Genomic DNA, 115,343 nt, shown 5'->3' with positions numbered 1-115,343 from the left:
AGGAAGATAGCTGCGTCTGATCTCATGATCAAGGCGGCGTCCCAGGCCCTGATAAAATTTCCTGAGATGAACGCGGCCCTGGAGGGAGATACCATCATTTATTATAAGAGTACAAATATTGGAATGGCGGTTGCCGGAGAGAATGGCCTCGTGGTGCCTGTTGTGAAAAACGCACAGGATAAGACACTGAGCAGGATTGCAGAAGAAACAAGGGATCTTGTGGAGCGGGGCCAGAGCGGCCGGCTGAAGCCGGAAGAATACAGCGGAGGAACCTTCTCCCTGTCCAATCTGGGGATGTTTGGAATCGGCAACTTCACCGCGATCATTAATCCTCCGGAGGCTGCAATCCTGTCGGTCAGCTCCGTAAGGAAAACGCCGGTAGTTGTCACGGATGCGGAAGGAGAGGATACGATCGCGATCCGCCCCATGATGAATATTCAGCTTTCGGTAGACCACAGGATTATCGACGGGCTGCTGGCCTCCCGGTTTGTGGAATATTACAAGGAACTGCTGGAAAATCCAATAAAAATACTGTTATAACGGATCATGATTACGGAGGGAACAAGAATGGCAAGCTATGATTATGAGGTTGCGGTTATCGGCGCAGGACCCGGCGGGTACGAGACGGCAATTAAGGCAGCTCAGCTCGGTAAAAAAACCTGTATCGTCGAGGAAAAAAGTTTTGGGGGCACCTGCCTGAACGTGGGATGTATACCGACGAAGGTGCTGATCCGCACAGCAAATCTTGTATCTGAGATCCGGGCTGCTTCTGAGTTTGCGGTTGACGGTGTTGATCCGGCGGCTGTGTCGGTGGATATGAAAAAGCTCCAGCAGCGGAAAAACGGGATCGTAAAAACTCTTACAGGAGGCGTCCAGGCGCTTCTGAGAGGAAACCATGTGGCGGTTGAAAAAGGAAGAGCGGCTTTTGTGGATGCGCATACACTTGATCTGGGAGATAGGACAATCACCGCGGAAAACATGATAGTCGCCACAGGCTCAAAAGTATTTATGCCGCCGTTTATAGCAATAGAAGGAGAAAGCCGTGTGATCACAAGCGATGAAGCTCTTGAGCTGGACAGCCTTCCGGAACGAATGGCAGTCATCGGCGGAGGCGTCATCGGAGTGGAATTTGCTTATTTATTCAGCAAATTAGGGGTGAAGGTGACGGTTCTGGAGCTTATGGACCAGATTCTTCCTATGGTAGACCCGGAAATCTCCGCGATGGCAAGAAAAAGCCTGGAAAAAGGAGGCGTTACCTTCCGGCTTGGAGCGAAGGTGAAATCGATCAGGGATAACCACGTGCACTTTGAGCTGGGTGGAAAGGAAGAGGAGACGGCCGCAGATCTGGTGCTGATGGCAGTGGGACGCGTGCCGAATACGGAAGGGCTCAACGCGGAGCGAATCGGCCTTGTGTTTGACCGGAAGGCCATACAGACAAATGAGCGTCTGCAGACAAATATCCCCAATATTTATGCGATCGGCGACGTCAATGGAAAGGTGATGCTGGCTCATACCGCGTCTCACGAAGGAATGACCGCCCTGACCAATCTCTGCGGCGGGTATGCGGAGGTGGATTATGATAAGATTCCGTCTTGCATTTATATCACGCCGGAGATTGCTTCCATCGGGCTGACGGAGGAAAAAGCAAAAGAGAGGGCCGGAAAAATTAAAGTGGGCAGATTTCCGCTGGCCGCAAATGGAAAATCTATGATTGAAGGAAGTACAGAGGGCATGGCGAAAGTGATTCTGGATGAAACGACGGGAGAGATATTGGGCGTTCATTTGTTTGGAAGCCATGTGACAGAGATGATCGGAGAAGTATCGGCAGCTATGGCCGCTGAGCTTACTGCTGAAGAAGTCATTGGTTCCATCCATCCGCATCCGACGGTGAACGAGGCGGTTGGAGAAGCCTTTATGGCGGCATGGCTGGGCAGGGCAATTAACAATGTATAACAATAGGAGGAAGAGATATGAAGATTGCATTAGTTATGGAATGGAGCACATGTACGAAAAATGAGACGGTATTTGAGACGCTGAAGAAGGTGGCGGAGGCCAATGGACATACCGTTGTCAATTACGGACAGTATAATATGGAAGATAACAGGCAGACGTATAACCAGAACGCCGTATTTATCTCTGCCCTGCTTCACTCAGGGGCGGCAGATTTTGTTGTGACCGGCTGTGGAACGGGCGAGGGCGCCATGATTGCGGCGAATTCTATGCCGGGCGTATATTGCGGGCTTGTGATCGATCCTGCCGATTCTTATCTTTTCACGCAGGTGAACGGTGGAAACTGTATGGCTCTTCCCTATGCAAAGGGCTGGGGCTGGGGCGCCGAGGTCAATCTGGAGTATGTGTTTGAAAAATTGTTTGTGAAAGAGCCGGGCGGCGGATACCCGGATAGCGCTGCGGCTTCCGAGCAGAGAAACGCCGCGCTGCTGAAAAAGCTTAAAGCGGTTGCGGCGAACGATCTTAAAACAATTCTCGCCAGCGCAGACCCAGATGTCCACGAGATGGTTGTAAACGCCTTCGCCGGCAAGCGATACGAATTATTCAAGGCAGAATGCAAATGCCCGGAAATTCTGAAGGCGGTAGAGCAGGCTTTGGAAGCTTAACTAATCCATTGCGGGGTGCCCTGTGGGTATACTCTGCAGTACAGTGAGGTGACAGTATGAAAGCATTAGTAAAACAGGGACACGGTCTGGGAATGGAGGGCGTAGTGTTAGCCGATCTCCCGAAACCGGTTCCCAAAGAGAACGAAGTGTTGATTAAAGTGATGGCATGTGGAATCTGCGGAACGGATCTTCACATCATAGCGGATGAGTACGCTCACACGCCGCCGATTGTGCTCGGCCATGAATTTACAGGCGTGATTGAAGCATGCGGCGGGGCGGTCAAGGGACTGGAAACGGGCGATCAGGTGATCGTGAACAATATTAACGGCTGTGGAAGCTGTCATTACTGCAGGCAGGGCGATTACCAGATGTGTCTTGAAAAAGCCTCGATTGGAATCAACCTGAACGGAGGGATGGCGGAATATGTGACGGCACCCGGCGATCATGTATTCAAGGTGCCGGACGCCATGAAAGGGTCGGATATACCGGCTCTCAGCGAGCCTGTTGCCTGTTGTGTGCGCGCGGTGATCGACCATACGGACATCAAACCGGGGGATACTGTGCTGGTGACCGGGCCTGGGGCCATCGGACAGATCTGCGCGCAGCTGGCAAAGCTCTGTGGAGCTTATGTGATAGTGAGCGGGACGAAGGTGGACGAGGCGAGGCTGGAACTGGCAAAGCGGCTGGGCGCGGATGCGACAGCCTCAGACGCCGCCAGGCTGGCTGAAATGGTCAGGCAGCGGACGGAATACGGCGTGGATGTTGTGCTGGAATGTTCCGGAGCGGCGCCGGCGCTGAATCAGGCGTTTGAGCTTGTCCGGAAGGAAGGGCAGGTTACACAGGTCGGGGTGTTCGGCAAACCAGTTATGGTGGATCTGGATAAAATGTGGAAAAAAGAAATACGGTATCGGAGCGGTTTTGCGACCGGCGCCTCTTCCTGGGAAAAGCTGCAGAAAATCTATGCGATGAACGCCTTAAACCTGGAAGCGTTAATCAGTACGAGAATGCCCCTTGAAAATTATAAGGAGGCGTTTGCGATGGTGGAGCGCAAGGAAGGCTATAAGGTTTTTCTGGTGCCGTGACGGAAGGAAAGGTGTTTTATGATCTTTATTTCTTCAAATTCAAAGGATCCGGCCTGGAATCTGGCCCTCGAAGAATATTGCCAGAGGGAATTACGTCAGTTTCCGGCGATCTTTATGCTCTGGCAAAATGAAAATTCCATTATCGTTGGAAGATACCAGAATATGGCCCGGGAAATCAACCTGGAGGAGGCGCGCAGGTACGGTGTGAAAGCCGTGCGGCGTTCGACGGGCGGCGGAACCGTTTATCATGATCTTGGGAACCTGAATTATTCCCTGATTACAGACTGCCCGGATGTCAGGCTGTTCCGGAAGGAGGAGGCCTCCTCCTTTATGGCCGGAGCGCTGCGGCGGATTGGAATCAAAGCGGAAATCAGCGGCCGGAACGATATCCTGCTGAATGGAAAGAAGATATCCGGAACCGCACAATCCTTTTACAAAGGCCGGCTGCTGCACCATGGAACACTGCTTTATGATTCAAACATGGACATCTTGCAGAGCGTACTCCATGTCGATCAGGTCAAGCTGCAGTCTCACGCAGTTTCTTCTGTGAAAAGCAGAGTGACGAATATAAAGACAGAGATGGGATGGGAGAAGGATATTCGTGAATTTGGGAAACAACTGCTGGAAGCAGTCGGAACATGCGGAACGTATATACTTACGGCAGATGACAGAAAAAGGGTTTCGCAGATTCAGGCTGAGAAGTATGAGTCATGGGAATGGAATGTGGGGGCCGAGCCGGCTTTTTCCATAAAGACGGAAAAGAGATACAGGGGAGGCCTGCTGTCTGTACTGTACAAGGTAACGGACCAGAAATTGTCAGGGTGCAGAATCAGCGGAGATTTTCTGGGATTATCAGATATCAGGGAGCTGGAAGAAAGGCTGGAGCAGTCAGAATTCAAGGCGTCTGCTGTAGGGAAGATTCTGGAAGCGGTCAACCTGCCGCAATATCTGGGAGATATAACAGCCGGTGAATTTCTGGATTGTTTGTTTTCGGAAACGGTTTATTAGGACGGCGCGGTAAAAGATGGAAGCCAATATTTTTCATACGGTGAATTCAGGGCTGTATGTTCTCTGCGGGGATACGGGGGTGCTGATCGACGGAATTCATAAGGGCTATCGCGTGGGGTTTTCCGACTGCCCGGAGGAAATCATAAATCAGTGTCTGAACCGCAGGGGCCTGTTTGAAAAGCTGAAAGGGTTACTATTTACTCATTGCCACCCAGACCACTATGACGAAAGTTATGTGAAGCAAATTATAGCCTGCAGCTCTGTTCCTGTGTACACACCCGAAAAACTCATCCTTGGCGGGAACACGGCCTCCGAAGCCGGCACAGAGGTTCTTAAAATAGGAAGTTTACAGTTTTATCTGATCCGGACGCAGCATGATGGAGAACAGTTTAAAAATGTTCCGCATGTTTCGATTCTGGTTCACTCAGACGGCGTCTATTATTTTATTGCAGGCGACGCTGATTTAAATGAAAGCTGTGCGGCAGTGGTGAAGAGTATATGCGGAGGAGGAATCAAACTGTCTTTTGTAAATCCATACCAGTTATTATCGGAGTCAGGGAGAAGTTTTCTTCGCAGTCTTAATCCTGAACGCATTTTGTTATATCATGACTCGTTTAAAGACGATGATCTTTTTGAGGCCAAACGTATAAAGAATTATGCGCTGGCCCATTATCCGGAGGATATGACGGCCGTTGAGGCGATTGCGCATATGAGCTGGATTTTAAATTGAGCAGGGCGCCCGGCTGGGGACAAAGCGGCCCGAGGATGCGGAAGAACGCAGGGCGGGGCGGCTTTGTAGACAGCAAGGGACGGACTGAGGAAGATGATATACCCACAGGGCACCCCGTAATGCATGCCCTAATGGGCGGGGGAACAGCTCATGCTGTTCCACAAAGTATACTCCAGAGTATACTGCAACTCATGCCCCTGACGGGGCCGGGGAACAGCTTCGCTGTTCTACAAAGTATAAGGAGGGCTGTTATGACGAAACAGGAAAAAATGCAGGAGCTCCGTGTGTTTGCGGAACAGATCCGTCTGGAGACCTTAAGAATCATAGGTTCCCTGGGATTTGGCCATGTAGGAGGCTCTATGTCCATGGTAGAGGCGATGGCCGTGCTCTACGGGGCGGAGATGAAGGTGGACCCGGCGAACCCACGCTGGGAAGGGAGGGACTGGTTTGTGCTGTCCAAGGGTCACGCGGGGCCGGTGATGTATGCTGCGCTGGGCCTGAAGGGCTATTATCCGGTCAGCGACGCTTACCGGCTGAATCAGGCGGGCACTCATTTTCCCTCGCATACAGACAGAAACCTGACGGCCGGAGTGGATCTGACTGCGGGATCTTTGGGACAGGGGATCGGCGAGGCGGTCGGAGCGGCGTTGGGCCTGAAAATCCAGGGCCGGGACAGCCGCGTCTATGTGGCGGTCGGCGATGGAGAATGCGACGAGGGCGCCGTCTGGGAGGCAGCTCAGTTTGCCGTCCATTACGGATTGTCGAACCTGGTCTGTTTGGTAGACGATAATAAACGGCAGTTAGACGGACCCGTAGAGGAGGTAATGAGCCAGGGCCAGGGCATTGGCGCCAAATTCAGCGCGTTTGGCTGGAAGACGCTGGAGGTAGAAGAAGGCAACGATGTAGAAGCGGTCTATGACGCGCTGGAGCAGGCCCGGGAATGCCACGGCGCGCCCACGTGTATCATCTTGCACACGGTAAAGGGCAAAGGTGCGTCTTTTGCAGAGCCGACGGGAGCCCATTCCTCCCAGCCTACGCGGGAGGAATGGAAGGAAGCGCTTACAGAAGCGGAGGCCAGATACGAAAAAATCCGGGCGCAGGGCAAAGGAGGCGGAGAATCATGAAACAGATGCTGATTGCAAACCATGAGACAGATAAAAGGGGCAACCGAGACGGTTACGTGGACGCCATGCTGGAGCTGATGGAACAGGATGACAGGATCGTACATATTGACTGTGACCTGATGGGGTGTATCAATGCGAAGAAGCTCCAGGCGATATACCCGGACAGGACGCTGAATGCAGGCATTGCGGAACAGAACGCGGTGGCCGTTGCGGGCGGCATGGCGGCGGCGGGCATGAAGGTGTTCGTCCATTCCTTCGGCTGCTTTGCGTCGCGCCGCGCGTTTGACCAGGCCTTCTTGGCGGCCGGCTATTCTGGGGTTCCGGTGCACATCATCGGTTCCGATCCGGGCGTGACGGCGGCCTTTAACGGGGCCACGCACATGCCTTTTGAGGATGCGGCTCTATATATGACGATTCCCAATGCGGTGGTCGTCGATTCCTGTGATTATGTCCAGACCCGCTTTATGACGAAGGCGCTGGCCGGAATCCCGAATGTTTCCTATCTGCGCTTGATCCGGAAGGAGTTCCAGACGATCTATGCCGACGGGGCTCAATTTGAGATCGGAAAGGGTGTGACGCTGAGAGAGGGAAAGGACGTTACAATTATTGCCTCTGGAATCCTGCTGGACGAATCGTTAAAAGCAGAAGAAGAATTGAAGAAAAAAGGGATTTCCGCGAGGGTGATCGACATGCATACCTGGAAGCCGCTGGATGAAGAGCTGATCGTGAGGGCGGCAGAGGAGACAGGCTGTATTGTTACGGCAGAAAACCATCAGGCGGGCTGCGGACTGGGCTCGGCAGTCGCCAATGTGGTGGTGAAGAAACGACCGGTACCGATGGAAATGGTAGGGATTCAGAACCGCTTTGGCCAGGTGGGCAGCCGGGATTTCCTGATGAAGGAGTATCATCTGCTCAGCGAAGATATTGTGGCGGCGGCAGAGAAGGCGATAGCCAGAAAGGCAGGGAGATCATGAAAGAATTATTAGTAGTACCGCAAATTGACAGCTATGAGACCTTCGCCGCGTTTGCGGCGGCGGCGAAGATTGGCGAGGGGGACTTAATCCTGACGAATGAATATATTTATGACCCCCTGATGAAAGCAGAAAATCTGTCCTGCCGCTACATCTTCCAGGAAAAATACGGCGCCGGTGAGCCGACTGACAGGATGGTGGACTCCATCCTGGCGGAAATGAACAGAGAAAAATGTCTGAGGGTATTTGCAATAGGAGGAGGAACAATCCTTGATATCGGCAAGATTTTGACGCTGAAAGATGCGGAAAATGTGGATGCGCTCTATGAACGGTCAGAGCTTGAGAAGGGCAGGGAGCTCTATCTGATTCCCACGACCTGTGGGACGGGCAGTGAGATGACGAATATTTCCATCGTCAACCGCACGCGGAAGGGGACGAAGATGGGCCTTACCTCTCCCGCCATGTTTGCGGATCATGCGGTTTTGATTCCGGAATTTCTGCGGACACTTCCCTACTATGTGTTTGCCACCAGCTCCATCGATGCGCTGATCCATGGGATAGAAGCTTACCTGAGCCCTAACAGCACCTCCTATACGGACATGTACGGGGCGGCAGCAATAGAGATCATTTTGTCGGGCTACTGCCGGATTGCCAGGGAGGGACAGGACGCCCGGTTTGCGGAGAGCGAAGCCTACCTGCGGGCGAGCAATTACGCAGGGATCGCCTTTGGCAACGCAGGCTGTGCGGCCGTGCATGCCATGAGCTATGCGCTGGGCGCCAAATATCACGTGCCCCACGGAGAGAGCAACTATCAGTTCCTGACCAGTGTACTTCGTAAATATCAGGAAAAAAAGCCAAAGGGTAAACTGGAGAGGCTGAACGCCCTGCTGCTGCGCGCACTGAAACAGGATAGCAGGACAGATGTGGAGGCTGAAGACGTGGCGGATGGGATCGCGGCGCTGGAGCGCCTGCTGGCTGCCATTCTGAAGCCCAAGGCGATGAAAGAGTACGGGGCGGTGCAGGAGGACATACCGGAGTTTGCCGCGAGCACAGTTGCCAACCAGCAGCGGCTTTTAAAAAACAACTATGTGGAATTAAGCCTGGAAGAGATACAGGAGCTGTACCAGGAACGGCTGAATGGCTGAAGGAAAAGAGAAAAAGAAAGAAGGTAGAGATTAGAATGATGACAGGGGAACAGTACGTCGAAAGTATGCGGGAGAGAAAGCTTCAGGTGTATTTATTCGGGGAAAAGGTTGACAATCCGGTGGACCACCCGGTCCTGCGGCCCTCCCTGAATTCGGTGAAGGCGACCTATGACCTGGCGCAGGATCCGCAGTATGAGAGTCTGATGACGGCCACCTCTTCTCTGACTGGCAAGAAGATCAACCGGTTTTTACATATCCATCAGAATACAACGGATCTGATAAACAAGGTGAAAATGCAGCGGCTTCTCGGGCAGCAGACTGCGGCCTGCTTCCAGCGGTGTGTCGGCATGGATGCTTTTAACGCCGTGTTTAGCACGACTTATGAGATCGACGGGAAATACGGTACCTCCTACCACAAAAATTTTGTGGAGTATGCGAAATACTGCCAGGAACATGATTTTACAGTAGACGGCGCCATGACGGACCCCAAGGGGGACCGGGGGCTGGCGCCCCATGACCAGGAGGATCCGGACATGTATCTGCATGTGGTGGAAACCCGTCCGGACGGAATTGTGGTGCGGGGGGCCAAGGCCCATCAGACCGGCGCGGTCAATTCTCAGGAAATGATCGTGATGCCCACGATCTCCATGGGGCCGGAGGACAAAGCCTATGCGGTATCCTTTGCGGTGCCTACGGATGCGGAGGGTATCCTGATGATCATTGGCCGTCAGTCCTGTGATACCAGGAAGCTGGAAGAGTCGGAACTGGACGTGGGCAACAGCGAATACGGCGGCGTGGAAGCGCTGGTGGTCTTCAACGACGTATTTGTGCCCAATGAGAGGATCTTCCTGAACGGGGAAGTGGAGTTTGCAGGCATGCTGGTCGAGCGTTTTGCCGGTTACCACAGACAAAGCTACGGCGGCTGCAAGGTGGGTGTGGGCGATGTGCTGATCGGCGCGGCGGCGCTGGCGGCGGATTACAATGGCTGTGCGAAGGCTTCCCATATCAAAGATAAGCTGATTGAGATGACTCACCTGAACGAGACGCTTTACTGCTGCGGGATCGCCTGCTCGGCGGAAGGATCGCCCACTGCTTCCGGCAACTATATCATCGATCTTTTGCTGGCCAATGTGTGCAAACAGAACGTCACCCGGTTTCCCTATGAAATTGCCCGCCTGGCGGAGGACATCGCCGGCGGCATTATGGTGACGGCGCCCTCTGAAGCGGATTTCCGGGACCCTGTCGTAGGGCCTTATGTGGAGAAATATCTGAGAGGGGTTCAGGGAGTCTCTACGGAGAACCGCATCCGGGTGCTGCGGCTGATCGAGAACCTGTGTCTGGGCACGGCGGCAGTCGGCTACCGCACAGAATCCCTCCATGGAGCCGGCAGCCCACAGGCTCAGCGGATTATGATTGCCCGTCAGGGCAACCTGCCCAGGAAAAAAGAGTTGGCGAAAAAGATCGCGAAAATCAGCGAGTGACCGGGAGGGGGATACATATGGACTGGCAGAAGATCTATCAGGAAAGAACCATGAAGGCGGATGAGGCCATCCGCCTCATCCATTCCGGGGACCGGGTGGTGATCGGGCATGCGGTGGGCGTGCCTCTGGCCATCACGGATGTCCTGGTGGAACATAAAGAGGACTACCACGATGTGGAAATTGTCCAGATGGTTTCCATGGGTAATGCGAAATTTTGCGAGCCGGGGACAGAAGGCCACTTCCGGCTGAACAGTCTGTTTGTGGGCGCTCAGTCCCGCCCGGCTGTGAAAGAGGGACGGGGGGATTTCACTCCCTGCTGCTTCAGCGACGTGCCGGGCCTGTTTAAGACTTCCCTTCCGGTGGATGTGGCGGTGATCCAGGTTTCGCCGCCGGATAAAAAAGGCTATGTGAGCTGCGGCGTGTCTGTGGACTATACACTTCCGGCTGCGCGGTGCGCAAAGCGCGTCATCGCGCAGGTAAACCGCTGTATGCCGAGAACGCTGGGAGATACGGCACTGCACGTGTCGGAGGTGGACGCCTTTGTGGAGATCGACCATCCGGTGCTGGAACTGGGCCTTCCGCACATTGGAGAGACGGAGAAGGCCATCGGCGAAAACTGTGCAAAGCTCATAGAAGACGGAGATACGCTTCAGCTGGGCATCGGGGCGATCCCGGACGCGGTGCTTTTGTTTCTGAAGAATAAAAAAGACCTGGGGATCCATTCGGAGATGTTTTCCGATGGAGTGGTAGAGCTGATTGAAGCAGGAGTGGTGACGAATGCCCGCAAGACGCTGCATCCGGGGAAATCCGTGGTTTCCTTCCTGATGGGGACAAAGCGGCTGTATCATTATGTGGATGACAACCCGGCAGTAGCCATGTATCCGGTAGATTACGTGAATGATCCCTATGTCATCGGCCGGAACGACCATCTGGTCTCCGTCAACTCCTGTGTGCAGGCAGATCTGATGGGTCAGGTGGCATCCGAAAGCATAGGACTGACTCAGATCAGCGGAATCGGCGGACAGGTGGATTTTGTGCGTGGGGCGCATCTGAGCAAAGGCGGCCGCTCGATCATTGCCATCGCCTCCACGGCAGGCGGGGGGAAGGTATCAAAAATTGTGCCTTTTCTGGACATTGGGGCGGCAGTGACCACCTCCCGGACGGACGTGGATTATATCATCACAGAATATGGCATTGCAAAGCTGCGGGGGAAAACCCTGCGGGAACGCGCCCGCAGCCTGATTGAGATTGCCCATCCGGATTTCCGCCAGGAACTCACGGAAGAATTTGAAAGACGTTTTCATGGCAACTCGTTTGCCTGTTAACTTAGTGCCACGGTTCTGAAAAGGCCGTGGCATCCTCCTTTTTTCGGATGATCCGGTTTTCTGAATTAACGGAAAAAGGAGTGAGGAAATAAAATGAAATTAGAAGGGGGAAAACCTTGTGGAAAATGTCCAGAGAGAGGTCGAAGAAATACTGGAACAGTATGTCCGGCCAGGGCTGAGGCAGCATGGGGGAGACATCCGGCTGCTGGAAGTGAAAAACGGCGCCGCCTATATAAAATTTACCGGGCATTGCAGCGGCTGCCCGTCGGCAAAATATACGATGGAAGGCCTGGTAAAGGAAGAACTCATGAAGCATACAGATCTCATACAGGAGGTGAAGCTGCAGGAAGAAGTCAGCCCTGAACTTTATGATATGGCGAAAGCCATTCTCAGAGGAAAAAATAAATGATCCTTAACGTAGTACAATTAAATGAGGAGGAACTGAATAAATGATCGGTTTGGGATGTGATCACGGCGGTTATGAATTAATGCAGGAAGTGAAAAAGCATTTGGACAAGAAAGAGATTCCCTACCGGGATTTCGGATGTTACAGCATGGGTTCAGTAGATTATCCGGATTATGCGCGTCAGGTAGGACGTGCGGTGCAGGAGGGAAGCTGTGAAAAAGGCATTCTGATCTGCGGGACGGGAATCGGCATTTCTATCACCGCCAATAAAATGCCCGGAATCCGCGCAGCACTGTGCAGTGACTGTTTTTCCGCAAAAGCGGCACGGCTGCATAACGATGCGAATGTATTGGCCATGGGTGGACGCGTGGTAGGAGCCGGCCTGGCGCTGAAGATAGTGGACACCTTCCTCGATACCCCTTTTTCAGAGGAGGAACGTCATAAGAGAAGAATTTATAGAATTGAGCATCCGGAAATATGATACAAGACAAAAGCAGGCAATTGCCTCAAAAATCAAAAAATAAGGAGAACGGCATGAAGAAGAATGTGATTGTCGGTCAGTCTGGCGGCCCTACGGCAGTGATTAACTGCAGCCTGTACGGCGTGGTGACCGGCGGATATGCAGATCCACAGGTGGGCAGCGTTTACGGGATGATTAACGGGATCGAAGGCTTCCTGAAAGGTAAATTCATAGATTTTCAGAAGATGCAAAATGACGGAAGCCTGGAAAGGCTCACCACGACGCCAGGCGCTTTTTTGGGTTCCTGCCGCTATAAACTGCCGGAAGACCTGGGCGATGCAGTTTATCCTGAGATCCTGAAGAAATTAGAAGCTTTAAATATCGGCTGCTTCTGTTATATCGGCGGAAATGATTCCATGGATACAGTGAGCAAGCTTTCCCGTTACGCCGCGGCTGCAGGCAGCGGAATCCGGTTCATAGGAGTTCCCAAGACTATCGACAACGACCTGGTCCTGACGGACCATACCCCCGGATATGGGAGCGCAGCCCGCTATGTGGCTGAGGTGGTGCGGGAGATTGTGTATGACGCGGCTGTTTACGACAGCAAATCCGTGACGATTGTGGAGATCATGGGGCGGGACGCGGGATGGCTGACTGCCGCCGGGGCGCTGGCCCGGGAAGAAGACCGCAGGAACCCGGGGCTTATTTATCTGCCGGAGGTTCATTTTGATACGGAGCTGTTCCTGGAACAGGTAAAGAAAGGCATGGAAGAACAGAACAACCTGGTCGTCTGTGTATCCGAGGGCATACAGGATGCTGACGGTAAGCTGATCTGCGAGTATGATTCTGAGACGGGCGTTGATTCCTTCGGCCATAAGATGCTGGCCGGCTGCGGAAAATATCTGGAAAAGCTGGTGAAGAACCGATTGCATGTAAAGGTGCGGTCAGTGGAGCTGAATGTCTGCCAGCGCTGTTCTGCGGCCATGATGTCCGGGACGGACTGCCGGGAAGCCGTTCAGGCGGGCAGATTCGCCGTAGAATCGGCAGTGGCCGGAGAGACGGGGAAAATGGCGGCTTATCGGAGAAAGAAAGGCGCATATGGCATAGAATTTGTCCTGGAGGATGTAAATCTGATCTGTAACCGGGTCAAAAAGGTCCCGCTGGAATGGATTACAGCCGGCGGAAGCGACCTGTCGGCAGATTTTATGAACTATGCCCGCCCGCTGGTACAGGGCTCCGTGACGGTCCCGTCCGGGCCGGATGGCCTGCCCGCGTTTGTGAAAAGGTAACTGATTATCTGTATTAAAAAGGAGGAGAAAAATGGCATTAGTAACGACTACAGAAATGTTCAGGAAAGCTTATGAGGGTGGATATGCGGTCGGCGCGTTCAACGTGAACAATATGGAGAGCGTACAGGGAATCACCGAGGCGGCCGGCGAGCTGAAGTCTCCGCTGATCCTGCAGGTATCCGCAGGGGCCAGGAAATATGCCGGACATATCTATCTGTTGAAGCTGGTGGAGGCCGCTCTGGTTGAGAATGACATACCCATAGCCCTGCATTTGGATCACGGCGCAGATTTTGCAATCTGTAAATCCTGTATAGACGGCGGTTTTACTTCCGTTATGATCGATGGTTCCCGATTCTCATTGGAAGAGAATATAGAAGTTACCCGCAGGGTGGTGGAATACGCCCATTCCAAAGGGACCGTTGTGGAAGGGGAGCTGGGGCGTCTGGCCGGCGTGGAGGATGATGTGAAGGTAAATTCAGAGGACTCTTCCTATACCCATCCGGACGAGGTAGAAGAATTCGTCGCCCGTACCGGCGTTGATTCTCTGGCCATCGCAATCGGCACCAGCCATGGGGCCTTTAAGTTCCGGCCGGGACAGAAGCCGCAGCTGCGTTTTGATATCCTGGAGGAAGTATCCAGGAGGCTGCCAGGCTTTCCGATCGTGCTTCACGGCGCATCCTCCGTGTCTCAGGAATACGTAAAAATCATTCAGGAAAATGGCGGACAGCTGAAGGATGCCATTGGAATTCCGGAAGACATGCTGCGGAAGGCGGCGCGGTCCGCGGTCTGCAAGATAAACATTGATTCTGACCTGAGGCTGGCGATGACAGCCGGAGTAAGGGCTGCTCTTTTTGCAGCGCCTTCTGCCTTTGATCCCCGTGAATATCTGAAAGCGGGGCGGGCAGATGTGAAGACGCTGGTTAAGCATAAAATAACAGAAGTTCTGGGCAGCGCAGGAATGGCCTGACTGATCTGGCTACTTATGTAATTTCTCCATAATTATTCGGGTATTGTCTTGACATTCCTGACCGCAGCATAATATAATTACCCAATAACTGAAATAATTATTGTTACATTTGGGAAGAGAAGGCTGTCCCCAAATGTTTGAAGGAGGAATTATTATGGAACTGGAGCAATTGAGAGCTGATATGGTAGCAGCCATGAAGGCGAAAGACAAACCGAGGAAAGAGGCTGTTTCATCTCTGATTTCTGCGGTTAAAAAGGCAGCGATAGACGAAGGGTGCCGGGATGAGGTTCATCCGGACCTGGTAGACCGGGTGATATTGAAGGAATTGAAGACCGTAAAAGAGCAGATCGACACCTGTCCGGATACCAGAGCGGATTTGAAAGCGGAATACCAGTTCCGTTATGACGTGATCGCTTCTTATGCGCCCAGGCAAATGAGCGAAGAAGAGGTCGAAAGCTATATCCGCGAAAAATTTGCCGATGTGGTGGCTACAAAAAACAAAGGCATGATCATGAAAACTGTCATGGCTGACATGAAAGGAAAGACGGACGGAAAGGTCATCAGTCAGGTGGTAGCCGGGCTCTGTAAATAAGATGAATGTACTGACAGCGGAAAATATAACTAAAGCATACAGTGAGAGAGTGCTCCTGGACCGGGCTTCCTTCAGCCTCCAGCAGGGGGAAAAAGTTGGTGTGATCGGCGTCAACGGGATGGGGAAGTCAACGCTGCTGCGGATTATTGCGGGGGCCGAGGAACCGGATGAGGGCAGCGTGGTCACGGGTAATTCCGTGAAGATCGGTTACCTGCCGCAGACGCCGTCCTTTGCTGAGGGAGAGACTGTGCTTTCTGCCGCGCTCAGGGATGTGATTGAAACCCCAGAGGATTTTGAAAAGGAAAGCGAGGCCAAGTCACTGCTTGGCAGGCTGGATTTTGCGGACTTTGATCAGCCGGTGGAAGAGCTGTCTGGCGGACAGAGGAAACGGGTGGCACTGGTCCACGTGCTGCTGCAGCCAGTGGATATTCTTGTGCTGGACGAGCCGACCAACCACCTGGACAGCTCCATGTCCGGATGGCTGGAGGAATACCTGATCCGGTTCCGGGGAACACTTGTGATGGTAACCCACGACCGCTATTTTCTCGACAGGGTATCCACTCGGATCGTAGAGGTAGATAGAGGATGCGTGTACAGCTATCCCGGAAGCTACAGTAAATATATCCAGCTTAAGGAAGAGCGTCTGGATATGGAGCAGGCCAGCGAGCGGAAGCGCCGGAGCATATTGCGCACGGAGCTTCAGTGGCTGGCCAGGGGGGCCAGGGCACGTTCCACTAAGCAAAAGGCCCATATCCAGAGAATTGAGGATATGCAGAATGTGACGGCGTCCCAGCAGCAGGGAAAGGTAGAGATGTCTTCTCTGGCCTCAAGGATGGGCAGGAAGACCATGGAGGCCAGAGAAGTCTGTAAAGCCTATGGCGGAAGAACGATCATTGACCATTATAACTATCTGTTCCTGAAAGGTGACAGGATCGGGATCATCGGACCCAACGGCTGCGGCAAAAGTACGCTGCTGAAGATACTAACCGGCTGTCTGGAACCGGATTCCGGGACGGTGGAAACCGGGCCGACGATCAGGACCGGATATTTCTCTCAGGAAAATGAATACATGGATGAGTCGCTGAAAGCCATTGAGTATATCCGCGAGGTGGCGGAATATATCACCACAGAGGATGGGAAAATAACAGCGTCAGCGCTGATGGAACGCTTTCTTTTTGACGGTACCCAGCAGTGGACTAGGATTGAAAAGCTTTCAGGCGGAGAAAAACGCCGCCTGTATCTGCTCCATATCCTGATGGGCGCGCCCAACATCCTGATACTGGACGAACCCACCAACGACCTGGATATCCAGACCCTGACCATACTGGAGGATTATCTGGACACCTTTCAGGGAATTGTGATCGTCGTTTCTCATGACCGTTATTTTCTGGACCGGACAGTGCACCGGATCTTCGCGTTTGAAGAAGATGGAAAAATCAGACAATATGAAGGCGGTTATTCCGATTATCTGGAAGCCAGCAGACTCCGGCAGGCAAAGGAGCAGGAGATAGCAGGCGCGGGGGATAAGCGGGCAGGAAATAAGGGCGGAGAGATAACCGGAAAGACCGGGAAGCGGGAGCGGACAAAACGGCCCCGCGAGGTGAAGTTGAAATTTTCCTATAAAGAACAGCGTGAATTTGATGGAATAGATGAAGAAATCGAGCGTCTGGAGCAGAAAATTGCCGTGCTGGATCAGAAGATGGCGGAGGCGGCCACCCAATATGCGAAGCTGAATGAATTGATGCAGGAGAAGGATGAGGCGGAGAAACAGCTGGAACTTAAAATGGACCGGTGGATGTATCTGAATGATCTGGCTGAACGGATCGCCGCCCAGGAAAAATCATAAGGATGAACACTTGGAACAGGCATAGAAGAGGAATCATGTTTATCATCATGGCGGCATTCTTTTTTGCGCTGATGAGTTTTTTTATCCGGCTTTCCGGTGATTTGCCTACGATGCAGAAGAGCTTTTTCAGAAATGCGGTAGCTTCTGTAGCCGCCGCGGCGATGCTGGGCAGGAGTAAAGAAAAGTTCAGGGTCCGGAAGGGCAGCCTTCCCTGGCTGCTGATCCGCTCCGCGGCAGGGACTGTGGGGCTTATCGCCAATTATTATGCCATCGATCATATGAATATCTCGGATGCGAACATGCTCAACAAACTGTCGCCTTTTTTTGCCATTATTGCTTCGATATTTGTGCTGAAGGAAAAAGTCAGCAAAACTGAATGGGTTGCGGTATTCATAGCTTTTGGTTCCTGTGCCTGATTACAGCGGGGGTAGCGGCTATGGGAGGGCAGCTTTCAATCACAGCAGCGTATACTGCTGCGCCGGCGAAGGAAATATCGGTATTTGATTATTCACAGATTCTGTTCGCGGCTCTGCTGGGGATATTCTTCCTGGGGCAGTATCCGGATCTGCTGAGCCTGCTGGGCTATGCAGTGATCATCTGGGCTGCGGTCTGGAAATGGAAATACGGGCGCAGGCATCCAGAAGGTTAAAATGAGAAAAGCTAAATAATGTATGACAAAATGGAGAAGCGTCAGTTCCGGCAAATGCCGGCTCTGGCGCTTCCCTATTTCAGACTTATTTTACAGCCCTTTTTACGACTTTGTATGGACGCCGGGAGCAGCCATCTGTGGAGGATAAATACCCTTATGTACTTTAAAGTACGTGTTCAGACGGAAAGGGTGAGCGGCACGCATGGGATTAGAGAGGAGATAAAGAGATTTGACCGGGCGTGCTATGGATTTGTTAGAATGTTTGGATGGTTATAGATTGTTTTAAATAATCGAGAGGATATGGTTAAAAATCAACAAAAAAAGGAAGAAATTATACATGGATAACTGAAAATATAGCTGGTAATATACAGATAGATCCACGATGATAACGGAAAATTCAATGAAAAACGGAGGGAAAACATGAGGAGGGATTTATTCAGCCTGAAGCATAAGGTTGCAGTTGTGACCGGAGGCTATCAGGGAATCGGCAAGGTGGTCGCTGGGTATCTGGCCGATGCGGGGGCGGATATTGTAATTTTCGATCTGAAGGATGCTTCAGAGACCGCAGAAGGAATCAGGAGGGAATATGGAGTGTCGGCGGCCGCCTATATCTGCGACGTGACAGATCCGGAGGATGTGAAGAATAAGCTGGAAGCCGCGGCGGAAAAGATGGGAACCCTGGATCTCCTATTTAACAACGCCGGAATTTGTCTCCATAAGGAGGCGCTGGACTGTACGCCGGAGGACTGGCGGAAGGTAGTCAATGTAAATCTGAACGGAATTTTCTTCATGGCCCAGGCGTTCGGGAGGTTCCTGACTTCGCACAAGAAAACGGGGAATATCGTTAATACGGCTTCTATGTCGGGAACAATTGTAAATATTCCCCAGGGGCAGGCATCTTATAATTCCTCAAAGGCAGGCGTTGCCCATCTGACGAAATCTCTGGCGGTGGAATGGGCTTCCAGGGGAATACGGGTGAACTCTATTAGTCCCGGATATATCCGGACTGAGATGACCGGAACAGTCAGACAGGACTGGCAGGATTACTGGGTCAGCACAATCCCGTTCGGGAGAATGGGGACGCCGGATGAACTGGCTGGTGCGGTGATTTACCTGCTGTCAGATGCGTCCACTTACACTTCAGGGCTGGATATGGTGATAGATGGCTGCTTTACAGTGGTTTAAGGGAATATGGTATCACGTTCCGCCGGGACATGGGCTGTGGAATAATCCGGAGTCTATCACCCGGATTTTAGATTAAATGTGTTGGAAAAAAGTGTTGGCAGTTGAATTTAAAAGTTGGGAGGGAAAACAATGAAAAGAAGACTTGCAGTAACAGTGTTGTGTGGAATGCTGGCGGTTTCCGCCCTGGCCGGATGCGGCGAGGCTGAAACGGCGGGAGGGTCGTCTTCAGGAGGAGAGAGTAAAAAGCAGGAAAAGGTAACTCTGTCGCTGATGGCGACTCCGGAGTGGGTGACAGATGCTGAAATGGAGCTGGCCCAGCAGTTTGAAGAGGAGACGGGCATTAAGATTGATTTCCAGATTGTGCCGGGCGACCAGTATTATAACGTGCTGATGACGAAGCTGAACGGAGGGGAGGGCCCTGATATATTCGGCGGCCAGTCAGGCTCCTACGACCTGGTGTCTCAATACAATATAGAAGAAAACGCAATAGATCTCACAGATGCCCCCTGGGTGGAGTATTATAACGAATTTGAACGGGAACAAACTTCTGTGAACGGAAAGATATACGGCGTTACATATTTTGATACGACGACAGATTTTTATATGGTCTACAACAAAAAGCTTTTTGAAGAAAATGGCCTGGAGATCCCAGAAAGCTTTGCTGAATTTGAGCAGGTATGCCAGAAGCTGCTGGACGCGGGAGTGATTCCGGTCTATGAGCCGGTTGCCGACGGCTGGCACCACGTGATGTGGTTCTGCGAAATCGGCGGAAAATATGAAGACTTGAGGCCTGGCCTCATTGACCAGTTAAACAATAATGAGATCACCTTTGCCGAAGTGCCTGAGTTCCAGGAGGTATTTGACCAGATGAATGATATGGCCCAGAAGGGCTACTTTGGAGACAACTATCTGTCGGACGAATATGCCAACCTTCCGATGAACCTGGGAAGCGGTGAATTTGCCATGACCATGGCGAAGCCGGGAACGATCGCTGAGATAGCCGCGGCGTCTGACGGTAAGTATACGGAAGAGGATTTCGGCATGTTTCTGATTCCCACACTGGATAATGACGTTCTGAACGTACACCCCTGCGGGCCTACCAGGTTTATCTATTCAGGAGGCGGGCATATTGGGGAAGCGAAGCAGTATCTGGAATATATCACCACGAAAGAATGCGTGCAGTATGTCATTGATCATGACGCGAAGATAGAAAATCTGCCCTTTGATCTGGGACAGCAGCCAGATTACAGCCAGTATACGGAAGACTTTCTGGATTCATTTGAAAAGCAGGGCGCGGTATTCCAGGATGTGATTAAATATCTGAATCCCCAGTGGAATGAGATCGGACAGGATGTGGTATCCATGTTCATTGGTGAGATGACTTCTGAAGATGTGGTAAAGGCGATTGATGCGAGACGGGCTACACAGGCGGAGGCGGCCGGAGATGAAGCCTGGAAATAAATAACACACAGGGAGAGGGTGCCGAAGGAATATCAGAGAATCTGATGCTCCTGCGGCATCTTTTTATGGCCACTGAAATGTCAGAAGAGGGCGCTGTCTTTCCGCGCCCGCCGTCAGTCCTGTTCCCTGCCGCCCTCGCGGTTCTGTTTGCGGTAGGAGGTGGGATTTTGACCTGTATATTTGCGGAAGATTTTGCTGAAATGGAACTGATCGGGATATCCTACGGACATACCCACCTGGCTGATGGTTAGAGTGGTATCCAGAAGCAGACGTTTAGCTTCATGAATCCGTATGTCTGTGAGATATTTCAGCGGCGTTTCACCCTTGAAGCGGTTAAAAAGCTTTGTCAGATAGGCGGAAGTAAAACCTATTTCAGAGGCGAGCTGTCCCAGATCAATTTCGTCCATATAGTGTTCGCGCATATACAGGACTGCGTAGTCTATAATTTCTTCCGCCCCGCGCTTTGCCAGTCCGGCGTCTTCATAGAGTTCATAATACTTCTGTAGCTGAACCCGTACACGTCCCAGCGCATCGGAGAGGGTTTCCGGTGTGACCGGCTTGAGCAGGTAGTCGAAGACGCCCTGTTTCAGGGCTTCCCGGGCATAGCTGAAGTCGGCGTAGCCGGTGAGGACAATTGTAAAGATGCTGGGATATTGTTCATGTATCAGCTTTGAAAGTGCCAGGCCGTCCATGACGGGCATGCGGATATCGGTTATGACCAGATGAACGTTTTTATTTTTCAGAACCTGCAGGGCCTTCCGGCCGTCGGCGGCCTGAAAAGCCACGCGGAAGCCGGCGTCCAGCGCGTTGATGTTGCGTATGAGAGACTGAAGCAGGAGAGCCTCGTCCTCCACCAGCAGGATATTGTAATGCTGCAGTTTAGTCATTTCTGCTTCCTCCTATTGTGATAGTCGCTCCGCCTTCCGGGAGCGTGCCGAAGTCAAAGTAAAAAGAATTCCCATAAATAAGATAGAATCTTATGAAAATATTCAGGATCCCCATGCCGTCCAGCTTTAAGCTGGGCAGGATACCGTTTCTGCGGATTTCTTCCATCTGGCGGCGGAGTGTAGAACTGACGGCGTCGTCAAATCCGGGTCCGTTATCCCTCACCTCTACATACCAGGAAGTCTCAGTGAGGGAGCCGCGGATGAGAATGTTCCAGGGAGGGGTGGCGCTGGCCGTGAACTTGATAGCATTTTCCACCAACAGCTGGATACAGAGCTTGGGGATCGGCAGTTCCAGCATGTCGTCCTCCACGTCGAATGTGTAGTTCAGGGCGCCGCCAAACCTGAGCTTCATGCAGCTCAGATAAAGGTCGCAGTGTTCCAGCTCTTCCTCCAGTGTGGAAAGCTGTTCCCGGTTGGAGGATATGTACCGCAGGATGGAAGTGATGTTCAGGCACATCTGTGTGACTGGTCCGGTCATGCCCTCCTCTGCCATGGCGGCGATGGTGGACAGGGAATTATAGAGGAAATGCGGATTCATCTGCGACTGCAGAGCCAGCATCTGGGCTTGTACTTCCTGTTCTTTGAGCAGCATCATGGAATCAGTTGCGGATTTCTGAAAACGCATGGCTTCATTGAGCGAGTTTCGCAGCTTATCGATTTCTATTATGCCCGTATCTGCCATGCGGATCTCCTGAAACTGGTTTTCAGAATCTATATGCGACAAAAAATGATAGATGGTCTTCAAGGGGTTGCTCAGCTTTCTGGAGAGAAGCGAGGAACAGAACAGGCAGAGCAGAAACAGCAGAAAAAATACAAAAACCGTCCAGATCAGGGAGCGGTACACCGGAGCCAGGAATTCGGACTGGACGACGGCGGTTACCACCGTGAAATCACTGTAGGTCATTTCTGAATAACAGGCATACTCTTGTTGGCGGGAGTTGGGATTATAGAAGTTTGTAAGGCCGGAATCCTTCCTGTCATAGTAAGAGTACAGCCCGCTGCTGTCTTCAGACAGCGGAAAAAGCAGATTCCCTCCGGCATCGTACACCGCTACGGTGAGGTGATAATTGCTGGAAGGGTGAAAGGCCTGATCGAACAGGACGTCATAGTATTTTTTTGCCTCTACAAAGCCCACAGGGTTCCGATAGTCGTCGTAATACATGCGGTAAAGAGAGAGATAATAACGGTCTCGGGAGGTGCCTGTGCGCACAGACAGCTGCTCATCCGTGGCAGCCGGGGGAATATACCGGTATCCGTGAGCCGCTACCGCCTGGCCGTACCAGGGCTGGCCGGAAGCTTCCACGTCCAGGTTGCCGGTGTAATTCCCATAGCCGTATCCTCCGCCTTTTATGCTGTACAGGTTGATCTGGCGGATGGATGAATCAATTCCCTTGGCCGCCGCCAGTGCGTCCGACAGTAATTCCCGGTATTGGGAACGTTCATAGGACTGTTCTGACGGTGTGGAGAGGTAAGAAGCGAAGGCATCTTTTATGGTAGAGGAATAGATTGTGTTCAGGCATATGGTGTCCATCTGCCTGAGCTGCAGGTCGATGTCTTCGCCTATGGCCGTGCAGGTCCGCTGGATATCCCGTATGGCATTGGAGCGGAGGTAAGTATACTGGACGATGGAAAAAATAATGGTTGCCAGGATCAGAAGAATTGTTGTAATCAGCAGAAAATAAGAAGAAAGTATTTTCTGCATGCTGACCGGTCTGCGTTTCATGAGGCCCCCCTATCATCGTAGTATTTTGGAAATTAGTATAACATATTATCTGAAAAAAAGGAGAAATAGTTAAAAAAATACATAAACTTGCCAAAAGAGAACATGGAAGCAGTCAAATCCTTTGTGTAAAATGAATAAAAAGTAAAGGAGGGGATTGTGTGAAAAAGGCAAAATTGTATCCGTGGTATTTTGCTATCGGAGCGCTGGTGATTTATACGGCACTCTGTGTGGTTCCGGGGATTATCGGTATCGGCTATTCTTTTACAGACTGGTCGTCCTATTCGAAAGAGGTTCATTTTGTAGGAATGAAAAATTTCCAGAAGATCTTCAGCGCCGATACGGATTATCTGAGATTTATCACGAACACGCTGCTGTTCACAGTGGTCACAACGGTGGCGAAGACAGGCTTGGGGCTTCTGTTCGCTGTCATACTGAGCAGGAACATCAAGCTGAAGAATTTTCACAGGGGTGTGATGTACCTGCCCTCTGTGCTGTCGGTACTGGTGGTCGGCATGGTGTTTAGCTGTATCTTGAATCCAAAGGTTGGATTTCTGAATGAATTTTTAAGGGGAATCGGGCTGGGAGGGCTGACGCAGCAGTGGCTGACCAATCCGCGCATTGCATTTTTTTCTGTGATGATGGTAGATATCTGGAGAGGGACAGGCTACATTATGACGATGCTGATCGTGGGCATCCTGGCAATACCCAGGGGCTATTATGAGGCGGCGTCCATCGACGGGGCAAGCGGCTGGCAGAAATTCCGCTTTATTACGCTGCCTATGCTGAAGCAGACTCTGGCCGTGGCAATCGTGCTGAATGTCCTATATGGCCTGAAGGTGTTCGATATGGTATATGCCATGACAAACGGAGGGCCCGGGCACACCACAGAGGTTATGTACACCGCTGTATTCAAGCTGTTCTCCCAGGGATTGTACGCGGAGGGCACCACGATGAGTTCCATCATGTTTGTTTTCATGGTAATTGTCGGATTCTTCCTGATCCGCGTGCTGACGAAAGATGAGGTGCAGGAATGATGAACAGTAAAAGAAAAAAGACGGCAAAAAATGTGGTAAAAAACGGGATGGCCTGGATCGTATCCCTGGTGATGCTTGTGCCGGTCCTCCTGATTCTTGTGAATGCCTTTAAGCCGGCGGAAGAAGCCATACGGATGAATCTTACACTGCCGAAAGAATGGACTCTGACGAATTTTATAACCGTTATTCAAAAGGGAAAGCTGGGGCAGAGCTTTCTGAACAGCTTCCTGTACGCCGGCAGCGCCACAGTAATCACCGTGTGTTTGGGAGCCATGGCCGCCTATGTTTTTTCCAGAAGGCGGACCAGGAGAAACAGCGCTGTGTATATGTATATGGTGCTGGGAATAGTGATTCCCATCAATTATGTGGCTTTGATGAAGGTGATGCAGGCGATCCGCCTGAATAACTCGGCCCTGGGAATTATCCTGTTGTATGTGGCGATGCAGCTGCCGTTTACCATTTTTCTGATCTATGGCTTTGTGTCGAAGGTTCCAACGGAGCTGGACGAAGCGGCGGTCATCGATGGATGCGGGCCTTTCCGCCTGTTTTTCAGCATTATACTGCCGATGCTGAAGCCCAGCATTATAACGGCAGGCGTTCTTTGCTTTCTGAATACCTGGAATGAATTTATCATGCCGCTATATTTTTTGAATTCTTCAGAAAAATGGCCTGTCACGCTGGCCATATACAATTTCTTCGGCCAGTATGAGACGAACTGGAATCTGATCTGTGCGGATGTGCTGCTGACCTGTCTGCCGGTAATCGTCATGTATCTGGTCTGTCAGAAATACATCGTGGGCGGTCAGACGGCCGGGGCGGTGAAAGGATAAATGCTTATGAATAAAGGAGGAAATGTCACATGGAGGTAAAGAGCTATACAGCCGGCCAGGACTGCCGGAAGGTGGACATTGAAACAAACAGGGGCAGGCTTGCGGTATTCGGCATCGCGGAAAATATCATGCGCTGTGTTTATACCCGCCGGGAAGAGATTCTGCCCGTGTCCCCACTGGGTATTGAATGTGCTGGCGGGCAGGAGCTGTCTGTCCGGGAAAAGAAAGGGAGCTTTTACGTGTCATCCGGACGTCTGCAGGTGAGAATCTGCAGAGAAACGGGCAGCTTCACCTGGGAAGATCCTGAGACAGGTAAGATTTTCTTCCGGGAGGGGGAAAAGGAGCTGACGGAAAAACCTCTGCTGGTCTATACCACAGGAGGAGAAGAGGCAGTGATAGAGCGTTACCAGTCCGTCGACGGGGAACGGAGCATTGTAGCGAACCTGAAACCAGAAACCGACCACATGGTTTACAGCGGCAGGCTGAATTTTCAGTGGGCCTCAGGGGAACAGATCCACGGACTGGGGCAGGGAGAGGAAGGTATCTACGATTACAGAGGGAAGGTACAGTATCTCTATCAGCACAATATGAGAATACCGGTCCCGTTTCTGGTCTCGGATCAAAAATATGGGGTGCTCACGGACTGCGGCAGCCTGATGACCTTTAACGATGACGAGCGTGGCTCATACCTGTATCTGGATGCTGTGGAGCAGATGGATTACTATGTGATTGCCGGAAAGGATACGGATGAAATCATCAGGGGATTCCGGAAGCTGACAGGAAAGGCAGTCATGCTGCCCAAATGGTCTTTTGGCTATGTGCAGTCAAAAGAGGCATATCACAGCCAGAAGGAGCTGGTGGCTGCGGCTGCCGAATACCGGAGAAGAAAGGTGGGGCTGGACTGCATCGTGCAGGACTGGAAGACCTGGAAAGAGGATGAATGGGGCAACAAGCGGGTGGACCGGAGCCGGTATCCGGACCTGGGAGAAATGCGCCGGGAGCTTCACGGGATGCATGTTCACTCTATGGTATCCGTCTGGCCGAATATGAATGAGGGTACGGATGACTATGAGGAAATGAAAGAGCATGGTTTCTTGCTGAACGATTACTCTACCTATGACGCGTTTAGTGCGGAGGCGAGGGAGTTATACTGGAAGCAGGCGGAACGGGAGCTGTTTTCCGGCGGCTTTGACGCCTGGTGGTGTGATTCGTCGGAGCCGTTTACAGGGTCCGACTGGTCGGGAGAATACCAGAGGGAGCCCTGGGAGCGGTATGAGTTGGTGGGGAATGAGCACCGGAAATACTGCAGAGCAGACCGTGCCAACCTGTATCCAGTTTATCATGCGCGGGGAATGTATGAAAATCAGAGAAAAGCGGCTCCGGACCAGAGAGTTCTGAACCTCACGAGATCCGGCTATCCGTCCAGCCAGAAATACGGGACGATGCTGTGGTCGGGCGATACCAGCGCCACCTGGCAGGTGTTCCGCAGGCAGGTTACGGAGGGGCTGAATATGTGCATCAGCGGAATGCCGTACTGGACGCTGGATATTGGGGGATTTTTCACGGTCCATGAAAAGTGGTGGAAGAGAGGCTGCGGCCGTGAGGCGGATTCTTCTCCCAACTGGTTTTGGCGGGGAGACTACGAAGAAGGTACGGCGGACGCGGGATACCGGGAGCTGTATGTGCGGTGGTTCGAGTATGGGGCATTTCTGCCCATGTTCCGCTCTCACGGAACAGATACGCCGCGGGAAATCTGGAATTTTGGGGAGACGGGTGATCCATTTTACGACGCACTCGTTATGACAATAGAAACCAGATACCGCCTGATGCCCTATATCTATTCTCTGGCAGGCAATGTGTGGCTGGAGGATGGCACGATGCTGAGAAGTCTGCTCTTTGATTTTCCGGAGGACAGGAAAGCGGCGGCTATGGACAGTGAATTTATGTTCGGCAGCAGCCTGCTGGTCTGCCCGGTTACAGAGCCGATGTATTACGGACGGAACAGTGAGGAGCTGAAACGGCCAAAGCGCTGGAGCTGTTATCTGCCGGAAGGGGCAGGGTGGTATGATTTTTACACCGGGGAGCAGTATGAAGGGGGCAGGACTGTTGATGTTCCGGTAGATCTGAGCCATATACCGGTCTTTGTGAAAGCGGGTTCCGTGCTGCCCATGGAACAGCGCCTGGAGTATGCCCAGGAGGAGGTTTCCACACCTCTGGAGCTCAGGGTTTACCCTGGGGCGGATGGAAGCTTCGTTTATTATGAGGACGGGGGCGACGGCTATGAATATGAAGGGGGAAAGTACAACCGAATTGTGATGGAGTGGCAGGATACTGCCGGCAAACTCACGATCGGAGGAGCAGAGCACAAGTTCCCACAGGGAATCCTGGGAAGGAAATGCGTGGTGACGGCAGGCCGCGAGAGAAAAGAATTTCTGTATGAGGGCCGGCCGGTCACCTTAGAGTTCAAGGCAGGAGGGATCGGAGATGAAATACAAGGATAACTGGGAGGAAACCAGAAGAAAATTCACCGGATACTGGGAGCATCAAAATACAGGAAGACCACTGATGTGTGTCATCGCCCGTAAGCCGGAGATCGAGGCGCTGTCTGAACGGCATCCGGAATCCGTGAATGACTATTCGGAGGTCATGTGCCAGGGCAGGTATTATAACCTGCCGGAGGAGCTGAAGTGGAAGGACATGGAGGACAAGTACCAGAATGCAGAACGAATGGTAGCCCGTTACCGCCATTTCTGCGAAAATCACTTGTTTCTGGCAGAAAGCTTTCCTAATCTGAATGTGGATTTCGGCCCAGGCTCTCTGGCAGCTTATCTGGGTTCGGATATCGGTTTCCGGAATGATACAGTCTGGTTTCAATCATGCATCGGAGACTGGGAAGGTGTGCCGGAGTTCCGTTTTAATCCGGAAAATTCCTGGTTCCAGAAGCATATCCGTCTGGTAAAACGGTGCAGAGAGCTGGCGGGTGATGATTTCTATGTGGATATGCCGGATCTGATGGAGAACGTGGACGTGCTGGCTTCTCTTCGGGGGGCGATGAATCTGCTGTATGACATGGCGGAGGAACCGGAACTGGTGAAAGAACGTGTGGATCAGGTTACAGCTGTTTACTATGAGTATTATAACCGGTTTTATGAGCTGATCCAAGATGGTTTTGGAGGGAATGCCTATACGGTCTTCCAAATCTGGGGGCCGGGAAAGACGGTGAAGCTGCAGTGTGACCTTTCGGCAATGATGTCGCCGGCAGGGTTCCGGGAGCTGGTGCTGGAATCTCTGAAGGAACAGGCTGGGAAAGCAGATCATGTGCTGTACCATCTGGACGGTCCGGATGCGGTTAAACATCTGGATGCCCTTCTGGAGGTGGAGGGGATTGATGCGGTTCAGTGGGTCAGCGGCGACACAGGTCCGGACGGGACGCTGGAGAAATGGGACGAGATCTATGATAAAGTGATAGCCGCGGGAAAATCCCTCTGGATCAAGGTGTATTCCGGGGAACCGGAGGACTGGATCAGGAACTGTGAGCGTCTGGTTTGGAAATATGGGTCAGACCGGCTGTTTTTCCATTTCCCGGAAATGTCTTACGAGGAAGCAGTGCGGCTGACCGGCTATGCGGAGGAGCACTGGAGCGATATCCGGGGCACGTTCCGGAGCAAATAGAAAAGCTAAAACCGTGACCCGGGAAGTTACTGCACAGCAAATGAATTGCTGTTCCCCGCCCGGTCAGGGGCATGAGTTACGGGATACTTTGGAGTATACCCACAGAGCACGCATTACATGGTGCCCTGTGGGTGCTTTTTCATATTAGAGAATATGCTCCCGTTTTGAGATTGCCTTCCCGTGGGAGCATTGGGTGGCCAGCCGGAGGACAGGCGCGATTGCAGGGTGCCGGAATAAAGATGTATAAAATTGGATACAGTAGAAACAGGAACTGTACAGATGCCCGGGACGCTCTGGACTCTGATTTCTGTGCGTTGCGGAGCGTGGTTTCCGGATATGGAGTAAACGGTAACAAGTTTATGTTTTTTTCAGAATACATTGATTCAGGGGCGTGGACATCCTGTAGAATCAGTGTTATAATTAACACGTATGTGTATAAGTTGTAATTTTTTTAAGGAGGATAAAACTAAGATGGCAAGAAAGATGAAAACCATGGATGGTAATCATGCTGCGGCTCATGCGTCCTATGCGTTTACCGATGTGGCAGCGATTTACCCGATTACCCCATCCTCACCGATGGCAGAAGCCACAGATGAGTGGGCGACCCAGGGCAGAAAGAACATTTTCGGACAAGAAGTACAGATTACCGAAATGCAGTCTGAGGCAGGTGCGGCAGGTGCGGTTCACGGCTCTCTGTCAGCAGGCGCGCTGACCACCACCTATACGGCATCCCAGGGACTTCTGCTGATGATTCCAAACCTGTATAAGATTGCAGGCGAACAGCTGCCGGGAGTATTTAACGTATCCGCCCGTGCGCTGGCCAGCCATGCTCTGTCTATTTTCGGCGACCACTCCGACGTATATGCCTGCCGTCAGACCGGCGCGGCTATGCTGTGTGAATCTTCCGTACAGGAAGTTATGGATCTGACCCCGGTTGCGCATTGTGCGGCTTTGAAGGGAAAAGTTCCGTTTATCAACTTCTTTGACGGTTTCCGTACCTCCCACGAGATCCAGAAGATCGAGACCTGGGACACTGAGGACCTGAAGGATATGGCTCCGATGGATGCCATCGATGAGTTCAGGAAACATGCGCTGAATCCCAACCACCCCTGCCAGAGAGGTTCCGCTCAGAACCCGGATATCTTCTTCCAGGCAAGAGAGGCATGTAACCCCTATTATGAAGCTCTTCCGGCAATCGTACAGGAGTACATGGACAAAGTAAATGAGAAGATCGGAACAGACTACAAGCTGTTCAACTACTACGGAGCTGCTGATGCCGAGCACGTAATCATCGCTATGGGTTCCGTATGTGATACAATTGAAGAGACTATCGATTACATGATGGCTGCGGGTAAGAAAGTAGGCGTGGTAAAGGTTCGTCTGTACAGGCCGTTTGTTGCCCAGGCCCTGATCGATGCGATTCCGGATTCTGTGAAGCAGATTTCTGTCCTTGACAGAACCAAAGAGCCGGGTGCTATGGGTGAACCGCTGTATCTGGACGTTGTTGCGGCCCTCAGAGGCAGCAAATTCGATCAGACTCCGGTGTTCACAGGCCGTTACGGACTGGGTTCCAAGGATACCACCCCTGCACAGATCGTTGCCGTATATGAGAATACTGAGAAGAAGGTATTTACCATCGGCATCGTGGATGATGTGACCAACCTGTCTCTCGAAGAAGGGGCGCCTCTCGTTACGACTCCGGAAGGCACCATCAACTGCAAGTTCTGGGGACTGGGAGCAGACGGTACCGTAGGCGCTAACAAGAACTCCATCAAGATCATCGGCGATAACACGGATATGTATGCACAGGCATACTTTGATTATGATTCCAAGAAATCCGGCGGTGTGACCATGTCTCACCTGCGTTTCGGAAAGAAACCGATCAAATCCACATATCTGATCCATAAAGCTAATTTTGTAGCATGCCACAATCCTTCTTATGTGAATAAATATAACATGGTTCAGGAACTGGTAGACGGCGGTACTTTCCTGCTGAACTGCCCATGGGATATGGAAGGCCTTGAGAAGCATCTTCCGGGACAGGTAAAAGCATTTATCGCCAACCACGGCATCAAGCTCTACACCATTGACGGTGTGAAGATCGGTATTGAGACTGGCATGGGACCAACCCGTATTAATACGATCCTGCAGTCTGCATTCTTCAAGCTGGCCAACATCATTCCGGAGGAGAAAGCCATTGAGCTGATGAAGGCCGCTGCGAAGGCCACCTACGGCCGTAAAGGTGATGACGTTGTTCAGAAGAACTGGGCAGCCATCGACGAAGGAGCTAAGCAGGCCATCGAGATTAAGGTTCCGGAAAGCTGGAAAACTGCGGCTGACGAGGGACTTGTTATGACTCATGCTACCAGCGGCCGCAAGGACGTTGTAGATTTCGTTAATAATATCCAGAGCAAGGTGAGCGCACAGGAAGGCAACAATCTTCCGGTATCCGCCTTCAAGGATTATGTGGACGGCTCCACTCCGTCCGGGTCCGCGGCTTACGAGAAACGTGGCATCGCAGTTAATGTTCCGGTATGGAATCCGGATAACTGTATCCAGTGTAACAGATGTTCCTACGTATGCCCGCATGCAGTAGTCCGTCCGATCGCACTGACAGATGAAGAGGCATCTAAGGCTCCGGAAGGAATGAAGACCCTGAAGATGACGGGCATGGAGGGCTATCAGTTCTCAATCGCCATCTCTTCCCTCGACTGTACAGGCTGCGGTTCCTGCGCAAATGTATGTCCTGGCAAGAAGGGCGCCAAAGCTCTGGCCATGGAAGCAATGGAGAGCACTCTGGGACAGCAGAAGTATTTCGATTACGGAGTAGCGCTGCCGGAGAAGAAGGACGTTATTACCAAATTCAAAGAGACGACCGTAAAGGGAAGCCAGTTCAAACAGCCGCTGCTTGAGTTCTCAGGCGCATGTGCAGGCTGTGGAGAGACTCCTTATGCGAAGCTGATCACCCAGCTGTTCGGTGACAGAATGTACATTGCCAATGCTACCGGATGTTCCTCTATCTGGGGCAACTCCTCACCGTCCACACCTTATACCGTGAACGCAGAGGGAAGAGGACCGGCATGGTCAAACTCTCTGTTTGAGGATAATGCAGAATTCGGATACGGCATGCTGCTGGCTCAGAGAGCCATGAGAAGCGGCCTGAAAGAGAAGGTTGAACAGGTATGCGCAAGCGACAAGGCTTCCGCAGAGGTAAAAGAAGCATGTCAGGCATGGCTGGATTCCTACGATAACGGCGCTGCTAACGGTACGGCTACCGACAAGCTGGTTTCTGTATTGGAAGGAATTGACTGCGAGACCTGCAAGGATATCGTTAAGAACAAGGACTTCCTGTCGAAGAAATCCCAGTGGGTATTCGGCGGTGACGGGTGGGCCTACGATATCGGATTCGGCGGCGTTGACCATGCGCTGGCAAGCGGCAGGGACATCAACATCATGGTATTTGACACAGAAGTTTACTCCAATACCGGCGGCCAGTCCTCCAAGGCTACACCGACGGGTGCAATCGCCCAGTTCGCTGCAGGCGGCAAGGAAGTGAAAAAGAAAGATCTTGCTTCCATTGCTATGAGCTATGGTTATGTATATGTTGCTCAGATCGCTATGGGTGCTGATTTCAACCAGACCGTAAAGGCTATCGCGGAAGCGGAGGCTTATCCGGGCCCGTCTCTGATCATCGCCTATGCTCCGTGTATCAACCACGGAATCAAGAAGGGCATGAGCAAAGCACAGACCGAAGAAGAGCTGGCAGTAAAATCCGGCTACTGGCATCTGTTCCGCTACAACCCGGCCCTGAAGGCAGAGGGCAAAGCAGCCTTCGCTCTGGATTCCAAGGCTCCGACCGAGTCCTATCAGGAATTCCTGGACGGCGAGGTACGTTACAACTCTCTGAAACGTGCGAATCCGGAAAAGGCGGCAAGACTGTTTGCCAAGTCTGAAGGTGAGGCTAAGGAAAGATTTGAATATCTGAACAAGCTGATCACACTGTACGGACAGGACTGATAGATAAAATTCAATAGCAATAAAACCAGGCGCCTGGCCATCGGTATCTTCCGATTGGCCGGGCGTTTTGACGATATCTTACAAGAAAAAAATCACGTTCCGCTGTATGCTGATTCTGCAGCGCCGGGGAATACGGAGAGCATATACTTCCTGGCAACTATAGAAAAGGGAGAACGAACATGGATACAGCGAAAGAAAAATGTGTAATTATAGTAGACGAGGACGCTCCGGCAGGGATTGCAGCCAATACCGCGGCGATACTCGGAATTACTCTGGGCGTCCGAATGCCGGATATTGTCGGAGAAGACAATGTGGATCAGGAGGGAAATACGCATCTGGGCATCACCCGCTTTCCCATTCCCGTCCTCAGAACAGATGCAGAAACACTGGCCAATATACGGGAAAAGCTATATCTGCCGGATTATACAGACCTGACAGTTGTAGACTTCTCAGAGCAGGCGCAGAAGTCCAGAGATTATGCAGATTATACGGAGCAACTATCCGCCAGTAATGGGAAGGACTTAAATTACCTGGGAGTGGCCGTCTGTGGGAACAAAAAGATAGTGAATAAACTGACGGGGAAACTGCCGTTACTGAGATAAATTTTGGTTTTGCTTCCAATTGGTCGGGAAAGGGAGGCGTTTTGGATATCCGGACGAAAGGCTGGGAGGAGGCGGGGCGGAACAGGGACGGCGCCATGGAAGGCTTCGGCCTGAAGTTCTGCTAAACGGCCATCAGCACCTACAGGGAGGTACCAGGGCAAGTCCGGTAGAAAGACTGATGTCTTTCTATCCTCCGTGCCCTTCAGGTATTGTGCGTGAGGCACAATACCTGCCCTCCCTTCCGGCGCTGCTGCCCGCTAAGCAGAACTAATCAGGCCTGCAGAAATCCATGGCGCCGTCCCTGTTCCGCCCCGCCTCCTCCCAGCCTTTCTGGTGATCTAAAACTCTTCACCCAAGTTCTCCGAAAGTGTCATCAGGATGGTTTCAGACAGTAATTGCTGGCTTATCGCGGCCGACTGGCGCCAGTATTTCTTTATTAAATATCGAAATCTACCGCCTGAGACTATCGGGGTTCCACTTTTGGCGAGAGCCATTGTACCGTCTGGAACAGCCAGAAAAGCCGCCGGAGATCCCCCGCTGCTTTTCGTCCGGGTATCCACCCCCACCTCGCCACAAAACCATAATTTTGTGGTGGGATTCTGGCTTGATTTTTAAGTGATTTTGTGTTAATGTTTTTCATAAGAAGATCTAAAGGCTGTCTGCCTTTATATTCTGTGCGGCAAATCGCTGCAGATTACCATTTTATATTTTAATGATGAATAACTGGATTGTGGAATATGTTCAGAAAAGTCTGTTTGCGGAGTCCTAGTACTGTTAAAATTTATTGTTATATGATATAATAGAAATGCAATAATGAAACTCTTTTCCGTATATATGACTGATTCAGGGGAAAGGAGTTTTTGTGGAGAAAGGGAAAGACAGTTTCATTATGCTGCCGGTTGTGGATTTCTGTTTTAAAGAGCTGCTTCAGAATAGCAAGGTGCGGCTGGGCTTAACTGCCGCTCTTTTAGGAAGGAGGACGGAGGAGATTCAGAATACCCTTTTGCTTCCGACGATTCTGCAGAAGGGGAGAAAAGAAGGGAAAGAAGGGATTTTAGATGTGCGTGTGGTTTTAAGAGAGGGCACGCAGATGGATATGGAGATGCAGATGGATTATTTTGAGTTCTGGGAAGAGAGAATACTGTTTTATCTCTGCAGGATGTTTGCAGAGCAGTTGGAGAGGGGAGATTCCTATGAGAAATTAAAGAAATGTGTTCATGTCAGTATTTTAGATTTCATCAATTTTCCGCAAGATCATGAGTGCTGCAGGAAAATATATTTTCGGGATGATAAGACGGGTCAAAGCTATAGCGATAAATTGGAAATACAGATTCTGGAATTGAGGAAATTGCCGTAGATGATTCCGGAAGGGGATGATGTCATGATGTGGATGAGGTTTTTCAGCGGCAGGCGAAGGGAGGATTTTGAGCGTATGGCAAAGATGAATGAATACCTGGACGAAGCATACGGGATGTTACTGGTTTTGAGCGCTGATGAGAAAAAGCGTCTGGAGTATGAGGCGCGGGAACGTGCATTGCGGGATTTTAATACTCAGATGTATAGTGCGGAAAAGAGAGGCGAAATGCGAGGTGAGCTTAAAAAAGCAGAGAGAGTGCTGAAAGAGCTTTTGGCACGGGGATTTTCTGTAGAAGAAGGAGCGGCTATAACTGAGATTGATATAGAGAAAGCGAAAGATATTTTTAAAGACTGGATGTGAGGAAAGAACTGTTGCAGCCGCTTCCGGCGGGGAGCTGGAACAGCTTGCGATGTTTCGGCGGGTATGTTATAATGAGCGGGATATGAAATGTGCGGAAGGCCGGAGGCGTTAGGAGGAAGGCTTTCTGCCAAGGATAAAACGAGAAGAGGTTTACGTTAAATGACAGTGGACAACAGTTTTTTGATAAAGAAATTTGAAAAATATGAATCCATCTATGTTCTGTTTTCTCAAATGACAAAACTGCCTTTTGTGGAATGTGATGAGGAGACCTATGATGATCAGGTTTATGTATTCACGGAGGAGGGCAGAACTCAGGAATTTGCCAAGAAGTATACGAATGAAAAGATTTTGCTGGCGGCGGCGAAGATTCCCAATGCACAGATCAAGGGCTTTCTTTCAAGTCTGTATGCAATCGGGGTGAATGCTCTGGTGGTGCAGGATGAAGGGGCGCCGGTGCGGGTGGAGTTGGAGCAGCTGATGCCCAGGCCGGATCTGGATGCGCTGATGAATGACAAGATACCGAGGGTGAATCCTCAGCTTCAGCTGACGGCACTCTATTTTCTCCAGGAGCTGCGCCGGCCCATTGAGAGGGATCTGGAGGCGAAGAAAAGGCTGCGCTCCCTGGAAGAGGAGATGGCGGCAAACCTCATGCGCTCCCGGTTTATCGTCACGATGGATCTCACAGAGAATGGCGGCGATTTGAAGCCAGGAGCCAAGAATCAAAAGGTGAAGATACCGTATGTGAAGAATAAAAACGGAGATATTTACCAGCCGTGTTACACCGATTTCGGTGAATTCCAGAAGTTTAACGCTAAGAATAAGGACGCAAAGATGCGGCTTTCAGCCGTCTCTTATGACGACCTGCCGAAATATCTGGTTGGACAGGCTAAGGGGTTTGTCTTTAATCCGGCAGGCTTCAATCTGATTCTGACGAAGGAGCAGATGGAGCTGATGAAGAAAAACTATTCATGACGAGAAGAACGGGCCGTTGTAACTGAGCAGCGGCCCGTCAGTTTACCTCGTGAAGCAGAAAAGTTAAGAAAGGGATGGGATTATGCTGGATGCATATGAATTAATCAAAGAAGAATATATAGACGATATTCAGGCCAGAGGTACGCTTCTCCGTCACAGGAAGACTGGAGCAAGGGTTGTCCTGCTGGCTAATGAGGATGAGAATAAAGTGTTCAATATAGCGTTCCGGACCCCGCCGGAGAATTCCACCGGCGTGGCTCATATCATCGAACACACGGTACTTTGCGGATCACGAAAGTTTCCGCTGAAAGATCCTTTTGTGGAACTGGCCAAGGGATCTCTGAATACCTTTCTGAATGCCATGACTTATCCGGATAAGACGATGTTTCCGGTGGCCAGCTGTAATGACACAGATTTCCAGAATCTGATGGACGTTTATCTGGATGCGGTATTCTATCCCAACATTTATACCAACGAGTTGATTTTCCGGCAGGAGGGCTGGCATTATCATCTGGAGGATGTAAATGATCCGATTACTTATAACGGCGTAGTTTATAATGAAATGAAGGGGGCTTTTTCATCGGCAGAGGAGGTTCTTGACCGGTCTGTTTTCAGCGCCCTGTTTCCGGATACCGCTTATGGGGTGGAATCGGGAGGCGATCCTGAATGCATTCCAGAACTCACTTATGGGGAATTCCTGGATTTTCACAGGAAGTATTATCATCCTTCCAACAGCTATATATACCTCTATGGCAATATGGATATGGAGGAAAAGCTGGCGTGGATGGACAGCGAATATCTGAGCAAATTTGAGGCTGCGGAGGTGGATTCTGCAATTCAGTTCCAAAAACCTTTTAAGAATCAGAGGCACCTGTTTCTGGAATATCCAGTGCTGGACGATGAGCCTGTGGAGGAGAATGCCTATCTGGCCAGCAGCATGGTAGTGGGGAGCAGCCTGGATACGGTGCTGAATGTGGCATTTTCAGTTTTGGAGTATGTCCTTCTGGACGCGCCGGGGGCGCCTGTCAAACAGGCTCTGCTGGACGCCCACGTGGGGAAGGATATCTGCGGTTCTTATGAAGACGGCATCTGCCAGCCGTTTTTTACCATCATTGCTAAGAATGCCAGAGCCTGTGACAAGGAGCTGTTTTTGGAGATCATTCAGAGCACTCTGAGGGAAATTGTGGCAGAAGGGCTGGACCGGAAAGCGCTGGCTTCGGGGATCAATTATTTTGAATTCCGTTTCAGGGAAGCAGACTATGCCTCTTACCCCAAGGGACTGATCTACGGCCTGGAGCTGTTCGGAAGCTGGCTGTATGACGACGAGAGGCCTTTTGAGTATATAAAACAGCTGGCAATTTTTGATGAGCTGAAAAGCCGGATAGAGGAAGGGTATTTTGAAGAGCTGATTCAGAAATATCTTCTGTCTAATTCCCACGGTGCGGTGGTCGTACTGGAGCCCCGGAGAGGCCTGGCGGCGGAGCGGGAAGAGGCTGAGGCGGAGAAGCTGAAGAGATACAGGGACTCCCTGAGTGATTCAGAGCTGGAACAGCTGGTGGGGCAGACGAAAGCGCTGAAAGCATTCCAGGAGGCTGAGGATGGGGAAGAAGCTGTATGCAGCATTCCTCTTCTGAAGAGGACCGATATCAGCAGGGAAACGCCGGTGGTGCTGAATACGAAGGTCGGTGACAGCAAGGGAACAAAGATCCTGCACCACGATTATTTTACGAATGGTATCGCATATCTGACGCTTTTATTTGATACACGGGAAGTCCCCGATGAGCTGATTCCCTATATGGGGATATTGAAGTCCGTGTTGGGCTATGTCAGTACTGAGCATTTTACCTACAGCCAGTTGTTCCATGAAATTAACAGCTGTACGGGTGGGATCAGCTGTGGACTGCAAGTGTTTCCGGAGGAAAAAGGAGAGGACAGCTGTGTCCGGATGTTCGGCGTGCGGGCGAAATATCTGTATCCCCAGCAGTCCTTTGTGTTCGAGATGATTTCTGAGATCCTGCTGACTTCCCAGCTGGAGGATGAGAAGCGTCTGCATGAAATCCTGTCCAGCCAGAAGGCGCGGCTTCAGAGCTACCTGCCTGCGGCGGGCCATATGACGGCTGCACAGCGGGCACTGTCATATGTATCGGCGGTCAGCGGGTGGCAGGAGAGAATTTCAGGTATCAGCTATTACCGACTGATAGAAGAGCTGGAAAGCCATTTTGATGAGAAGAAGGCGGAACTGATTTCCAGGCTTCAGAGCCTGATGAAACTGATTTTCCGCCCGGAGAATCTGACCGTCAGCCTGACTGCAGGCGGACAGGGCTGTTCAGGCCTGACAGAGGAAGTGAGCAAGCTGAAACAGGTTCTTTATACAGAACCGGTGCAAAAGGGCAGCTTCCGGTGGGTGCCAGAGCGGAAGAATGAAGGCTTTAAGACTTCCGGGCAGGTTCAGTATGTAGCTGTGGCGGGAAATTTTAGAAAAGCTGGCTTTGCTTATACAGGGGCCCTGCGGATTCTGCGGACGGTTCTGAATTATGACTATCTGTGGATGAACCTGCGGGTAAAAGGAGGGGCTTATGGCTGTATGGGCGCCTTTAAGCGCATGGGTGAGAGCTATCTGGTTTCTTACCGGGACCCACATTTGAGGGATACTCTGGAGGTATATCGGGGATTGCCGGAATATCTGCGGAATTTCCAGGCCGATGAACGGGAAATGACAAAATATATCATAGGGACAGTCAGCGAGCTGGATGTGCCGCTGAATGCGTCAGCCAAAGGAGCGTTGGCTTTGACGGCCTATTTTGCAGGATTGACGGTGGAAGAATTCCAGAAGGAGAGGGAAGAAATTCTGGACGCGGATGCAGCTTCCATCCGTGGACTGGCGGAGCTTGCGGAGGCTGTGCTGGCAGAGAACAATCTCTGCGTGGTTGGGAGCGAGGCTGCCATTGAAAAAGACAGAGACGTATTCCGCACGGCGGAAGCATTGATCCGGGCCTGAGAGGAGTCTCTATGGAGGAGAATATGACGAAAGAAAATAATAAATCCGGGTTTGTTGCGCTGGTCGGGCGTCCGAATGTGGGGAAATCCACGCTGATGAACCATCTGATCGGCCAGAAGATAGCCATCACATCGAGAAAGCCCCAGACCACCCGGAACAGGATACAGACAGTCTATACCTGTGAACGGGGGCAGATTATCTTTCTGGACACGCCGGGGATTCATAAAGCGAAAAACAAGCTGGGAGAGTATATGGTCTATGCCGCCGAGAGTACGCTGAAGGATGTGGACGCGGTTTTATGGCTGGTGGAGCCGGGCACCTATATAGGTGCGGGAGAGCAGCATATCGCGGCAATGCTGGAGCGGACAAAGCTTCCCGTCCTGCTGGTGATCAATAAGGTGGACAGGATCAAAAAGGCAGATCTGCCGGCCTGTATGGAGATGTACCGCAAGCTGGGACATTTTGATGAGATCATTCCGGTATCGGCGAAACTGGGGCTGAACCTGGACAGCATCATCGACAGTCTGTTCAGATATCTGCCGTATGGACCCAGATTCTACGACGAAGATACGGTGACAGATCAGCCCATGAGGCAGATCGTGGCGGAGATGATCCGGGAAAAGGCTCTGAGATCCCTGGGAGAGGAAATCCCTCACGGAATTGCGGTTATGATTGAGAAGATGAGGGAACGGCCGGATGGAAAGCTCACAGATATAGAGGCCACGATCGTCTGTGAGAGGGATTCCCACAAAGGAATCATCATAGGCAGACAGGGAGCCATGTTGAAGAAGATTGGCAGTGAAGCCCGGGAAGAGATTGAGAAATTGCTGGAGAGTAAGGTGAACCTGAAGCTGTGGGTGAAGGTTCGCAAAGATTGGAGAGACAGCGACCTGCTGGTAAAGAATTACGGCTATGATAAGAAAGAGCTGTCCTGAAGAGGTGTCTCATGAGTGAAGCGATAAACGCGTCAGGAATTGTCCTGTCTGCCATGCCAATTGGGGAAAATGATAAGCGGGTGGTGATCCTGACACGGGAATTCGGAAAAATTACAGCATTTGCCAGGGGGGCCAGGCGTCAGGGGAGCGCTCTGCTGGCGGCGGCCAACCCCTTTGTCTTTGGTACGTTTTCCCTGATACAGGGGCGGACTTCTTATAATCTGACCCAGGCATCCGTTAAAAACTATTTTATGGAGCTTACCAGGGAACAGCCGGGGATCTATTATGGCTTTTATTTTCTGGAATTCGCGGATTATTACGGGAGAGAGGGAATTGAAGGGACAGAAATGCTGAATCTTTTGTACCTGTCCTTAAAAGCTCTTCTGAATCCCAGCCTGGAGGACCGCCTGGTCAGACGGATTTATGAACTGCGCATGATGACAGTTAATGGAGAATATGCGCCCGATGCCGGAGCCATGAGTCCGTCGGCGCTCTATACCTGCCAGTATATCATGGGAGCGCCCATGGAGAAGCTGTATACCTTTACGGTAAAACCTGAAGTCCTGGAAGAGCTTGAGAAGCTGATGAACCGTCATATGAAAAAGGTCCTGGACCGAAAAATCAGGAGCCTGGAAATATTGGAAAGTTTTTTGTGATCTGACGTACGGCAGGAAGATCGGAGGGATTCTGCATTGCCTGAAAACCGTTGAAAACGGGCCGGAGAATGTTCTGACAGAGCATTCTCCGGCTCATTTTTTATTTCTGGGCGCTCATTTACGCTGTAAATGTTTCTCCAGACAAATGGATATTTGGAGTATTGCTTTGTAAATGGGATGTACAATTTATTTGTATTTTATATATAAACATTTTGATTTTACATTCACTTTCCATGGCAATTTATCTAAAATGAGGACAGAAAAAGGATCAGGAGGGGGATTACCCATGATTAAGACCTTTAAGATGAAAGTGAAAGAAGGCCAGGAAGAGGAATATGAGCGTCGTCATAACCTGCTGTGGCCAGAGATGGCTGATATGATCCATGAATATGGAGGCAGGAATTACACCATATCACTTGACACGGAGACCCGGACATTGTACGGGTACATAGAGGTGGAAGATGAAGCCCGGTGGGCTGAAAGCTCTGATACGCCGGTCAACCGGAAATGGTGGGATTTCATGGCTGACGTCATGGAAACGAACCCGGATAACAGTCCGGTGAGCAATGATCTCAAGGTTGTCTTTCATTTAGATTAGAACTCAGAGAATCAGGGCTGAGAGAAGACAGAAGCTTTTGGCGAAATCTGGCTAATGAGCTGTCAAAATGTAAAAGGATGGGAGTTTTACCAGCAAAAAGTATATATTTTGTATAAATTGTTTTGGATTTTATATTTACAGAAATCAGAAAAATAAGGTAAACTACCGAATGGATGCGCGGGGCAATCCATAAAAAAGCCCAGCGGATGGAAGGACAAATGTCAGGAAAGACATACCCTACGGGTGGGCAGACAGTTGTCCGGTAATGTATGAAAATTTTAGAAGGAGGAACCATCGTGGGTGACGTAGTATTGGAATTAAAAGGCATTGTTAAGTCATTTCCTGGCGTGCTGGCTCTTGATGGCATTGATTTCGAACTGAAAAGCGGCGAAGTCCATGCGATCTGCGGCGAGAACGGTGCCGGAAAATCTACGCTGATGAAAGTAGTCTGCGGCGTGCACAAACCAGACAAAGGCATCATGAAGGTGAATGGAAAAGAGGAGCACTTCAGCAATCCGCTGGAGGCTTATGGCAAAGGAGTCGCCATCATTTTTCAGGAAACCAGTCTGTTTGAGGAAATGTCGGTGCTTGACAACCTGTTTCTGGGGCATGAGATGACCAAGAACGTGGGTCCTGTCAAAATTATTGACTATGCCGCTATGACAAAACGCGCAAACGAAATTTTTGAGAGACTGAATGTGAGCATGAACCTCTCTGCGCCGATTAAGAAGCTGGGCATGGCTCAGAAGCAGATGGTAGAGATTGCAAAGGCGCTGACCTTTGATGCGAATATCATTATTTTTGATGAGCCGACCGCTTCTCTGACAGAGCGAGAGGTAAAGGCACTGTTTAAGATTATTAATGGACTGAAAGAGGATGGCTTTGGTATTGTGTATATTAGCCATCGTATGGAAGAGATTTTTGAGATCTGTGACCGTGTGACAGTCGTGAGGGATGGGAAATATATATCTACCAACCAGGTGTCGGAGATTGACAAGGATTCACTGGTGGCCGACATGGTTGGGCGCAAGATGGGAAGTTACTATCCGAAAGCTGATACGAAAATCGGCGATGTATTTTTTGAGGCGAAAGGGATCTACGATGAGGGATTTCTGGATGATATCAGCTTCCAGCTCCGCAAGGGAGAGATCCTCGGTTTTGCGGGTCTGGCAGGCGCAGGTCGGACTGAGTTGATGGAATGCATCTGTGGCTTTTCGAAAAAAGCTGCCGGAAAGGTATACATGGATGGCAAGGAGCTGCACATCCGGAATTATCAGGATGCCATGAAAGAAGGCATCGTATATGTTTCGGAGGACCGTGGGAAATACGGGCTGATCGTGGATATGAGTATTGAGCAGAATATCACTCTTCCCCAGCTTCAGAACTTTACGAAATCTCTGAGCCTGATAGATAAGAAAAAAGAAGATGAAATTGGTGAGAAATATATTAATGACATCGAAATTAAAGCTCCGGGACCGGATTTCCTGGTGGCAAACCTTTCCGGCGGCAACCAGCAGAAGGTATCCGTGTCGAAGGCGCTGGCTCTGAATCCGAAGATTCTGATTCTGGATGAGCCTACCAGGGGCGTTGATGTCAACGCGAAAGCAGAGATACATAAAATCATCAGTGATCTGACCCAGCAGGGCTTGACCATTATTATGATTTCTTCCGAACTTCCTGAGCTGATCGGAATGTGCGACAGAATTTACGTCATGAAAGACGGATATATCGGCGGCTGCTTTGACAGAGGCGATGTAACCCAGGAGAAGATCCTGACTGTAGCGCTGGAATCCAAAAAGCAAATGAAAGTATCCTAGGAGGTGGGAGAAGATGAATCAGGAAAATAAGAAAAAAGCGTCATTTCTGACCAGCGAATTCTACCTTGCGATGTTTCTGGTGATAGTGCTGCTGCTTCTTGCGGTGTTTGCCAGAGGATTTTACAATCTGAATAACATCATGAGTCTGCTGAACACCTTCAGCTATACGCTGATTGCCGCTGTCGGAATGAACATGATTATTTTAACATCAAACATTGACGTATCCACAGGTTCACTGATTTCAGTAATCTGTATTGTCATAGCAGCAATCGGAAAAACCGGCGCTCCGTTTGGCGTACTGCTTCCGGTAGCCATGATCGTAGGCGCTGTACTCAGCACGATCAATGGCCTGCTGGTGGCAAAGCTGAAGATCCCTGCTATCGTTGCGACGCTGGCAACCACACAGATTTTTCAGGGGGGTCTGCAGCTGGCAGTTGAAGGTTCGATCTATGACCTTCCGGCATCTTATACATGGCTGGCATTTGACGCAAAGATTTTCGGAATTATTCCGGCCAGTGTGCTGATCTGCCTGATTGTAGCTGTATTCGGTCTGATCTTCATGAAATATTCCAAGTTTTCAAAGAAGATCTATGCGATCGGAAACAACATGACCAGCGCCCGTCTGACTGGAATTAACGTAAATAAGACAGTAATTCTCACATATGCGATTGCAGGGCTTTTCTTCGGAGTCTCTGCTACAATCATCGGAACTGCCGGACAGCGTGTGACCACTACTATGGGAAGCGGTCTGGAGATGACATTTATCGCGGCAGTTGTGCTCGGCGGAACCAGTTCTGCGGGAGGATCAGGAAAGCTGATCGGGACCGTGGTCGGAGCTTTTATCCTTTCCATGATTTCACCGGCTATCAATTACATGGGAATCAGCGCCGACTGGGCAGATGCCATCAAGGGTGCGATCATTATCATTTCTGTATTAATGTCTGCTGCTAAGAATATTAAGAAAAAACGGATCATTTCCGTAGCGAGTGTAGGAGGTGAGGCATAATGGAACAGAAGAAGAAATTTAAATTCAGTTTTAACCTGGCCTTACTCGTGATCTGGATTGTGATCTTCCTGTTAATCGGAATTAAGGCACCCTCTTTCTTTAATGCCAATTATATCATCAACGTTATGCTGAAGAACATTGTAGAAATCGGCATGGTCGCTCTTCCGATGACAATGATTATTGTAACAGGCGGGATTGATCTTTCAGTAGGCAACATCATGGTTTTGTCCTGTATGCTGGGCGGTATGGCGGCTGCAGGTACCGGAAGCAGTGTCGCCGGCATCATTGTGACAGTTGCAGTCGGGGGAGTCTGCGGGCTGATTAACGGCCTGATGGTCGCCAAGGCAAAGATATCAGAGATGATAACCACACTGGCAACCATGTACCTGTTCCTGGGCCTGGCCAGAGGTATTTCCGGAGGGGACAGCGTATATTCGTATGATTTCAGCGGATGGTGCGGCAATACAATGGTAGGCCCGCTTCCGATTCAGATAATCTTCTTTGCGGTGCTGGCAGTAATCTTTGTGATAGTTTTACAGAAGAGTACATTTGGCCGTAAGCTGTTTGCCATCGGGCTGAATAAAAACGCCGCGAAATACGCCGGAATTAACACAGAGAAAATTCAGATTATTATCTTTACGGTTACCGGTATCGTCTGCGCACTGGCCGCGTTTATCTTTCTGGGACGGTTTACAAGCGTAAAATATGACGCGGGTACGAATTTCAACCTGAAAGTTATCACGATCGTAGTCCTGGGCGGCACCAGCATCATGGGCGGCGTCGGCGATATGAAGGGAACCCTCCTGGGTACGTTGATTATCGCTACGCTGAACAGCGGCCTGACTGTAATGAATATCCCGATCGATGTACAGACCATCGTTCAGGGTGCGGTGCTGTTGATTTCTCTGATCGCGTTCTCCATTGTGTCGTCCAGAGAGAAGCAGAAGAAAGTGATAAAGATCACTTCTTCCGAGCATACAGCCGTTTGACAACTGATTGTAATTTAATTTACAATAAATTCTTCTAAAAAAATGGGAGGTAAAGTATGAAGAAAAAAACATTATCCAAAGTAGTAGCAGGTGCGCTTGTAGGTGTTATGGCTATGTCCATGCTGGCCGGCTGCGGCGATTCCAAAAGCACTTCCACAGCAGCCAGCAACTCTGGCAGCAAGAGTGAATCTTCTGCATCCAGCAGCGCGGTGTCATCCAGCAGCAAAGCGACTAGCAGCAGTTCTGAGAAAAAAGAGACAGGCGGCGATGTGACGATCGCGATGCTTCCTAAATTTAAAGGTGAGAACTATTTCGATGCCTGCAAGGGCGGGGCACAGGAAGCGGCAGACGAGCTGGGGATCACCCTTCTGTATGACGGACCTTCACAGGATCAGGCTACGAATCAGAAACAGGTAGATATCCTGGAGGGTTGGATCGCACAGGGAGTTGACGCTATCGTAGTATCGCCTAATGATCCCACCGCTATTGCTCCGACACTGAAGAAAGCTCAGGATCAGGGAATCAAAGTTGTATCTTTCGACGCTGACGCACAGGAAGATGCCCGTGACCTGTTCATCAACCAGATTAGCGCTGACGCAGCCGCTAAGGGCCTTCTGGATGCAGCTGCTCAGGATCTGAAAGAAAAAGGCTATGGAAATGGCAAAACAGCTAATATCGCTCTGGTATCCAGCACCGGAACAGACGCGAACCAGGTTGCATGGGAGGCAGCTATCGATGAGCTGCTGAAGACAGACGAGTATAACTTCATGGTTATCAAGAATAAAGAAACAGATGTGTACTATCCTGGGACTGATGAGACTAAGGTTAACAGCGAGGCTGCTACTCTGATGGGAAGAATGGGAGAAGGCGACGACAAGATCCAGGCTGCAATCGCTCTGTCTTCAATGGCGACTCCCGCCCTGGGCGCTCAGTATGCTTCTGCTTCCAGCAAACCGGATGCAAGTAAGATTTCCCTGACCGGACTTGCTACCCCGAATGCCCTGAAGACTTACATCAAGGATGAAACCAATCCGCTGAACACAGGCGTTCTGTGGAACTGCGCAGATCTGGGCTACCTGGCAATCCAGGGTGCTTACCAGCTGATCACCGGTGACATCACCTCTGATTCTACTTCCATCAACGCAGGAAGACTCGGCGAGAAAGTGATCGAAGACAAACAGTGTATCCTGGGGGATGCTTTGATCTTCGATGCAAGCAACGTAGACGAATTCGATTATTAATTCGGATTGTCAGAATATATCGAAAGGACCCGCTAATGCGGGTTCTTTCTGTATGTGGATAAATTTCGGTATGGGCAACTATACCTTTTTTTGGTATAATAAAAAAAATAAATACATGAGAGGAAAGATCTATGCGTTATATAGAAGAAAAAATATCCCCCCGGTATCCGGAAGGGGCGAAAAAAGACACTTATCAACCGGTACTCTATGGATACCTGCAGGACAGGAGTCCCCAGCTGATACATTCTGCGAAGCGCATGGCAGTAATCGTCTGCCCGGGCGGGGCGTACCGGTTTAAATCTGACCGGGAGGGAGAACCTATCGCTATGCGGTTTCTGGCAGCAGGTATGCAGGCCTTTGTCCTGCAGTATTCTGTAGCTCCCAATCAGTATCCGGCGGCTCTTCTGGAGCTGGCTGAGGCAGTGGCTCTGGTCAGGACGCATGCGGAAGAATGGGACATCGATCCGGAGAAAATTATGATCTGCGGCTTTTCAGCGGGCGGACATCTCTGTGCGTCGCTGGGCACTCTTTGGAAGGAGCCGTTTATCGGAGAAAAACTTGGCCGGCCGGAGTATTTGTGGAAGCCTGATGGGATGATTCTGTGTTATCCGGTGATTTCCATGGCTGAATTCGGCCATGAAGAGTGTCGCAAGCTATTAATGGGAGATCAGCTTTCAGATGAATGGTCAAAATTCCTGTCCCTTCAGAACAGAGTGACGGAGGACACGGTGCCCGCGTTCATATGGAGCACCCAGGAGGACGAAGAGGTGCCGGTAGAGAATTCGCTGTTGTTTGCGTCGGCGCTGCGGAGATGTCATGTGACCTTTGAGCTTCATATTTATGAAGAGGGAGTACATGGCCTGGCACTCTGTGATGCCACTACAGAAGAGAGGAAAGCGCAGATAGTGCCTGATAACGCCGGCTGGATCCGCCATGCGGTGCGTTGGCTGCGCCGCAGATGAATACCAGGACGGGGGGAGAAGGAGTGAAGCCAGGGAAGAATAAAATGAAAATCAGCAGCCGGCTGTCGCTCGCCTACGCCCTTTTAGTGACGGTATTCGTGATTGTAGCGGTGTTCATTTTTTATCGTTATTATTACGCGCAGATTTATGACGAAGGCAAGGAAAATCTTGTACAAATTTCAGATACTGTTATGGCTCAGGTGGACAGCCATCTGAATACCCTGGACCAGGTAACCATTGACGTGATGACCGGAAGCAGCTTTTCGATTGCCTGGAATCACTGGCTGACTGATGAAAGGACATACGCGGATACGGCAACGCTGAGGAGGAGGCTGGTGGACGCCTATAAGAACCGTTCCAATATCAGGCGTGTGGCGATCTATAATCTGGATGGGGAATACATCTGTACCGGAACGGCTGAGCCGGAACAGGAAGCAGTCCGCGAAAGAGCTCAGAATCTGATTAATAATTACAACATGAATCAGGCGACCAGCCGTGTGTACCTGGGTCAGACGGAAGATTTCTGGGATGATTCCCGCGGAGTAACAGTGGTGACGGAGATCAAGCCGATTAAAAATGCGGATACAGTCATCACAGGCTTCATTGAAGTGCAGCAGAATGTGTTTTACATGGATGAGGTCTGCGCGGCGACGATCAACGGAAGCGAAGTGGGTGTGGCTGTGCTCATGGATGATACAGACGAATATTTTTACAGCAGTATGGGTAGGGACGAGGAATATATGGAGAGGCTGGCCCAGATTTCCAATCAGTATTCCAGGATACGGCAGACGAAGGATGAAATGATTGCGATTGCCCCTTCTAATTACTTTTCCTGCAGAACAATAGTTGTGGTACAGAAATCTGTTCTGAATGCTGCTGTCAATCAGGTGCTGAAAGGCATTATTCTCGTAGCTTTCATCATGATTGTATTAAATGCGGTGTTTTGCCGGATTATCACCAGGGTGATCATGAAGCCGCTGAATTCCCTGGTCCGGCACATGGAAAAAATAGACATTCATAACTTTGGAGAAAAGGTGCTGATACGTGCGAAATCGCCGGAGACGGATATTCTGGTAAACTCCTTTGAACGCATGGCTAAACGGCTTCAGGAAGCGCTGGAACGCCAGAAAAAAATGGAGCTGGTGCAGAATAAGGCATTATTTGACGCACTTCAGTCGGTTATGGGCCCTCATTTTCTGTATAATTCCCTCGGTGGGATTGCCAATATGTGTGAGCAGGGTGAGAATGAAGAAGCGGCAGACGCCTGCTACAGCCTGACGGAAATCCTGCGGTATGCGGCAGATTATGAGGTAACGGAGGTGACCATCGGGGATGAGATGGATAATCTGAAATCCTACTTGTCGATTATGAAAAGCAGGTACCGTCAGCGTCTGGAATATGAGATCCATATGGATGATGAATGTAAATATCTTCTGATTCCGAAGCTTACCTATCAGCCTCTGGCTGAAAATGCGATAAAATTTAGCCTGATAGAGCGTGAAACGGTGGTAATCAAGATTTCCACCACCTGCTCTAATGGTAAGGTAACCGTGGAAGTGGCTGACAATGGTTGTGGGATTTCTGAAGAGGCGGCAGAGAAAATAAGGAAGCGGCTGAAAGAATTTTCCGAAGAGGAAGTAGCATTGTATACATCCGCCAAGGTACAGTTTGGCGGGATGGGGCTTGGCGGGACATTGATCCGTCTGTCACTTTTCTATGGGGACAGCTTCTGGTATGAGCTGAATCCTGAGAATAAGGAAGGCGGAACCAGTATCCTTTTTGGATTTGACAGGTAAATATACTGTAATGCGTGCCCCGGCGGGGCGGGGGAACAGCTAACGCTGTTCTACAAAGTATACCCGCAGGGCATCCCGTAACACATGCTCCTGGCGGAGCGGGGAACAGCTGCGCTGTTCCACAATGTATGAAAGGGTGAGAGATGGATGTATCAGGTACTTTTAGTAGATGATGAGCCGGCTGCTATCTCCATGGAGCGGAGGATTATTCAGAGAAAAACTGAAAAATTCCAGATTGTGGGCGAAGTTTATGGGGTCGATGAAGCCATCGCCATGTATGAAAAGCTTAAGCCAGAGGTCATTCTGACCGATATGAAGATGCCGAAGAAAAGCGGCGTGGAATTGATTAAATATGTGATGCAGCAGGGCGAAAGTAATGTGATTTGTGTGGCCGTCAGCGGATATTCTGATTTTGACTATGTCCATGACGCGTTTTCTTATGGTGCCTTTGATTACCTGCTGAAGCCTCTGGACCCTAAGAAAGTTGAAGAGGTATTCCGGCAGATTGAGAAGGTCCTGGATGAGGATAAAGGGAAAGAGGACGTTTCGCCCCTGCCTCCTGCAGGGAAGATCAGCGATCAGAAGATGGTAGAGGAGATTGAAAAGTTTATACGCAAAAATTTAAGCGGAAACAACAGCATTCTTACCATCTGCAATACCTTTGGCATCAACCAGCCCTATCTGAGCCGGATATTCAAGAATTGCTGCAACTGTACGTATAACGAATTCCTGACCAATATACGGATTGAAGAGGCTAAGAAGATGTTGGAGACGGATGACTACCTGATCGGACAGATTGCGGAGTTTACCGGATTTAACGGGCAGTTCTATTTCAGCCGGGTGTTTAAGAACTCAACCGGCTATACTCCGAAGGAGTACCGAAGCAAAATGCAGGAAGAGAGAACTGGAGCGAACGAATAGGAATCATGAATCCGTGCAAATGAGGACACTTTTTTTTACAAACAGGGTTCTTAATTTCCCGTGCGGGTTCTGATATAATAAAAACAAGCTAACATATGGAAACATATGAGAAGGAGGATTCCATGAGTAAGTATTATGCAGCAGTAGATATGGGAGCGTCCAGCGGACGCCTGATGGTGGGCTGGACTGAGAATGGAAAGATGCAGCTGGAAGAGATTCATCGTTTCGAGAACGGTATGGTTAAGAAGGATGATGAGCTGTGCTGGGAATTTGACCGTATCTTCCGGGAGATTGTCACCGGGCTTAAGAAATGCAAAGAGCTGGGCAAGATTCCTGTCAGCCTGGGTGTGGACACCTGGGGCGTTGATTTTGTGCTGCTGGACAAAGATGGCGGGGTTTTGGGGAACACGGTAGGTTATCGTGACCACCGGACTGACGGCATGGATGAAGAAGTATATAAGATTATCTCACAGAATGACCTCTATGCGCGGACCGGCATTCAGAAAGCAATTTATAACACAATTTATCAGCTGATGGCGGTGAAGAAGAAATATCCGCAGTATATGGAGCAGGCAGATTCCCTGCTGTTTGTGCCGGATTACTTCCATTATCTGCTGTGCGGCAAAAAGGTGAATGAATATACGGAAGCGACCACGTCTCAGCTGATCAACGCCCAGACCAATGACTGGGATTATGAGCTGATGGACATGCTTGGCTACAAGAAAGCCATGTTCAATGAACTGGTCATGCCGGGCACCAGCCTGGGGAATTTAAGGCCGGAGCTGGCAGAGGAGATCGGCTATGATCTGGAGATCGTAGTTCCCTGCACCCACGACACCGGATCGGCTGTCCTGGCCGTGCCGGCGAATGATGACGATTTTGTATACATAAGCTCAGGCACCTGGTCCCTGATGGGCGTGGAGATGGCCAGGCCGGACTGCTCCCAGCAGAGCTGTGACCTGAATTTCACCAATGAAGGCGGTTATAATCACAGATTCCGCCACCTGAAGAACATCATGGGTCTCTGGATGATCCAGTCAGTCAGACATGAGTACGGAGATAAATACGGATTTGCCGAGATCTGCGAGATGGCAGAGGAAGCAAAGGATTTCCCGTCCCGTGTGGATGCCAATGATAACTGCTTCCTGTCTCCGGACAATATGACTCAGGCGGTAAAGGATTACTGCAAAAACAGCGGCCAGCAGGTGCCGGAAACCCTGGGTGAGATAGCTACCGTCATATATACCAGTCTGGCAGAATGCTATGCCAGAACCGTAAAAGAGCTGGAAGAGACAACCGGACGCACCTATTCCCGCATTCATGTGGTGGGGGGTGGTTCCAATGCCGGCTATCTGAATGAGCTGACGGCCAAAGCCACCGGAAAAGAAGTCCATGCCGGCCCAGGCGAGGCGACAGCCATCGGCAATATCACAGCTCAGATGCTGAAAGCAAAGGAGTTTGCATCCGTGGAGGCTGCGCGTGATGTAATCCATGAATCCTTTGGAATAAAAATTTATCAGGCCTGAAACAAGGAGGAAAAAATGACAGTAAAAGAGAAATACGAAGTTGCTAAAGAGATGTATGCGAAAATCGGTGTGGACACCGACAAGGCAGTGGATATCCTGAAAAAAATCCCGGTATCCATGCACTGCTGGCAGGGAGATGACGTGACTGGCTTTGATCATGACGGCCCTCTGACCGGAGGTATCCAGGCCACAGGCAACTACCCGGGAAAAGCCAGGACGCCGGAAGAACTGATGGCTGATATCGACGAAGCTTTTTCGCTGATTCCGGGAACCAAGAAGCTGAATCTGCATGCAAATTACGCAATTTTTGAGCCGGGCGAATTTGTTGACCGCGATAAACTGGAGCCGAAGCATTTCCAGAAATGGGTTGATTTTGCGAAGAAAAGAGGAATCGGCCTGGACTTCAATCCCACGTATTTCTCTCATGATATGGTTAAGGACGGGCTGACACTGTCCAGCCCGGACCCGGAGGTGCGTAAGTTCTGGATTGAGCATGGCAAGGCGTGCATCCGCATTTCCCAGTATTTTGCTGAGCAGACCGGATATCCCTGTGCGATGAACATCTGGATTCCGGACGGCTATAAGGATGTGCCGGCAGACCGTCTGGGGCCGAGAGCGAGATTTAAGGATTCCCTGGATCAGATTCTCTCCATCGATTATGACCGGTCCAAGGTCCTGGTTTGCCTGGAATCCAAAGTGTTCGGCATCGGCCTGGAATCCTACACCGTTGGTTCCAGTGAATTCACAGTGAATTATGCCGCCCGGAACGGTATCATCAGTCTGATGGACAACGGACATTATCATCCGACGGAGGTAGTATCGGATAAGATTTCTTCGATGCTCCTGTTCAATGATAAGATCGCTCTCCATGTGACCCGCCCGGTGCGCTGGGATTCCGATCATGTGGTGCTGTTTGACGACGAAACCAAGGAGATAGCCAAGGAGATTGTCAGAAATGACGCGATAGACCGTGTCCTTCTGGCGCTTGACTATTTTGACGCCAGCATTAACCGTGTATCCGCGTGGACAGTGGGTATGCGCAACATGCAGAAAGCCCTGATGTACGCGCTGTTAAGCCCGAACGCTAGGCTGAAAGAGCTGCAGGATAACAGCCAGTTCACAGAGCTGATGATGCAGCAGGAAGAGATGAAGACGTATCCATTCGGTCTTGTATGGGATTACTACTGCGAGAGCTGCGGAGTCCCGGTACAGGAAGACTGGTTTGAGGAGATTCAGTCCTATGAGAAGGACGTTCTTGCCAGGAGAGCATAAAAATGTAACAGAGATCCGCCCGCCGCAGGCTGTCTGTACTGTGAGCCGGGCGGGTTTTTTATTGTTAAACCTTTTGGGAAATGTTATAATCTAGTATGTATATCCTGGGTTTTTGGGATTAAAAATGGACAACAGAAAAATATATATGGCATAGAGTAATACTCATGGTGAACGTATCGAAGAGTGGAGTAAAGCAGGGATACAGAATGGGGGAATTGGATGAACCGTGATCTGCTGGAACGGCTGCGGGCCATAACGGAGGAGGAACAGAAGATTCTGGACGGAGGTGCGGAGGTGGAGAAGGGGCTATACACTTCCGGAGAAGAATTTACGGTTGACAGCACTAAAATGCTGGAGGCCGGGAATCTGATCACAGTCCGGACCCATACCCGGTTTGTGCATTTTCCGCTGCACCGCCACAATTATGTAGAAGTGATATATGTCTGTGAGGGCGCGGTAACTAACAGAATCGGCGGGCGGGATATTACGGTGAAAAAGGGGGAGCTTCTGTTCCTGAATCAATATACGAGGCATGAAATACTGGCGGCCGGAGAGAGCGATATCGTCATAAACTTTATTATCCTGCCGGAATTTTTTGATGTGGCCTCCAATATGATCGGAAAAGACAATGTCCTGGCGGAGTTTCTGGTGAACACGCTGAGGAAGGATGAGCAGAGGGGTGAATATCTGTATTTTAAGGTGTCGGAGATACTCCAGATCCAGAATCTTCTGGAGAACATGATCTATTCCCTGGTCATGAAGCAGAAGGATCAGAATTTGATTAATCAGACGACCATGGGCCTTTTGTTCCTGTATCTGCTGGATTCAGTCCAGTACGCTGAGACAAGGGGGCCGAACCAGTACGAGAATATGGTTATGATGACCACTCTGGACTATATTGGACAGAATTACCGCACAGCCACCCTGACGGAGCTGGCGGGCCGGCTTCATCTGCCCATACATTCCCTGAGCAAGCTGATCAAAAAATCCAGCGGGTATAATTTTAAGGAACTGCTGCAGCGGAAACGGCTGGGAAAGGCCGTCAGTCTGATGTGTGAGACGGATCTGCCGATTCATGACATCATAGCTGCTGTGGGATACGAAAATAACAGCTATTTCCACAGGATGTTCAAAGAAAGGTATCACATGACACCCAGAGCGTTCAGATTGAAATTTGGAGAAGAAAAAAATGTGAGGTTATGAAAAGTTTTTTGTTGACTTTTTTCTTTATTTCTTGGTAAAATACATTACGAATCGAGTGGCCCGGGGCGTAAATCCAGATATGGATTTACGCCTTTTTGTGTGAAAATAATTCATGATGCACCAGCTCTCGGGACAGGTTGGAAAAGATTCCAAAGAGATTAGATGGAGGTTTGACATGAAAGAAAAAGAATCAATGAACAGTATGGGAACCATGCCCGTCAATCGGCTGATGCTGTCTATGGGAATTCCGATGATTTTATCCATGATGATTCAGGCACTCTATAATATTGTAGACAGCGCCTTTGTATCCAACATGGCGGGAATCGGTGAAGCCGCGTTGAATGCGCTGACGCTGGCATTTCCGGTACAGATGCTGATGGTGGCTATTGGGATTGGCACAGGAGTGGGGACGAACGCGCTTCTGGCTAAAAGCCTGGGACAGGGAGATCAGAAAAAGGCCAGCAGGGTGGCGGGAAATGCGATATTTCTGGCTGGCGTCATATATCTTGCGTTTTTGATTTTTGGGCTGGCTGGAGTCAGGGCTTACGTGACGTCGCAGACATCAAATGCGCGGATACTGGAGATGGCGTCAGATTATTTAAGCATTTGCTGCGTGACTTCATTCGGCATCGCGTTTTTTTCTATCTTTGAAAAGGTGCTCCAGGCCACGGGAAGGTCGCTGCTGTCTACGATCGCGCAGGTGGCGGGAGCAGTGACTAATATTATTCTGGACCCGATTATGATATACGGGCTGCTGGGATGCCCGGAGATGGGGGTGAAGGGTGCCGCATATGCCACAGTGATTGGGCAGATTGTGTCGATGGTACTGGCGCTGGCATTCCATTTGAAGTATAATAGAGAAATAACGAACGGGCTTTATTATCTGAAACCATCCTGGGAAGTGATCGGGAAGATCTACACGATCGGACTACCTGCCATCATCGCCCAGGCGTTGATGTCTGTCATGACTTATGGGCTGAATGTGATCCTGGTGAGGATTGATGAGACGGTTGTTACCGCCTATGGGCTCTATTACAAGATCCAGCAATTTATACTGTTTGCGGCTTTTGGGCTGAGGGACGCCATAACGCCGGTTATTTCTTTTAACCACGGGATGAAAAGCAAAGCCAGGGTGAGGGCAGGTATTAAGTATGGAATGATTTATACCTGTGTAATTATGGCTGCCGGACTTCTGGTGATGGAGATCTTTGCCGGGCCTTTTTCGACCGTATTCGGGCTGTCCGGGGAGACGCAGGAGCTGTGCGTGGGCGCGATGCGGGTGATTTCCCTGAGCTTCTTGTTCGCAGGGATTAATATCGCATCCCAGGGGATATTCCAGGCGCTGGACAGCGGGCTGGAGTCACTGGTCATTTCTGTCTGCCGGCAGTTCCTGTTCGTGCTGCCGGTGGCTTGGGGATTTTCGCAGATGGCGATTCAGTCAATGGACAATATCTGGATGGTGTGGTGCACCTTCCTGATCGCGGAAGGTGTTTCAACGGTTATTGCCTGCATTTTTATGAAGCAGGTTTACAAGAAAAAAATCAGCGTATTGGAGGGTTAGAGAATGGAGAAGAAAATTATCACGATCAGCCGCGAATTTGGCAGCGGAGGCAGGTATATCGGCAGGCAGATCGCAGCAAAACTGGGGATCGCCTTTTATGACAAGGACATTATCCTGAAGACGGCTGAAGAAACAGGACTGTCAGAAGAATTTATTGAAAAAAAGGGAGAGTATTCACCGGCAAAAAGTATATTTTCCTATGCTTTTGTGGGACGGGACAGCACAGGCATTTCCCTGGATGATTATCTGTATACGGCTCAGAGGAAGGTGATACTTGAGATCGCTGAAAAAGGGCCCTGCGTCATTGTAGGGAGATGTGCGGATTATATTCTGAGAGAGCGTACGGATTGTGTGCATGTATTCATCCACGGAGACCAGAGAGTAAAACTGGAACGGATCTGTGCGCTGTATCAGAAGACAGAAGCCGGGGCATTAAAGCTGATGAAAGACACGGATAAAAAGCGCAGTATCAATTACCGGTATAATACAGACCAGGAGTGGGGGAACGCTCAAAATTATACAATGACGCTGAACAGCAGCGTTTTGGGATATGAAAAATGTGCCCGTCTGATCATGGAGGCGGCAGATTGAAGAGCCAGAACCAGCAGCGGTCTGGGCAGGCTCTCCAGAGGCTTTGAGGATAGCCTGCGCCGGTTAAAGCCTTTGCCGCCGCTTTAAGAAAAGGTAACAGACAATCCCGGTTATGTCGGCCAGGATCCAGCCGATGGGAATCGCCCACCAGATCCCTGCCAGGCCGATTGAGGGGCGGGGAGCCAGCAGATAGGCCAGGGTGACTCTGGTGCCCAGGGAGATGAATGTCAGAAGGACAGAGATCCCGGGTTTCCCAAGACCCCGGTACAGGCCGTAGAGGAGGAAGAGGCAGCCGATGCCGCAGTAGCAGATTCCCTCAATCCGCAGATATTGTACGCCGATAGAGATAATTTCTGTCTCCTCAGGCCGGATAAAAATCGTCATCAGTTGTCCTGCATAGCGGCAGACGATCAGCGAAATGGCGATACAAAACAAGACGGCTGTGAGAACTGCCGTGCGGATGCCCCGGCGGATGCGGTCCTTCTGTGCGGCGCCGTAATTCTGGGCGATGAAGGTGGAAAAGGCATTGCCAAAATCCTGCACGGGCATGTAGGCGAAGGAATCGATTTTGACTGCTGCGGCGAACGCGGCCATAACCGCGACGCCGAAGCTGTTTACCAGGCCCTGCACCATGAGAATTCCGAAGTTCATGATGGACTGCTGAAGGCAGGTGAGGAGAGAATATTGCAGAATCTGTGAGACAGCAGCTTTAGAAAACTGGAGATGCTGTTTTTTTAGTTTTAAAAAAGGTATTTTGCGATAGCAGTACGCGATCATCCCCACAGCTGAGACGGCCTGAGCCAGTATGGTCGCCCAGGCGGCTCCGGAGACGCCCATATCAAAGGACAGGATGAACAGCAGGTCCAGCAGGATATTTAAAGCGGTGGAAACTGCCAGGAATATCAGTGGAATGACGGAATTACCGATAGAGCGGGCCAGAGACGCGAAAAAATTGTACAGGAAGGTGAACAGAATCCCGCAGAAGATAATCTGAAGATAGCTGCGCGTATCGGCCAGTATAGCTTCCGGAATCTGCAGCAGCGCCAGCAGAGGATCGGTGAGGGCTAGCACCAGGAGCTCAATAAAGACAGCCAGTAGGCCGGTGATCACAAAGGATATGAAAATGCAGTTTTTCAGGCTGTCCGCTTTCCGCGCGCCGAACAGCATGGAAAACACAATGCCGCTCCCCATGCAGAGGCCAAGCAGAATGGAAGTGAGGAAGGTCATGAGCGAGAAAGAAGAGCCCACCGCCGCCAGGGCGTCGGAGCCAAGAAAACGGCCGACAATCAATGTGTCAGCCACATTATAAAATTGCTGCAGCAAATTGCCCAGAATCATGGGACAGGCAAACAGCAGCATAGATTTTGTGACACTGCCCTGAGTGAGGTCCTGTTGCATGTTGATGTAACTCCTTATCGTCTGATTTGCGCGGGCAGGCGCAGTATTAGTATAAGGGGCGGCGGGTCATTTGTCAAACCGGAAGGTGAAGAAAAGGTAATGTCAACGCTGCAATTGACAACTTGGTTCAGAGGTAGTATATTTATATTACAAAACCTTTATGGATGTGGATTTTTTTAGAGCTTTCTACTTTTCGCCACACAATGGCCGGACGGCGTCCGGTCCTTGTGTGGTTTTTTGTGTGAAAAGGCTCAGGTGGTTTGGCCGAAGGATGAAAAGCTCTCCGGGCTTAGGGCGTGGTGAAGGGTAGAAAATATCAGGAAAGAACAGGAGTGAGAAAGAAACAATGAATCAGACTTATATGAAAGAGAAGCCGGTACTGGGGCTGATGCTGTCTCTGTCTTTGCCTATGGTGATTTCTATGCTGGTGAATTCACTGTATAATATTGTTGACAGCTATTTTGTGGCTAAAATCAGTGAAGACGCCATGACAGCGCTGTCGCTGGTTTTTCCGGTTCAGAATCTGGTGAACGCCGTCACGATTGGGTTTGGAATCGGAATCAGTGCGGTGATCGCCTTTCACATGGGGGCGCAGGACAGCAGGATGGCGGATCGTGCCGCTTCCTGGGGGCTGGCGTTTAATACATTGCATGGAGTCATACTGACGGTGGGCTGCATCGCGGTTATGCCGGCTTTTCTGGACATGTTCACAGCTGATGCGGAGGTAGCGGGTCTGGGGCTGCGGTATTCTAATGTGGTGTTTAGTTTTTCCACGGTTATCGCTCTGGAGATTTCATTCGAGAAGATTTTTCAGTCCGTCGGGAAGATGGCAGTATCCATGTTTAGCATGTTGTGCGGCTGCATTGCCAATATCATTCTGGATCCGGTTCTGATCTTTGGGCTGGGCCCGGCGCCCCGCCTGGGGATTGAAGGGGCGGCACTGGCTACCGGTATCGGCCAGTGCCTGACGCTCGCAATTTATCTTGTGATCTATTTCGTGAAGCCGCTTCCCGTGCATGTGGGCTGGAAACATCTGTCAGGGGCCAGGGAACTGGCTGGGAAGCTCTACTCAGTAGGAATTCCGGCGGCACTGAACATGGCGCTGCCGTCACTGCTGATTTCTGCCTTGAACGGTATTCTGGCTGGCTTTTCCCAGGTCTATGTGATGGTGCTGGGGGTATACTATAAGCTGCAGACGTTCTTATATCTTACGGCCAATGGTATCGTCCAGGGAATGCGGCCGCTCATCGGCTATAATTATGGGGCGGGGGAGCATAAGCGGGTGAAGAAAATCTACAGGATTGCCCTGGCGATGACAGCGGTCATAATGGTTCTGGGGACGGTTCTCAGCCTGCTCATCCCGGACAGGCTGATGGGCCTGTTTTCAGAAAATGCGGACACTGTCCGCGCAGGCGCAGAGGCACTGCGGATCATCAGCATAGGATTCATTGTATCGTCGGTATCGGTTACTACCTCAGGCGCGCTGGAAGGTCTGGGCAAGGGGCTTCCGTCCCTGGTAATTTCACTGCTGCGGTATGTATTGATAATTATTCCGGCGGCGTTCCTTCTGAGCCGCCTGGCCGGAGCCTCAGGCGTGTGGCATGCGTTTTGGGTCACTGAGATGCTGACAGCGGCCGCGGCATTTTTGATTTACCGGAGGCAGACGGAGAAGAAAATGGCCGGAAACTGATTGTCCACTGCGCCTGGCCTATCAAGACCGAGGTTACTAAAAAGTTCGTTTGCCTGCTTTTTAATATTTAGCTTCGCTAAATTAAATAAAATAGGTGATTTACAGTAAGAAAATCGTGTGCCATAATAATACTACAAAACCAAATTTTGAATGTCTATTTTGTAAAGAAAAATTAATATGAAAAATTGTCTGCTAAGAGCAGGCATTCAGGAAATGAGTTGATGTGTATGACATTACGGTATGCACTGGGAAATCTAGAACTTATTCCGAAAGAAATTCAGGAATAAAATGACAAAATGAAAAAGACATTATTCGTTGTGTGAAATATCCCGATAAGCAGTATGGATGAAAGAGATAAAACAAAGTATAAAGGAATAGGCATAAAAGCGGTTCGGGGATTCGGGAGGTATCATGGAAATTGATATTACTGACAAAATTAAGCAAATTATAAAGTTAAAAGACCAAACGCTTGCCTTGCAAGAAAATAATATGGTTTGGGAACCGTTTATGAAAGATATGTCCTACAGGCTGAGCTGGAATTCAAATTCTCTGGAAGGCAACACCTTGTCGTTAGATGAAACAATTAATGTAATAGAGTACGATAGTGTATGTTCGGGACATACATACAGTGAATATCGGGAGGCAATCTCGTTATATCAGGCGGTTGTGAAATTGGATTATCAAGGTAAAACTCCAATTACCCAATCCTGGATACGAACAATGAATGCAATGATTACGAATATGAACGGAGAATATAGAACAGGACAGGTATATATTGGAAGTGTAGCTGAAGCAATATATTATCCCCCTCAACCTGAAAAAATCTCTGAGTTAATGGAAAGCTATGAACGTGATATCAATCAGGATGAAAAAGATATAAAAAAAATTGTCTCTCATATAGCTAAAAAACATGTGCAGTTTGAGAGGATACATCCATTTGCTGATGGGAATGGAAGAACAGGAAGAATGATCATGGATCAGCAGCTATTGAATCATGGCTTGCTTCCGGCAGTGATTCTAAATAATTCAAAATATAGACAGGCATTCAGGCAATATGATAAGAATGGCAGCATGGTATTGATGGAATCTGTGATAGCAAATGGTATATTGGAGTCGTATAACATCCTACAGGTGATTGAAAAAAAATATAAAATATTTAAGGAAAAGCCATCGCAAACTGTCAAAAAACGAAATTGAAGTTTGCGGAGATATCAATAAAAGTGAATTTAAGATATAATAAAAATATGTTCTTAAGCAAGTGCAAGAGGGTGTCGCAAAATTATCAAAATAGATGATTGAGCGATCCCCTCTTTCTGTATGAGAAAAAAAGGACATAATCATTCTTTGCAGATTTCTTCCTGTTTCCGGTATACCTTAGGTTTTTATTTCTTCAGATATTTGCCGTTACTTCATATTAATTTTCATTCTGGCGGCTTTTCTGCCGGGCCGTGCGGCTGGGGCTGAAGGCGTACAGGATTTATACAGGAAATCAAATCAAACGAAAAAGAGCTTTTTTCATGCTGCTGACAGGATAGCTGAAAAGGCTCTTTTCGTTTGTACTGCCAGGTAAACGAAGGGTGCATCTGCAGCATACTCCAGAGTATGATTGCCTGGACAAGATCTGTAAAAACTCCCCCAAACATGAACTTCCGCCCGTTGTTTGATATCTGGCTTAAATTTATAATAAATAATAACAAAAACAACAGAAGATTGAAATGAAAGGGCAGGGAGGATGAATGTGGGAAAAGCAAAATAGAAGGAAAATATTTTTTCGTGAAAATAGAAATGAAATCTCAATTGCAGTTTTAATTGTGGTGTTGTTGATTGTGTCTCCGTTTCTGTCTGAGTACTTTATGACAGGAGATAATATTTTAAATCTGCTGCGGCAAACTGCCTATACGGCCATAGCAGCGGTGGGCATGTATTTTGTAATTCTGATCGGCGGAATCGATCTTTCAATCGGCTCTACGATTCAGATAGTAGGTATGGTATCGGTTATTTTGCTGAACCGGCATTGTCCGGTGGCTGTAACGGTAATCGCTGTCCTGGTTCTCAGTATGGGCTGCGGGCTGATTAATGGCCTGCTGGTCACATTTGGCAGATTGCAGGCGTTTATTGTAACGCTGGTCATGAAAGAGATACTGGCGGGCATTGTGCTTGTTACCACTGGAGGAGCCAGTATTCCGGGGACAGAGGTACCACAAGAATTTATGTCGATAGGAGCCGGCTACATATGGATTCTTCCGATTCCGGTAGTGATTATGATTCTGGTGTTTGGAGCGGCGTTTTTTGTGATGAAGAGGACAGTTTATGGAAGAAAGCTTTCGGTCAGCGGTTCCAACCGTACGGCAGCATATAATTCCGGCGTTAATGTCCGGCTGGTTCAGATATCTGCCTATATGGTGTGCGCGTTGTGCGCGGGAATATCCGGCCTTCTGACAGTGGCGAGAACCGGAGCTTTTCAGCCATCGACCACTTCCCAGGGTGCTACCGGCATGGAAATGAATGCGATTGCCGCAGTAGTGTTGGGCGGAGCCGCATTAACAGGGGGCACGGGAACTGTTACCGGAGCAATGCTGGGCGCCCTGCTCTATGGAGTCTTGGCAAATCTGTTCCCGCTGATTGGAGTCAGTTCCTATCTGCAACAGCTGATTCAGGGGTTTATAATTTTGGCGGCAGTGGTGGCTTCTGTCAAAGACAGCCGTTCAGTGATTCGCAGGCTGAAATTTAAAAAAGAAAGGCAGTAGGGAGGCGGAAATGGAAACAATTCTTGAATTGAGGAACATACGAAAAATTTTTGGTGGCAATATCGTCCTGGATAATATGAATTTGGCATTTCAGCGGGGAGAGGTTCATGCTTTAGTTGGAGAAAATGGCGCAGGAAAATCAACCATCATTAAAATTATTTCGGGCGTCTATCAGCCGGACGGCGGACAGATCGTGCTGGAAGGGCAGCCGGTAAAATTTCCGGGCCCCAGGGATGCACAGAAGGCGGGAATCAGCACTATGTTTCAGGAAGTGCAGGAGATTCCTGAGATGACGGTGGCAGAAAACATTTTTCTGGGACAGGAACCGGCAGGCAGATATATAAAACTGATAGACAAAAAGAAATTAAATCGGGCGGCGCAAAAGCTGATGGAAGATCTCGGACTGACAATAGATATATCGAAGAAAATGAAAGAACTGACAGTTTCCGGACGAAAAATGGTGGAGCTTGTGCGGGCGGTGAGCTGTAAAGCCTCCGTAGTAATCATGGATGAGCCTACGGCGAATCTCAACGCAGAGGAAATTAAGGTGCTGTTTCGCATGATTGACAGGCTGAAGCAGAACAAAACTACAATCTTATATATTTCACATCGGATGAACGAGGTTTTTACTCTGGCAGATCGGGTTACGGTTCTGCGGGACGGCCGAAAAATAGATACTCTGGAGCGCAGTGGATATGATGAGAAGAGTCTGATTTCGCTTATGATCGGCCGGGAGCTGACAGAAATGTATCCGCAGAGAAACGCGAAAATCGGAAAGCCGGTTCTGAGTGTCTGTCAATTGTCATTAAAAGACTATTTCAGAAATGTTTCGTTTGAAATAAAAGAGGGCGAAGTAGTAGGCCTGGCCGGGCTGGAATCGTCAGGTGCCACTCTGTTGACCAAGGCTCTCTTCGGATTATGTGGGACTCCGGAAGGGAAGGTTATCTGCGGAGGAGAAGAGTTAAGAATGAAAAATTCCTGGGAAAGTATCCGGCAGCATGTGGCGTATGTTCCGGAAGACCGGAAAACGCAGGGGTTGTTTCTGAATCAGAATCTGATTTACAATTACACGATTAGCTCTCTCAGGCCTCATTTCCTTAAGCGCGGCCTGCTGGATACGAGGCGGGAAAGAAAGGAATCTCAGAAAATTTCTGAAGCACTCAGGCTAAAGGCCAGAGATTTATATGTGAAACCGGAAGAGCTTTCGGGAGGAAATCAACAGAAGGTGCTGCTGGGCAGATGGATGATGGAACCGTACCGGCTGCTAATCCTGGAGGAACCTACAAGAGGAGTGGACGTTGGAGCAAAGGCAGAGATCTATCATCAGATTAACCGCATGGCGGAACAGGGCACAGCAGTCCTGATGTATTCCACTGAAATGATGGAACTGCTGGGGATGTGTGACCGGATCCTGGTATTTTCCGCAGGATGTCTGACCGCGGAGCTGAGCCGGGAAGAAGCGACACAGGAAAAAATCATGCAGTACGCGCTGGTAAGGTAGGGGGAAAATATGAAGAAGAGAGTAGAGTTATCACAGGCAGTTCCGGTGATCATGCTGATTTTGCTGATGATCGGAGGTGCGGCCGCTTCGGACAGCTTTTTCACGGTTACGAATTTTTCCAATATTCTGCAGTATGCAGTGGAATCTGCGTTTATCGCCATAGGAATGACATTTGTACTGTTGATAGGCGGCATTGACCTTTCTGTCGGATCTGTCATGGCGTTTGCCTCTGTAGTGGCGGCAAAAATGGCGTTGGAGCATATGCCGCTTGCGGCGATTCTGCCGGTTGTTCTGTGCATTGGAATCCTCTGCGGAGCAGCCAACGGGCTGATTATTACAAAGCTGCGGGTGGAGCCCTTTATGGCGACGCTGGCCATGATGATGATTATGAGAGCGTCTACCTTTATTTTCACAGGAGGCGGCCCTCTGACCGGCTCGGTAGCGCGCTCTTTTAAACAGATCATCAAGGGAACGGTTTTCCATGTACCGGTCGGCGTGTGGTATGTGTTGATCGCGTTTGTGATCGCGTATATTGTGGCCTCTAAAACCCGGTTCGGGAGACACGTCTATGCGGTAGGAGGCGGAGAAGAGACAGCGAAACTTTTTGGGGTCCGGACAGACAGAATCAAGCTTTCCGTGTATGCTGTCAGCGGTGCTCTGGCGGCTTTGTCGGGTCTGCTGGTGTCGGCGAGGATCGGTATCGGAGAACCGCGGACAGGCTATGATTATGAGATGACAGCTATTACCGTATGCGTGGTGGGCGGCGTTAGCATGAACGGGGGAAGGGGAAGTATATTGGGAACCTTTATCGGGCTGATGGTAGTCAGTATGATTAAAAATCTGTTGAATCTGTTGAATTTTGATGTGAATGGACAGCCGATTATAACCGGCGTGATTATTTTGATTACGGCACTGATTGTTAGCCATGAGATCAGTGGCAGAAAAAAACAGCCGGTAAAGGAACGATAAGAGATTTTACAGGCAGGGACGGCCGAAGGCCTTCACACCTGTGAAATAAATAAAATAATAAAGGAGAAGAGTATGAAAAAAAAGACAATGGCATTGTGTCTGGCGGGAGCCATGTGTGTGAGTCTGACTGCATGCAGCGGCGGGGCGCCGACATCGGGAGGAGATGCGGAAGTCTCCGGAAGTGCGTCTCAAAGCGCGGCAGCAGCAGATACGAACGGAGATGGGAAAGTAAAAATCGGATTTTCACAGTGTGTGATGAATCACCCTTTCCGGATTGCGATGGTAGATTCCTTTAAGGAAGTCTGTGCGGCTTACGATGATATCGAGATGGTGGTGGTTGAAGGAAACGGTGACGTGCAGAACGAGATAGCCAATATTGAGTCTCTGATACAGCAGGGATGTGACGCGATCATTGTTTCCAGCCTTTCAGGAACGGCTATCTATCCTGCGTACAAAGAGGTTTACGATGCGGATATTCCTCTGGTAATTGCGGCGAGCGGATGCGCCACTGAGGAAGAGGAGGCGTACAATTATTACGACACATTTGTCTCTACGGATGAAGAAGAAATGGGGAAAGCGGCGGCAGAGTTTGCAGATCAGCTGCTAAACGGAGAGGGAAATGTGGTAATGGTTCGGGGCGTCGTGGAATCGACAAATTCTATGAACCGCTATGTAGGATGGAATGAGGAGGCCAAAAACTATCCGGGGCTTCATGTCATTGCGGAGCAGGCGGCTGACTGGCTGCGGTTGACAGCTAATGAGGTGATGGCAAATATTCTTCAGGCAAATGATGACATTGACCTGGTATATTCGGAAAATGACGAGATGGCGCTGGGCGCTCTGGAGGCTATCCGGGATGCGGGAAGAGAAGACGATATTATGATTATCAGTATGGATGGTCAGCAGGACGCGTGTGAAGAAGTACTGGCGGGAGGTGCGTTCAAACTGACGATCACCAATAATTCCGATATGACGGAGGCTGTGAAGGCGGCGTACAAGCTGGCTCACGGGGAGAGCGTTGAGAAAAGGATTGTTCTCCCTTATGAAATGGTAACTGAAGAAAATGCGGAGCAATATATAGCAGATAATTTCTAAAACAGCCTGCAAATAAAAAGTCAAGGCTAAATTGAAAGAACATTGAAAATTTTATACAGGTTCAAAATTAGGTATTAAAATAAGACCACCACACCAGTGCTGGCCTGAAAATAGTAGTGGATATTTAGGATTCTGGAAGAGATGAAAGATATTCTTTCACTCGACCATAGTAGATTCTTAGAAACTTATTGGCACCCGCTGTCATGTAGACATAGTAAGGTTTACCTTGAGCACGTTTTTTGTCCAAGAACTGATATACAGGGTCAGCCTGTGGTCTTGTTTTAATTAAAACGTCCATTACTTGAAATAAGGTTTTCCTGAGGTCAGAAGAACCACGCTTTGAAGTTGGAACACTTTTTTGTTCATAAGTGCCGGACTCATTCACGCCGGGATCTACACCGGCAAATGCAGTAATAGCGCCTTTATGAGTAAACCGGGAAACATCGCCAATCTCAGCCATGAGCTGAGGACCAAGTGAAGGTCCAACCCCTTTCATAGCCATAACGATAGGATATTCGGGGAGTTTCGATGCGGTTTCATTCATTAAGGTACGCAGCGACTCAACGGTTGCAGAGGCACTGTTAAGCTGGTCAACAGCCTGCCTGATGATAAGCTTTGTAATGTCATCCTTTGGAAGTACAGGAACAAGTTCCTTTGCTTTTCCATAGATTTCTTCAGCCTTTGACTGGCTGAAGTTGTACTTCTTACGTTTGCACCAGTTTTGATAATGGCAGATAAAGGCATTTTGAGACATTTTACGGACACAGTCCACATGCCAGTATGTAGATGCAAAATCGACCCATTTCTGGCTGCCGTCACTGCGTGCAGGACTGTCAAAGTAAGCATTCACACCAGGATAGGTTTGGTCAAGGATTCCAATGAGGTTATTCTTCATAGCCGTCTTATGTTTCATGTAAAAGCAAAACTGACGGTTCATAGTTTTAAGCTGATTTCGTAATTCATCCATAACACTATACTGTTTGAGATTTTGCCACTTGTCAAGTGCATATCGGGCAATCTTAACGGAGTCAGCTTTGTCAGATTTGACTTTGCGAAGGGAATCATTATCAAAATCCTTGATAAGCTTTGGGTTAATGGCACTGACGAAAAGATTTGCCTCGGAAAGCTGATGGGCAAGGACTTCGTAATAATGTCCTGTATGCTCTATTACGATTCGAGATTCGCCTTCAACAGAGTGGATGAGTTCTACAAGTGAATTGATATCACTGGCTGTGTGTTTGATTTCAAAAGGTGCAGAGACAATTTCGCCGAATGGGCGCATGATTGCCACCATGCTTTTTCCTTTAGAAACATCGATACCTACTGCGTTCATAAAATTTGTCACTCCTTAAGAATTATTGCAATGGTTAAAACCAGTTTTACTCATTGCCTATTCAATCTACTGTGGTGTGACACGAATGCGCCTATGACGATTCAACCTGCATAAAACGAACGCTGCGAATGAGGAGCTGGTTATCAGTCTAATTTACGGACGCGAAGTCCAAGAAAGGAAGCCGACATACCGATTGCTCCATCATTATACAGCTTAAGCAACAAGATGGATAATTCCTTACTGGCTGTAAGGGATATTACCCATAAATATATTGTAGTAGAAAGGAGAAAAAAGATGGGATACGAAGAAATTTTACAGGACATACCGGTCAGTGAATACCAGGAAAGGCTGGCGAAAACAAAAGCGGGAATGGAGAAGATCGGGCTGGACGGGCTGTTGGTGTATTCTGATGCGGCCAGAATGAGCAATGTGCGTTGGCTGGCAGATTACAGGGCTTTTGACGGGGTGTTTCCCTATCCGGCGATGGTATTTGTTCCTCTGAATGGGGATCCGATTTTATTTGCAGAGGGCAGTCTGGTGGGATATGCGTCTGATAAGACCTGGTTTGACGATACTCGCGGCATTCGTCAGGAGTTGGGAAATGTTGTCAAGGATTTTACTTCCAGGCATCCGGGGGCCAAGATTGGTCTGAGTGGTGCAAAATACTGTGCGCTGGAATTTTATGAGCAGATTATGAGCAACATCGGAAATGGCACGCTGGAAAAGACGATGCTTATAGAAAATCTGAAATCAGTAAAGAGCGAGCGGGAAATCCGCAATATGAAAGTAGCCGGGGAGCTTGCAGACCGGGGATTATGGAAAATAAAAGAGATGCTGGAATCTGAAAAAAACCTGACTGAACGCGAAGTGGCCCGGCAGGCGATGGCAGAAATGTTCCGGCTGGGCGCAGATACCAAATCCTTTGACATAATGGTGCAGTCGGGAGTGAACGCGGAGCGGTGGTTCCTGGCCTATCCCACCGACAAGATCATACAGAAGGGCGAGACGGTTCTGATCGACATCGGAATCAGATACAACGATTATTCTTCTGACATGGCCAGGGGCGTGGGATACGGCGCGCTGAGTGACGAGCAGGAGCGGCTGCTGGATACCTGTCTGGAGGCGTGGAGACAGGGAGTGGCGGCGCTCAGACCCGGAATGACCGGTAAGGAAGCGGATGTCGCAGCAAATGAAGTGATGCGTCAGGCAGGTTACATACATTTTGCAGGAGAGGGAAGAGGATGTGCTCACTCAACCGGGATGGATCCTGAGGAGGAGATTCCGACAATCGGGCCGGACAGCGACGATGTGCTGCAGGTAAATCAGACATTCTGCTTTGAAATTACGCTCTGTGAGCCTGGGGTAGGCGGTACAAGGATTGAAGATACGATTGTCCTTCGGCAGGACGGTGCGGAGAGTCTGACGAACTTCCCCAAGAGAAACCGTTGGTAAGTTGTAGAAAATGAAAGGGAATGGCGGGAGCTGTTCAGGGATGCTGTTTTGAAGAAGACAGCATCCCTTCGGCGCGTGTAAGGGAGAGTGCCCGAAGATGAGGAAAGAAATACTGCGTGTGAATCAGTTGAACAAAATGTATAACCAGGACAGAATACTCAAGGATATTTCTTTTTTCGTACGGGAGGGAGAAATTGTGAGTATGATTGGTAATAACGGCGTAGGGAAAACGGTTCTGGGGAAAATTCTGGCCGGGGAGATGGAAGAGGATACGGGAAGTGTATGGTTCCATGGTCTGCGCCTGCGCCCGGGAGGGGAAAGAAAGCAGAGGATCTGCTATATTCCGGAGGAAGGTAAAATACTGGAAAATCTGACAGTGGCTGAAAATTTGTTTCTGGGGCAGGAGGACAGTTTTTGCTGCTATTTTAGAAAAAGCGAAATGATCCGTCTGACACGGCAGTATCTGGAACGGTATGATTTTCAGATGCAGGCAGAGGAAAAAGGGAAAGGGCTTTCCGAAGCGAAAAGAAGGATGCTTCTGCTGCTCCGTCAGATGATACGGCCGCCGGGCCTACTGATTGTCGATGGAACGATGGATCTGATTTCACCGTCGGATCTGGAGAACGCCGGCCGTTTGATGCGCGATTTGGCGGGGCTGGGGACTGCGGTTCTGTATCTGACCTGCGATGCGCGGACGGCGAGGCAGCTGTCCTCTAGAGCTCTGTTCCTGCATCAGGGGGTGCTGTTGTATGAAATGGAGCAGAGTGAATTTTCCGAACAGACATTTCAGACGGTGACTTCTGGCTACGTGAGAGCCATACGGTGGGATCAGATGAAGCAGGACAAGAGTTCCGGCGCAGAAGTGCTCAGAGTGGAGAATCTCTGTATAGAACACCTGCGGGGGGTATCTTTTTCTCTGCGCAGGGGAGAGATTCTGGGAATTCTGGGCGGGAGAGGAAGTTATCCGTCGGAGATACTGAAGGTGTTGGGAGGGTATCAGAAGACGAAGGACGGGGAAATCTATATCAAAGGGGAAAAAGTGAATGTAAACCGTCCGGGGGCGGCAGTCAGGAACGGAATCTGTTTTTGCGGAGATGTCCATGAGGAAATGCTATTAGACAGCAGCACGACGCTGAAGATGAATCTGAGCCTGCGGGCGCTGTCCCGGATCAGCAGGAAAGGGCTGATCCGGCCCGGATATGAGGAGATTCTGGCCGAAGAATACAGGAGAAAATTCGGAATCAGCTGCGGGGGCGGGGAGAGACTGGAACATTTAAACTACTCTTCTATCTCCCGGCTGGCGATCGCTTCCTGTATGGCGGGTCATCCGGCCGTGCTGCTTCTAAATAAGATTCTGCGCGGGCTAGATGAAGAAGGAATGGAAACTGTTATGGGAGCCTTAAATGAGGCGAGAAAAACAGCCGGTCTGATTTTAAATATCTCCCGGCTGGAGTTTGAAATTCAAATCTGCAGCCGGATTCTGATCATCGGCAGAAATCGGATCGTGGGTGAGATTGGCGGGGAGGAAGCGGTCAGCAAGGAAATGCTGCGTAAGCTGGAGATAAATCTTATGTGATTTGAGGTGTGGCATGGATAAAGTGATGATTATAGACGATGAAATATGGGTGACAGAGGTGATCCGGAATATCATTGACTGGAAGAAATTTGGTTTTGAAATCGTATCGGTCTGTCATGACGGAGAGGAGGCTATGTCAGTGATCCGTGAGATTCAGCCGGAGCTTTTGCTGACTGATATCCGAATGCCCGGAAAAACAGGGCTGGAAATCATACAGGAAGTTGCTGAGGACTTCCGGGAAATTCTGTGTGTAGTAATCAGTGGATACAATGATTTTGAATATGCGAGGACGGCGCTGTCATGCGGGGCCATCGGCTATCTGTTGAAGCCCATTGATCAGAAAGAGCTGGAGCGCGTGGTAGAAAAGGCCAGGGGTATACTGGAACAGTCCGCTGCACAGAGAGGGGCTGAACTGCGCATGCAGGAAAAATATGAACAAACGATGGATACGCTGAGAGAACAGTTCTTTTCAGGCCTGCTGGAAGGGCAGATGAATCAGCATATAAGCTGCAGAGACGTTAATCAACGATTGAAGATGAAATTTAAAGACGGATACTACAGGCTGATCTGGATGTTGCCCTCACCTAAAGCAGACCTCCGGAGGCTGTTTGCAGACGTGAATAAAACGATCTGGAAACATCAGCTTCCAGTATTGTGCAGTGAAATACTTCCTTTTATCTGGCGGAGAAAGATTCTGCTATTGCTGAATTACGAAAGAGAGCGCCGTTCTGAGATCGGTACACGAGTGGCAAAAATGGCACAGGGGTTTCCGGCCGGAGTGTCCGGGCTTATTTTTCTGGAGGGAGAGGAGTTTTCTGATCTGGGAAAAATGACGGAAGAAAGCAGACGGATGAAACCGCTGGAATTTATCCGCCTGAGGGAAAGGGCAGGCAATTTTTACAGCAGCGCATATCTGAAAGCGTACGGAGAGGCGCCGGGGAATCTGCTTCCTCCGAATCTGGATATCAGCATCCGTCAGGCAGTCAGATCCAGGAATGCGGCAGAGGCGGAAAAAACGGTGGCGGACGCTTACGGCCATATGAGTATGCGCTCCGGTGATCATCCAGCTTCATACGGGGAAGGTATCCTGAAAATGGTGGATATTCTGAAAAAAAGCGCGCAGGGCTGCCCGGATGGCATCAGAATGATAGTCGCTGAAATGACAGAAGATATAGAAGCGGCGGAGAGCCAGGAAGAAATCAAAGAAATCTTCTGCAGGACGGCTCGCAGACTGACAGAGGAAAACAGCGATATGGATGAAAAACGGGAAAAAACGGCAGTCGAATGGATCAGGGATTATATAGACAGACATTATTCGGGCAGCATTTCGCTGACAGATATGTCAGAGATGGTACATCTGAACGCCAACTATTTCAGCGATATCTTCCACAGAGAGACAGGAAAGTCTTTTAAAGAATATTTAACAAGCGTACGGATGGAAGCGGCTAAGACGCTGCTGCGACAGACAGGTTACAAACAGGGGGAAGTGGCGGCCATGGCGGGGTACCGCGATGTAAAACATTTTACAAGAGTATTTAAAAAATATGTAGGGATTTCTCCGTCGGAATACAGAAAACTAATGAGGGAATGATGAGACGATCGGATAAGCAGAGATTCTGCGGGAAAGAAACATCTAGAATGCTGACGAGACATATTGCTTCGGTGGTGGCGATTCAGTGCGGTTTGCAGCTGATCAATCTCTGGGCCTGTGAGAAGCTCCCGGAAAGCCGGCTGTTGAAAATTCTTTCCGGGTTGATGTTGCTGATGATGGCTGCAGAGGTTTTTTACTTTGTGTTTCGGATTCTGCGCTCGATTCGTGCAGTAGAGAATAAGATCAGTCAGCTGAGCAGGGAAGAGGATACGGATACTGCCGCCCGGCTTTCCGAACAGAACGGCACTTCGGAACTCATGGAGGCGATTGAGATCCTGCTGGAAAAAGAATCTTCGGCCAATGTGATGAAAAAGCAGGCGGAAATTAATGCGCTGCAGAGCCAGATAAACCCCCACTTTCTCTATAATACATTGGAAACCATCCGCGGACAGGCGATTTGCTGCGGAGCTGTGGAGATTGCCGAGATGGCCAAAGCGCTGGCTGATATATTCCGTTTTAATATTAATAAGAGAGGCTCCATGATTTTTCTGTACGAGGAGATGGATAATATCGATGCGTATATGAAAATACAAAAGACCCGGTTTCGCGAACGGTTTACACTGGATAAAGAGATAGCACCAGAACTGATGCAGATGAGAATTCCAAAACTTCTGATACAGCCGCTTGTCGAAAACGCATTGAAGCACGGACTGGAACTGAAGAGGGGAAAAGGGCATATCTGGGTGAGAGCAGAGCAGATGGAGGATATGCTGCTTGTCACGGTGGCCGATGATGGAATCGGGATGAGTCTGACCAGTTTGGAACAGCTGAACGAGCGGATCCGCCTGGGAACCAGAGGTCTTAGTTCTGCGGGTAAAATTACCAACATCGGACTTTCTAACATTAATGACCGGGTGAAAATGATCTATGGGCCGAAATATGGAGTAACAGTAAGAAGCGTCCAGAACGTGGGAACCAGAGTGACAGTTTCACTTGGTTTGCAGAAACCGGATGAAGAAGAGTTCTGAACGGCAGTGTGCGGCCGCTGGTTTGAATATATGGAGCGGTCATACCGGAAGATCAGAAAAAATATTAAAAAATTAGCACTCACCTCTTGACAGTGCTAACAATACGTGTTATATTACAAATAGAACAAAGGGAAAGGACCTGAGTTCAGGTAAACCGTATGTTAAGGCATTGATTGGTTAGAATAATGAAAAAGAATGGAGGAATGACTTATGTTAATGCCCAGTATTTTTAGAGATAACCTGTTTGATGATTTTATGATGAACCCCTGGAGAAGTGATTTCTTCAACACTCCGTCAGACAGAAAGTATATGATGAGCACGGATGTGAAGGAGAACGACGACACCTATGAATTGGACATCGAGCTTCCCGGCTATAAGAAAGAGGATGTCCACGCGGAGCTGAACAATGGATATCTGACTATATCTGCTTCTAAGAATGAGAACAGGGACGAGAAGGATGAGAAAGGCAACTATATCCGCCGGGAGCGCTATAGCGGCAGCTGCAGCAGAAGCTTCTATGTGGGCGAGAATGTAAAGCAGGAAGACATCCACGCGAAGTTTGAGGACGGAGTCCTGAAGCTGGTGGTTCCGAAGGAAGACAAGAAGAAAGTGGAAGAAAAGAAATATATCGCGATTGAAGGATAATTGAACACAGAATAGCCGGAGGGATGAAATTCTCATTCCCTCCGGCTTTGTTTTGTATTATAATGTAAAATAGTTGCTATGTGGTTCAGGATTAATCGGGAAGGAGTATACAGAAACATGACAGAAGATGGCATAATGGAGCTGGCAAAGAACGAAGGTTTTACCAATGTGGCGGTGATTCCGGCGGATAAACTGGTTTTTGACCGGGAGCTTCGGAAATATTGTGAAGAGAATGTATGTGGAAATTATGGGAAAAATTATTCATGTCCACCTTTTTGCGGCACTCCGGAGGAGATGCGGGACAGAGCCGGGAAATACGGCCGGGCGTGGATCTTTCAGACAATTGCGGATGTGGGAAGCTGGGATAACCGTCGCAAGCTTGTGGAGGTAAAAGCGGATCATAACCGCAGGAGCCGCAATCTGATTCAGATGCTGAGGGAAGAGGGAGTAGACGGCCTGCCCATGCTGGCCGGACCCTGCGAAGCCTGTGGCACCTGCAAGGGGTTTTCGGGAGAAGCCTGCAAATACCCGGAGGAGGCACCATCCTGTATTTCCGCTTACTGCATGAAGGCAGAGCTGATGGCAGAAGAGGCCGGAATCCCCTACTGGTGCGGCGAAGGGGTGGTCGCCTATTTCAGCCTGTATCTGGTATGAATGAAATTACGAATAAGGAAAGGGACTCTTTATGGAATCAAAATTGATGAGACACAAATATTTCCTGTATGCCACGGAATTCTTTGCGGGCATGTCTGTGATGGCGGTAGAATTGGGGGCCAGCCGTCTGATGGCGCCGTATTTCAGTTCTTCCCAGATCGTATGGACTGTCATAATCGGCGTAATTATGATCGCCATGGCTCTGGGCAACGTATGGGGCGGGCGCTCAGCGGATAAACGGCAGGATCCGGGCAGGCTGTACAGGAGACTGATGATCGCGGCAGTATGGATTGCGCTGATTCCATTTCTGGGCCGGTACCTGATTGTGGGGATTTCCCTGCTGCTGGCAACGTTTATATCTTCTAATTTCCTGATATGGGCGGCTCTGTTTACCTGTCTGGCGATTTTTGCTTTTCCCTGCGTGCTCCTGGGAACTGTGACGCCGTCTCTGGTGAAATACACAGTGGCCAGCCTGGACAATAACGGCAAGACGGTGGGTGAGCTGGGGGCGCTGAATACGATCGGAAGCATCATCGGAACATTTCTGCCGACCTTTGTCACGATACCTGCGGTGGGAACAGCGGCCACTTTTCTGATATTTTCAGGCGTGCTGGCATTCATCAGCATCCTTTATTTTGTATCCGTTAAGAAGAAAAAGATTTTCTGCACCGTAACGGCAGCTCTTCTGGTGGTGCTGGCAGTTCTGACCCCGAAAGTGACGTTTGCTTTCTGGGAGACCGGGGTAACGCTGGAAGATGAGTCGATCTATAATTATCTCCAGGTCAAGGATGATGAGGATAAGACGATCCTCTCTACGAATGTCCTGTTCGGCGTGCAGTCCATTAAGATGAAGAACCAGGAGCTGACGGGTCTGTATTATGATTACGCGCTGGCGGCGCCTGTCATGGCAGGCATGAACACAAAGGATGATAATTCTGTGATGATCCTGGGGCTGGGTTCCGGTACCTATGCCACGTATTGTGACGAATATTTTCCGGGGACGAAGATCCAGGGGGCGGAGATTGATGAGAAAATCGCCCGTATTGCCACGGAATATTTCGATATGCCGTCCAGCGTGGATGTGGCTGTGGAGGACGGGAGAGCTTACCTGACGGCATCGGAGGAGCTGTATGACGTGATCCTGGTGGACGCCTATCAGGATATCACGATCCCATTCCAGATGTCTTCCTTGGAATTCTTTACTCAGGTGAAAGAGCATCTGAAGGATAACGGTGTTATGGTTGTTAACATGAATATGAAATCCCAGGCAGAGGACTCCATCAATGATTATCTGTGTGATACGATTGCGGCCGTATTCCCCAATGTCTACCGGGTTCCGGTAGAGGGCAGTACGAACATGGAGGTGTTTGCCACCGCATCAGACAGCCTTCCGGAGGACTTTGAAGAGAACAGCAGCAGGCTGGAGAAAGGGGCTTTCCGGGCGATGATGGAACAGGTTTCCGGCGGACTGGAGGAATATCAGGGCCAGGGCCGGATACTGACCGATGACAAGGCTCCGGTAGAGCTGTTGGGCATGAAAGTGCTGGACGAAATCATCGGGGACGAACTTGATTATTATAGGAAATTGTATCTGGGATAATGCACAACTGCCTGCCGTCAGTGAGATGGCAGGCAGTTGTTTTTTGTATAAATCAATGACAAAATCAGAGCGGAGAATTGTGAAGTTTGTGAATTGACTTTTTACATAGTTTCCTCTAAAATAGTTTGATAACGGAATGTTTAATACCGAACAATTCGATAGCGAACAAAATGCATCCGGCAAAAACACTGTTTTCCTAGTATATGTGTGGATTTGCCGGATGTTATTAACGAATGGAAGGGCATATGGAACGTGGAAGAGGTCGGATGGAGAAGAAGAAAAGAGAAAATGGGCAAGGAAATCCGTTCCCTGGATAATATGCTGATGAGAAACCTGTTCTGCCAGGTGAAGAAATTCGGCCTGGATGAGATGACAGTTATGCACGGCTGGATCATCGGGTTTCTGTACAATAACAGGGACAGGGATATCTTTCAAAAGGACGTGGAGACTGAATTCTCCATCGGCAGGTCGACGGTGACCAATATCCTGAAGCTGATGGAGAAGAAAGGATATATCCGCAGGGAAGCGGTGCCCCAGGACGGCAGGCTGAAACGTTTGGTGCTGCTGGACAAAGGAATGGCTCTGAATCAGACGATGAGAGAGCTGGCTGCCCGGCTGGACGCAGATACGATGAAGGGTATCACCGACGAAGAGCTGGATGTTTTTTATGGGGTAATCCGGAAATTAAAAGAAAATTTAGAAGAGCAAGGGAGAGATGACAATGATAAAGACACTGGCAGCGCACATAAAACAGTATAAAACAGCATCCATTCTGACGCCGCTGTTCATGATCGTCGAGGTTATTCTGGAAATGATGATTCCTCTTCTGATGGCTTCGATCATTGACGACGGGGTTGAGAAGGGCGACATGCACCATATCTATATGGTGGGTATCTGCATGGTCCTGCTGGCCGCGCTGGGGCTTCTGACAGGAGTGCTGGGCGGTAAATTCGGCGCAAGGGCGTCGGCAGGGTTTGCTAAAAATTTAAGAGAAGCGATGTTTAATAATATTCAGACCTTTTCCTTTTCTAACATCGATAAGTTCAGTACGCCGAGCCTGGTGACGCGGCTTACAACAGACGTGACGAACATTCAGAACGCGTTCCAGATGCTGCTGCGGATGTTCACCCGCGCCCCTTCCAGCCTGATCTGTGCGATGGTCATGGCATTTTCCATCAATGCGCGTCTGGCCAGTATCTATCTGGTGGCAGTCATAGCTCTGGGAATCTGCCTGTTCTTTATCATGTTCCGGGCAACCAGATATTTTAAACAGGCATTTCCTAAATATGATGATCTGAACGAAAGTATCCAGGAAAACGTTTCGGGAATCCGGGTGGTGAAAGCCTATGTCCGTGAAGATTATGAGACGGAAAAGCTGAAAAAATCCAGCGGGAATATTTATAAGATTTTTATTAAGGCTGAGAAAATACTTACATTCAACGCGCCTCTGATGCAGATTACGGTTTATTCTTGTATTCTGCTGATCAGCTGGATCGGGGCCAGGATGATCGTAGTGGATGATCTGACCACAGGACAGCTGATGAGCCTTCTGACTTACTGCATGAACATACTGATGAGTTTGATGATGCTCTCTATGGTCTTTGTAATGGTAACCATGAGCCAGGCCAGCGCGGAGAGAATCTGTGAGGTGCTCAATGAGAAGAGCGACCTCCACAATCCGGAAGACCCCTGTTATGAAGTGAAGGACGGAAGCATTGAATTCCGTCATGTGAATTTCAGCTATCACAAGACCAGCGAGAAGCCGGTGCTCCAGGATATTAATCTGTCGATCCGTGCCGGGGAAACCATCGGTATTATCGGAGGGACCGGAAGTGCCAAGACCAGCCTGATCAACATGCTGAGCAGGCTGTATGACGTGGATTCCGGCCAGGTCCTTGTGGGCGGAAGAGACGTCCGGGAATATGACATGGATACTCTGCGGAACCAGGTGGCTGTGGTGCTGCAGAAGAACGTGCTGTTTTCGGGTACGATTCTGGAGAATCTGCGCTGGGGCGATAAGGACGCATCCTTCGAGGAATGCCGCAGAGCCTGCCGGCTGGCCTGCGCCGATGAATTCATTGAGCGGATGCCGCAGGGGTACGATACGTATATTGAGCAGGGAGGAAGCAATGTATCGGGAGGCCAGAAGCAGCGTCTCTGCATCGCCAGGGCCTTGCTTAAAAAACCCAGGATACTGATACTGGATGATTCCACCAGTGCGGTGGATACGGCTACTGACAGCAAGATCCGGACGGCGCTGCGGGAAGAGATTCCTAACACGACGAAGCTGATCATCGCGCAGCGGATATCAAGCGTACAGCATGCGGACCGGATCATTGTCATGGAAGACGGAAGAGTTAATGACTTTGATACTCATGAGGAGCTGCTGAAAAATAATGAGATTTACAGGGAAGTATATGAATCACAGATGAGAGGCAGCGGAGATTTTGATGAAAAGGGAGGTGAGCAGTAATGCCAGGACCGATGGGAAGGCGCGGACCGGGCAGCCGGGGCGTGAAATCAACCGTGAAGAATCCCGGGAAAATTCTGGGAAGGCTTTTGAAATATGTAACAGGCACTTACCTGCTCCAGTGTATCTTGGTTTTAATATTTATTATTGTCAGCGTGCTGGCTAACGTACAGGGCACGTTATTCATGAAGACGCTGATCGACGATTATATCCAGCCGATGCTGACTCAGGCTTCGCCGGATTTCATGCCTCTAGCAATGGCGATCGGAAGGGTGGCAGTGTTCTATTTGATCGGGGTTTGTTCCACCTTTGCATACACCAGGATCATGGTTTATGTGACGCAGGGCACCTTGAGAAATCTCCGGAACAGTATGTTTGCCCATATGGAGAAGCTTCCGGTGCGGTATTTTGACACTCATGCCCACGGCGATATCATGTCGATATACACGAATGATATTGATACGTTGCGGCAGATGCTCAGTCAGAGTATCCCGCAGCTGATATCCAGCGCGTTTACGATTGTCAGTGTATTTATCAGCATGCTGACGCTGGATATCCCGCTGACATTCGTCACTCTGGCGATGGTAGGCGTTATGCTGCTGGCCACCAGGAAGCTGGCGGGGCTGAGCGGCAGGTATTTCATCGCCCAGCAGAAGGATCTGGGGCGCCTGAACGGATATATTGAAGAGATCATGGCGGGAGAGAAAGTCGTGAAAGTATTCTGCCATGAAGAAGAGAGTAAGAAGGATTTTCAGAAGCTGAATGACCAGCTGTTCGAGAGTGCCGATAACGCCAATAAGTTTGCCAATATCCTGATGCCGGTGACTGCACAGCTGGGAAATATCAGCTATGTGATCTGTGCGATTGTGGGCGGCGTCCTGGCGATTAATAAGATCAGCGGGCTGACGCTGGGCGGCCTGGCCAGCTTCCTGGCTTTTAACAAGAGCTTCAACATGCCGATCAACCAGGTGAGCCAGCAGCTCAATGCGGTTATCATGGCTATGGCCGGAGCGGAACGTATCTTTGGCCTTCTCGATGAACAGGTGGAAACTGACGATGGTTATGTAACACTGGTGAATGTGACAAAAGAAGGAGACGCGCTCCGGGAAAGCGGCCAGAGGACCGGAATGTGGGCCTGGAAGCATGTGCATCAGGCAGACCAGTCTGTAGACTATGTGGAGCTGCAGGGTGATGTGGTGCTCGATGGCGTAGATTTTGGCTATGTGCCTGAAAAGATCGTGCTGCATGATGTGAAGCTGTATGCGGAGCCAGGCCAGAAGATTGCTTTCGTTGGATCTACTGGTGCAGGCAAGACGACGATCACTAATCTGATTAACCGGTTCTATGATATTCAGGACGGGAAGATCAGATATGACGGAATTAACATTAATAAGATTAAAAAGGATGACCTGAGGAGATCCCTGGGAATGGTGCTTCAGGATACCTGTCTGTTTACAGGAACGGTCCGTGAGAACATCCGGTTCGGCAAGCTGGATGCGACGGATGAAGAGATAGAGGCAGCAGCCAGGCTGGCCAATGCTGACAGCTTTATCCGCAGGCTTCCTGATGGCTATGAGACTGTTCTGGCCGGCAATGGCAGCAGCCTGAGCCAGGGACAGCGGCAGCTTCTCTCCATCGCCCGTGCGGCAGTGGCAGATCCTCCGGTCCTGATCCTGGACGAAGCGACCAGTTCAATTGATACGAGGACAGAGCGGATTGTGCAGGATGGCATGGATAAGCTGATGAAGGGAAGGACCACGTTCGTCATCGCTCACAGGCTGTCCACTGTCCGGAACGCAGACTGCATTATGGTGCTTGAACAGGGAAGGATTATTGAGAGAGGGACGCATGACCAGCTGATGGCAGAGAAAGGACGTTATTACCAGCTATATACAGGCAATGCGGTTGGGGCATGATGAGAGGATGCAGCGGGAGGATCGGAAAGATACCTCCCGCTGCTATTTTGCTTTATCACATCTTGCCTGACAAACTTCCTTGATTTCTTACAAAAAACGGTGTAACATAGTGATATTGAAAATACCTTATTGAACAGCGCAAGCTGTCACATTATCCTGTGGAGCCGCAGTGGAGGTATAGAGGAGGGAGCAATATGCGTCGGAAGAGAAAAGGTGGATTTACGCTGGTTGAATTGATCGTGATCATTACGATTATTTTGATTCTGGCGGCAGTATTGGTTCCTGCCCTCATGCGGTATATTGACAGGTCAAAGGAAGCCGTGTGCCGCTCGAATGAAGCTACGCTGAAGACTGAGCTTGCGGCCGAGCTGACAGAGAGTATGGCGGAGGGAAAGAGTATGACGGAGGCGGAGCTTCAGGCACTCGCAGATGCTTCCGGCGCCCACTGTCCTTCCGGGGGAACGTATTCGGTTCAGTTGACGGCAGGCGACGATGGTTTTGACACAGTAGAAGTGACCTGCAGCATCCATGACGATGGAACGAACGGAGGCGGAGGAATGCCTGATACGAACGTAATCAGTAAAGGCCTTCTAAAAGATTTTACGGATTATATCCGGGGTTACACCGGCGGAAGAAATGATAATAACAGTATCAGAACTGCTTTTTATAACAATAACGGCGGGAAGTGGCCGACGCTGACTGTGAATGGTGAAAGTTATTCTGTACAGCCGTTTTACCGTAAGGATGAAAGTGCCGCTGATCTGACAGGCCAGGTCTGGCTTTATGCGACAAAAGATTATGACGACTGCACCAATGGCAGCTGGAATGTTCAGATGGTGTATAATCCCATGGACAGTAAATGGTATCAGGCAACCAACTATAATGGAGAACCCGGCAGCAAGGCATCGATTACTTTTAACAGTGTTGAAGCGTTAAATGAAGCGGTGACGAATGGAAAGCATTCCAATGGAAAGGCAAAATGGGTGGAAGTAACAGAATATACAGAGAGTGAATAGATTAGAGAAAAGGTGCAGTTTTCTGAAAGAGCTATAATCAGAGCAGGGGGGGACAGGATATGAAAGCTCGCCAGACTGATTTTTCCGGGGGAAGCGTGTACCGGAATATTTTACAGGTTGTGCTGCCCATGATGGCAGCGCAGCTTCTGAATCTGCTCTATAATATTGTGGACAGAATGTATATCGGAAGGATGGAAGGGAACGGGACCCAGGCGCTGAGCGGGCTGGGCCTTTGTTTTCCGGTACTGATGTTCGTGACGGCATTTTCTAATTTGGTCGGCAGCGGTGGGGCCCCGCTTTGCTCCATGGAGAGGGGCAGGGGGAACCGGGAGGAGGCGGAGAGAATCATGTGCAATTCCTTTCGTCTGCTTTTGATAATCGGTGTTGCGCTGACGGCTGCCGGTCTGGTGTTTCACAAGCCGGTTCTGTATTTGTTCGGGGCCAGTGATGCTATCTACCCTTATGCGCGGGATTATATCATGATCTATCTGACGGGAAGTGTGTTCGTGATGATTGCTCTGGGGATGAATCCGTTTATCAACAGCCAGGGTTTCGCGCGCATCGGTATGCTGACCGTATTCCTGGGAGCTGGCGTCAATCTGGCTTTAGACCCGCTCTTTATATTTGTCTTTCACTGGGGAGTCAGGGGCGCCGCTGCCGCCACGGTGATTTCACAGGTTTTATCGGCACTGTGGGTGATCCGTTTTCTTACTGCCGGGCCGGCCGAGCTGAAGCTGCACAGGTCTGCCATGAAGCTGGATGCCGGCCGGGTCAGGAGAATCCTGAGTTTGGGCACAGCGGGATTTGTTATGTCCTGTACGAATTCTGTCGTGCAGGCGGTCTGTAATTCTATGCTTCAGACCTTCGGAGGAGATCTCTATATTGGAGTGATGACAGTTCTGAATTCTATCCGGGAGATCGCCCAGACTCCCGCGCAGGCCATCGGTGAGGGGGCGTCGCCCGTCATGAGCTATAATTACGGAGACAAGCAATTCGGGCGCGTGAGAAAGGCAATTTGGTTTATGACCGTGGTGGGCATCGGGTATCTGTTCGTTCTTTGGCTGCTGTTGTTTTTGTACCCGCGGCTGTTCATCTCTATCTTTAACCAGGACGCAGCACTTGAAGAAGCCGCTGTGCCTTCTATGAACCTGTATTTTTTTGGCTTTTTCATGATGGGGCTGCAATTTGCGGGGCAGAGTGTATTTAAAGCGCTGGGAAAAGCAAAGCAGGCGGTCTTTTTTTCACTGTTCCGGAAGGTTTTCATTGTGGTACCGCTTACCTTGGCGCTGCCTTATGTAGGAGGGCTGGGAGTGAAGGGGGTTTTTATGGCGGAACCGGTGTCCAATTTTATCGGGGGCATCGCCTGTTTTGCGACGATGTGCGCTACGGTTTTGCCGGAATTGAAGAAGAAAGAATTTGAGACTTGATTTTTTGCGACAATTAGATTATAATAAGTAGCATGCAGATATAGTTCATCGGTAGAACGCTAGCTTCCCAAGCTGGAGAGACGGGTTCGATTCCCGCTATCTGCTTTTCTTATGCCCGGAAGTAGAGGGAAACTGTACTTCCGGGCTTTTTGCTTCTATTCTCTATGGTTATGTCTACAGGGAAATACCTGTCATGATGCTCCTGCCAGTTGGTCCAGAGAACGGAACTGGTATCCCATTTCTTCCCATTTGGTAAGCAGTTCATCCAGTATCTGGGCGTTGGTGCTGGAGGTGCTGTGAAGCAGGACAATGGCGCCGGGATGGATTCTGTTCAGCAGTTTATCAAAGGCTTCTTCCTTACTGGGCTGATTGTCCTGATACCAGTCCACATAGGCGAGGCTCCAGAAGAAGGTGTTGTAGCCCATATCCTTCGCCATTTCCAGGTTGGAGGTGCTGTATTTTCCCTGAGGCGGCCGGTAATATTTTTTCATCGGCTGTCCCGTGATATCCTCATAGAGAGCCTCTACCTTGGACAGCTCCTGGGTAAAGGCTTCACGGGTGGAGATTTTCGCCATATCAGGATGGGAAAATGTGTGGTTGCCTACGATGTGGCCTTCTGCCACCATCCGTTTAATCAGGTCCGGTTCATCGGAGACGAAATTTCCCACTACAAAGAAGGTGGCCGGAACGTTATGCTTTTTGAGAGCATCCAGAATAGGCGCTGTATTTCCGTTCTCATAGCCGCAGTCGAAGGTCAGATAGATGATTTTTTCCTCTGTATTTTCTGCAAAATATGCATTGTATTGTTTGAGTTCATCTATGGTAGCATTGCCCACTGGGGTTTTGCCCTTTTCCGGGAAGCTCAGGCCCCAGCTATCGTTAGCGGAGTCCAGCTGGGCGGAGGTTTCCTTTGCAGTGCCCTTCGCCAGGAAATGACCGGAAAAGAAAGCCGCTACGAACAAAAGGGCGATGGGAATTATCTTGCGTATGTGTGATTTAATATCCATATGCAACTGCCTGAGTTGAATTTGGTCTAATATATGCTTAAAAAGATATAATATTCCGTTCTGCGGGAAAATGTGCGTCAGAGGATCTTGAACGGCGGTTAATAAATTTGAGAAATAGTTAACAGCGTTTCAATTGAAGAATGAAACTGGGTTTGCTATGCTGGATTTACAGTAAATGAATGAAAACGGAGGATTCAGATATGAACATAGGCACTGTAATCAGGAAATACAGGAAGGAAAAACAACTGACACAGGAAGAAGTGGCCGGTTATCTGGGCGTGACGGCTCCTGCGGTTAATAAATGGGAAAACGGAAATTCCCTGCCGGATATTTCACTTCTGGCTCCCATCGCCCGGCTGCTGGGGATCAGCACGGATATGCTGCTTTCTTTCAGGGAAGAACTGACGGAGGAGGAAATGAATGAAATCATCCGGACAGTCAGCAACAGGATCAAGAGTGGAGAAGACTATGGAACCGTGTTCTCCTGGGCGGAAAAAAAGATGCAGGAGTATCCAAATTGTGACCGTCTGGCGTTTCAGATTGCACAGATGCTGGACGGATACCGCTATATATACGGGAACACGGAAGCAGAAGAATACAGGGGAAAAATCTATGGCCTGTATGTCCGCTCCCTTCAGAGCGCCGACGGTGACGTCGCCCAGTCAGCGGCTGTAGCGCTGTTTCACATGGCAGTGGCGGAAGAAGACTATGAGAAGGCCCAGGAGTATCTGGACCGAATTCCGAAAAGAGGCTTTAATCAGAATCAGATGCAGGCCATTCTGTATCACAGGCAAAAAAAGGTTGAGGAGGCTTATCGGCTGTATGAGAGGATTCTGTTTACAGGCTTTAATGATCTGAACGGGGCTTTAAACGGGCTGCTGAGCCTTTCCATAGAAGAAGGGAAGATTGACAGGGCAAAGTCGATTGTGGACAAACAAAAGAGAATGGCGGAGATCCTGGAGATGGGGAAATATATGGAGGCCTCTCCGGGTCTGGATCTGGCCATCCATCTGAGAGACAAGGAAGAGATCCTGAAAATTCTGGAAAGCGTCATATACAGCATAGATGACATGGATGCGTTTAAGAATTCAGAGCTGTATTCCCATATGTCCTTTTCAAACGCCGGGACCAAAGAGATTGCGCTCATGCTGAAAAATGCTCTTGAAAATGATAAAAAGGTGGAATTTGTAAAAGCAGACAGAAAATATCAGGAACTGTTGGAAAAATTGTGCCGCTTTATCGAAAATTAAGCGTTTCGGCTAAAGACACCGAGTACCGACGGCTGATACAATTATGAGATGCTGCCCTTCTGATAGTTGTTGCGATTGCCCGGCTAATATGTTAAAATATGTATAATATGGATAAAAAATAACTAAAAAATAGCCAAAAATAGTGCAAAGTGCGGGGGTGTGTCATATAAGAAAGAATGATGAGGAAAATAAAAAGAAAGACCCTTATTTAGCCCATGTAATCCCGGAAACTCATCAGATACAGCCACTTCTTAATCATCATACGAATGTTAGACATTTAATATTGAATAATTGTCCGTTGGAGATTCTAACCAGTGTTGCGTGGCTGGCCGCAACATTCCATGACTGCGGGAAATATGGCCCTGAATTCCAGGCATATATGGAAGAAGTATTAGAAAAGGCCGGGGAGGAAGTGAAACGCAATGTCGATCATTCCACAGCAGGCGGCCGACTGATTACGAGCCTGGCCCCCGGAATGCTTGCATCCAAAATAATCAGCACAGCGATCTACTCACATCACGGTTTAGCAGACTGTATAAATATGGAAAGTGGCAGGTCTCTGGAAGAAGAACGGAATGAAAAGAAAATAGATTACGACACCATAACAGAACGTTTTTTTCAGTATACAGATATAGATGTCATTCAAGAACATATAGACAGGGCAAAAGCAGATTCGTTAAAAATAATGGACAGTATTGCTGAAATGATCAATAGAGATAAGCCGTCAGTTTATGGAAGCGGTAATTTCTATCTGGGGATGTATGAACGTCTTTTGATTTCCCTGTTAATTGACAGTGACTGGAGCGATACAGCAAGCTTTTTTGAGCAGAAAGGATTGCCCCGGCGTTTGTCAAAGGAAGAAACACAACATATATGGGAGCAGAGTATAGCCTATTTCGAAGATTATTTGAGCACCCTCACAGCTAGGGATGAAAAGAAAAAGAGTCCATTGAATGTTATCCGTCAGGAAATATCAGACATCTGTCTGAAGGCAGCAGAACAGCCAGACAAACTGTACTGTTTAACCGTACCCACCGGAGCAGGAAAAACCTTCAGCGGCCTTCGGTTTGCTCTTCATCATGCCAAAAAATATGAAAAACAGCATATTATGTATGTTGCTCCATTCAACTCCATACTGGAACAAAACGCTGAGGAAATTCGCAATGCCGTAGGAAATAATGAATTTGTCCTGGAACATCATTGTAATATTGTAAAAGAAAGTGCGGATGAGGAGGAGAAGTATCGAAGGCTCACCGAGACATGGGATTGTCCCATCATAGTCACGACTGCAGTTCAGGTTTTGAATACGTTGTTTTCCGGCCGGAAGCGCGATATCCGGCGGATGCACAGTTTATGCAACAGCATTATTATATTTGACGAGGTACAGGCGTTTCCCATCAATTGCACGGAGCTTTTTAATCTGGCAGTGAATTTTTTATCAGCGTTCTGCAATACAACGGTTGTTCTGTGCTCAGCAACACAGCCTACACTTGCGAAGCTGCCGAAAAACTGTATGTTTGATGCGAATCATATGGTGAGAAACGTTGATAGATATAGCGAAGAGTTTAAAAGAACTAAAATCCAAGATATGACAGACCTGGTCAGCGGTGGAATGAGCGTTAATGATTTGAAAAATTTTATAGATGAAATATTCCCGGATGAGGAAAGCATTTTAGTGATTGTGAACACGAAAGCTTGCGCTAAGGCATTGTATGAGCTTTTAGAAGGATGTTATAATGACACGTGCATTTTATATCATTTGAGCACTAATATGTGCCCGAAAAATCGGCAGGAACAGTTAGATGAAATCAAGCAAAGCCTTGACAGGACGAAACGTGTTATCTGCGTGAGCACCCAGCTTGTGGAAGCTGGGGTTGACTTTTCCTTTCGCTGTGTAATCCGCTCCATGGCCGGGCTGGACAACATCATTCAGGCGGCGGGAAGATGTAACAGGAACAAAAAAAATCCAGATGCCGGCCCGGTTTATATTGTGAGAATGTCTCCGGAGGCAGAACATCTTTCCGGCCTGCCGGATATCAAAGCTGCACAGGAAGCGATGGAAACGGTTCTTCATCAATATCGTACATGCCCGGAATCATTGGACGGGAAGCTGGATTCTCAGAAGGCGGTTGCATTCTATTATAGACAGTTCTATTTAAAAATGGTCAACATAAAAACCAATTATCCTGCCAGTTATCGCAACACGCCTTGTAATCTGGTGGATTTGCTGTCAGATAACAAATTGGGAAAGTCACAGTATACAAATGTGCATGGCCATCGCGCAAAAAATGTTTTGAATCAGGCATTCAAAACTGCTGGCGAACTATTTCGGGTAATTCCGGACGATGAGGGCGTTAAGGTGGTGGTGGAGTATGATGAGGAAACTAAGAAACTGTTAAATGAATTGGACAACCCTTATTTAGGATTAAAGGAGCAGAAGGAAATATTGAGGAAGCTTCAGGTTTACACCGTCGGCATCTCGGAATATAGGAAAGAGAAGCTGGGAAGGGCAGTTACATCTGTCTGTCAGGGAAATGTTCTTGTTTTATCTGAAAACTATTACAGTAAAAAAACAGGGGTGTCGGATATTCCTAAAATGAATGATTTATTTTCTTAATGTACATATAAAGGGGTGATGAAAGTGGAAAGGTACAGAAATACAATTGAATTTGAGGTTTATGGCGATTATGCGTTGTTTTCAGACCCTGTTATGCGGGTGGGCGGTGAAAAAACCAGCTACCATATTCCTACCTATGAGGCAGTTAAAGGAATCGTACACAGTATCTACTGGAAGCCTACCCTCATTTGGGTTGTGGATGCTGTCCGTGTTATGAACCAGATACAGACGGAGACGAAAGGAATACGTCCTTTGACCTACAATAAATCCGGCAACGATCTGTCCTATTATACATACCTGAAGGATGTGTGTTACCAAGTCAGGGCACATTTTGAATGGAATGAGAACCGTCCGGAGTTAGCCGGGGACAGGAATGAGCATAAGCATCACAACATTGCCAAGCGCATGGCAGACCGGGGCGGGCGGCGTGATATATTTCTGGGCACCAGGGAATGCCAGGGATTTGTACGGTCATGCAGCTTTGGCGAGGGCGGAAGCGCTTATGACGGTATGGAGGGGGAAGTGGCTTATGGATTTATGTACCATGGAACAACCTATGCGGATGAAGCCATATTACCTGAGGATCAGGGGAAATTGACTGTCCGGTTTTGGCGTCCTGTGATGAAACCGGGCGGAATCATTGAATTCGTAAGACCGGAAGCCTGTGCTGATAAACGTTATATTAGGGATATGAGCATAAAAGAATTCGGGACAGATAATTTTTGCGGCCTTGAGGAATTTACGGAAGAGGAGGCGATCTATTGAGCTGGGCGGATGAACTCTGTGAATTATATGAAAAAAACAAACATCATGCAGGCGTTATGGAATATAAACCTGTCAATACAAAAAAAGGTGTGGAAATGATACCATACGTATTGCTTCCGCCTTTTCATACCACTGTTACAGCTCAGATCACAGTCACCATAGACGAACATGGAAATTTCCTTCAAGCGGAGCCGGTGGACAACGGTGATAAGCTGACGATCATTCCCGTGACGGAGAAATCAGGCAGCCGGACCGCCAGCAAAGAGCCGCATCCCTTTTGTGACAATTTAAAGTATGTGGCAGGAGATTATGTGAAATATTCCGATGAGGACAGCACAGGAGATGCCGCATATTATGAGTTGTATATTCAGGCATTGGAAAAGTGGCATACCTCCTTGTATACTCATAAAAAAGTAGATGCTTTATATCTATATCTGGAAAAGGGATGCCTGATCCGGGATCTCGCGGCCGCTCATGTTTTAAAATTAGATGAGAACGGTAAATTGTCAAAGAATGAGAAGATACAAAATATTCCACAGAGTAAAGCTTTTGTACGCTTTCGTATTATGGAAACCTTTTCGGATGTGACGTCTGTTGCCGCAGGTCAATACAGAAGTGAGTGCTGGGTGGACCAGACTCTTCAAAATAGTTTTATAGAATACTATAGATCTCTGGCAGACAGTAAAGGGATCTGCTATCTTTCGGGCCATGAGGAGCAGATTTCCTATCTCCATTCTAAAAAGATCAGGAATGAAGGGGATGGGGCAAAGCTTATTTCCTGCAATGATTCTGAAAACTTTACGTATCGGGGACATTTTTCAACAAAAGAGCAGGCCTTTGCGATAGGTAATGAGACCTCGCAGAAGGTACACAATGCGTTGAAATGGATTATCAGAAAGCAGGGGTACAGCCATGATACGCTGACCATTGTGACCTGGGAGACGAACCTTTTGCCTATGCCCCAATGGGACAAGGATACCGATGAAATCTGCAGTGATTATGACGGGTTTGAGGAAGAAGATGACGAGGCAGTAACGAATGCTCGCGCAGCACAAAAATTTTATCAGGCGCTGGATGGTTACGGAAGAAAGCTGGAAGGGATGTCGAGGATGATCCTGATGGCATTCGACGCTGCCACAACGGGCCGCCTTGCCCTGGTGGAGTACAAAGCCCTGGAATCAACAAGATATTTAGAGAACATAAAATTCTGGCACACAGAATGTCAATGGGTGCATCACAAAAGATATAAAAAGGCCGGGCCTGATTTTTGGGGGATGGTGGGTATACGGGATATTGCAGATATCCTCTATGGCACAGAAAGTAATGGGATGCTCACAATTCTGGATAGAAGCAGTAAACGGATGTATGCGAATATCAGTAAACAGCTTCTGCCCTGTATTTGGGACCGCAGTAATGTGCCTCCCTATTTAATGAACCTGGCAGTATCTAAGGCGTCTTCGCCAGTTTCCTATAAAGAGAGCTATAATTGGGAGAGAGTTTTGACATTGGCATGCTCTTTAATAAAAAAACACAGACATGAGAAAAATCACGAGGAGGTATGGACTGTGGCACTAGATAAGGATTGTAGAGACAGAAACTATCTGTATGGAAGGCTGCTGGCAGTAGCGGACAGGGTTGAGTACCGGACCTTTGACCCTGAAAAAGACGATTCGCGTACGACAAATGCAAGGCGCTATATGACTGCATTTTCACAGCGGCCTTATGAAACTTGGAAGGTGATTGAGGAGAACCTCCCGCCCTATTATAATAAACTGAAAAGATCGGAGAGACTTCATTATCAGCGGTTAATGGATGAAATATGTCAATTATTTGATGTGAAGAGCTTTAGTGACAACAGCCGGCTGGATCCTTTATATTTATTGGGATTTCATAGTCAGTCACATGAATTAAAGGAGTATAAAAATACGAAATCAGAGGAGGACTAATAATGAGTGATTTGAAAGGAAAAATTGATTTTACGCTGTTTCTGAGCGTGGAAAACGCTAACCCCAATGGCGATCCCTTAAACGGTAACCGTCCCAGAGTCAATCTGGATGGGTATGGGGAAATTTCGGATGTATGCATAAAAAGAAAAATCCGAAACCGTTTTCAGGATTTGGGTGAGAAGGTGTTTGTACAGTCTGACGACCGTTCGGACGACGGTCTTACAAGCTTAAAGGACCGTGCAGATAGCTCTGAAGAATTAAAGGCAGAAATTGGTCAAGGAAAAAGGGCAAACAGAGATAAATGTATAAGTATTGCCTGCAGAGAGTGGATTGATGTGCGCAGCTTCGGGCAGGTATTTGCTTTTAAGGGAGAAGAGGTGTCCTTTGGGGTGAGGGGACCGGTGTCGGTTCATCAGGCGGTAAGCTTGTCTCCTGTTGATGTTATCAGTATGCAGATAACCAAAAGTGTAAACAGCGAAGCAAATAAGGAAAGCAAGGCTTCCGATACGATGGGAACAAAGCACAGGATAGGCTTTGGAGTATATATGGTAAAGGGAAGTGTAAATGTACAATTGGCGGAGAAGACAGGTTTTTCCCAGGAGGACGCTGATGTTTTAAAGGAAGCGTTAATGACGCTTTTTGAAAATGATGCGTCATCTGCCAGACCGGAGGGAAGTATAGAGGTCTGCAGATTATATTGGTGGCAGCATGAAGAAAAAGTGCCGCAGGTATCTTCCGGAAAAATCCAGAGAGGATTTAAATTCATTGAGAAGGAACCGCATCCAAAAAAATTTGAGGACTATGATATCCAGTGGAGCGTGGAAGGCTGTATGGAGCCGGAGGTATTAGAGTTTGTATGAGGAAGAAGATTTTCTGCAGCTTTCGGGCATCCAGCATTTTGCATTCTGTCGCCGCCAATGGGCATTGGCGTATATAGAGCTTCAGTGGCAGGAAAATGTGAGAACCATAGAAGGCAGGCTTCTTCACGAACATGCCCATGACGCGGATTTAAAAGAAAAGCGTGGTGATTTAATCATTGTAAGGGCAATGCCCATTCATTCCAGAGAATTAGGAATCAGCGGTGAGTGTGATGTTGTGGAATTCCATAAATGCCAGGACGGGATCAACCTGGCCGGGCGTGAAGGGAAATATTACGTCATTCCTGTGGAATATAAGTGTGGACAGCCCAAAATAAATGATGTGGATATGCTGCAGGTTACTGCTCAGGCCATGTGTCTGGAGGAAATGCTATGCTGTGAAATCTCTTTTGGTTATCTTTATTACGGAGAAACGCGGCATCGCCAAAAGGTCGAATTCACAGATGAATTGCGCCAAAGGGTTAAGGATATGTTCGAAGAAATGCATCAGTATTACGAGCGCAGACACACTCCGAAGGTCAAACGGACGAAAAGCTGCAATGCCTGTTCTTTAAAGGATATCTGTCTACCGGTATTGAACAAAAACAGGTCGGTCTCCGATTACATAAATGAACAGATTTTAGAGGAGGAGTATCTGTGAAAAGATTACTGAATACGCTGTATATCACTTCGAACAATCGATACCTTTCTCTGGACGGTGAAAATGTTGTTATTCTTGAAGATCAGAAAGAGATAGGCAGAATCCCACTGCACAATTTAGAGGGAATCGTTACTTTTGGGTATACCGGCGCAAGTCCGGCATTGATGGGCGCCTGTGCCCAGAGAAACATCGATTTATCCTTCCTGTCAGCTAACGGCCGATTTTTAGCGAGAGTATCAGGTGAAGTGAGGGGGAATGTCACTCTTAGGAAACAACAATACCGTATGAGTGAGGATAAAGGTGAGAGCATCATTATTGCAAGAAATTTTATGACTGGCAAGGTATTTAATGCAAGGTGGGTATTAGAGCGTGCCGCCAGGGATTATCCGATGCGTCTTGATTCTGAAAAATTAAAGGCAAAATCCGCAATTTTGGTGAAAAGTCTTTTAGATATCAGAAAATGTGACAATGCATCCACTCTTCTGGGATTGGAAGGAGAAGCGGCGTCTGTGTATTTTTCCGTATGGGATGATCTCATATTGCAGCAAAAAAAGGATTTCTTCTTTAGGGGAAGAAATAAAAGACCACCATTAGATAAGGTTAATGCTATGTTGTCCTTTGCCTATACACTTTTGGCAGGTATGTGCGGATCCGCTCTGGAAGGAGTTGGACTAGACCCATATGTTGGATTTTATCATACGGACCGGCCGGGCAGAATGTCCCTTGCACTTGATTTAATGGAAGAATTACGCAGCGTGATGGCGGACCGTTTTGTTTTGACAATGATTAATAAACGAATGATCAAGGCGGATGATTTTATCAGCAGGGAGAGTGGAGCCGTCGTGTTGACAGAATCTGGCCGGAAAACTTTTCTGTCAGCCTGGCAGGCTAAGAAGCAAGAAATAATCAAACACCCGTTTTTAGATGAAAAAATCGAGTGGGGAATCGTACCCCATGTCCAAGCGATGCTGCTGGCGAGGTATCTGCGGGGAGATTTAGATGAATATCCGCCGTTTTTCTGGAAGTAGGTGACTATGCTCATTTTGATTACTTATGATGTAAACACGCAGACGGAGGCTGGCCGCCGTCGTCTGCGCAAGGTTGCAAAGCAATGCGTAAATTATGGGCAGAGAGTACAGAATTCTGTATTTGAATGCCAGATGGATGCGGCTAAGTGCAGAGAGGTAAAGGCTATTTTAGAGAATATCATAGACAAAGATGTAGATAGCCTGCGGTTCTATTATATTGGCGATAAATATAAAAATAAAGTAGAACATATCGGTGCAAAACCTGGATTTGATGTCAAAGATCCGCTGATTTTTTAGTGCGAATACCAAGTGCCCAGAAAAACACTGGAAGATTCGCACCAGAAATTTATAAGAAATATGGATTTAATAGAGTGTTGAAGTTTATGATAATTTATTGAGTGTATTTTGGATTGATATATATGCACAAATAAATTTCTGCAATTGATTGAAAATTAGCTATATTTGCCGTCGTCCTCTGTGTTGAGGACGTGGATTAAAGCTTTTAATTAATTATAACATACATCTTGTAATTATGGTCGTCCTCTGTGTTGAGGACGTGGATTAAAGCTTTCCGCCGTTGTGATTGCATCGGCTGAAGCATTGTCGTCCTCTGTGTTGAGGACGTGGATTAAAGCATTGAGCACGCTGTAGAACTTCCGCCTAGAGCGTCGTCGTCCTCTGTGTTGAGGACGTGGATTAAAGCAACACAGTTCCAGTATAATTACTTGTTGCGTTAGAGTCGTCCTCTGTGTTGAGGACGTGGATTAAAGCATAATCCCCTCAAAGTGGGTATTTGCCTTGTCTGTGTCGTCCTCTGTGTTGAGGACGTGGATTAAAGCCGGAGAGCTTATTACAAAACCCGCACGATTACTGGTCGTCCTCTGTGTTGAGGACGTGGATTAAAGCCGCCATCTACCGAAAAAACAGATGTGGGTGGAGATGTCGTCCTCTGTGTTGAGGACGTGGATTAAAGCGGCATTGCTTAAAGCCTGTGCTTCTGTTGCTGTGTCGTCCTCTGTGTTGAGGACGTGGATTAAAGCCAGTGATTACCATTCCTAACAGGCCGCCAGAAGCAGTCGTCCTCTGTGTTGAGGACGTGGATTAAAGCAGGATCGCCTTATCCTTTGCCAGGCCAATTGCTTCAGTCGTCCTCTGTGTTGAGGACGTGGATTAAAGCCTTCCCTCGCCTGATTAATGAGGGTGTCCAGTATGGTCGTCCTCTGTGTTGAGGACGTGGATTAAAGCTTCTCTAACATAATTCAGCGCCTCCACCTTTTCGTCGTCCTCTGTGTTGAGGACGTGGATTAAAGCATCCTTGTCTTTTTTGTCCCAGCAAATCCATTTCGTCGTCCTCTGTGTTGAGGACGTGGATTAAAGCGATACAGATAATGAGAGTAAATACGCGTCTGGTGTCGTCCTCTGTGTTGAGGACGTGGATTAAAGCCCCTCTTGACAATTATATAATAACATATATGTACAGTCGTCCTCTGTGTTGAGGACGTGGATTAAAGCAAGACCTATTAATTTTTTAACCGCATCCTTTTGAGTCGTCCTCTGTGTTGAGGACGTGGATTAAAGCACATGTGATGATCCCAGCCCTGCCGGAAAACGGGAGTCGTCCTCTGTGTTGAGGACGTGGATTAAAGCATCCGCATTAATAAATCAATGGTAGATGCCGGAAAGTCGTCCTCTGTGTTGAGGACGTGGATTAAAGCCTTCCTCTGTTCCGCCGATATGTGGCGACCATCGTGTCGTCCTCTGTGTTGAGGACGTGGATTAAAGCACCACATCAACCAGGCATCTGAATCCGGATTGATAGTCGTCCTCTGTGTTGAGGACGTGGATTAAAGCTCTTCCTCCCTGGCCCTGGCAATTCTCCGCACTGTCGTCCTCTGTGTTGAGGACGTGGATTAAAGCAAAAAGCGTCTTATTGAAGCTCTTGCTCAATTAGGTCGTCCTCTGTGTTGAGGACGTGGATTAAAGCGTTATATTCTATATTTAGTGAAGAACATTCGTTCGTCGTCCTCTGTGTTGAGGACGTGGATTAAAGCGACCCCAGAAGGACATGCCTTCCTTGCAAACATCGTCGTCCTCTGTGTTGAGGACGTGGATTAAAGCGAAACAGTTGAAATGTTCAGTGATCCGATGGATAACGTCGTCCTCTGTGTTGAGGACGTGGATTAAAGCATCAAAATTCTTGTAAAGTATTGTGAGGGTAATGTCGTCCTCTGTGTTGAGGACGTGGATTAAAGCAAGCATGATGCTCCCTCCTATTTTGTAGTTTCAAGTCGTCCTCTGTGTTGAGGACGTGGATTAAAGCTTTGATCTCATTTTCGGTTTCGGAAATTTCTTCTTCGTCGTCCTCTGTGTTGAGGACGTGGATTAAAGCATCATTATAAAATGCACCCCAGCGATTCGATGTCGTCGTCCTCTGTGTTGAGGACGTGGATTAAAGCATTTCCGTTGGCACGGATTGTTCGTATGGCAGCCCGTCGTCCTCTGTGTTGAGGACGTGGATTAAAGCGATTAATTATCGAGATAACAAACCCTATGAAATAGTCGTCCTCTGTGTTGAGGACGTGGATTAAAGCAGTTTCATCTGCATTCATGTTTCTCTCAGAAGCCGTCGTCCTCTGTGTTGAGGACGTGGATTAAAGCGTATGCAGAGCAAATTAATTTGTCGGAGTCTTTAGTCGTCCTCTGTGTTGAGGACGTGGATTAAAGCAAATATAAAAATGGTGCGATACCCGGAAATTCTTGTCGTCCTCTGTGTTGAGGACGTGGATTAAAGCATTTTTCCACTCATGAAACGGCATCTTATGCTGGTCGTCCTCTGTGTTGAGGACGTGGATTAAAGCGTAATTGATCTCATTGAGGGCACGGTTCATCATGGTCGTCCTCTGTGTTGAGGACGTGGATTAAAGCAAAGCGGGAGACCAGGTGAGAATTGTGGAATTAAGTCGTCCTCTGTGTTGAGGACGTGGATTAAAGCACCTCCTTCAGGCACATGCCCTTAATTAGAAACCGTCGTCCTCTGTGTTGAGGACGTGGATTAAAGCATTTCCGCTGTCGTCAGGGAACTGCTGCTGGAAGGTCGTCCTCTGTGTTGAGGACGTGGATTAAAGCGCTTTAGGTGGCTTCGGAATCTCAACTCCAGAAGTCGTCCTCTGTGTTGAGGACGTGGATTAAAGCAGAATAATTTTATTGACCGATTAATGTTATCATGGGTCGTCCTCTGTGTTGAGGACGTGGATTAAAGCACGAACGGGTGAAGCGGGGCGATGTGAACCAATGTCGTCCTCTGTGTTGAGGACGTGGATTAAAGCAATAAAGGAACTTTTATTCAAAAGACAAGAGAACGTCGTCCTCTGTGTTGAGGACGTGGATTAAAGCATCCCTGTAAAAGAAGAGAAGAAACAACCGGGGTGTCGTCCTCTGTGTTGAGGACGTGGATTAAAGCGCTAATTGGAGGTAGAGGCATGACAGACAGAGAAAAGTCGTCCTCTGTGTTGAGGACGTGGATTAAAGCATGATCCTGTTTGGCATCCCATCACCGCCTTATAGGTCGTCCTCTGTGTTGAGGACGTGGATTAAAGCACCAATTTTTTTCACAGAAAACGGTAGTAATTTTAGTCGTCCTCTGTGTTGAGGACGTGGATTAAAGCGCTTTTGCGTCGGCAGAGGTGGAAGGTGCGGTATCGTCGTCCTCTGTGTTGAGGACGTGGATTAAAGGACCTGGCGGACAAAAAGGACGCTACAGGCGGCGACACGTCGTCCTCTGTGTTGAGGACGTGGATTAAAGCATTGTCACCCACACCTAGTTGGTCGTCGGTTATTCGTCGGCAGAACGGAAAGTATGCAGTACCTCGGTATAGCATGGTCGTTCTCCATGTTAATGCCATGAAGCACAGGAGTATCTGGAGCGGATTCCTAAAAGGGGTTTTTACCAGAATCAGATGCAGGCCATTTTGTATCACAGGCAAAAAAAGGTACAGGAGGCCTATCAGCTGTATGAGAGGATATTGTTTACAGGCTTTAATGATCTGAATGGGGCCCTGAACGGCCTGCTGAGCCTTTCCATGGAAGAAGGAAAGATTGACAAGGCAAGATCCATAGTGGACAAACAGAAAAAAATGGCGGAGATCCTGGAGATGGGGAAATATATGGAGGTCTTTCCGGGGCTGGATCTGGCTATACATCTGAGAGATAAGGAAGAGATTCTGAGAATTCTGGAAGGCGTCGTATGCAGCATAAAAGACATGGATGCGTTTAAGAATTCAGAATTGTATTCCCATATGACTTTTTCAAGCGCCGGGATCAGAGAGATTGCGCTCATGCTGAAAAATGCCATTGAAAATGACAAAGAGATGGAATTTGTAAAGACAGATAGAAGATATCAGGAGCTGCTGGAAAAACTGTGCCGGTTTATTGAAAATTAGGCGCTTCGGGTGTATTCTGTTCAGGCAGGTATAAGTCCGGCGGACAGCGTGTTACAGGCGCTGCCAGCCGGAGTCCGGCAGTCCTGGCAAAATTGTCTGAAAGTTTTTGTGAGAAAAAATTTAAAAAAAATAAAAAAAAGAGTTGACTTCTGGGATTAAAGCTGGTAATATATCCGTTGTGAGCGACAGAAAGTCGCTGGAAGAAATCAGATGCAGGAATGGCGGAATTGGCAGACGCGCAGGCTTCAGGTGCCTGTGGTAGCAATATCGTGCGGGTTCAAGTCCCGCTTCCTGCACTATTTTTTTGCTCTGAAATCTGAAATAAATTTAGGCAATCTTAAAAATATTTAGGAATTGAATCTGTTGAAAACGCCCGATGATTGTGGTAAACTTTTAAAAACCAAAGAGGATAGTTTCTCTTTTTTTTTGCGCATAGGCGGCATGCCATGCGGTATACCAGCGTATATTCAGGTACGCAGGCCCGAAGCATGAGCGGAAGGCCGGTGACAAGGCTGTGAAACTGCAGGTGACGGCAGAGAAAGAAAGGATACAGAATGAATATGAAGGCTTTTCTGATTTTAGAAGACGGACATGTTTTCACAGGAGCCAGCATCGGTTCCAGGAAAGAGATTATCAGTGAAATTGTCTTTAACACATCAATGACTGGATATTTGGAAGTGCTTACTGACCCCTCTTACGCCGGACAGGCTGTCTGCATGACTTACCCCCTGATAGGAAATTATGGAATCTGTTACGAAGACCAGGAGTCTCTGCGCCCGTGGCCTGACGGTTATATTGTCAGAGAGCTTTCCAGGATGCCAAGCAATTTCCGCAGCCAGGATACAATCCAGAATTTCCTGAAGCGGTTTGATATTCCCGGGATTGCGGGAATCGATACCCGGGCGCTGACTAAGATACTGAGAGAAAAGGGTACGATGAACGGGATGATCACCACGGATGAGAACTTTGATCTGGATGCGGTGATTCCCAGGCTGAAAGCATATAAGACAGGAAACGTGGTGGAGCGGGTGACCTGCTCTGAACCTTCAGTTCTCAGGGGAAATGGATACAGGGTGGCGCTGATGGATTTCGGTGTAAAGAGCAATATCCCGCGGTCCCTGAACGAAAGAGGCTGTCAGGTAACCATCTATCCTGCCCAGACGACGGCTGAGGAGATTCTCGCTGCAAAACCGGACGGTATTATGCTTTCCAATGGACCGGGAGATCCGAAAGAATGTACCACGGTTATAAAAGAAATCAGAAAACTGTATGAAGCTGACGTGCCGGTATTTGCCATCTGCCTGGGGCATCAGTTAATGGCCCTCGCCACGGGGGCGGATACGAAGAAGATGAAATACGGGCACCGGGGAGGCAACCACCCGGTAAAGGACCTTGCTACCGGCCGTGTCTACATCACCTCCCAGAACCATGGTTACATGGTAGATACTGATACGCTGGACCCGTCTGTGGCGGTCCCTGCCTTCGTCAATGTCAATGACGGGACGAATGAAGGGCTGCGGTACCTGGGCAAGAATATTTTCACTGTGCAATATCATCCGGAGGCGTCTCCGGGGCCGCAGGATTCCGCATATCTGTTTGACCGTTTTATAGAGATGATGGGAGGGAACAAATAATGCCTAAGAATCCGGATATTAAAAAAGTTTTAGTCATCGGTTCTGGACCGATCGTCATCGGACAGGCTGCAGAATTTGACTATGCAGGGACACAGGCCTGCCGTTCTCTGAAGGAGGAAGGCCTTGAGGTTGTCCTGCTGAATTCCAACCCGGCCACCATCATGACCGATAAAGATATTGCAGACCGGGTATATATCGAGCCTCTGACAGTCGAAGTGGTAGAGCAGCTGATCCTCAAGGAAAAGCCCGACAGCGTTCTGCCCACCCTGGGCGGGCAGGCAGGCCTGAATCTGGCCATGGAGCTGGAGGAGAGAGGATTTCTGAAAGAGCACAATGTGCGGCTGATCGGCACGACCTCCCAGACCATCCGGAAAGCGGAGGACCGCCAGGAATTCAAGGATACGATGGAGAAGATCGGAGAGCCGGTGGCGGCGTCGAGGGTAGTCACCAACGTGGAAGACGGAATCGCATTTACCAATACGATCGGCTATCCGGTCGTGCTCCGTCCGGCCTATACGCTGGGCGGCAGCGGCGGAGGCATCGCCAATAATGAAGAAGAGCTGACAGAGATCCTGTCCAACGGCCTGCGGCTGTCACGGGTAGGTGAGGTCCTGGTAGAGCGGTGCATTGCCGGCTGGAAAGAGATTGAATATGAAGTGATGCGCGACGGCGCCGGCAACTGTATCACCGTCTGTAATATGGAAAATATTGACCCGGTGGGCGTGCACACCGGCGATTCAATTGTAGTGGCGCCCTCTCAGACACTGGGGGACAAGGAATACCAGATGCTGCGTACTTCTGCTTTGAATATCATCAGCGAGCTGGGAATCACCGGCGGCTGCAACGTGCAGTACGCCCTCCATCCGAAGAGCTTTGAATACTGTGTCATCGAGGTAAATCCCCGCGTAAGCCGGTCCTCTGCGCTGGCTTCCAAAGCGACAGGCTATCCCATCGCCAAGGTGGCGGCCAAGATCGCCCTGGGCTACACTCTGGATGAGATTCCCAACGCCATCACGAAGAAGACTTATGCCAGCTTTGAGCCCATGCTGGACTACTGCGTGGTGAAAATACCGCGGTTGCCCTTCGACAAGTTCATCAGCGCGAAGCGGACGCTGACCACGCAGATGAAAGCCACCGGAGAGGTGATGAGCATCTGCAATAATTTTGAAGGCGCCCTCATGAAAGCGATCCGTTCCCTGGAACAGCATGTGGATTCGCTGTTGTCCTATGATTTCACAGGCCTTTCTGAAGAACAGCTGACGGAGGAAATGGCGGTTGTAGACGATATGAGGATCTGGAGGATTGCCGAGGCTGTCCGCCGCGGGATCTCCTATGAGAAGATTCATGATATCACACAGATAGATGACTGGTTCATTGATAAAATTGCGATACTGGTAGAGATGGAACAAGCGCTGAAGAGCGAAGCCCTGACGGAAGACCTGCTGCGGGAAGCCAAGCGGATGGAATTCCCCGATTATCTGATTGGGAAGCTGGCCGGAAAGACGGAGGAGGACATCAAGGCGCTGAGAAAAGGATATGGGATCACGGCTGCCTACAAGATGGTTGATACCTGCGCGGCAGAGTTCGCGGCGACGACGCCCTATTACTATTCGGTATACGGCGGAGAGAATGAGGCCGCCGTGACCACCGGAAGGAAAAAAGTCCTGGTACTTGGTTCCGGACCCATACGGATCGGGCAGGGCATTGAATTTGATTTCTGCTCAGTACACTGTACCTGGGCATTTTCCAGGGAAGGCTATGAGACCATCATCATCAACAACAATCCGGAAACCGTGAGCACAGACTTTGATATCGCGGATAAGCTGTATTTTGAACCGCTGACGCCGGAGGATGTGGAAAATGTAGTGAACATCGAACATCCAGACGGCGCTGTCGTCCAATTCGGCGGTCAGACCGCCATCAAGCTGACAGAAGCCCTGATCCGGATGGGCGTGAAGATTCTGGGAACCTCCGCTGAAAATGTAGACGCGGCAGAGGACCGTGAGCTGTTTGATCAGATTCTTCAGAAGTGCGGGATTCCGCGGGCTGCCGGCCATACGGTATTTACCGCAGAGGAAGCAAAACAGGCGGCCCATGAGCTGGGCTATCCGGTACTCGTCCGTCCCTCTTACGTGCTCGGCGGCCAAGGCATGCAGATTGCCATCAATGATGAGGATATTGAGAAATATATCGGGGTCATCAACCGCTATACCCAGGATCATCCGATCCTTGTGGACAAGTATCTGGAAGGCAAGGAAATTGAGGTGGACGCCGTCTGTGACGGCGAGGACATCCTGATTCCGGGAATCATGGAGCACATTGAGCGTGCGGGTATTCATTCCGGCGACAGTATTTCCGTCTATCCGGCCCAGAGTATCAGTGAAAAAGCCAAGGCCTTGATCGTGGAATACACCAGACGTCTGGCCAGTTCTCTGCATGTGCTGGGAATGATCAATATCCAGTTCATCGTGTATAAAGAAGACGTCTACGTGATCGAAGTGAATCCCCGTTCCTCACGGACGGTGCCGTATATCAGCAAGGTGACAGGGATACCGATTGTGCCGCTGGCCACAAAGGTGATCCTGGGCCATAAGATCAAAGATCTGGGCTATGAGCCCGGACTTCAGAGGGAAGCGGACTATATCGCCATCAAAATGCCGGTATTCTCCTTTGAGAAGATCCGCGGAGCCGATATCAGCCTGGGCCCGGAGATGAAATCCACGGGAGAATGCCTGGGAATTGCCCGCACCTTCAATGAAGCTCTGTACAAGGCGTTCCTGGGAGCCGGAATTAACCTTCCGAAGCACAAGAACATGATCATAACCGTCAGGGACAGCGAACAGCAGAACATCATACCGATCGCACAGCGCTTTGAAAAGCTGGGCTACCGGATCTATGCCACCAGAAGCACTGCAAAGGTGCTGCAGGAGAACGGTATAAAAGCCATCCGGACCAATAAGATCGAACAGGCCAGTCCGAACCTGATGGACCTGATCCTTGGCCATAAAATAGACCTGGTCATCGATATTCCGGAGCAGGGCATCGAACATGCCAAAGACGGTTTTGTGATCCGGAGAAACGCAATAGAGACAGGAGTCAACGTGCTGACCGCCATGGATACCGCGGCGGCGCTGGTAACGTCATTAGAAAATACAAATATCAAGAGACTGGAGCTCATAGACATCGCGACCGTCGACAGGAGATGATGGTTTTGAGGCGAAGTGAAGGTGGGTACCCGGATGAAAAACAGCGGGAGCCGGAATGCCTTCTCTCTGGGCCGGACAGGCTTCTGCAGAGCTGTCCGGCCCAGCGGGAGACGTTCCGGCTCCCGTTGTTTTTCTGACTATTTCAGTTGGCACAATGGCCCTTGCCTGCCGTCTGCTTCCATCGGGGTTCTATCACTGGCGAATTGACAGGTATTGGATGAAAGATTTGATCCACCACCAACTCGCCGCAAAACATAATTTGTGGTTTTCCTTTTGTGGGGTTTGGTATATAATAATACGAGTGATTAAGTGAGATCGGAGAGATACATACATGGGTTTGATTGAATGGTTTAAGGTGGTGGTCCTTGGTATTGTGGAGGGGATCACGGAGTGGCTGCCTATCAGCAGTACCGGCCATCTGATACTGGTGGGGGATCTGCTGAAGCTGAATGTCAGTGATGCGTTTATGGAGATGTTTAACGTGGTGATACAGCTGGGGGCAATCATGGCGGTTGTCGTGCTGTATTTCAGCCAGCTGTGGCCATTCCACACGATGAAGACGGCCCCGGCCCGGAGCTGCTTCGCACATCCGGTTGAAGACGGGGCCGCGGGGAAATTCCAGAGGTTTGCCAATCATTATCTTCACATGGACAAAATTGTCATGTGGCTGAAGATTGCAGTATCCTGTATACCAGGGCTGCTGATCGGCCTTCCGTTGGATGACTGGCTGGAGGAGCATATGCACCGCACGGTTCCGGTGGCAGTTATGCTGATTGTCTATGGCGTGCTGTTTCTGTTGGTGGAGAATCATAACCGGGGGAGGAAGCCGCGGATTTCAAGAATCAGCCAGATTACATGGAAGGACGCGCTGATTATTGGATTTTTCCAGGCGTTGGCGATAGTTCCGGGCACCTCGCGTTCGGGTGCGACGATTATCGGCGGGATACTGATCGGGATGTCCAGGACTCTGGCGGCGGAGTATACTTTCTATCTGGCTGTCCCCACAATGCTGGGCGCGTCAGCGATTAAGCTGCTGAAGTTCGGACTCCATTTTACAGGAGTGGAAGTATCGGTGCTCATCATCGGCATGGTGGTGGCATTTGCTGTGTCCATCCTGGCTATTAAATTCCTGATGAGCTATATTAAACGCCATGATTTCAAGGTGTTCGGCTGGTACAGGATTGTGCTGGGGGCGCTGGTGATCGGGCTGTTTGCGGCGGGAATATTAAAAGGCTGAGTTGCGTGCGCTCTCGTCATGGGTTATAATAAAAAAGCAGCTCTGGGCAGAATAAATTTTAAAAGAGACATAGATTGAATGGAGTGAAGGGAGCAGTTATGCTGAAATACTATTTGATTACATTTCTGGTATCTATGGTTCCGATTATTGAACTGAGGGGAGCGATCCCGATTGCCGTCGGCATGGGCGTTCCGCTTGTCCCGGCGTATATAATTGCCGTGATTGGAAACATGCTGCCTGTGCCGTTTATTTATTTCTTCGCCAGAAAGGTATTGGTCTGGGGGAGCACCAAAAGGGCCATCGGAAGGTTTTTCCGGTTCTGCCTGGAAAAAGGTGAGTCGGGCGGCAGGAAACTGAAGGAAAAGGCAGGGAAAGGCCTGTTTATCGCATTGTTGCTATTCGTGGGAATCCCGCTTCCGGGGACGGGCGCCTGGACCGGCACGCTGGCGGCCAGCATGCTGGACATGGGATTCAAGAAAAGCGTGATCGCCGTAATGGGAGGCGTGCTGCTGGCCGGAGTCATCATGGGAGCTGCATCGGCCGGCCTGTTCGGAGCGGTTGGAAGCGTCCTGGGCGGCTGACGGGCAGGAGCACACATTAAGAAGGAACATAACAAAGGACAGGAGGATTTTTAAATGAAAACGAGAGTGGAAAAGACCCAGGAACTGCACAGCAGGGGTTATAACTGTGCGCAGGCAGTGGCCTGTGCCTATTGTGATCTCGTGGGGATCAGCGAGGATGAGATGTTCCGCATGACGGAAGGTTATGGACTGGGTATGGGCTGCATGAACGGGATCTGCGGGGCAGTATCAGGCGCGGTCACACTGGCAGGCATGAAGAACAGCCTGGGCTGTGAAAATCCCACCAGCAAGAAAGCTACGTATCAGCTGTCAGGAGAGATCCTGAAAGAATTTGAAGAGAAAAACGGTTCTGCGATCTGCCGTGATTTAAAAGGGGTGGATACGGGCAGGGTGCTCAGGGCGTGCAACGATTGCATCAGAGACGCGGCAGAGCTGGCGGAGAAAATTTTATTTACGAAAGAGGTATAGACTGGAGATGGCATGTCATCGACAGGCTGAGTAATAGAATCGGAACAACGGAAATCAGGATACGTAGAAGCTGGAAATTTCAGATAAATCGACGGGTATCCTGATTTTTTTCGTGACAATGACAGGAAAGTATCCTATAATTAAGATGATGCCGGCGTAATCCGGCAGCAGTATTTATAGACGAAGGATCCAGGAGGAAAAAGTTATGGCAGGAATCATCAAAAGATTTAAGGACATTATGTCAGCGAATATCAATGCGTTGCTGGATAAGGCAGAAGACCCGGAGAAGATGATCGACCAGTATCTGAGGGACATGGAAAGCGACCTGGGCAAAGTGAAAGCTGAGACGGCCGCTGTGATGGCAGAAGAGACGAGAGCGAAAAGAGAGCTGGATGAGTGCGGCCAGGAGATTGAGAAAATGCAGCGCTATGCTGAGAAAGCCCTTACGGCCGGCAATGAGGAGGACGCCAGGAAGTTCCTGGAGAAAAAAGCCCAGCTGGCCAGGAATAAAGAGACCTGTCAGCAGGTCTATGACAGTGCGTCTGCCAACGCCGAGAAGATGAAAGAAATGCATGATAAGCTGACAAAGGACATAGCCAGTTTGAACGAGAGGAAAGCGTCCATTAAGGCCAAGCTAGCGGCAGCCAAGGCACAGCAGCGGATGAATGATCTGACCGCCAAGGTGGGCAATGTGAGTGTCACCGACGGAGTTTCCGCCTTCGACCGAATGGAGGCCAAGGCCGACAGGATGCTGGACGAGGCCAATGCCATGGCAGAGCTGAACACTCCCTCCTCAGAGGACCTGAGCGTCGAAGACCTGAAGAAAAAATACGATGGCGGCGCCTCCGCAGATGTAGATGACGAGCTGGCGGCGTTGAAAAAGAAAATGGGACTGTAATTGAGCAATGGAAGAGAAAACGTATAAATGCGGAAGCTGCGGCGGCACTATGGAATTTGACGTGGCGGCGCAGGCATTAAAATGCCCCAACTGCGGAACTGTGATAGAGATCATTAATGACAGGAACAAGATCGTCGAACACCCTCTGGACAGATACAGCAGCAGCAGAATCCGTGCGGATGAAAAAACATCTCATACAATGGAGTGTAAGAGCTGCGGCGCTAGAATTGAAGTGGAGGCCAGCTGTACCGCTACAGAATGCCCCTATTGCGGAACCACCTATGTGCTGGCGGAAAAGCAGGAAGAGGTGGTAATCCCGGACGGCGTAGTGCCCTTCCAGATCGATCAGAACCAGGTGGGAGAGCTGTTCAGGAACTGGATCAAGAAGCGCTGGCTGGCGCCGGGAGCCCTGCGGAACTTGTATCAGAAGGGGAAGCTGCAGGGGGTTTATCTGCCTTACTGGACCTTCGACGCCCAGACACATTGCTACTATACGGCACAAGGCGGAAGAACGCGGACAGAGACTTATAGGGATAAGGACGGAGAGACCCATACCAGGACTCATACGGACTGGTATTTTACCAGCGGGACAGTCGGCTGTTTTTTTGATGATGTGCTGGTAAGGGCTTCCCACAAGCTGGACGGCAGGCTTCTGGAGCGGATCGAACCATTTCAGACGGCAGATGCCGCGTCCTATTCACCTGATTACTTTTCGGGCTATGAAGCGGAGTGCTGCAGCCGGGATCTGGAAGATGCGCACCGGGAAGCCAGGCAGGAAATGGAACGGGAGTTGTACCAGATGGCGGAACGGGATGTCCTATGCCGCTTTGATTCGGTGAGAGATGTACATATACAGCCGGAATATCGGAATGAGACATACAAACAGCTGATCCTGCCTGTATATGCCACTGCCTATGACTATAAGGGCAGGCAGTATACGGTGCTGGTCAACGGACAGACCGGGAGTATCAGAGGTGGATATCCCAAGAGTCCGCTGAAAATTGCCCTGCTGGCCGCAGCGGCAGTTGCGGCCTTTATTCTGATCTATCTGCTGATGTGGGGAGATGAGCTTCAGAGCTCCTCAGCTTTGCCGGGCGCGCTTCCCCAGGTGGCTGCTGCGCAGGAAGCAGATTGGATGGCTGACGCGGCTGAAGAGAGCCGTGAACAGTGGGCGCCGGTAGCTTCCGGTATGGCATACGAATGGCCGGACAGGAGGATATGATAGATGGGACTATTTGGAAATCAATTTGCGAATGTTGTTGAATGGGAGGAGTACCGGGATGACGTCCTGTTCTGGAAATGGGGCAACCGGGAGATCAAGAAGGGCAGCCGGCTGATCATCCGGCCGGGCCAGGATGCGGTCTTTCTGTATAATGGCAGGGTGGAAGGCATTTTTAAGGATGAGGGAAGCTTTGATATTGAATCAGAGATCATCCCGTTCCTGTCTTCCCTGAAGGGATTTAAGTTCGGATTTAACAGCGGTATCCGTGCTGAAGTGCTGTTTGTCAACACAAAGGAGTTAACAGTGAAATGGGGCACAAAGAATGCGATCAATATCCCTGCACCGGGGCTGCCGGGGGGGATGCCGGTCCGGGCTTTTGGTACGTTTAACTGTAAGGTGGCTGACCACGCAGTCCTGATCGATAAAATTGCGGGAATCCGGCAGCAGTTTACAATTGACGATGTGAAAGAACGGGTTATATCCATACTGGATCAGCTTTTGATGAAGTGGATCGTAAGAGAAGGCAAGGATATGTTCAATCTGCAGGCCAATGCATTTGACATTGCCCGGGGCATCTGCGAAGATTTGGATATGGAGATGCTGAAGATAGGAATTGGGATCGCGGGCTTTGTAATTTCCAATGTCAGCTATCCGGAGGAAATACAGAGAATGGCTGAGAAGGTTGCTTCTCAGAGCATGATCGGCGATATGGGCCGATATCAGCAGGCAGCGATGACAGACGCTGTGTCCAACGGCGGCGGATCAGCCGGCAGCATGGCCGGTACCATGGCCGGCATGGGAATGGGGATGGCTATGGGGCAGCAGATGGCCAGCCAGATGCAGCAGGCATCAGTATTCGGCGGCCAGAATCCACAGGGAAACCCAGCTCCGGCAGGACAGCAGTCCGGCCAGAGCGGCGGTAGCGTGCCGAATTTCTGCCCGAATTGCGGAATTAAGACAGAGGGAGCTAATTTCTGTCCGAACTGTGGGATAAAGCTGATACGTTCCTGACTCCCGGGCAGCAGCTGGATATCCATGCGGGCATGGGATTCCGGCCTGCTGCCTCCGGGAACGGATGGCGCGGCGGCACTCTTTGGAGGTGCCGGATAAGAATTGAATCAAAGAAATGTAAAGGTTGGAGCTAGAGATGAAGAGTTTGGAAGAACGGATTCGAAAAGACGGAATCGTAAAGAGCGGGAATGTGCTGAAGGTAGACAGCTTCCTGAATCATCAGATGGATGTGGAGCTGTTTAACGAAATGGGAAAGGAATTCAAACGGCTTTTTGCGGACCGTCCCATTAATAAGATTCTCACGATTGAGGCGTCCGGGATAGGGATCGCCTGCATTGTGGCGCAGCATTTCCAGGTGCCGGTGGTATTCGCGAAAAAGACACAGAGCATTAATATAGACGGAGAGGTTTATTCAACAAAGATAGAATCCTTCACCCATAAACGGGTCTATGATGTGATTGTTTCCAGAAAATATATTCAGCCCACAGACCATGTGCTGATCATTGACGATTTCCTGGCCAACGGCTGTGCCGTGCGCGGTCTGATCGACATGATCCAGAGTGCAGGAGCGACCGTCGAAGGCGTGGGGATCGCTATTGAGAAGGGCCAGCAGCCTGGCGGCAGGATGCTTCGGGAAGACGGAATCCGCGTGGAGTCCCTGGCGATCATCGAGAGCATGGATGATGAGACTGGGACCATCCTCTTCCGAGAACAGTGAGAAGGGTCTGAAGATGGAAGAACATGTCCGTTACCATATGATCGTATCCGGACGGGTGCAGGGAGTGGGCTTCCGTTACCGGGTGAGCCATGCGGCGAATGCCCTGGGGCTGACCGGATGGGTGACGAATTGCTGGAATGATACGGTGGAGCTGGAGGTTCAGGGACCGCCGGATGTTATCGGCCAGATGCTGGATATGGCCGCGCGTTCGGAGGCTGTCTGGATTGAAGAGATCCGGAAGACGCGGATGGAGCTGCAGAAGGAATCAGGCTTTCACATCCGGTGATGAAGAAATGAAAAAGTCAGAAGAGCGTTCCGCCGGCTCCCGGTGAGCCGGGCGGAGCGTTCTTCTGTTCAAAGGATGTTGCGTTATGGATTCCGTGGAGGCCTTGGCGGAGGCGGAGGCGGCGGTTCTTCGGGGATTTTGACGAGGATGATATCATCTCCGATCTGGCAGATACACTCCCAGGGGATGATGATGTCCTTTTCACGTCCCAGAATGCCGCAGAATTTTGCAGGGCCGGGAACGATCAGCGCAGTGATCCGGCCGGTGATACAGTTGAATTCCACATCTGCGGGACAGCCGATGGAGCAACAGGTGCAGATGTTGATGACTTCTTTCTGTTTCAGGTCAATTAGGCGCATGAAAAAGTCCTTTTTTTCTAGTATATGATTGACTTGAAGGGGGTTAGACTTTATACTGGAAAAAGAAATCCGCATATTTAAGAAGTGAGGTTAATCATATGAAGTGCCCATTTTGTAACCAGGATAATACAAGGGTGGTGGACTCGCGTCCGGTGGAGGATAACAACGCCATCCGGCGCCGCAGAATGTGCGATGAGTGCGGGAAACGGTTTACTACTTACGAGAAGGTGGAGACAATTCCCCTGATCGTAATTAAGAAGGATCAGAACAGGGAGCAGTATGACCGCTCCAAGATCGAGGGCGGAGTGCTCAGAGCCTGTCACAAGCGGCCGGTTCCGGTGCAGAAGATCAATGAGCTGGTAGACCAGGTGGAGATAGAGATCTTCAATCTGGAAGAGAAGGAGATACCCAGCACAGTCATCGGGGAACTCGTGATGAATCATCTGAAGGATCTGGACCCTGTGGCCTATGTGCGCTTTGCATCTGTGTACCGGGAATTCAAGGACGTGAATACCTTTATGGACGAACTGAAAAAGATCCTTAAATAAAATTGCCTTTTTATCTCTGAATGCTTTAAAAGCGGCGGCAAAGACTAAATTAGACCAAATAAGATTTGACAAAAGGTGTAATATGAGATACAATTTTAGCATTGAGTGAGATGACGGTTTAAAGCACTAAAGTGCCGCTCCGCTTAATCGTAATACTGGAAGGAAAAGAGAGGGAATCATTATGAAAAAGGCAATAGCTTTTGTGACAGTGTTGATGCTTGCGGCATCGATGGCAGCCTGTGGGTCTGACGGAGCAGGAAGCGCTTCTTCCGGCTCATCGAAGGAAGAGTCCAAGACGGAATCCAAGTCGGAGAGCTCCGGAAGCACAGGAACCAGCAGCTCCGGCAGTTCGGAAGAAAAACAGACGGGCGACGGTACCGTATATAATATCGGCATCTGCCAGTTAGTGCAGCATGAAGCCCTTGACGCAGCCACTCAGGGATTTAAGGATGCTCTGGTGGAAAAGCTCGGCAAGGACAATGTGAAATTTGACGAACAAAATGCGTCAGGAGATTCAGCGACCTGCGCGACGATCATGAACCAGTTCGTATCCTCGGATGTGGATCTGATTCTGGCCAACGCGACAGCGTCTCTTCAGGCAGCACAAGCGGCGACGAGCGAGATCCCGATCCTGGGGACCTCCATCACTGATTATGCGACCGCGTTGGATATCGATGACTGGACCGGCGTGACCGGAACTAATATTTCCGGAACCTGCGATCTGGCTCCGCTGAAGGATCAGGCGACCATGCTGAACGAGCTGTTTCCGGATGCCAAGAATGTGGGAATCCTGTATTGTTCGGCAGAGGCGAACTCCAAATACCAGGCCGATACGATCCGCACATATCTTGAAGAATACGGCTATACGTGTAAGGATTATACCTTTGCGGATTCTAACGATATCGCAGCCGTAACGACCAGCGCCACATCTGAATGTGATGTGCTCTATGTCCCGACTGACAATACATCTGCTTCCAATACGGAAGTAATTAACAACGTCTGCCTGCCTGCTGGAATTCCGATCATTGCGGGCGAAGAAGGTATCTGTTCTGGCTGCGGCGTTGCGACTCTGTCCATCAGCTACTATGACATCGGCTACAAGGCTGGAGAGATGGCGGTACAGATTCTGCAGGATGGCGAAGATATATCCAAAATGCCCATCGAATCCGCGCCGAACGTGACGAAAAAATATGTTCCGGCCAGATGTGAAGAACTGAATATCACCGTTCCGGATGATTACGAAGCGATAGAAGGTTAATAAATGCTGTCGGCAGTATGATTTGACAGAACTGCCGGTTGGGGCTGCTGCATTGGAACAGATGCAGCAGCCTTTGCTGGCGTACAAGGGAGGAAATGTTGTGGAGATAGTAAATCTTTTAAATGCTCTGCCCGGTGCCTGCGCGCAGGGACTGATCTGGGGCATTATGGCAATCGGCGTGTATATTACTTATAAGATCCTGGATCTTGCGGATCTGACCGTGGACGGTACGATGGCGACCGGAGGGGCCGTCTGTATCGTTATGATGGTAAACGGGCATTCGGTGGGCGTATCGCTGCTGTGTGCCTTTGCGGCGGGAATGCTGGCCGGATTCGTGACGGGGATTCTGCACACAGCCATGGGAATTCCGGCGATCCTGGCGGGAATTTTGACCCAGTTGGGCTTGTATTCGATTAATCTGCGGATTCTGGGCAACGCGTCGAACATGGCGATCAGCGTGGATAAATATGATCTGCTGGTCTCTCTCCGCTATATCAAAGGAGTGCCCTTTTATAAAAATACGCTGGTGGTGGCGGCTCTCATCATTATACTGCTGATCGGAGTGCTTTATTGGTTCTTTGGTACGGAGCTGGGATGCTCTATCCGGGCCACAGGAGCCAATCCCAGAATGTCCTGTGCCCAGGGTATTAATATTAATTTCTGTAAAATACTGGGTCTAATGCTTTCCAACGGAATTGTCGCTCTGGCCAGCGGACTTTATGCCCAATACCAGGGATTTGCCGACGTACAGGCCGGGCGTGGTGCTATTGTAATCGGACTGGCCGCTGTTATCATCGGACAGGTGGTATTCGGGAAGATCTGCAAGAACTTTGCCACTAGGCTTCTGGCAGTTGCCCTGGGAGCCGTGATCTATTATCTGGTGCTGCAGGTGGTGCTGTGGCTTGGGCTGAATGCCAATGACCTGAAGCTGATTTCTGCGATCGTTGTGGCAGTATTCTTGGCAATACCGGTGCTCCTGGAGAAATGGAAGATTAAACGTGCCTATACAGAAGGGGGAGAACGCTGATGTTGATGCTGACAAATGTTGAAAAGACCTTCAATAAAGGTACTGTCAATGAAAAGAAAGCCTTGTGCGGGCTGAATCTGACTCTGAAGGATGGTGATTTTGTTACCGTCATCGGGGGCAACGGCGCCGGTAAATCCACCATGCTGAATATGATCTGTGGTGTATATCCCATTGATAAGGGGAAAATCATTCTAAACGGCGAGAATATTTCCCGTTGGCCGGAACATAAACGGGCCAGATTCCTGGGCCGTGTGTTTCAGGATCCCATGATGGGAACAGCAGCAGACATGGAGATAGAAGAAAATCTGGCCCTGGCATACCGCAGGGGCTTGAAGCGCGGGATGAAATGGGCGATCACGAAGGATGAGAAGGTGAAATACCAGGAATCACTGAGAACACTGGGACTGGGACTGGAAAGCCGGATGACCAGTAAGGTCGGCCTTCTCTCAGGCGGACAGCGTCAGGCACTGACACTCCTAATGGCGACGCTACGGAAGCCGGAACTGCTTCTCCTGGATGAACATACAGCGGCACTTGACCCCAAGACAGCGGCCAAGGTGCTGGAGCTGACGGAGAAGATTGTCGCGGAAAACCATCTGACTACGCTGATGATCACCCACAATATGAAGGATGCCATCCGGATGGGCAACCGCCTGATCATGATGCATGACGGAAGAGTGATCTATGATGTGGCGGGCGAAGAAAAAAAGAATTTGGAAGTCTCCCAGCTGCTGGAGAAATTCGAGCAGGCGGCCGGTGAAGAATTCGCCAATGACAGAATGATGCTGAATTGAACATTAACGAACGAAGGAACAACAAGCCATATATCAAAGAGTGTGACATGATTTTTCATGTCGCACTTTTTTTGTTCGTGAGATTGGCGAGTATGGAAATATACGACGCTATGTGGTACTATAAATAGTAGGAATAATCTGAATGTCAGATGGAGGAATCTATGAATATTACGGCTGGTATTGTTATATATTCACTTTCTTTGGATACTACAATTCGTACCAACATTGAAGTGGATCAGGATTTTGAAATAGACTCTTATGAGCTGTGGGAAAAGGGGCTGCCCCAGAACCGGGTACTGTATATTGTTGAGAAGGAGAGGCTTTTGCGGGATCTGACCATCTGGAGAAGAAAATTTATACTCTGTGCAGGATGGCTGGATGAAGAGGAGCTGGAGGGACAGGAGTTGTACTGGATCTGCATGTCAGGCAGCATTGGGGTGCATGAGATTATGGGATATGTACAGCAGGTTTTTAACAGGTATTATCAATGGTATATCCGGTTGGGTACTCAGATACGTAAGAAGGAAAGCCTGAGCGAGTTGTTGGATACGCTGGATGAAGTCTATAAGCTGACGGGCTGCATAGCGACTCAGTCCATGAGGATTGTGGGAAGTTCCTCCCGTTTTGAGGAGTTTAATTCCTGGGTAGACGGCCAGGGAATGGTAACGCTTGGGATGGTGAACGAGCTGGTGGCTGATGAGGATTTTCAAGAAGCGGCTAAATATGATGATGTTTTTCTGTATTATAATACTTATCAAGACTGGTATTACTGCTATAATTTTAAAAGCGACGGGCAGTATCAGGCGAGGCTGCTGGCCAGTACGGAAAACCACGAGAAAGCCCATGGAGTGAGAAGGCTGATACAGGATTTTGGGGAATGTGTCTCTGATGTATATGAGGATTACTTCGGGCAGGGGCAATATCTTCAGAGTGGGAGAGAGATGTACGAGATGATTTGCGGGCTGCTGCAAGGTGTGAAGGTGAATGCAGGGGATATCCGCCGTGTGCTGAGCCGGTATCACTGGGAGATCAGCCATCATTACCAGGTGATTCTCTTCCAGTTTCAGGAAGGAGTCAGCGGCGGCGTTGGCATGGCCTATTATAAAGCACAGATACGGAAGCTGTTTCATGACTGCTATGTGGTAGAAGAGAAAGACCGGTTTATATGCATCAGGAATCTGAGCAGGTCTGAGAACAGTGCCAGTGTGTATGAAGAAAATCTGCCGTATTTTTTGCGGGAGACCCTGTGCAAAGCGGGAATCAGCAATGTATTTGACGATTTCAGCCGTCTGCACAGATACTGTGTGGAGGCTGAACGGGTGCTGCTGATCGGGGAACGCACGGACAGCACAAAATGGTATTATTCCTTTCCAAAATATGTGCTGCCCTATCTGATGGAACAATGTACCAGAGAGCTGCAGGCAGAGCAGGTCTGCCATCCGGCGATAACCGTTCTGCAGGATTATGACAGTAAAAATGAAACCCATCTGCTGGAGAGTCTCAGAGTGTTCCTGAGGGAACGGCACAGCATCACACATACGGCCGAACTTTTGGAAGTACACAGGACAACTCTTCTTGTCCGTCTGGACCGGATCAGGCAGCTGACAGGAATAGATTTTGATAATTATGAAACCTGTCTGCACCTGATGATTTCTTTTGAAATCCTGAAACTGGTAACGGAATGCTATAAAATGTAGTATGTACAGTTCCGTAACTTCATCTATTTGCAGAATTTACAGAAAATATGCTCCTATATTATAATGCAACCTATCAGAGATTCCCAGAGCGGGAATCCGTTGGGAACAGTGCGAATTAGATTTTAGGAGGACTAATTATGCTGACTGCAAGAGAGAATTACATGGAACTGGTAAAAGGCGGAAAGCCGGAACGTCTTGTCAATGGGTACGAACCTTTTGAATTCGTTATTAATGAGCCGCTGCTAAATAAATATTATTTCAGCTGTTATATCGAAGGGCAGGATACTAAAAATCCTTTTGGGGTGACGATCCGGTGGAAAAAGGGTGAGCATGCGGGGATGCCCTATGTGACAGATGAGACAAAGGTTATAAAAGATGTAACGGAATGGCGGAAGGATTTTATCAAACAGGATCTGCAATTTCCGGATGAGGCCTGGAAGGCAGCTCAGGAGGCATGCGCTGCGGTTAATCGTAAAGAAAAGCTGGCAACGGGTCTGATGGTCACCGGATTATTTGAATCCAGCCATTTCCTCATGGGATTTGAAGATACACTAATGAATTTTCTGATGGAGCCGGAAGCTACGGGGGAATTGCTGGATGCGCTGCTGGACTGGAAAATGGAGTATGCAAAGGAACTGATGGATCATCTGGACCTTGATGCGATTCTGTTTCATGATGATCTGGGCGCGAAGGATAAGCTTTTCTTTAGCAAGGAAGTATTTGATGAATTCTTCAAGCCGCGTTATGAGAAGCTGTTCGGATATATTACGTCCAGAGGGGTACAGGTGATCCTGCACGCGGACAGCTATTGTGAGCCGCTGGTTGAGGATTTCGTGGATATGCATATCACCACCTGGCAGGGAGCGCTCAGAACCAATAATTTTAAATCGATTCAGGAAAGGGTGAAGGGAAAACTGATCTGCATGGGAGGCATTGACTCGATCATCGACAGAGAGGACTGGCAGGAAGAAGAGGTGCGGGCGGAAGTGAGAAGAGCCATCGCTGAGGGAGAACCCTACGGCGCGTTTATTCCCTGCATCACCTATGGGCTTCCGGAATCTATTTTCCCGGGCGTGCTGGAATGTATTATGGATGAAGTGAACAGGTACAATGAAGAACAGATGAAAAAATGAAGATCTGATGAAGGAGCTGCGGATTTGAAGTGACCCCAAAAAGTTAGACAATATTTGAAAACAAAATTTGTTCAAGCAGCCGAAAGGGCTTGTTGTCTGTGAAGAGCAGGCGGCAAGCCCTTTAGCTTTGCCTTGATGCGGCGGTTGTTGTAGTAGTCCAGACAGTTGCCTTTGCGGCTCATACTCTGTCGAATGCCTTTCTCACGAAGCATACGCTGGTACTGTTTATGTTGGTATTGCCAACCTTGGTCGGAATGAAGGATCAGCCCTGTTCCGTCCGGTATTGTTTCAAAAGCCTTATCCAGCATGGTAGTGACCATACTCAGAATCGGTCGGTCAGAGATTGCATAGCTCACCAAGTACCCGTTGTGCAGATCCAGGATTGGAGAAAGATAGAGCTTCTGGCCAAATAGGCTGAACTCTGTCACATCGGTCACCCATTTCTGGTTTGGTTTTTCCGCATAAAAATTCCGCTTGAGCAGATTCGGTGCAATTTTCCCTACTTCACCCTTGTAAGAGCGATATTTCTTGATTCTGACACGGCAAACCAATCCCAGCTGCTTCATAAGACGCTGTACTGTCTTGTGGTTCAGATGAATCCCTCTGTTGTGCAGCGCTGTGGTAATACGGCGGTAACCATACCGCCCTTTGTTTTCGTGATAGATA

General features: G+C 49.3%; 96 protein-coding genes, 2 tRNA genes and 1 CRISPR repeat array (2 of these 99 only partly in view). Of the genes, 91 read left to right on the top strand and 7 right to left on the bottom strand.

All coding sequences use genetic code 11. The features are described 5' to 3' along the window. The 21 genes from H9Q79_RS06990 to H9Q79_RS06895 form a co-directional block, all read left to right on the top strand. Positions 1-540 carry the 3' portion of a dihydrolipoamide acetyltransferase family protein gene (locus H9Q79_RS06990; RefSeq protein WP_118647490.1) on the top strand. 795 nt of this gene lie to the left of the window's left edge, so 540 of the gene's 1,335 nt are visible here — the last part of the coding sequence; the start codon falls outside the window, past its left edge; it ends in the stop codon at positions 538-540. Positions 541-567: 27 nt separating this feature from the next. Then, complete coding sequence (gene lpdA, locus H9Q79_RS06985; protein WP_249329517.1) at positions 568-1,953, top strand: dihydrolipoyl dehydrogenase; 1,386 nt, start codon at positions 568-570, stop codon at positions 1,951-1,953. Between the two features lie 17 nt (positions 1,954-1,970). Then, entirely contained in the window at positions 1,971-2,615 is a 645-nt protein-coding gene (locus H9Q79_RS06980; protein WP_249329516.1) for an RpiB/LacA/LacB family sugar-phosphate isomerase, read from the top strand. Positions 2,616-2,671: 56 nt separating this feature from the next. Next, on the top strand, positions 2,672-3,697 hold the full coding sequence (locus H9Q79_RS06975; protein ID WP_118647486.1) for a zinc-dependent alcohol dehydrogenase: 1,026 nt from the start codon (positions 2,672-2,674) through the stop codon (positions 3,695-3,697). Positions 3,698-3,715: 18 nt separating this feature from the next. Next, positions 3,716-4,705: a lipoate--protein ligase gene (locus H9Q79_RS06970; protein WP_118647484.1), complete on the top strand. Its 990-nt coding sequence runs from the start codon at positions 3,716-3,718 to the stop codon at positions 4,703-4,705. Between the two features lie 16 nt (positions 4,706-4,721). Further along, the gene (locus tag H9Q79_RS06965; RefSeq protein WP_118647482.1) at positions 4,722-5,435 is read left to right on the top strand and encodes an MBL fold metallo-hydrolase; all 714 of its coding nucleotides are present in this window, start codon (positions 4,722-4,724) and stop codon (positions 5,433-5,435) included. 251 nt (positions 5,436-5,686) lie between these two features. After that, positions 5,687-6,559 carry a transketolase gene (locus H9Q79_RS06960; protein ID WP_249329515.1) on the top strand — a complete coding sequence of 291 codons (873 nt, stop codon included), beginning with the start codon at positions 5,687-5,689 and terminating at the stop codon, positions 6,557-6,559. After that, positions 6,556-7,533: a transketolase family protein gene (locus H9Q79_RS06955; RefSeq protein WP_118647480.1), complete on the top strand. Its 978-nt coding sequence runs from the start codon at positions 6,556-6,558 to the stop codon at positions 7,531-7,533. The genes H9Q79_RS06960 and H9Q79_RS06955 overlap by 4 nt, the downstream gene beginning before the upstream one ends. Continuing rightward, entirely contained in the window at positions 7,530-8,675 is a 1,146-nt protein-coding gene (locus tag H9Q79_RS06950) for a 4-hydroxybutyrate dehydrogenase (RefSeq protein ID WP_249329514.1), read from the top strand. The genes H9Q79_RS06955 and H9Q79_RS06950 overlap by 4 nt, the downstream gene beginning before the upstream one ends. A gap of 35 nt (positions 8,676-8,710) precedes the next feature. Continuing rightward, positions 8,711-10,156 (top strand): 4-hydroxyphenylacetate 3-hydroxylase family protein, encoded by a 1,446-nt coding sequence (locus H9Q79_RS06945; RefSeq protein WP_330596955.1) that lies wholly within the window; start codon positions 8,711-8,713, stop codon positions 10,154-10,156. 17 nt (positions 10,157-10,173) lie between these two features. After that, a complete protein-coding gene (locus H9Q79_RS06940; RefSeq protein ID WP_249329513.1) occupies positions 10,174-11,481 on the top strand; it encodes an acetyl-CoA hydrolase/transferase family protein in 1,308 nt (435 codons plus the stop codon). A 118-nt stretch (positions 11,482-11,599) separates the two neighbouring features. Beyond that, positions 11,600-11,890: a NifU family protein gene (locus H9Q79_RS06935; protein WP_118646499.1), complete on the top strand. Its 291-nt coding sequence runs from the start codon at positions 11,600-11,602 to the stop codon at positions 11,888-11,890. A gap of 40 nt (positions 11,891-11,930) precedes the next feature. Beyond that, positions 11,931-12,368: a ribose 5-phosphate isomerase B gene (rpiB, locus tag H9Q79_RS06930; protein WP_118646501.1), complete on the top strand. Its 438-nt coding sequence runs from the start codon at positions 11,931-11,933 to the stop codon at positions 12,366-12,368. Between the two features lie 53 nt (positions 12,369-12,421). Beyond that, positions 12,422-13,636, top strand: coding sequence for a 6-phosphofructokinase (locus H9Q79_RS06925; RefSeq protein ID WP_249329512.1), 1,215 nt, complete (start codon positions 12,422-12,424; stop codon positions 13,634-13,636). Between the two features lie 31 nt (positions 13,637-13,667). Continuing rightward, positions 13,668-14,603, top strand: coding sequence for a class II fructose-1,6-bisphosphate aldolase (gene fba, locus H9Q79_RS06920; protein ID WP_118646503.1), 936 nt, complete (start codon positions 13,668-13,670; stop codon positions 14,601-14,603). Between the two features lie 154 nt (positions 14,604-14,757). Continuing rightward, positions 14,758-15,195: a GatB/YqeY domain-containing protein gene (locus tag H9Q79_RS06915; RefSeq protein WP_118646505.1), complete on the top strand. Its 438-nt coding sequence runs from the start codon at positions 14,758-14,760 to the stop codon at positions 15,193-15,195. Position 15,196: 1 nt separating this feature from the next. Continuing rightward, complete coding sequence (locus H9Q79_RS06910; RefSeq protein ID WP_249329511.1) at positions 15,197-17,041, top strand: ABC-F family ATP-binding cassette domain-containing protein; 1,845 nt, start codon at positions 15,197-15,199, stop codon at positions 17,039-17,041. A gap of 2 nt (positions 17,042-17,043) precedes the next feature. Continuing rightward, positions 17,044-17,457, top strand: a complete 414-nt coding sequence (locus tag H9Q79_RS18350) for a DMT family transporter (protein WP_330596952.1) — start codon at positions 17,044-17,046, stop codon at positions 17,455-17,457. 20 nt (positions 17,458-17,477) lie between these two features. Next, the gene (locus tag H9Q79_RS18345) at positions 17,478-17,690 is read left to right on the top strand and encodes a DMT family transporter (RefSeq protein WP_330596951.1); all 213 of its coding nucleotides are present in this window, start codon (positions 17,478-17,480) and stop codon (positions 17,688-17,690) included. A gap of 420 nt (positions 17,691-18,110) precedes the next feature. Further along, the gene (locus H9Q79_RS06900; RefSeq protein WP_118646509.1) at positions 18,111-18,875 is read left to right on the top strand and encodes an SDR family oxidoreductase; all 765 of its coding nucleotides are present in this window, start codon (positions 18,111-18,113) and stop codon (positions 18,873-18,875) included. Between the two features lie 129 nt (positions 18,876-19,004). After that, positions 19,005-20,336 carry an ABC transporter substrate-binding protein gene (locus H9Q79_RS06895; protein ID WP_249329509.1) on the top strand — a complete coding sequence of 444 codons (1,332 nt, stop codon included), beginning with the start codon at positions 19,005-19,007 and terminating at the stop codon, positions 20,334-20,336. Between the two features lie 113 nt (positions 20,337-20,449). Here the strand turns inward: H9Q79_RS06895 and H9Q79_RS06890 are convergent, their stop codons facing one another. Further along, positions 20,450-21,223, bottom strand: a complete 774-nt coding sequence (locus H9Q79_RS06890; RefSeq protein WP_118646511.1) for a response regulator transcription factor — start codon at positions 21,221-21,223, stop codon at positions 20,450-20,452. Continuing rightward, positions 21,216-23,006 carry a sensor histidine kinase gene (locus H9Q79_RS06885; protein WP_118646513.1) on the bottom strand — a complete coding sequence of 597 codons (1,791 nt, stop codon included), beginning with the start codon at positions 23,004-23,006 and terminating at the stop codon, positions 21,216-21,218. The genes H9Q79_RS06890 and H9Q79_RS06885 overlap by 8 nt, the downstream gene beginning before the upstream one ends. A 158-nt stretch (positions 23,007-23,164) precedes the next feature. Between H9Q79_RS06885 and H9Q79_RS06880 the strand changes: the two genes are divergently transcribed. The 25 genes from H9Q79_RS06880 (at position 23,165) to H9Q79_RS06760 (ending at position 55,922) form a co-directional block, all read left to right on the top strand. After that, positions 23,165-24,040, top strand: coding sequence for a carbohydrate ABC transporter permease (locus tag H9Q79_RS06880; protein WP_249329508.1), 876 nt, complete (start codon positions 23,165-23,167; stop codon positions 24,038-24,040). Continuing rightward, positions 24,037-24,870, top strand: coding sequence for a carbohydrate ABC transporter permease (locus tag H9Q79_RS06875; protein WP_330596950.1), 834 nt, complete (start codon positions 24,037-24,039; stop codon positions 24,868-24,870). Before H9Q79_RS06880 ends, H9Q79_RS06875 begins: the two co-directional genes overlap by 4 nt. A gap of 29 nt (positions 24,871-24,899) precedes the next feature. Continuing rightward, positions 24,900-27,371: a glycoside hydrolase family 31 protein gene (locus tag H9Q79_RS06870; RefSeq protein WP_249329507.1), complete on the top strand. Its 2,472-nt coding sequence runs from the start codon at positions 24,900-24,902 to the stop codon at positions 27,369-27,371. Continuing rightward, the gene (locus H9Q79_RS06865; protein WP_118646515.1) at positions 27,355-28,542 is read left to right on the top strand and encodes a uroporphyrinogen decarboxylase/cobalamine-independent methonine synthase family protein; all 1,188 of its coding nucleotides are present in this window, start codon (positions 27,355-27,357) and stop codon (positions 28,540-28,542) included. Before H9Q79_RS06870 ends, H9Q79_RS06865 begins: the two co-directional genes overlap by 17 nt. 471 nt (positions 28,543-29,013) lie before the next feature. Then, positions 29,014-32,559, top strand: coding sequence for a pyruvate:ferredoxin (flavodoxin) oxidoreductase (nifJ, locus tag H9Q79_RS06860; protein WP_249329506.1), 3,546 nt, complete (start codon positions 29,014-29,016; stop codon positions 32,557-32,559). A gap of 179 nt (positions 32,560-32,738) precedes the next feature. Further along, positions 32,739-33,161 (top strand): DUF2000 domain-containing protein, encoded by a 423-nt coding sequence (locus H9Q79_RS06855; protein WP_249329505.1) that lies wholly within the window; start codon positions 32,739-32,741, stop codon positions 33,159-33,161. An 862-nt stretch (positions 33,162-34,023) separates the two neighbouring features. Further along, positions 34,024-34,518: an Rpn family recombination-promoting nuclease/putative transposase gene (locus H9Q79_RS06850; protein ID WP_249329504.1), complete on the top strand. Its 495-nt coding sequence runs from the start codon at positions 34,024-34,026 to the stop codon at positions 34,516-34,518. A gap of 75 nt (positions 34,519-34,593) precedes the next feature. Further along, the gene (locus H9Q79_RS06845) at positions 34,594-34,878 is read left to right on the top strand and encodes a hypothetical protein (RefSeq protein ID WP_249329503.1); all 285 of its coding nucleotides are present in this window, start codon (positions 34,594-34,596) and stop codon (positions 34,876-34,878) included. Positions 34,879-35,037: 159 nt separating this feature from the next. Then, positions 35,038-35,850 (top strand): SseB family protein, encoded by an 813-nt coding sequence (locus tag H9Q79_RS06840; protein ID WP_118646521.1) that lies wholly within the window; start codon positions 35,038-35,040, stop codon positions 35,848-35,850. 82 nt (positions 35,851-35,932) lie between these two features. After that, positions 35,933-38,848, top strand: a complete 2,916-nt coding sequence (locus H9Q79_RS06835; RefSeq protein ID WP_249329502.1) for an insulinase family protein — start codon at positions 35,933-35,935, stop codon at positions 38,846-38,848. A gap of 23 nt (positions 38,849-38,871) precedes the next feature. Beyond that, the gene (gene era, locus H9Q79_RS06830; RefSeq protein ID WP_249329501.1) at positions 38,872-39,783 is read left to right on the top strand and encodes a GTPase Era; all 912 of its coding nucleotides are present in this window, start codon (positions 38,872-38,874) and stop codon (positions 39,781-39,783) included. 11 nt (positions 39,784-39,794) lie between these two features. Further along, positions 39,795-40,439: a DNA repair protein RecO gene (gene recO / locus H9Q79_RS06825; protein WP_118646523.1), complete on the top strand. Its 645-nt coding sequence runs from the start codon at positions 39,795-39,797 to the stop codon at positions 40,437-40,439. Positions 40,440-40,725: 286 nt separating this feature from the next. After that, on the top strand, positions 40,726-41,037 hold the full coding sequence (gene rhaM, locus H9Q79_RS06820; RefSeq protein WP_249329500.1) for an L-rhamnose mutarotase: 312 nt from the start codon (positions 40,726-40,728) through the stop codon (positions 41,035-41,037). A gap of 296 nt (positions 41,038-41,333) precedes the next feature. Next, the gene (locus H9Q79_RS06815; RefSeq protein ID WP_249329499.1) at positions 41,334-42,854 is read left to right on the top strand and encodes a sugar ABC transporter ATP-binding protein; all 1,521 of its coding nucleotides are present in this window, start codon (positions 41,334-41,336) and stop codon (positions 42,852-42,854) included. A 13-nt stretch (positions 42,855-42,867) separates the two neighbouring features. Beyond that, complete coding sequence (locus H9Q79_RS06810; RefSeq protein ID WP_249329498.1) at positions 42,868-43,860, top strand: ABC transporter permease; 993 nt, start codon at positions 42,868-42,870, stop codon at positions 43,858-43,860. Further along, positions 43,860-44,849, top strand: coding sequence for an ABC transporter permease (locus H9Q79_RS06805; RefSeq protein WP_249329497.1), 990 nt, complete (start codon positions 43,860-43,862; stop codon positions 44,847-44,849). The genes H9Q79_RS06810 and H9Q79_RS06805 overlap by 1 nt, the downstream gene beginning before the upstream one ends. Before the next feature lie 56 nt (positions 44,850-44,905). Beyond that, positions 44,906-46,090 (top strand): autoinducer 2 ABC transporter substrate-binding protein, encoded by a 1,185-nt coding sequence (locus H9Q79_RS06800; RefSeq protein WP_249329496.1) that lies wholly within the window; start codon positions 44,906-44,908, stop codon positions 46,088-46,090. A gap of 131 nt (positions 46,091-46,221) precedes the next feature. Then, positions 46,222-47,052 carry an alpha/beta hydrolase gene (locus H9Q79_RS06795; RefSeq protein ID WP_249329495.1) on the top strand — a complete coding sequence of 277 codons (831 nt, stop codon included), beginning with the start codon at positions 46,222-46,224 and terminating at the stop codon, positions 47,050-47,052. Positions 47,053-47,096: 44 nt separating this feature from the next. Then, positions 47,097-48,848 (top strand): cache domain-containing sensor histidine kinase, encoded by a 1,752-nt coding sequence (locus H9Q79_RS06790; protein WP_249329494.1) that lies wholly within the window; start codon positions 47,097-47,099, stop codon positions 48,846-48,848. 147 nt (positions 48,849-48,995) lie between these two features. Beyond that, positions 48,996-49,769, top strand: a complete 774-nt coding sequence (locus H9Q79_RS06785; protein WP_249329493.1) for a response regulator transcription factor — start codon at positions 48,996-48,998, stop codon at positions 49,767-49,769. A 122-nt stretch (positions 49,770-49,891) separates the two neighbouring features. Further along, positions 49,892-51,295: a rhamnulokinase gene (gene rhaB, locus H9Q79_RS06780; RefSeq protein ID WP_118646539.1), complete on the top strand. Its 1,404-nt coding sequence runs from the start codon at positions 49,892-49,894 to the stop codon at positions 51,293-51,295. Positions 51,296-51,310: 15 nt separating this feature from the next. Then, entirely contained in the window at positions 51,311-52,567 is a 1,257-nt protein-coding gene (locus tag H9Q79_RS06775) for an L-rhamnose isomerase (protein ID WP_118646541.1), read from the top strand. A gap of 219 nt (positions 52,568-52,786) precedes the next feature. Further along, positions 52,787-53,770, top strand: a complete 984-nt coding sequence (locus H9Q79_RS06770; RefSeq protein ID WP_118646543.1) for an AraC family transcriptional regulator — start codon at positions 52,787-52,789, stop codon at positions 53,768-53,770. 175 nt (positions 53,771-53,945) lie between these two features. Then, a complete protein-coding gene (locus tag H9Q79_RS06765; RefSeq protein WP_249329492.1) occupies positions 53,946-55,331 on the top strand; it encodes an MATE family efflux transporter in 1,386 nt (461 codons plus the stop codon). Positions 55,332-55,334: 3 nt separating this feature from the next. Continuing rightward, the gene (locus tag H9Q79_RS06760; protein WP_118646545.1) at positions 55,335-55,922 is read left to right on the top strand and encodes a cytidylate kinase-like family protein; all 588 of its coding nucleotides are present in this window, start codon (positions 55,335-55,337) and stop codon (positions 55,920-55,922) included. Positions 55,923-55,985: 63 nt separating this feature from the next. On the opposite strand, the gene H9Q79_RS06755 is transcribed toward H9Q79_RS06760, so the two are convergent. After that, the gene (locus H9Q79_RS06755; protein WP_118646547.1) at positions 55,986-57,320 is read right to left on the bottom strand and encodes an MATE family efflux transporter; all 1,335 of its coding nucleotides are present in this window, start codon (positions 57,318-57,320) and stop codon (positions 55,986-55,988) included. Between the two features lie 346 nt (positions 57,321-57,666). Here H9Q79_RS06755 and H9Q79_RS06750 point away from each other — a divergent pair, with 346 nt between their 5' ends. The 6 genes from H9Q79_RS06750 (at position 57,667) to H9Q79_RS06725 (ending at position 65,322) form a co-directional block, all read left to right on the top strand. Next, entirely contained in the window at positions 57,667-59,010 is a 1,344-nt protein-coding gene (locus H9Q79_RS06750; protein WP_249329491.1) for an MATE family efflux transporter, read from the top strand. Between the two features lie 411 nt (positions 59,011-59,421). Then, positions 59,422-60,207: a Fic family protein gene (locus H9Q79_RS06745; protein ID WP_249329490.1), complete on the top strand. Its 786-nt coding sequence runs from the start codon at positions 59,422-59,424 to the stop codon at positions 60,205-60,207. 539 nt (positions 60,208-60,746) lie between these two features. Beyond that, positions 60,747-61,757: an ABC transporter permease gene (locus H9Q79_RS06740; protein WP_249329489.1), complete on the top strand. Its 1,011-nt coding sequence runs from the start codon at positions 60,747-60,749 to the stop codon at positions 61,755-61,757. A 10-nt stretch (positions 61,758-61,767) separates the two neighbouring features. After that, positions 61,768-63,258: a sugar ABC transporter ATP-binding protein gene (locus H9Q79_RS06735; protein ID WP_249329488.1), complete on the top strand. Its 1,491-nt coding sequence runs from the start codon at positions 61,768-61,770 to the stop codon at positions 63,256-63,258. A 9-nt stretch (positions 63,259-63,267) separates the two neighbouring features. After that, positions 63,268-64,227: an ABC transporter permease gene (locus tag H9Q79_RS06730; protein ID WP_118646575.1), complete on the top strand. Its 960-nt coding sequence runs from the start codon at positions 63,268-63,270 to the stop codon at positions 64,225-64,227. A 72-nt stretch (positions 64,228-64,299) separates the two neighbouring features. Next, entirely contained in the window at positions 64,300-65,322 is a 1,023-nt protein-coding gene (locus H9Q79_RS06725; RefSeq protein WP_118646577.1) for a substrate-binding domain-containing protein, read from the top strand. 124 nt (positions 65,323-65,446) lie between these two features. Here H9Q79_RS06725 and H9Q79_RS06720 read toward each other — a convergent pair whose 3' ends face one another. Further along, positions 65,447-66,655 carry an IS110 family RNA-guided transposase gene (locus tag H9Q79_RS06720; protein ID WP_118648870.1) on the bottom strand — a complete coding sequence of 403 codons (1,209 nt, stop codon included), beginning with the start codon at positions 66,653-66,655 and terminating at the stop codon, positions 65,447-65,449. Between the two features lie 294 nt (positions 66,656-66,949). Between H9Q79_RS06720 and H9Q79_RS06715 the strand changes: the two genes are divergently transcribed. From H9Q79_RS06715 to H9Q79_RS06655, 13 genes are all read left to right on the top strand, one after another. Then, positions 66,950-68,107 carry a M24 family metallopeptidase gene (locus tag H9Q79_RS06715; RefSeq protein WP_249329487.1) on the top strand — a complete coding sequence of 386 codons (1,158 nt, stop codon included), beginning with the start codon at positions 66,950-66,952 and terminating at the stop codon, positions 68,105-68,107. A gap of 97 nt (positions 68,108-68,204) precedes the next feature. Then, the gene (locus H9Q79_RS06710; protein ID WP_330596949.1) at positions 68,205-69,683 is read left to right on the top strand and encodes an ATP-binding cassette domain-containing protein; all 1,479 of its coding nucleotides are present in this window, start codon (positions 68,205-68,207) and stop codon (positions 69,681-69,683) included. 13 nt (positions 69,684-69,696) lie between these two features. Continuing rightward, on the top strand, positions 69,697-71,274 hold the full coding sequence (locus tag H9Q79_RS06705) for a response regulator transcription factor (RefSeq protein ID WP_249329486.1): 1,578 nt from the start codon (positions 69,697-69,699) through the stop codon (positions 71,272-71,274). After that, a complete protein-coding gene (locus H9Q79_RS06700; protein WP_118648162.1) occupies positions 71,271-72,302 on the top strand; it encodes a sensor histidine kinase in 1,032 nt (343 codons plus the stop codon). The genes H9Q79_RS06705 and H9Q79_RS06700 overlap by 4 nt, the downstream gene beginning before the upstream one ends. A 210-nt stretch (positions 72,303-72,512) precedes the next feature. After that, complete coding sequence (locus tag H9Q79_RS06695) at positions 72,513-72,947, top strand: Hsp20/alpha crystallin family protein (RefSeq protein ID WP_118648160.1); 435 nt, start codon at positions 72,513-72,515, stop codon at positions 72,945-72,947. Between the two features lie 117 nt (positions 72,948-73,064). Then, on the top strand, positions 73,065-73,601 hold the full coding sequence (locus H9Q79_RS06690) for a DUF2284 domain-containing protein (protein WP_249329485.1): 537 nt from the start codon (positions 73,065-73,067) through the stop codon (positions 73,599-73,601). A gap of 31 nt (positions 73,602-73,632) precedes the next feature. After that, a complete protein-coding gene (locus tag H9Q79_RS06685) occupies positions 73,633-75,201 on the top strand; it encodes a spermidine synthase (protein WP_249329484.1) in 1,569 nt (522 codons plus the stop codon). A 252-nt stretch (positions 75,202-75,453) separates the two neighbouring features. Beyond that, positions 75,454-75,960, top strand: a complete 507-nt coding sequence (locus tag H9Q79_RS06680) for a MarR family winged helix-turn-helix transcriptional regulator (RefSeq protein ID WP_118648156.1) — start codon at positions 75,454-75,456, stop codon at positions 75,958-75,960. Next, the gene (locus H9Q79_RS06675) at positions 75,923-77,674 is read left to right on the top strand and encodes an ABC transporter ATP-binding protein (protein WP_249329483.1); all 1,752 of its coding nucleotides are present in this window, start codon (positions 75,923-75,925) and stop codon (positions 77,672-77,674) included. Before H9Q79_RS06680 ends, H9Q79_RS06675 begins: the two co-directional genes overlap by 38 nt. Beyond that, positions 77,674-79,587, top strand: a complete 1,914-nt coding sequence (locus tag H9Q79_RS06670) for an ABC transporter ATP-binding protein (protein ID WP_118648154.1) — start codon at positions 77,674-77,676, stop codon at positions 79,585-79,587. The genes H9Q79_RS06675 and H9Q79_RS06670 overlap by 1 nt, the downstream gene beginning before the upstream one ends. Positions 79,588-79,781: 194 nt before the next feature. Then, entirely contained in the window at positions 79,782-80,603 is an 822-nt protein-coding gene (locus tag H9Q79_RS06665) for a prepilin-type N-terminal cleavage/methylation domain-containing protein (protein WP_118648152.1), read from the top strand. A 59-nt stretch (positions 80,604-80,662) separates the two neighbouring features. Further along, positions 80,663-82,030: an MATE family efflux transporter gene (locus tag H9Q79_RS06660; RefSeq protein ID WP_249329482.1), complete on the top strand. Its 1,368-nt coding sequence runs from the start codon at positions 80,663-80,665 to the stop codon at positions 82,028-82,030. Between the two features lie 34 nt (positions 82,031-82,064). Further along, positions 82,065-82,135 (top strand) — tRNA-Gly (locus tag H9Q79_RS06655). Between the two features lie 86 nt (positions 82,136-82,221). Here H9Q79_RS06655 and pdaA read toward each other — a convergent pair. Next, positions 82,222-83,037 (bottom strand): delta-lactam-biosynthetic de-N-acetylase, encoded by an 816-nt coding sequence (gene pdaA, locus H9Q79_RS06650; RefSeq protein WP_249329481.1) that lies wholly within the window; start codon positions 83,035-83,037, stop codon positions 82,222-82,224. A gap of 200 nt (positions 83,038-83,237) precedes the next feature. Between pdaA and H9Q79_RS06645 the strand changes: the two genes are divergently transcribed. The 20 genes from H9Q79_RS06645 (at position 83,238) to H9Q79_RS06550 (ending at position 107,861) form a co-directional block, all read left to right on the top strand. Then, positions 83,238-84,287 (top strand): helix-turn-helix domain-containing protein, encoded by a 1,050-nt coding sequence (locus tag H9Q79_RS06645; RefSeq protein ID WP_249329480.1) that lies wholly within the window; start codon positions 83,238-83,240, stop codon positions 84,285-84,287. A gap of 142 nt (positions 84,288-84,429) precedes the next feature. After that, positions 84,430-86,904 carry a CRISPR-associated helicase Cas3' gene (cas3, locus tag H9Q79_RS06640; protein ID WP_330596948.1) on the top strand — a complete coding sequence of 825 codons (2,475 nt, stop codon included), beginning with the start codon at positions 84,430-84,432 and terminating at the stop codon, positions 86,902-86,904. Between the two features lie 18 nt (positions 86,905-86,922). Then, positions 86,923-87,669 carry a type I-C CRISPR-associated protein Cas5c gene (gene cas5c / locus H9Q79_RS06635; RefSeq protein ID WP_249329478.1) on the top strand — a complete coding sequence of 249 codons (747 nt, stop codon included), beginning with the start codon at positions 86,923-86,925 and terminating at the stop codon, positions 87,667-87,669. Further along, positions 87,666-89,615: a type I-C CRISPR-associated protein Cas8c/Csd1 gene (cas8c, locus tag H9Q79_RS06630; RefSeq protein ID WP_249329477.1), complete on the top strand. Its 1,950-nt coding sequence runs from the start codon at positions 87,666-87,668 to the stop codon at positions 89,613-89,615. Before cas5c ends, cas8c begins: the two co-directional genes overlap by 4 nt. 2 nt (positions 89,616-89,617) lie before the next feature. Beyond that, positions 89,618-90,475 (top strand): type I-C CRISPR-associated protein Cas7/Csd2, encoded by an 858-nt coding sequence (cas7c, locus tag H9Q79_RS06625; RefSeq protein WP_249329476.1) that lies wholly within the window; start codon positions 89,618-89,620, stop codon positions 90,473-90,475. Beyond that, positions 90,468-91,133 (top strand): CRISPR-associated protein Cas4, encoded by a 666-nt coding sequence (gene cas4 / locus H9Q79_RS06620; RefSeq protein ID WP_249329475.1) that lies wholly within the window; start codon positions 90,468-90,470, stop codon positions 91,131-91,133. The genes cas7c and cas4 overlap by 8 nt, the downstream gene beginning before the upstream one ends. Then, entirely contained in the window at positions 91,130-92,161 is a 1,032-nt protein-coding gene (cas1c, locus tag H9Q79_RS06615) for a type I-C CRISPR-associated endonuclease Cas1c (RefSeq protein ID WP_249329474.1), read from the top strand. The genes cas4 and cas1c overlap by 4 nt, the downstream gene beginning before the upstream one ends. Before the next feature lie 6 nt (positions 92,162-92,167). Further along, on the top strand, positions 92,168-92,458 hold the full coding sequence (cas2, locus tag H9Q79_RS06610) for a CRISPR-associated endonuclease Cas2 (RefSeq protein WP_118648136.1): 291 nt from the start codon (positions 92,168-92,170) through the stop codon (positions 92,456-92,458). A 170-nt stretch (positions 92,459-92,628) separates the two neighbouring features. Then, positions 92,629-95,964: direct repeats of the CRISPR family, unit length 33 nt; unit sequence GTCGTCCTCTGTGTTGAGGACGTGGATTAAAGC. A gap of 165 nt (positions 95,965-96,129) precedes the next feature. After that, positions 96,130-96,600, top strand: a complete 471-nt coding sequence (locus H9Q79_RS06605; protein WP_249329473.1) for a hypothetical protein — start codon at positions 96,130-96,132, stop codon at positions 96,598-96,600. A 212-nt stretch (positions 96,601-96,812) separates the two neighbouring features. Further along, positions 96,813-96,896 (top strand) — tRNA-Leu (locus H9Q79_RS06600). Between the two features lie 264 nt (positions 96,897-97,160). Next, positions 97,161-98,234: a carbamoyl phosphate synthase small subunit gene (locus tag H9Q79_RS06595; protein ID WP_118648401.1), complete on the top strand. Its 1,074-nt coding sequence runs from the start codon at positions 97,161-97,163 to the stop codon at positions 98,232-98,234. Further along, on the top strand, positions 98,234-101,440 hold the full coding sequence (carB, locus tag H9Q79_RS06590; RefSeq protein ID WP_249329472.1) for a carbamoyl-phosphate synthase large subunit: 3,207 nt from the start codon (positions 98,234-98,236) through the stop codon (positions 101,438-101,440). Before H9Q79_RS06595 ends, carB begins: the two co-directional genes overlap by 1 nt. Before the next feature lie 331 nt (positions 101,441-101,771). Next, positions 101,772-102,677 carry an undecaprenyl-diphosphate phosphatase gene (locus tag H9Q79_RS06585; RefSeq protein ID WP_118648379.1) on the top strand — a complete coding sequence of 302 codons (906 nt, stop codon included), beginning with the start codon at positions 101,772-101,774 and terminating at the stop codon, positions 102,675-102,677. A 98-nt stretch (positions 102,678-102,775) separates the two neighbouring features. Beyond that, positions 102,776-103,258 (top strand): COG2426 family protein, encoded by a 483-nt coding sequence (locus H9Q79_RS06580; RefSeq protein ID WP_249329699.1) that lies wholly within the window; start codon positions 102,776-102,778, stop codon positions 103,256-103,258. A 54-nt stretch (positions 103,259-103,312) separates the two neighbouring features. Next, a complete protein-coding gene (locus H9Q79_RS06575; protein WP_118648381.1) occupies positions 103,313-103,726 on the top strand; it encodes a C-GCAxxG-C-C family protein in 414 nt (137 codons plus the stop codon). Between the two features lie 205 nt (positions 103,727-103,931). Further along, positions 103,932-104,624, top strand: a complete 693-nt coding sequence (locus H9Q79_RS06570) for a PspA/IM30 family protein (protein WP_118648383.1) — start codon at positions 103,932-103,934, stop codon at positions 104,622-104,624. A gap of 7 nt (positions 104,625-104,631) precedes the next feature. Beyond that, on the top strand, positions 104,632-105,846 hold the full coding sequence (locus H9Q79_RS06565) for a TFIIB-type zinc ribbon-containing protein (protein ID WP_249329471.1): 1,215 nt from the start codon (positions 104,632-104,634) through the stop codon (positions 105,844-105,846). A gap of 3 nt (positions 105,847-105,849) precedes the next feature. Then, entirely contained in the window at positions 105,850-106,857 is a 1,008-nt protein-coding gene (locus tag H9Q79_RS06560; RefSeq protein WP_249329470.1) for an SPFH domain-containing protein, read from the top strand. Positions 106,858-106,993: 136 nt separating this feature from the next. Then, positions 106,994-107,575, top strand: a complete 582-nt coding sequence (locus H9Q79_RS06555; protein WP_118648387.1) for a xanthine phosphoribosyltransferase — start codon at positions 106,994-106,996, stop codon at positions 107,573-107,575. Continuing rightward, positions 107,538-107,861, top strand: coding sequence for an acylphosphatase (locus H9Q79_RS06550; RefSeq protein WP_249329469.1), 324 nt, complete (start codon positions 107,538-107,540; stop codon positions 107,859-107,861). The genes H9Q79_RS06555 and H9Q79_RS06550 overlap by 38 nt, the downstream gene beginning before the upstream one ends. Positions 107,862-107,944: 83 nt before the next feature. On the opposite strand, the gene H9Q79_RS06545 is transcribed toward H9Q79_RS06550, so the two are convergent. Next, the gene (locus tag H9Q79_RS06545) at positions 107,945-108,220 is read right to left on the bottom strand and encodes a PRC-barrel domain-containing protein (RefSeq protein WP_118648391.1); all 276 of its coding nucleotides are present in this window, start codon (positions 108,218-108,220) and stop codon (positions 107,945-107,947) included. Positions 108,221-108,318: 98 nt separating this feature from the next. Between H9Q79_RS06545 and nrdR the strand changes: the two genes are divergently transcribed. The 6 genes from nrdR to H9Q79_RS06515 all read left to right on the top strand — a co-directional run bounded on the left by nrdR (position 108,319) and on the right by H9Q79_RS06515 (position 114,677). After that, positions 108,319-108,768, top strand: a complete 450-nt coding sequence (gene nrdR, locus H9Q79_RS06540; protein WP_118648393.1) for a transcriptional regulator NrdR — start codon at positions 108,319-108,321, stop codon at positions 108,766-108,768. Positions 108,769-108,949: 181 nt separating this feature from the next. Beyond that, positions 108,950-110,026 (top strand): ABC transporter substrate-binding protein, encoded by a 1,077-nt coding sequence (locus tag H9Q79_RS06535; RefSeq protein WP_249329468.1) that lies wholly within the window; start codon positions 108,950-108,952, stop codon positions 110,024-110,026. A 100-nt stretch (positions 110,027-110,126) separates the two neighbouring features. Further along, a complete protein-coding gene (locus tag H9Q79_RS06530; RefSeq protein ID WP_118648407.1) occupies positions 110,127-111,053 on the top strand; it encodes an ABC transporter permease in 927 nt (308 codons plus the stop codon). Then, positions 111,053-111,847: an ABC transporter ATP-binding protein gene (locus H9Q79_RS06525; RefSeq protein ID WP_118648395.1), complete on the top strand. Its 795-nt coding sequence runs from the start codon at positions 111,053-111,055 to the stop codon at positions 111,845-111,847. The genes H9Q79_RS06530 and H9Q79_RS06525 overlap by 1 nt, the downstream gene beginning before the upstream one ends. 161 nt (positions 111,848-112,008) lie before the next feature. Continuing rightward, on the top strand, positions 112,009-113,544 hold the full coding sequence (locus tag H9Q79_RS06520; RefSeq protein ID WP_249329467.1) for a PucR family transcriptional regulator: 1,536 nt from the start codon (positions 112,009-112,011) through the stop codon (positions 113,542-113,544). A gap of 137 nt (positions 113,545-113,681) precedes the next feature. Next, entirely contained in the window at positions 113,682-114,677 is a 996-nt protein-coding gene (locus tag H9Q79_RS06515; RefSeq protein ID WP_249329466.1) for a uroporphyrinogen decarboxylase family protein, read from the top strand. A gap of 71 nt (positions 114,678-114,748) precedes the next feature. Here H9Q79_RS06515 and H9Q79_RS06510 read toward each other — a convergent pair whose 3' ends face one another. Further along, on the bottom strand, positions 114,749-115,343 hold the 3' portion of the coding sequence (locus H9Q79_RS06510) for an IS3 family transposase (RefSeq protein ID WP_330596993.1). Its footprint extends 203 nt past the window's final position; only the last 595 of its 798 coding nucleotides appear in the window; the start codon falls outside the window, past its right edge; it ends in the stop codon at positions 114,749-114,751.

This window comes from Wansuia hejianensis, from assembly GCF_014337215.1.
Classification (GTDB): Bacteria; Bacillota; Clostridia; order Lachnospirales; family Lachnospiraceae; genus Scatomonas; species Scatomonas hejianensis.
The sequence above is the reverse complement of the archived record's forward strand: the minus strand, read 5'-3'. Positions and strand labels throughout refer to the sequence as shown.

Coding starts and splice junctions, on each gene's coding strand:
- lpdA (WP_249329517.1), top strand. CDS start 568: ATGGCAAGCTATGATTATGAGGTTGCGGTTATCGGCGCAGGACCCGGC.
- H9Q79_RS06980 (WP_249329516.1), top strand. CDS start 1,971: ATGAAGATTGCATTAGTTATGGAATGGAGCACATGTACGAAAAATGAG.
- H9Q79_RS06975 (WP_118647486.1), top strand. CDS start 2,672: ATGAAAGCATTAGTAAAACAGGGACACGGTCTGGGAATGGAGGGCGTA.
- H9Q79_RS06970 (WP_118647484.1), top strand. CDS start 3,716: ATGATCTTTATTTCTTCAAATTCAAAGGATCCGGCCTGGAATCTGGCC.
- H9Q79_RS06965 (WP_118647482.1), top strand. CDS start 4,722: ATGGAAGCCAATATTTTTCATACGGTGAATTCAGGGCTGTATGTTCTC.
- H9Q79_RS06960 (WP_249329515.1), top strand. CDS start 5,687: ATGACGAAACAGGAAAAAATGCAGGAGCTCCGTGTGTTTGCGGAACAG.
- H9Q79_RS06955 (WP_118647480.1), top strand. CDS start 6,556: ATGAAACAGATGCTGATTGCAAACCATGAGACAGATAAAAGGGGCAAC.
- H9Q79_RS06950 (WP_249329514.1), top strand. CDS start 7,530: ATGAAAGAATTATTAGTAGTACCGCAAATTGACAGCTATGAGACCTTC.
- H9Q79_RS06945 (WP_330596955.1), top strand. CDS start 8,711: ATGATGACAGGGGAACAGTACGTCGAAAGTATGCGGGAGAGAAAGCTT.
- H9Q79_RS06940 (WP_249329513.1), top strand. CDS start 10,174: ATGGACTGGCAGAAGATCTATCAGGAAAGAACCATGAAGGCGGATGAG.
- rpiB (WP_118646501.1), top strand. CDS start 11,931: ATGATCGGTTTGGGATGTGATCACGGCGGTTATGAATTAATGCAGGAA.
- H9Q79_RS06925 (WP_249329512.1), top strand. CDS start 12,422: ATGAAGAAGAATGTGATTGTCGGTCAGTCTGGCGGCCCTACGGCAGTG.
- fba (WP_118646503.1), top strand. CDS start 13,668: ATGGCATTAGTAACGACTACAGAAATGTTCAGGAAAGCTTATGAGGGT.
- H9Q79_RS06915 (WP_118646505.1), top strand. CDS start 14,758: ATGGAACTGGAGCAATTGAGAGCTGATATGGTAGCAGCCATGAAGGCG.
- H9Q79_RS06910 (WP_249329511.1), top strand. CDS start 15,197: ATGAATGTACTGACAGCGGAAAATATAACTAAAGCATACAGTGAGAGA.
- H9Q79_RS18350 (WP_330596952.1), top strand. CDS start 17,044: ATGAACACTTGGAACAGGCATAGAAGAGGAATCATGTTTATCATCATG.
- H9Q79_RS18345 (WP_330596951.1), top strand. CDS start 17,478: ATGGGAGGGCAGCTTTCAATCACAGCAGCGTATACTGCTGCGCCGGCG.
- H9Q79_RS06900 (WP_118646509.1), top strand. CDS start 18,111: ATGAGGAGGGATTTATTCAGCCTGAAGCATAAGGTTGCAGTTGTGACC.
- H9Q79_RS06895 (WP_249329509.1), top strand. CDS start 19,005: ATGAAAAGAAGACTTGCAGTAACAGTGTTGTGTGGAATGCTGGCGGTT.
- H9Q79_RS06890 (WP_118646511.1), bottom strand. CDS start 21,223: ATGACTAAACTGCAGCATTACAATATCCTGCTGGTGGAGGACGAGGCT.
- H9Q79_RS06885 (WP_118646513.1), bottom strand. CDS start 23,006: ATGAAACGCAGACCGGTCAGCATGCAGAAAATACTTTCTTCTTATTTT.
- H9Q79_RS06875 (WP_330596950.1), top strand. CDS start 24,037: ATGATGAACAGTAAAAGAAAAAAGACGGCAAAAAATGTGGTAAAAAAC.
- H9Q79_RS06870 (WP_249329507.1), top strand. CDS start 24,900: ATGGAGGTAAAGAGCTATACAGCCGGCCAGGACTGCCGGAAGGTGGAC.
- H9Q79_RS06865 (WP_118646515.1), top strand. CDS start 27,355: ATGAAATACAAGGATAACTGGGAGGAAACCAGAAGAAAATTCACCGGA.
- nifJ (WP_249329506.1), top strand. CDS start 29,014: ATGGCAAGAAAGATGAAAACCATGGATGGTAATCATGCTGCGGCTCAT.
- H9Q79_RS06855 (WP_249329505.1), top strand. CDS start 32,739: ATGGATACAGCGAAAGAAAAATGTGTAATTATAGTAGACGAGGACGCT.
- H9Q79_RS06845 (WP_249329503.1), top strand. CDS start 34,594: ATGGCAAAGATGAATGAATACCTGGACGAAGCATACGGGATGTTACTG.
- H9Q79_RS06840 (WP_118646521.1), top strand. CDS start 35,038: ATGACAGTGGACAACAGTTTTTTGATAAAGAAATTTGAAAAATATGAA.
- H9Q79_RS06835 (WP_249329502.1), top strand. CDS start 35,933: ATGCTGGATGCATATGAATTAATCAAAGAAGAATATATAGACGATATT.
- era (WP_249329501.1), top strand. CDS start 38,872: ATGACGAAAGAAAATAATAAATCCGGGTTTGTTGCGCTGGTCGGGCGT.
- recO (WP_118646523.1), top strand. CDS start 39,795: ATGAGTGAAGCGATAAACGCGTCAGGAATTGTCCTGTCTGCCATGCCA.
- rhaM (WP_249329500.1), top strand. CDS start 40,726: ATGATTAAGACCTTTAAGATGAAAGTGAAAGAAGGCCAGGAAGAGGAA.
- H9Q79_RS06810 (WP_249329498.1), top strand. CDS start 42,868: ATGAATCAGGAAAATAAGAAAAAAGCGTCATTTCTGACCAGCGAATTC.
- H9Q79_RS06805 (WP_249329497.1), top strand. CDS start 43,860: ATGGAACAGAAGAAGAAATTTAAATTCAGTTTTAACCTGGCCTTACTC.
- H9Q79_RS06800 (WP_249329496.1), top strand. CDS start 44,906: ATGAAGAAAAAAACATTATCCAAAGTAGTAGCAGGTGCGCTTGTAGGT.
- H9Q79_RS06795 (WP_249329495.1), top strand. CDS start 46,222: ATGCGTTATATAGAAGAAAAAATATCCCCCCGGTATCCGGAAGGGGCG.
- H9Q79_RS06790 (WP_249329494.1), top strand. CDS start 47,097: ATGAAAATCAGCAGCCGGCTGTCGCTCGCCTACGCCCTTTTAGTGACG.
- H9Q79_RS06785 (WP_249329493.1), top strand. CDS start 48,996: ATGTATCAGGTACTTTTAGTAGATGATGAGCCGGCTGCTATCTCCATG.
- rhaB (WP_118646539.1), top strand. CDS start 49,892: ATGAGTAAGTATTATGCAGCAGTAGATATGGGAGCGTCCAGCGGACGC.
- H9Q79_RS06775 (WP_118646541.1), top strand. CDS start 51,311: ATGACAGTAAAAGAGAAATACGAAGTTGCTAAAGAGATGTATGCGAAA.
- H9Q79_RS06770 (WP_118646543.1), top strand. CDS start 52,787: ATGAACCGTGATCTGCTGGAACGGCTGCGGGCCATAACGGAGGAGGAA.
- H9Q79_RS06765 (WP_249329492.1), top strand. CDS start 53,946: ATGAAAGAAAAAGAATCAATGAACAGTATGGGAACCATGCCCGTCAAT.
- H9Q79_RS06760 (WP_118646545.1), top strand. CDS start 55,335: ATGGAGAAGAAAATTATCACGATCAGCCGCGAATTTGGCAGCGGAGGC.
- H9Q79_RS06755 (WP_118646547.1), bottom strand. CDS start 57,320: ATGCAACAGGACCTCACTCAGGGCAGTGTCACAAAATCTATGCTGCTG.
- H9Q79_RS06750 (WP_249329491.1), top strand. CDS start 57,667: ATGAATCAGACTTATATGAAAGAGAAGCCGGTACTGGGGCTGATGCTG.
- H9Q79_RS06745 (WP_249329490.1), top strand. CDS start 59,422: ATGGAAATTGATATTACTGACAAAATTAAGCAAATTATAAAGTTAAAA.
- H9Q79_RS06740 (WP_249329489.1), top strand. CDS start 60,747: ATGTGGGAAAAGCAAAATAGAAGGAAAATATTTTTTCGTGAAAATAGA.
- H9Q79_RS06735 (WP_249329488.1), top strand. CDS start 61,768: ATGGAAACAATTCTTGAATTGAGGAACATACGAAAAATTTTTGGTGGC.
- H9Q79_RS06730 (WP_118646575.1), top strand. CDS start 63,268: ATGAAGAAGAGAGTAGAGTTATCACAGGCAGTTCCGGTGATCATGCTG.
- H9Q79_RS06725 (WP_118646577.1), top strand. CDS start 64,300: ATGAAAAAAAAGACAATGGCATTGTGTCTGGCGGGAGCCATGTGTGTG.
- H9Q79_RS06720 (WP_118648870.1), bottom strand. CDS start 66,655: ATGAACGCAGTAGGTATCGATGTTTCTAAAGGAAAAAGCATGGTGGCA.
- H9Q79_RS06715 (WP_249329487.1), top strand. CDS start 66,950: ATGGGATACGAAGAAATTTTACAGGACATACCGGTCAGTGAATACCAG.
- H9Q79_RS06710 (WP_330596949.1), top strand. CDS start 68,205: ATGAGGAAAGAAATACTGCGTGTGAATCAGTTGAACAAAATGTATAAC.
- H9Q79_RS06705 (WP_249329486.1), top strand. CDS start 69,697: ATGGATAAAGTGATGATTATAGACGATGAAATATGGGTGACAGAGGTG.
- H9Q79_RS06700 (WP_118648162.1), top strand. CDS start 71,271: ATGATGAGACGATCGGATAAGCAGAGATTCTGCGGGAAAGAAACATCT.
- H9Q79_RS06695 (WP_118648160.1), top strand. CDS start 72,513: ATGTTAATGCCCAGTATTTTTAGAGATAACCTGTTTGATGATTTTATG.
- H9Q79_RS06690 (WP_249329485.1), top strand. CDS start 73,065: ATGACAGAAGATGGCATAATGGAGCTGGCAAAGAACGAAGGTTTTACC.
- H9Q79_RS06685 (WP_249329484.1), top strand. CDS start 73,633: ATGGAATCAAAATTGATGAGACACAAATATTTCCTGTATGCCACGGAA.
- H9Q79_RS06675 (WP_249329483.1), top strand. CDS start 75,923: ATGATAAAGACACTGGCAGCGCACATAAAACAGTATAAAACAGCATCC.
- H9Q79_RS06670 (WP_118648154.1), top strand. CDS start 77,674: ATGCCAGGACCGATGGGAAGGCGCGGACCGGGCAGCCGGGGCGTGAAA.
- H9Q79_RS06665 (WP_118648152.1), top strand. CDS start 79,782: ATGCGTCGGAAGAGAAAAGGTGGATTTACGCTGGTTGAATTGATCGTG.
- H9Q79_RS06660 (WP_249329482.1), top strand. CDS start 80,663: ATGAAAGCTCGCCAGACTGATTTTTCCGGGGGAAGCGTGTACCGGAAT.
- pdaA (WP_249329481.1), bottom strand. CDS start 83,037: ATGGATATTAAATCACACATACGCAAGATAATTCCCATCGCCCTTTTG.
- H9Q79_RS06645 (WP_249329480.1), top strand. CDS start 83,238: ATGAACATAGGCACTGTAATCAGGAAATACAGGAAGGAAAAACAACTG.
- cas5c (WP_249329478.1), top strand. CDS start 86,923: ATGAAAGTGGAAAGGTACAGAAATACAATTGAATTTGAGGTTTATGGC.
- cas7c (WP_249329476.1), top strand. CDS start 89,618: ATGAGTGATTTGAAAGGAAAAATTGATTTTACGCTGTTTCTGAGCGTG.
- cas2 (WP_118648136.1), top strand. CDS start 92,168: ATGCTCATTTTGATTACTTATGATGTAAACACGCAGACGGAGGCTGGC.
- H9Q79_RS06595 (WP_118648401.1), top strand. CDS start 97,161: ATGAAGGCTTTTCTGATTTTAGAAGACGGACATGTTTTCACAGGAGCC.
- carB (WP_249329472.1), top strand. CDS start 98,234: ATGCCTAAGAATCCGGATATTAAAAAAGTTTTAGTCATCGGTTCTGGA.
- H9Q79_RS06585 (WP_118648379.1), top strand. CDS start 101,772: ATGGGTTTGATTGAATGGTTTAAGGTGGTGGTCCTTGGTATTGTGGAG.
- H9Q79_RS06580 (WP_249329699.1), top strand. CDS start 102,776: ATGCTGAAATACTATTTGATTACATTTCTGGTATCTATGGTTCCGATT.
- H9Q79_RS06575 (WP_118648381.1), top strand. CDS start 103,313: ATGAAAACGAGAGTGGAAAAGACCCAGGAACTGCACAGCAGGGGTTAT.
- H9Q79_RS06570 (WP_118648383.1), top strand. CDS start 103,932: ATGGCAGGAATCATCAAAAGATTTAAGGACATTATGTCAGCGAATATC.
- H9Q79_RS06565 (WP_249329471.1), top strand. CDS start 104,632: ATGGAAGAGAAAACGTATAAATGCGGAAGCTGCGGCGGCACTATGGAA.
- H9Q79_RS06560 (WP_249329470.1), top strand. CDS start 105,850: ATGGGACTATTTGGAAATCAATTTGCGAATGTTGTTGAATGGGAGGAG.
- H9Q79_RS06555 (WP_118648387.1), top strand. CDS start 106,994: ATGAAGAGTTTGGAAGAACGGATTCGAAAAGACGGAATCGTAAAGAGC.
- H9Q79_RS06550 (WP_249329469.1), top strand. CDS start 107,538: ATGATGAGACTGGGACCATCCTCTTCCGAGAACAGTGAGAAGGGTCTG.
- H9Q79_RS06545 (WP_118648391.1), bottom strand. CDS start 108,220: ATGCGCCTAATTGACCTGAAACAGAAAGAAGTCATCAACATCTGCACC.
- nrdR (WP_118648393.1), top strand. CDS start 108,319: ATGAAGTGCCCATTTTGTAACCAGGATAATACAAGGGTGGTGGACTCG.
- H9Q79_RS06535 (WP_249329468.1), top strand. CDS start 108,950: ATGAAAAAGGCAATAGCTTTTGTGACAGTGTTGATGCTTGCGGCATCG.
- H9Q79_RS06525 (WP_118648395.1), top strand. CDS start 111,053: ATGTTGATGCTGACAAATGTTGAAAAGACCTTCAATAAAGGTACTGTC.
- H9Q79_RS06520 (WP_249329467.1), top strand. CDS start 112,009: ATGAATATTACGGCTGGTATTGTTATATATTCACTTTCTTTGGATACT.
- H9Q79_RS06515 (WP_249329466.1), top strand. CDS start 113,682: ATGCTGACTGCAAGAGAGAATTACATGGAACTGGTAAAAGGCGGAAAG.